Source organism: Kitasatospora acidiphila (genome assembly GCF_006636205.1).
Lineage (GTDB): Bacteria > Actinomycetota > Actinomycetes > Streptomycetales > Streptomycetaceae > Kitasatospora > Kitasatospora acidiphila.
On sequence record NZ_VIGB01000003.1, the window covers coordinates 3,010,001 to 3,125,343 of the forward strand.

The 115,343-nt window shown below is 72.5% G+C and carries 85 protein-coding genes and 13 pseudogenes (2 of these 98 running past the window's edge); 28 read left to right on the forward strand and 70 right to left on the reverse strand.

Features of this window, described 5'->3' with window-relative positions; genetic code table 11:
* Positions 1-532 (reverse strand): annotated as a pseudogene (locus E6W39_RS14295) (hotdog domain-containing protein) (it extends 82 nt beyond the left edge of the window).
* A gap of 57 nt (positions 533-589) precedes the next feature.
* Here E6W39_RS14295 and E6W39_RS14300 point away from each other — a divergent pair.
* Positions 590-1,036: a DUF3093 domain-containing protein gene (locus E6W39_RS14300; RefSeq protein WP_141633873.1), complete on the forward strand. Its 447-nt coding sequence runs from the start codon at positions 590-592 to the stop codon at positions 1,034-1,036.
* Between the two features lie 221 nt (positions 1,037-1,257).
* Here the strand turns inward: E6W39_RS14300 and E6W39_RS14305 are convergent, their stop codons facing one another.
* The 4 genes from E6W39_RS14305 to E6W39_RS14320 form a co-directional block, all read right to left on the reverse strand.
* Positions 1,258-1,554 (reverse strand): DUF4193 domain-containing protein, encoded by a 297-nt coding sequence (locus E6W39_RS14305; protein ID WP_101382482.1) that lies wholly within the window; start codon positions 1,552-1,554, stop codon positions 1,258-1,260.
* Positions 1,555-2,056: 502 nt separating this feature from the next.
* Complete coding sequence (locus tag E6W39_RS14310; RefSeq protein WP_141633874.1) at positions 2,057-3,031, reverse strand: acyl-ACP desaturase; 975 nt, start codon at positions 3,029-3,031, stop codon at positions 2,057-2,059.
* Positions 3,032-3,221: 190 nt separating this feature from the next.
* Positions 3,222-4,514 (reverse strand): sensor histidine kinase, encoded by a 1,293-nt coding sequence (locus tag E6W39_RS14315; RefSeq protein WP_141633875.1) that lies wholly within the window; start codon positions 4,512-4,514, stop codon positions 3,222-3,224.
* A gap of 22 nt (positions 4,515-4,536) precedes the next feature.
* Complete coding sequence (locus E6W39_RS14320) at positions 4,537-5,190, reverse strand: response regulator transcription factor (RefSeq protein WP_101382479.1); 654 nt, start codon at positions 5,188-5,190, stop codon at positions 4,537-4,539.
* A 449-nt stretch (positions 5,191-5,639) separates the two neighbouring features.
* On the opposite strand from E6W39_RS14320, the gene E6W39_RS14325 reads away from it, so the two are divergent.
* Positions 5,640-5,822, forward strand: a complete 183-nt coding sequence (locus E6W39_RS14325) for a hypothetical protein (protein ID WP_101382478.1) — start codon at positions 5,640-5,642, stop codon at positions 5,820-5,822.
* A 143-nt stretch (positions 5,823-5,965) separates the two neighbouring features.
* Here E6W39_RS14325 and E6W39_RS14330 read toward each other — a convergent pair whose 3' ends face one another.
* Positions 5,966-6,769: an inositol monophosphatase family protein gene (locus E6W39_RS14330; RefSeq protein WP_228718149.1), complete on the reverse strand. Its 804-nt coding sequence runs from the start codon at positions 6,767-6,769 to the stop codon at positions 5,966-5,968.
* Between the two features lie 27 nt (positions 6,770-6,796).
* Complete coding sequence (locus E6W39_RS14335) at positions 6,797-7,933, reverse strand: ferrochelatase (RefSeq protein ID WP_141633876.1); 1,137 nt, start codon at positions 7,931-7,933, stop codon at positions 6,797-6,799.
* Positions 7,934-8,066: 133 nt separating this feature from the next.
* Between E6W39_RS14335 and E6W39_RS14340 the strand changes: the two genes are divergently transcribed.
* Positions 8,067-9,308 (forward strand): MFS transporter, encoded by a 1,242-nt coding sequence (locus E6W39_RS14340; RefSeq protein ID WP_141633877.1) that lies wholly within the window; start codon positions 8,067-8,069, stop codon positions 9,306-9,308.
* Between the two features lie 114 nt (positions 9,309-9,422).
* Entirely contained in the window at positions 9,423-10,733 is a 1,311-nt protein-coding gene (locus tag E6W39_RS14345) for a D-arabinono-1,4-lactone oxidase (protein WP_141633878.1), read from the forward strand.
* Positions 10,734-10,740: 7 nt separating this feature from the next.
* Here the strand turns inward: E6W39_RS14345 and E6W39_RS14350 are convergent, their stop codons facing one another.
* Positions 10,741-11,598: a hypothetical protein gene (locus E6W39_RS14350; protein WP_141633879.1), complete on the reverse strand. Its 858-nt coding sequence runs from the start codon at positions 11,596-11,598 to the stop codon at positions 10,741-10,743.
* A 598-nt stretch (positions 11,599-12,196) separates the two neighbouring features.
* Between E6W39_RS14350 and sepH the strand changes: the two are divergent.
* Positions 12,197-13,254 (forward strand): annotated as a pseudogene (sepH, locus tag E6W39_RS14355) (septation protein SepH).
* 42 nt (positions 13,255-13,296) lie between these two features.
* Here sepH and E6W39_RS14360 read toward each other — a convergent pair.
* Positions 13,297-14,166, reverse strand: a complete 870-nt coding sequence (locus tag E6W39_RS14360) for a sulfurtransferase (RefSeq protein WP_141633880.1) — start codon at positions 14,164-14,166, stop codon at positions 13,297-13,299.
* Between the two features lie 165 nt (positions 14,167-14,331).
* Here E6W39_RS14360 and E6W39_RS14365 point away from each other — a divergent pair, with 165 nt between their 5' ends.
* The gene (locus E6W39_RS14365) at positions 14,332-15,120 is read left to right on the forward strand and encodes a VOC family protein (RefSeq protein WP_141633881.1); all 789 of its coding nucleotides are present in this window, start codon (positions 14,332-14,334) and stop codon (positions 15,118-15,120) included.
* A gap of 25 nt (positions 15,121-15,145) precedes the next feature.
* Here the strand turns inward: E6W39_RS14365 and E6W39_RS14370 are convergent, their stop codons facing one another.
* The 4 genes and pseudogenes from E6W39_RS14370 to E6W39_RS14385 form a co-directional block, all read right to left on the reverse strand.
* The gene (locus E6W39_RS14370; protein ID WP_141633882.1) at positions 15,146-15,796 is read right to left on the reverse strand and encodes a thymidine kinase; all 651 of its coding nucleotides are present in this window, start codon (positions 15,794-15,796) and stop codon (positions 15,146-15,148) included.
* Between the two features lie 52 nt (positions 15,797-15,848).
* A pseudogene (locus E6W39_RS14375) lies at positions 15,849-17,032 on the reverse strand (alkaline phosphatase family protein).
* A 3-nt stretch (positions 17,033-17,035) separates the two neighbouring features.
* A complete protein-coding gene (locus tag E6W39_RS14380; protein WP_141633883.1) occupies positions 17,036-17,623 on the reverse strand; it encodes a DUF5998 family protein in 588 nt (195 codons plus the stop codon).
* Between the two features lie 94 nt (positions 17,624-17,717).
* On the reverse strand, positions 17,718-20,489 hold the full coding sequence (locus E6W39_RS14385; RefSeq protein ID WP_267286753.1) for a bifunctional acetate--CoA ligase family protein/GNAT family N-acetyltransferase: 2,772 nt from the start codon (positions 20,487-20,489) through the stop codon (positions 17,718-17,720).
* Positions 20,490-20,723: 234 nt separating this feature from the next.
* Here E6W39_RS14385 and E6W39_RS14390 point away from each other — a divergent pair, with 234 nt between their 5' ends.
* Together E6W39_RS14390 and E6W39_RS14395 are read left to right on the forward strand one after the other, a co-directional pair.
* Positions 20,724-21,002: an HPr family phosphocarrier protein gene (locus tag E6W39_RS14390; protein WP_101382465.1), complete on the forward strand. Its 279-nt coding sequence runs from the start codon at positions 20,724-20,726 to the stop codon at positions 21,000-21,002.
* Positions 21,003-21,092: 90 nt separating this feature from the next.
* Positions 21,093-21,821, forward strand: a complete 729-nt coding sequence (locus E6W39_RS14395; RefSeq protein WP_141633885.1) for a GNAT family N-acetyltransferase — start codon at positions 21,093-21,095, stop codon at positions 21,819-21,821.
* Positions 21,822-21,823: 2 nt separating this feature from the next.
* On the opposite strand, the gene E6W39_RS14400 is transcribed toward E6W39_RS14395, so the two are convergent.
* From E6W39_RS14400 to E6W39_RS14415, 4 genes are read right to left on the reverse strand one after another with little or no spacing between them, the layout of a single operon-like run.
* Positions 21,824-22,534 carry a hypothetical protein gene (locus tag E6W39_RS14400; protein ID WP_141633886.1) on the reverse strand — a complete coding sequence of 237 codons (711 nt, stop codon included), beginning with the start codon at positions 22,532-22,534 and terminating at the stop codon, positions 21,824-21,826.
* Between the two features lie 23 nt (positions 22,535-22,557).
* Positions 22,558-22,887 (reverse strand): hypothetical protein, encoded by a 330-nt coding sequence (locus tag E6W39_RS14405; RefSeq protein WP_141633887.1) that lies wholly within the window; start codon positions 22,885-22,887, stop codon positions 22,558-22,560.
* Positions 22,888-22,902: 15 nt separating this feature from the next.
* Positions 22,903-23,895 carry a hypothetical protein gene (locus tag E6W39_RS14410; protein WP_141633888.1) on the reverse strand — a complete coding sequence of 331 codons (993 nt, stop codon included), beginning with the start codon at positions 23,893-23,895 and terminating at the stop codon, positions 22,903-22,905.
* Positions 23,892-24,515 carry a WXG100-like domain-containing protein gene (locus E6W39_RS14415; protein ID WP_141633889.1) on the reverse strand — a complete coding sequence of 208 codons (624 nt, stop codon included), beginning with the start codon at positions 24,513-24,515 and terminating at the stop codon, positions 23,892-23,894. The genes E6W39_RS14410 and E6W39_RS14415 overlap by 4 nt, the downstream gene beginning before the upstream one ends.
* A 129-nt stretch (positions 24,516-24,644) precedes the next feature.
* Here E6W39_RS14415 and E6W39_RS14420 point away from each other — a divergent pair, with 129 nt between their 5' ends.
* Positions 24,645-25,400, forward strand: coding sequence for an SAM-dependent methyltransferase (locus tag E6W39_RS14420; RefSeq protein ID WP_141633890.1), 756 nt, complete (start codon positions 24,645-24,647; stop codon positions 25,398-25,400).
* 112 nt (positions 25,401-25,512) lie between these two features.
* Here E6W39_RS14420 and E6W39_RS14425 read toward each other — a convergent pair whose 3' ends face one another.
* From E6W39_RS14425 to E6W39_RS14435, 3 genes are all read right to left on the reverse strand, one after another.
* Positions 25,513-26,706 (reverse strand): RtcB family protein, encoded by a 1,194-nt coding sequence (locus E6W39_RS14425; RefSeq protein ID WP_141633891.1) that lies wholly within the window; start codon positions 26,704-26,706, stop codon positions 25,513-25,515.
* A 319-nt stretch (positions 26,707-27,025) separates the two neighbouring features.
* A complete protein-coding gene (locus E6W39_RS14430; protein WP_141633892.1) occupies positions 27,026-28,408 on the reverse strand; it encodes a M16 family metallopeptidase in 1,383 nt (460 codons plus the stop codon).
* Positions 28,405-29,727, reverse strand: a complete 1,323-nt coding sequence (locus E6W39_RS14435) for a M16 family metallopeptidase (protein ID WP_141633893.1) — start codon at positions 29,725-29,727, stop codon at positions 28,405-28,407. Before E6W39_RS14435 ends, E6W39_RS14430 begins: the two co-directional genes overlap by 4 nt.
* Before the next feature lie 235 nt (positions 29,728-29,962).
* Between E6W39_RS14435 and E6W39_RS14440 the strand changes: the two genes are divergently transcribed.
* From E6W39_RS14440 to E6W39_RS14450, 3 genes are all read left to right on the forward strand, one after another.
* Positions 29,963-32,413: a DNA gyrase/topoisomerase IV subunit A gene (locus tag E6W39_RS14440; RefSeq protein WP_141633894.1), complete on the forward strand. Its 2,451-nt coding sequence runs from the start codon at positions 29,963-29,965 to the stop codon at positions 32,411-32,413.
* A 43-nt stretch (positions 32,414-32,456) separates the two neighbouring features.
* Positions 32,457-33,359 carry a sucrase ferredoxin gene (locus tag E6W39_RS14445; protein ID WP_141633895.1) on the forward strand — a complete coding sequence of 301 codons (903 nt, stop codon included), beginning with the start codon at positions 32,457-32,459 and terminating at the stop codon, positions 33,357-33,359.
* 216 nt (positions 33,360-33,575) lie between these two features.
* Complete coding sequence (locus E6W39_RS14450; protein ID WP_141633896.1) at positions 33,576-34,682, forward strand: C40 family peptidase; 1,107 nt, start codon at positions 33,576-33,578, stop codon at positions 34,680-34,682.
* Positions 34,683-34,807: 125 nt separating this feature from the next.
* On the opposite strand, the gene E6W39_RS14455 is transcribed toward E6W39_RS14450, so the two are convergent.
* The gene (locus tag E6W39_RS14455) at positions 34,808-35,506 is read right to left on the reverse strand and encodes a response regulator (protein ID WP_141633897.1); all 699 of its coding nucleotides are present in this window, start codon (positions 35,504-35,506) and stop codon (positions 34,808-34,810) included.
* The gene (locus E6W39_RS14460) at positions 35,503-37,227 is read right to left on the reverse strand and encodes an ATP-binding protein (protein ID WP_228718150.1); all 1,725 of its coding nucleotides are present in this window, start codon (positions 37,225-37,227) and stop codon (positions 35,503-35,505) included. Before E6W39_RS14460 ends, E6W39_RS14455 begins: the two co-directional genes overlap by 4 nt.
* A gap of 241 nt (positions 37,228-37,468) precedes the next feature.
* Between E6W39_RS14460 and E6W39_RS14465 the strand changes: the two genes are divergently transcribed.
* From E6W39_RS14465 to E6W39_RS14475, 4 genes are all read left to right on the forward strand, one after another.
* Complete coding sequence (locus E6W39_RS14465; RefSeq protein WP_141633899.1) at positions 37,469-38,329, forward strand: ABC transporter ATP-binding protein; 861 nt, start codon at positions 37,469-37,471, stop codon at positions 38,327-38,329.
* 73 nt (positions 38,330-38,402) lie between these two features.
* Entirely contained in the window at positions 38,403-38,807 is a 405-nt protein-coding gene (locus tag E6W39_RS40420; protein WP_220140214.1) for a hypothetical protein, read from the forward strand.
* Complete coding sequence (locus tag E6W39_RS14470) at positions 38,690-39,286, forward strand: ABC transporter permease (RefSeq protein ID WP_220140215.1); 597 nt, start codon at positions 38,690-38,692, stop codon at positions 39,284-39,286. The genes E6W39_RS40420 and E6W39_RS14470 overlap by 118 nt, the downstream gene beginning before the upstream one ends.
* Positions 39,287-39,357: 71 nt before the next feature.
* Positions 39,358-40,437 carry an ABC transporter substrate-binding protein gene (locus E6W39_RS14475; protein WP_141633900.1) on the forward strand — a complete coding sequence of 360 codons (1,080 nt, stop codon included), beginning with the start codon at positions 39,358-39,360 and terminating at the stop codon, positions 40,435-40,437.
* 88 nt (positions 40,438-40,525) lie between these two features.
* On the opposite strand, the gene E6W39_RS14480 is transcribed toward E6W39_RS14475, so the two are convergent.
* From E6W39_RS14480 to E6W39_RS14505, 6 genes and pseudogenes are all read right to left on the reverse strand, one after another.
* The gene (locus E6W39_RS14480) at positions 40,526-42,073 is read right to left on the reverse strand and encodes a solute symporter family protein (protein WP_228718666.1); all 1,548 of its coding nucleotides are present in this window, start codon (positions 42,071-42,073) and stop codon (positions 40,526-40,528) included.
* 131 nt (positions 42,074-42,204) lie between these two features.
* Positions 42,205-42,831, reverse strand: a complete 627-nt coding sequence (locus E6W39_RS14485) for a DUF485 domain-containing protein (RefSeq protein WP_141633902.1) — start codon at positions 42,829-42,831, stop codon at positions 42,205-42,207.
* Positions 42,832-43,218: 387 nt separating this feature from the next.
* The gene (locus E6W39_RS14490; RefSeq protein ID WP_141637738.1) at positions 43,219-43,974 is read right to left on the reverse strand and encodes a response regulator transcription factor; all 756 of its coding nucleotides are present in this window, start codon (positions 43,972-43,974) and stop codon (positions 43,219-43,221) included.
* Positions 43,975-44,106: 132 nt separating this feature from the next.
* Complete coding sequence (locus E6W39_RS14495) at positions 44,107-45,264, reverse strand: histidine kinase (RefSeq protein ID WP_228718152.1); 1,158 nt, start codon at positions 45,262-45,264, stop codon at positions 44,107-44,109.
* Between the two features lie 29 nt (positions 45,265-45,293).
* The gene (locus E6W39_RS14500) at positions 45,294-45,779 is read right to left on the reverse strand and encodes a CcdC protein domain-containing protein (RefSeq protein WP_141633903.1); all 486 of its coding nucleotides are present in this window, start codon (positions 45,777-45,779) and stop codon (positions 45,294-45,296) included.
* 153 nt (positions 45,780-45,932) lie between these two features.
* A pseudogene (locus E6W39_RS14505) lies at positions 45,933-48,043 on the reverse strand (DNA gyrase/topoisomerase IV subunit B).
* Between the two features lie 510 nt (positions 48,044-48,553).
* Here E6W39_RS14505 and E6W39_RS14510 point away from each other — a divergent pair.
* On the forward strand, positions 48,554-48,784 hold the full coding sequence (locus E6W39_RS14510) for a DUF7455 domain-containing protein (protein WP_141633904.1): 231 nt from the start codon (positions 48,554-48,556) through the stop codon (positions 48,782-48,784).
* A gap of 115 nt (positions 48,785-48,899) precedes the next feature.
* Here the strand turns inward: E6W39_RS14510 and E6W39_RS14515 are convergent.
* The 8 genes and pseudogenes from E6W39_RS14515 to E6W39_RS14550 all read right to left on the reverse strand — a co-directional run bounded on the left by E6W39_RS14515 (position 48,900) and on the right by E6W39_RS14550 (position 58,961).
* Positions 48,900-49,777: pseudogene (locus tag E6W39_RS14515) on the reverse strand (S1 family peptidase).
* A gap of 203 nt (positions 49,778-49,980) precedes the next feature.
* A pseudogene (locus tag E6W39_RS14520) lies at positions 49,981-51,617 on the reverse strand (RNA polymerase sigma factor).
* A gap of 389 nt (positions 51,618-52,006) precedes the next feature.
* Positions 52,007-52,939: a FadR/GntR family transcriptional regulator gene (locus E6W39_RS14525; protein ID WP_141633905.1), complete on the reverse strand. Its 933-nt coding sequence runs from the start codon at positions 52,937-52,939 to the stop codon at positions 52,007-52,009.
* 237 nt (positions 52,940-53,176) lie between these two features.
* Positions 53,177-53,299: a hypothetical protein gene (locus E6W39_RS42965; RefSeq protein ID WP_267286694.1), complete on the reverse strand. Its 123-nt coding sequence runs from the start codon at positions 53,297-53,299 to the stop codon at positions 53,177-53,179.
* Positions 53,290-54,003, reverse strand: coding sequence for a hypothetical protein (locus tag E6W39_RS14535; RefSeq protein ID WP_141633907.1), 714 nt, complete (start codon positions 54,001-54,003; stop codon positions 53,290-53,292). Before E6W39_RS14535 ends, E6W39_RS42965 begins: the two co-directional genes overlap by 10 nt.
* Before the next feature lie 4 nt (positions 54,004-54,007).
* Complete coding sequence (locus E6W39_RS14540; protein WP_141633908.1) at positions 54,008-55,762, reverse strand: ATP-binding cassette domain-containing protein; 1,755 nt, start codon at positions 55,760-55,762, stop codon at positions 54,008-54,010.
* A gap of 170 nt (positions 55,763-55,932) precedes the next feature.
* Positions 55,933-56,676, reverse strand: coding sequence for an NUDIX hydrolase (locus tag E6W39_RS14545; protein WP_141633909.1), 744 nt, complete (start codon positions 56,674-56,676; stop codon positions 55,933-55,935).
* A 161-nt stretch (positions 56,677-56,837) separates the two neighbouring features.
* The gene (locus E6W39_RS14550) at positions 56,838-58,961 is read right to left on the reverse strand and encodes a glycogen debranching N-terminal domain-containing protein (protein WP_228718154.1); all 2,124 of its coding nucleotides are present in this window, start codon (positions 58,959-58,961) and stop codon (positions 56,838-56,840) included.
* 486 nt (positions 58,962-59,447) lie between these two features.
* On the opposite strand from E6W39_RS14550, the gene E6W39_RS14555 reads away from it, so the two are divergent.
* Positions 59,448-60,761, forward strand: coding sequence for an alpha/beta fold hydrolase (locus E6W39_RS14555; RefSeq protein WP_141633910.1), 1,314 nt, complete (start codon positions 59,448-59,450; stop codon positions 60,759-60,761).
* Between the two features lie 586 nt (positions 60,762-61,347).
* On the opposite strand, the gene E6W39_RS14560 is transcribed toward E6W39_RS14555, so the two are convergent.
* Positions 61,348-63,057, reverse strand: coding sequence for a DUF4192 domain-containing protein (locus tag E6W39_RS14560; protein ID WP_181799277.1), 1,710 nt, complete (start codon positions 63,055-63,057; stop codon positions 61,348-61,350).
* A gap of 204 nt (positions 63,058-63,261) precedes the next feature.
* On the opposite strand from E6W39_RS14560, the pseudogene E6W39_RS14565 reads away from it, so the two are divergent.
* Positions 63,262-65,510: pseudogene (locus E6W39_RS14565) on the forward strand (DEAD/DEAH box helicase).
* A gap of 654 nt (positions 65,511-66,164) precedes the next feature.
* A pseudogene (locus tag E6W39_RS41565) lies at positions 66,165-66,716 on the forward strand (hypothetical protein); the annotation flags it as partial.
* A gap of 349 nt (positions 66,717-67,065) precedes the next feature.
* Here E6W39_RS41565 and E6W39_RS14575 read toward each other — a convergent pair.
* The 13 genes and pseudogenes from E6W39_RS14575 to E6W39_RS43515 form a co-directional block, all read right to left on the reverse strand.
* Entirely contained in the window at positions 67,066-67,653 is a 588-nt protein-coding gene (locus E6W39_RS14575; protein ID WP_228718156.1) for a hypothetical protein, read from the reverse strand.
* A gap of 365 nt (positions 67,654-68,018) precedes the next feature.
* Entirely contained in the window at positions 68,019-68,699 is a 681-nt protein-coding gene (locus tag E6W39_RS14580; RefSeq protein WP_141633913.1) for a ribonuclease HII, read from the reverse strand.
* Positions 68,700-68,834: 135 nt separating this feature from the next.
* Positions 68,835-69,725, reverse strand: a complete 891-nt coding sequence (locus E6W39_RS14585) for a carbohydrate ABC transporter permease (protein ID WP_228718157.1) — start codon at positions 69,723-69,725, stop codon at positions 68,835-68,837.
* A 149-nt stretch (positions 69,726-69,874) separates the two neighbouring features.
* Positions 69,875-70,930 carry a carbohydrate ABC transporter permease gene (locus tag E6W39_RS14590; protein ID WP_220140216.1) on the reverse strand — a complete coding sequence of 352 codons (1,056 nt, stop codon included), beginning with the start codon at positions 70,928-70,930 and terminating at the stop codon, positions 69,875-69,877.
* Between the two features lie 17 nt (positions 70,931-70,947).
* Complete coding sequence (locus tag E6W39_RS40425) at positions 70,948-71,478, reverse strand: hypothetical protein (protein ID WP_220140217.1); 531 nt, start codon at positions 71,476-71,478, stop codon at positions 70,948-70,950.
* Complete coding sequence (locus E6W39_RS40430) at positions 71,475-72,320, reverse strand: ABC transporter substrate-binding protein (RefSeq protein WP_220140218.1); 846 nt, start codon at positions 72,318-72,320, stop codon at positions 71,475-71,477. The genes E6W39_RS40425 and E6W39_RS40430 overlap by 4 nt, the downstream gene beginning before the upstream one ends.
* Before the next feature lie 460 nt (positions 72,321-72,780).
* Positions 72,781-73,991 (reverse strand): annotated as a pseudogene (locus E6W39_RS14600) (cytochrome P450 family protein).
* Positions 73,988-75,248 (reverse strand): annotated as a pseudogene (locus E6W39_RS14605) (cytochrome P450). Before E6W39_RS14605 ends, E6W39_RS14600 begins: the two co-directional pseudogenes overlap by 4 nt.
* Entirely contained in the window at positions 75,245-75,979 is a 735-nt protein-coding gene (locus tag E6W39_RS14610) for a GTP-binding protein (protein ID WP_141633915.1), read from the reverse strand. The pseudogene E6W39_RS14605 and the gene E6W39_RS14610 overlap by 4 nt, the downstream one beginning before the upstream one ends.
* On the reverse strand, positions 75,960-76,325 hold the full coding sequence (locus E6W39_RS14615) for a DUF742 domain-containing protein (RefSeq protein ID WP_101382427.1): 366 nt from the start codon (positions 76,323-76,325) through the stop codon (positions 75,960-75,962). Before E6W39_RS14615 ends, E6W39_RS14610 begins: the two co-directional genes overlap by 20 nt.
* A complete protein-coding gene (locus E6W39_RS14620; RefSeq protein WP_101382426.1) occupies positions 76,322-76,741 on the reverse strand; it encodes a roadblock/LC7 domain-containing protein in 420 nt (139 codons plus the stop codon). Before E6W39_RS14620 ends, E6W39_RS14615 begins: the two co-directional genes overlap by 4 nt.
* Positions 76,738-76,962, reverse strand: a complete 225-nt coding sequence (locus E6W39_RS41570) for a hypothetical protein (RefSeq protein WP_228718791.1) — start codon at positions 76,960-76,962, stop codon at positions 76,738-76,740. Before E6W39_RS41570 ends, E6W39_RS14620 begins: the two co-directional genes overlap by 4 nt.
* Before the next feature lie 254 nt (positions 76,963-77,216).
* Positions 77,217-77,741, reverse strand: a pseudogene (locus E6W39_RS43515) (ATP-binding protein); the annotation flags it as partial.
* Here E6W39_RS43515 and E6W39_RS41580 point away from each other — a divergent pair.
* Positions 77,667-78,398: a hypothetical protein gene (locus E6W39_RS41580; RefSeq protein ID WP_228718792.1), complete on the forward strand. Its 732-nt coding sequence runs from the start codon at positions 77,667-77,669 to the stop codon at positions 78,396-78,398. The pseudogene E6W39_RS43515 and the gene E6W39_RS41580 overlap by 75 nt on opposite strands.
* A 297-nt stretch (positions 78,399-78,695) precedes the next feature.
* Here the strand turns inward: E6W39_RS41580 and E6W39_RS14630 are convergent.
* Positions 78,696-81,585, reverse strand: a pseudogene (locus tag E6W39_RS14630) (vitamin B12-dependent ribonucleotide reductase).
* Positions 81,586-81,765: 180 nt separating this feature from the next.
* Complete coding sequence (nrdR, locus tag E6W39_RS14635) at positions 81,766-82,272, reverse strand: transcriptional regulator NrdR (protein ID WP_141633916.1); 507 nt, start codon at positions 82,270-82,272, stop codon at positions 81,766-81,768.
* Between the two features lie 431 nt (positions 82,273-82,703).
* Here nrdR and lexA point away from each other — a divergent pair, with 431 nt between their 5' ends.
* Complete coding sequence (lexA, locus tag E6W39_RS14640; protein ID WP_228718158.1) at positions 82,704-83,582, forward strand: transcriptional repressor LexA; 879 nt, start codon at positions 82,704-82,706, stop codon at positions 83,580-83,582.
* A gap of 126 nt (positions 83,583-83,708) precedes the next feature.
* On the opposite strand, the pseudogene E6W39_RS14645 reads toward lexA, so the two are convergent.
* The 5 genes and pseudogenes from E6W39_RS14645 to E6W39_RS41590 all read right to left on the reverse strand — a co-directional run bounded on the left by E6W39_RS14645 (position 83,709) and on the right by E6W39_RS41590 (position 91,512).
* Positions 83,709-85,729: pseudogene (locus tag E6W39_RS14645) on the reverse strand (ATP-dependent DNA helicase).
* Between the two features lie 168 nt (positions 85,730-85,897).
* Entirely contained in the window at positions 85,898-87,715 is a 1,818-nt protein-coding gene (locus E6W39_RS14650; RefSeq protein ID WP_141633917.1) for an IucA/IucC family protein, read from the reverse strand.
* Positions 87,693-89,054: a lysine N(6)-hydroxylase/L-ornithine N(5)-oxygenase family protein gene (locus E6W39_RS14655; protein ID WP_141633918.1), complete on the reverse strand. Its 1,362-nt coding sequence runs from the start codon at positions 89,052-89,054 to the stop codon at positions 87,693-87,695. The genes E6W39_RS14650 and E6W39_RS14655 overlap by 23 nt, the downstream gene beginning before the upstream one ends.
* Positions 89,051-89,566 carry a GNAT family N-acetyltransferase gene (locus tag E6W39_RS41585; RefSeq protein ID WP_407658386.1) on the reverse strand — a complete coding sequence of 172 codons (516 nt, stop codon included), beginning with the start codon at positions 89,564-89,566 and terminating at the stop codon, positions 89,051-89,053. The genes E6W39_RS14655 and E6W39_RS41585 overlap by 4 nt, the downstream gene beginning before the upstream one ends.
* 5 nt (positions 89,567-89,571) lie before the next feature.
* Positions 89,572-91,512: an IucA/IucC family protein gene (locus E6W39_RS41590; protein WP_407658387.1), complete on the reverse strand. Its 1,941-nt coding sequence runs from the start codon at positions 91,510-91,512 to the stop codon at positions 89,572-89,574.
* Between the two features lie 61 nt (positions 91,513-91,573).
* Here E6W39_RS41590 and E6W39_RS14670 point away from each other — a divergent pair, with 61 nt between their 5' ends.
* Complete coding sequence (locus E6W39_RS14670) at positions 91,574-92,716, forward strand: trypsin-like serine peptidase (RefSeq protein WP_141633920.1); 1,143 nt, start codon at positions 91,574-91,576, stop codon at positions 92,714-92,716.
* A 41-nt stretch (positions 92,717-92,757) separates the two neighbouring features.
* On the forward strand, positions 92,758-93,909 hold the full coding sequence (locus tag E6W39_RS14675; RefSeq protein WP_141633921.1) for a trypsin-like serine peptidase: 1,152 nt from the start codon (positions 92,758-92,760) through the stop codon (positions 93,907-93,909).
* A gap of 75 nt (positions 93,910-93,984) precedes the next feature.
* On the opposite strand, the gene hflX is transcribed toward E6W39_RS14675, so the two are convergent.
* From hflX to miaA, 5 genes are all read right to left on the reverse strand, one after another.
* Complete coding sequence (gene hflX / locus E6W39_RS14680) at positions 93,985-95,502, reverse strand: GTPase HflX (RefSeq protein WP_141633922.1); 1,518 nt, start codon at positions 95,500-95,502, stop codon at positions 93,985-93,987.
* Positions 95,503-95,529: 27 nt separating this feature from the next.
* Entirely contained in the window at positions 95,530-97,935 is a 2,406-nt protein-coding gene (locus tag E6W39_RS14685; protein WP_141633923.1) for a RelA/SpoT family protein, read from the reverse strand.
* A 185-nt stretch (positions 97,936-98,120) separates the two neighbouring features.
* A complete protein-coding gene (gene dapF, locus E6W39_RS14690) occupies positions 98,121-99,005 on the reverse strand; it encodes a diaminopimelate epimerase (protein ID WP_141633924.1) in 885 nt (294 codons plus the stop codon).
* 27 nt (positions 99,006-99,032) lie between these two features.
* Complete coding sequence (locus E6W39_RS14695) at positions 99,033-99,545, reverse strand: DUF1129 domain-containing protein (RefSeq protein ID WP_141633925.1); 513 nt, start codon at positions 99,543-99,545, stop codon at positions 99,033-99,035.
* Between the two features lie 252 nt (positions 99,546-99,797).
* Positions 99,798-100,733, reverse strand: a complete 936-nt coding sequence (miaA, locus tag E6W39_RS14700; protein WP_141633926.1) for a tRNA (adenosine(37)-N6)-dimethylallyltransferase MiaA — start codon at positions 100,731-100,733, stop codon at positions 99,798-99,800.
* Between the two features lie 141 nt (positions 100,734-100,874).
* On the opposite strand from miaA, the gene E6W39_RS41595 reads away from it, so the two are divergent.
* Positions 100,875-101,600: an antitoxin gene (locus E6W39_RS41595; protein WP_228718160.1), complete on the forward strand. Its 726-nt coding sequence runs from the start codon at positions 100,875-100,877 to the stop codon at positions 101,598-101,600.
* 75 nt (positions 101,601-101,675) lie between these two features.
* Here E6W39_RS41595 and E6W39_RS14710 read toward each other — a convergent pair whose 3' ends face one another.
* Together E6W39_RS14710 and miaB are read right to left on the reverse strand one after the other, a co-directional pair.
* A complete protein-coding gene (locus E6W39_RS14710; RefSeq protein ID WP_141633927.1) occupies positions 101,676-102,374 on the reverse strand; it encodes a class III extradiol dioxygenase subunit B-like domain-containing protein in 699 nt (232 codons plus the stop codon).
* 75 nt (positions 102,375-102,449) lie between these two features.
* Entirely contained in the window at positions 102,450-103,940 is a 1,491-nt protein-coding gene (gene miaB, locus E6W39_RS14715; RefSeq protein WP_141637745.1) for a tRNA (N6-isopentenyl adenosine(37)-C2)-methylthiotransferase MiaB, read from the reverse strand.
* A gap of 99 nt (positions 103,941-104,039) precedes the next feature.
* On the opposite strand from miaB, the gene E6W39_RS14720 reads away from it, so the two are divergent.
* Positions 104,040-105,011, forward strand: coding sequence for a TAXI family TRAP transporter solute-binding subunit (locus E6W39_RS14720; protein WP_141633928.1), 972 nt, complete (start codon positions 104,040-104,042; stop codon positions 105,009-105,011).
* A gap of 108 nt (positions 105,012-105,119) precedes the next feature.
* Here the strand turns inward: E6W39_RS14720 and E6W39_RS14725 are convergent, their stop codons facing one another.
* Positions 105,120-106,547: a sensor histidine kinase gene (locus E6W39_RS14725; protein WP_141633929.1), complete on the reverse strand. Its 1,428-nt coding sequence runs from the start codon at positions 106,545-106,547 to the stop codon at positions 105,120-105,122.
* A 2-nt stretch (positions 106,548-106,549) separates the two neighbouring features.
* The gene (locus E6W39_RS14730) at positions 106,550-107,335 is read right to left on the reverse strand and encodes a response regulator transcription factor (RefSeq protein ID WP_141633930.1); all 786 of its coding nucleotides are present in this window, start codon (positions 107,333-107,335) and stop codon (positions 106,550-106,552) included.
* Between the two features lie 501 nt (positions 107,336-107,836).
* Between E6W39_RS14730 and E6W39_RS14735 the strand changes: the two genes are divergently transcribed.
* Positions 107,837-109,537, forward strand: coding sequence for an FAD-dependent monooxygenase (locus tag E6W39_RS14735; protein WP_141633931.1), 1,701 nt, complete (start codon positions 107,837-107,839; stop codon positions 109,535-109,537).
* Positions 109,538-109,771: 234 nt separating this feature from the next.
* Here the strand turns inward: E6W39_RS14735 and recX are convergent, their stop codons facing one another.
* The 4 genes from recX to E6W39_RS14755 form a co-directional block, all read right to left on the reverse strand.
* Positions 109,772-110,443 carry a recombination regulator RecX gene (gene recX / locus E6W39_RS14740; protein ID WP_141633932.1) on the reverse strand — a complete coding sequence of 224 codons (672 nt, stop codon included), beginning with the start codon at positions 110,441-110,443 and terminating at the stop codon, positions 109,772-109,774.
* Between the two features lie 561 nt (positions 110,444-111,004).
* Positions 111,005-112,120, reverse strand: coding sequence for a recombinase RecA (gene recA / locus E6W39_RS14745; protein WP_141633933.1), 1,116 nt, complete (start codon positions 112,118-112,120; stop codon positions 111,005-111,007).
* 244 nt (positions 112,121-112,364) lie between these two features.
* Entirely contained in the window at positions 112,365-112,559 is a 195-nt protein-coding gene (locus tag E6W39_RS14750) for a DUF3046 domain-containing protein (protein WP_141633934.1), read from the reverse strand.
* Between the two features lie 44 nt (positions 112,560-112,603).
* A complete protein-coding gene (locus E6W39_RS14755) occupies positions 112,604-114,130 on the reverse strand; it encodes a S8 family peptidase (protein WP_141633935.1) in 1,527 nt (508 codons plus the stop codon).
* A 168-nt stretch (positions 114,131-114,298) separates the two neighbouring features.
* Between E6W39_RS14755 and E6W39_RS14760 the strand changes: the two genes are divergently transcribed.
* A protein-coding gene (locus E6W39_RS14760; protein WP_407658388.1) for an ATP-dependent helicase crosses the window boundary here: on the forward strand, positions 114,299-115,343 show its beginning. The gene runs 3,608 nt beyond the window's last position; 1,045 of the gene's 4,653 nt are visible here — the first part of the coding sequence; the start codon lies at positions 114,299-114,301; the stop codon falls past the right edge of the window.

Genomic DNA, 115,343 nt, shown 5'->3' on the forward strand with positions numbered 1-115,343 from the left:
TGCGTGGTGAAGTGTTCCAGTTTCACCTGAACGAAGAGTGCCGACGCCCGGATCGCGACCGGTCCGTCGGGTCCGCCGATCCGTCCCTCGCCCGCGGAGTAGACCTTGCGCCCGTGCACTCCGGTGACCCAGGCGTGGATGTGCAGGGTGGCGTCCACCGGCACCGGGCGGAGGAAGTCCGTCTCCAGGCGGCCGGTGACCGCGGCTGTGTGCAGCAGCCAGTTGAGCGAGCCCAGGGTCTCGTCCATCGCGGTGGTGAGGATCCCCCGTGCGCCAGGCCGGGGCCGCCCTGGTGGGCCGGCTTCACCACGAACTCGGCGATCACGTCGATGCCTTCGCCGGCCCGGATGTCCATCTGCAGTCCGCTGCTCTGCTGCGGTCCGCACCCGAAGCAGTGCACGTAGTGCGTGCCGAGGGTGGTGCCGGGCGCGGGGGCGTCGGGGTGGCGCACCGGCTCCGAGGCGTCCTCGGGCGGGGTGGTGGGGGTGCTCACGGATGCTCTGGGTACGGTCACGGGCCCGACCCTACTCATGAGTAGCCAGGATGCAATGGCCCACCGCCTCCAAGATCCAGCAATGCCTGGGACAGAATGGCGGTTATGTACGACGAACGCCTCACCGCACCCCGCTCCTGGTGGCTGCTGCCGGTCGCGGCCGGCCTGTCGCTCGCACTGATCCTGCTGAAGTTCGGTGCCGTGCCGGGGTTGGTCGGCCTGCTGGCGGGCTTCGTCGCGGCCGCGGTGGCGCTCAGCTCGTACGGCTCGGCGCGGATCCGGGTCGTCCAGGGGTCGCTGGTGGCCGGCCAGGCCCGGATCCCGGTCGAGGCACTGGGCGAGGCCCTGCCGCTGGACGCCGCCGAGACGGTCGCCTGGCGCTCCTCGAAGGCCGACCCCCGGGCCTTCATGCTGCTGCGCAGCTATGTGCGCACGGCACTGAAGGTGGAGGTGACCGACCCGGCCGACCCCACCCCGTATCTCTACCTCTCCACCCGCGACCCGCAGGCCCTGGCCGCGGCGCTGGACCAGGCCCGCGGCTGAGCCCCGGCCGCACGGCACGACACGCTGAGCCCCCGCCGCAGGGCACGACAAAGGGACGGTCCGTCAACTACGGACCGTCCCTTCGCCGTTCGAGTGCGCCCGAGAGGTTCGGGACGCAGGATCAGCCTCCGGCCCACCAAGGCGGGCCGGTCGGGGCGGTTTGCCGAGTCCGGCGGCGGTGCCGGGCACCTGTCCATCGGGATCGGGGGTGCGCCCAGATCTCAGGCGCAGTCGCGGCAGATCGGCTGACCGTTCTTCTCGTGGTCCAGCTGGCTGCGGTGGTGCACCAGGAAGCAGCTCATGCAGGTGAACTCGTCAGCCTGGCGCGGCAGCACCCGCACCGACAGCTCCTCACCGGAGAGGTCGGCACCGGGCAGGTCCATCGTCTCGGCGCCGTCGAAGTCCTCGATGTCGACAGGACCGGTCGACTTGTCGTTCCGGCGGGCCTTCAGTTCCTCGATGCTGTCCTCGTTGAGGTCGTCATCGGTCTTGCGTGGGGTGTCGTAGTCCGTTGCCATTGTTCGCTCTCCCCCTCTGGGTGTGTGCGGTATCTCCAGCGCACGTAACGCATGAGGGGCCGGTCTTGTGCCCGACCCGAGGCCGAGATTGTGCCTTACTTCAAGCCCTGTTACTCAATCGACACTCAGCGACGGGTCCGACCAGGTGATCCACACCACCTTCGAGGGACTCGCGGACAGTTGCCGACAGGGCTCGACAACGGCCCGATATCAGATACGGAAGGTGATGCTACGCCCTGCCGACCACCCGCACCAGGGGACCTTGACCCAGGTGGGAGGCGGATTCCCGACATCCGGGAGCGGCAAACCGGACAGCGTCTCCGATTACCGTCCGCAATGATCGGCTCAGCCGGGTCGATCACTCTGCGAGATCAGCCAAATGTGTACCGTGCCGGCATGTGACGTTCATCACAACGTGGGCAATTCGGACGAAATCGGCCGCAAGTGACCGGCTTCACTGCTCCTCGGAAGTGCCGCCAGTGGCGCCGGAAGCGCCCCCGGGTCACGCCTGCGCGGCCCTCGCGGCACGACGGGCCAGCAGGGCCGCCTGGCGCTCCTCGAACCGGGCAGCCTGGCCGTCCAGCCCCTCCAGGAAGAGCCCCAGCTCCTGCTGCGCCTGGATCCCGGCCGGCCCGAGGCCGCCGACCTCCAGCACCTTGAGGTGGCGCAGCACCGGCTGCAGCACGTCGTCGTGGTGGATCCGCAGGTTGTATATGCCGCCGATGGCGATCTGGGCGGCCGAGCGCTCGAAGCCGGGCATCCCGTGGCCGGGCATCCGGAACTCGGTCACCACGTCGCGGATCGCCTGCATGGCCAGGTCCGGGGTGAGCTCGATGGCCGCCTTGAGCAGGTTCCGGTAGAAGACCATGTGCAGGTTCTCGTCGTTGGCGATCTTCGCCAGCAGCTGCTCGCAGAGCGGGTCGCCGGACAGGTGGCCGGTGTTGCGGTGCGAGATCCGGGTGGCGAGCTCCTGGAACGCCACGTAGGCGATCGAGTGCAGCGCGCTGTGCGCGTTGTCGGACTGGAAGCCGGCGCCCATGTGGTCCATCCGGGCCCGCTCCAGGGCCACCGGGTCCACCGCCCGGGTGGCCAGCAGGTAGTCGCGGATGGCGATGCCGTGCCGCCCCTCCTCGGCCGTCCAGCGGTGCACCCAGGTGCCCCAGGCGCCGTCCCGCCCGAACAGGGTGGCGATCTCGTGGTGGTAGCTGGGGAGGTTGTCCTCGGTCAGCAGGTTGACCACCAGCGAGACCCGGCCGAGCGGGGTGACCTTGGACTGCGACAGCTCCCAGGCCTCGCCGCCGAGCACGCCGTCGAAGTCGCGCCCCTGGCTCCACGGGATGTACTCGTGCGGCATCCACTCCCGGGCGGCCTTGAGGTGCCGGTTCAGCTCGCCCTCGACCACCTCTTCCAGAGCCAGCAGCAGCCTGGCATCGGTCCATGCGGTCGAACCGGTGCGCTGAACGGGGGCAATGGTCACGACGGTGGCTCCTGGTGAAACGGGACGTGCGAGTGCACATGCGGGGTGCGGTACCTACGGTGTCGTACCTTACGGCAGCGTAGGTTACGGCAGCGTAAGTACTCGGCCCCGGATATGCCAAACGCCCTGCGCCGCCCCTTCTCGCAGGTGAGGGGCGCGCGCAGGGCGCTTCAGGAGGTTCGTGGACGGCTCAGGCGCCGGGGATCCGGACCCGCATGGTCAGTCCGCCGCCGGGCCGGGGCACCGCTTCGATCGAGCCGCCGTGCGCGCGCACCACCGAGCGCACGATCGACAGGCCCAGCCCCACCCCCTTGTCGCTGCGGGTCCGGTCGGCTCCCTTGAGCCGGCGGAACGGCTCGAAGATGTGCTCCAGCTCGTAGCCGGGCACCACGGGCCCGGTGTTGCTGACCACCAGCTCGCCGACCCCGCCGGGCCCGGGCGCCGTGGTGATCTCCACCCAGCCGTCCGGCACGTTGTAGCGCACCGCGTTCTGCAGCAGGTTGAGCGCGATCCGCTCCAGCAGCACCCCGTTGCCCGAGACCGCCACCGGGTTGAGCTCGGAGCGGATCTCCACCTCCCGGCCGGACGCCTCCGGCCGGACCTGCTCGACCGCCTGCAGCGCCACCTCGGAGAACTCCACCGGCCGCCGGTCGACCAGCTCGTTGTCGCTGCGGGCCAGCAGCAGCAGGCCCTCCACCAGCTGCACGCTGCGCTCGTTGGTGGCCAGCAGGGTCTTGCCGAGCTGCTGGAGGTCGGGCGAGGCGTTGGGGTCGGAGAGCTGCACCTCGAGCAGGGTGCGGTTGATCGCCAGCGGGGTGCGCAGCTCGTGCGAGGCGTTGGAGACGAACCGGCGCTGCGAGTCGAACGCCCGGTCCAGCCGGTCCAGCATGTCGTCGAAGGTGTCGGCCAGCTCCTTGAGCTCGTCGTCCGGGCCCTCCAGCTCGATCCGGCGGTGCAGGTCGGAGCCGGCCACCTCGCGGGCGGTGCGGGTGATCCGGCCGAGCGGGCGCAGCACCCGGCCGGCCATCGCGTAACCGGCCGCGAAGGCGATCACGGCGAGCCCGACCAGCACCGTGAGGGACTTGCGCAGCAGCGCGTCCAGCTCGGTGTGGGCTTGGGCGTTGAGCGAACCGCTGAGGTAGTGGTTGACGTCGTTGCCGGTGAGCACCTGGCCGTCGCCGGTGGTGATGTTCACGCCGGGGCCGAGCTTGATCTGGGGCAGCGAGATGTCCTGGAAGGCCTGCTCGACCATGAAGTAGGTGATCAGCAGCAGCAGCACCCCGGCCATCAGGAACATCCCGCCGTACAGCAGGGTGAGCCGGATCCGGATGGTGGGGCGGAACGGCAGCCAGCGCAGGCCGTCGCCGGGGTGGTACTGATCGGTCGGCAGCGGCGGCTCGACCGGGCGCGGCGGGTGCGGGGGCCGCGGCGGTGTCGGGTGCGAACTGCCGGAGGACCCGCCGGTGGTGGGCGGGGTAGTCATGGGTTCATCCCTCGGGTTGGGGTCAGATCCGGTAGCCGGAGCCGGGCACCGTGACGATCACGGCCGGGTCGCCGAGCTTGCGGCGCAGTGTCATCACGGTGACCCGGACGACGTTGGTGAACGGGTCGGTGTGCTCGTCCCAGGCCTTCTCCAGCAGCTGCTCGGCCGAGACCACGGCCCCGCCGGCCCGCATCAGGACCTCCAGGACGGCGAACTCCTTGGGGGCCAGCTGGATCGAGCGGCCGTCCCGGATCACCTCGCGGCGGCCCGGGTCGAGGCTGATCCCGGCCCGCTCCAGCACGGGCGGCAGCGGGACGGTGGCGCGGCGGCCGAGGGCGCGCACGCGGGCCACGAGTTCGCTGAAAGCGAACGGCTTCGGCAGGTAGTCGTCCGCGCCGATCTCCAGCCCCTCGACCCGGTCGCTGATGTCGCCGGAGGCGGTCAGCATGATCACCCGGGTGGCCAGGCCCTGGTCGACCACGCTGCGACAGACGTCGTCACCGTGCACCAGCGGTAGGTCGCGGTCGAGCACCACGACGTCGTAGTCGTTGACCGCGATCCGCTGCAGGGCGGCCTCGCCGTCGTACACCACGTCGACGGCCATCGCCTCCCGGCGCAGGCCGGTGGCCACGGCTTCGGCGAGCAGCTGCTCGTCCTCGACGACAAGAACCCGCACTGCGGTTGTCCCTTCTCCGGGGGCCACGCGCGGCGGGAGCGAGGTCCCGTGCGCGGGCCTGCGACTCCGACGGTCCCTCCATCCTGCCCCCTGTACGGGTAAAGCAGCGGTAAGTCGACCAGCGGCGACCCCTCGGAGTCGAACATCCGAGCGATCTCGGAGTGTGATGGCGGCAACTTTCCGTGATTTCTCCCGAATCGGAGGTTTCCCGGCCCGGGTGGTGGGGATGACGAGTGCAACCCGCGATCACGCCGTCAGGCAGTCGCACCCACCCGCCGCGCGTTCATCCGCACCGGCTGGGGGATCGCAAGCATCCACGGAGCGGCCCAGGCGCCGCACCCGTGCCCGCACCGGAGCCAGCACCGGTCGGGTGCAGCCGCTGGACCACCGTCCCTCCCAACCGGAGAACGCCGACCGCGCACGTCCGACACCGTAAGGGGGTCTGCCGCATGGACGCCTTCACCGCCGGAATCCTGCAGCGCATACGCAATGCCGAGCAGGATCTGCACCGTGCCCTCGAAGCCGGGGACGAGTTCCTGGCCGAGGTCGAACAGTCCGAACTGGAAGACCTGCGCCGGATCGCCGCCGACCACGGCGTCGACCCGCTGCTGGCGCTGCCCCGCAGCGCCTGACCCGGGCGCCCGCCAGCCGGGCGACTCCCGAACACCAGGGCCGGTCGACCGGCCCCCGACACGTGGTGAAACCCCGGTGCGATCCTCGCACCGGGGTTTCGCTGCCATCGGGCCGTCGGAATCCGGCGTTCCGCGGGCCCTCGTCAGTCGTGCCAGGCGCCCAGCTCGTCCAGGCGGGCCTGCAGCCGCTCGAAGGTGCCGGGCGGGGCCGCCACCAGCAGCTCCCGGGTGGCCTCGGTGCTCGGCCGGCCGCCGGTGCGGGCACCCGCCTCCCGGGCGATCAGGCCACCGGCCGCCTGGTCCCAGGGGGCCAGCCCGCGCTCGTAGTAGCCGTCCAACCGGCCCGCCGCCAGATCGCACAGGTCCACCGCCGCCGCACCACCGCGCCGGATGTCCCGCACCTCGGGCATCAGGGCGTGCAGCACCTCGGCCTGGTGCACCCGGGCCGGCAGCACGTAGTTGAAGCCGGTGGCGATCAGCGCCTGCCCCCACGGCGGGGTCGGCCGGACCGCCAGCGCGCGGCCGTCCAGCAGTGCGCCGCGCCCCCGCACGGCCTGGAACAGCTCGCCCCTGGCCGGCGCGAAGACCACCCCGACCACTGCCTCACCGTCCAGCTCGGCGGCCACGCTGACGGCCCAGTTGGGCAGCCCGTAAAGGTAGTTGACGGTGCCGTCGAGCGGGTCGACGACCCAGCGCACCCCGCTCCCGCCGGTCCGCTCGGTGCCCTCCTCACCCAGGTAGCCGTCCTGCGGGCGGCGGCCGGTGATCAGCTCGACGATCAGCTTCTCGGAGGCCAGGTCCATCTCGGTGACCACGTCGACCGGGCTGCTCTTGGTCGCCGCCACCCCGAGGTCGGCCGGGCGGCCGTCGCGCAGCAGCTCGCCGGCCCGTCGGGCCGCCTCCAGGGCCACGTCCAGCAGCTCGTCCAGCAGGGTCTGATCGGGCACGGTGCTCCTCCGTCTGTGGTTTCGGGGTCAGGCCTGGGCGGCGGCCGGCCGGGGCGCCCGCGGGTTGGGGCAGCAGGCGGCCGGGCAGACGTCGTGGCCGGCCCCGAGCCGCCCGAGCGCGCAGCGCGCCACCGGCACGCCCCGCTCGGTGGCCGCCCGCTCCAGCAGTAGCTCGCGCACCGCCGCCGCGAACCGCGGGTCGGCGCCGACGGTGGCGGCCCGGGCCACCGGCAGGCCGAGCTCGGCGGCCCGCGCCACGGCCTCGGTGTCCAGGTCGTACTTGACCTCCATGTGGTCCGAGACGAAGCCGATCGGCACCATCACCACGGCTGCCGCCCCGGCCTCCTGACGCTCCGTCAGGTGATCGCAGATGTCCGGATCCAGCCACGGGATGTGCGGTGCGCCGCTGCGCGACTGGTAGACCAGCTGCCACGGGCGGTCGGCCACGCCGGTGGCCCCCGCCACCGCCTCGGCCACCAGGTGCGCCATCTCCAGGTGCTGGGCGACGTAGGCGCCGCCGGGCGTGCCGCGGGCCGGGTCGTCGGGGGAGCCGGAGCTCTCGGCCATCGCGGTGGGGATCGAGTGGGTGGTGAAGGCCAGCTCGGCCCGGTCGCGCAGCCCGGCCGGCAGCTCGGCCAGCGCCGCCAGGGTCGTCTCGATCATCGGCTGGACGAAGCCCGGGTGGTTGTAGAAGTGGCGCAGCTTGTCCACGGTCAGCACGGGACGGCCCTCTTCGGCGAGCACGGCCAGCGCGTCGGCCAGGTTCTCCCGGTACTGCCGGCAGCCCGAGTAGCCCGCGTAGGCGCTGGTGGCCAGCACCGCGACGCGTCGGTGGCCGTCGTCGGCGATCTCGCGCAGCGCGTCGACCAGGTACGGCGCCCAGTTCCGGTTGCCCCAGTAGACCGGCAGGCCCAGACCGTGGTCGGCGAAGTCCTTGCGCAGCGCGGAGAGCAGGGCGCGGTTCTGCTCGTTGATCGGGCTGACCCCGCCGAAGCGGAAGTAGTGCTGCCCGACCTCGGCCAGCCGCTCCTTCGGGATGCCGCGGCCGCGGGTGACGTTCTCCAAGAACGGCACCACGTCCTCGGGGCCCTCCGGTCCGCCGAAGGAGAGCAGCAGCAGCGCGTCGTACGGCGCCGGGTCGGTGGGGGTCTGCGCGTCAGCCATGGCTCCGATCCTGCCACTGCCCGCGCTGGGTGCCGGACCACCCCACGGGTTTATCCGGTTGCTTTCGTTCGTAAGCTGTCTCAGGTACCCATGTTCCTTACTCCCCCGGTTCCCTGACCCTCCCGGAGCAGCCGTGCTGTCCAGCTACCGTCAGATCTTCGCCGCGCCCGGCTCGCTGGCGTTCTCCGCCACCGGACTGGTGTCCCGACTGCCGATCTCGATGGTCGGGGTCGGCGTGGTCACCATGTTCTCCGAGCTGCGCGGCTCCTACGGGCTGGCGGGTGCGGTCACGGCGACCCTGGCGCTGGCCTCGGCGGGCATCGGGCCGCAGGTCTCGCGGCTGGTCGACCGCTACGGGCAGCGCCGGGTGGTCCGGCCGGCCACCGCGATCAGCGTGCTGTGCTCGGCGCTGCTGCTGCTCGCCGCCTGGCGCTCCTGGCCGACCTGGACGTACTTCCCGTGTGCGATCGGGATGGGCGCCATGGGCAGCACCGGTCCACTGGTCCGGGCCCGCTGGGCGCAGCTCTACCGGGACGACCAGGCCAAGCTGCACACCGCCTACGCACTGGAGGCGGTGGTCGACGAGATCATCTTCATCGTCGGGCCGATCCTCTCCATCTGCCTGGCCACCTCCTTCTTCCCGGAGGCCGGGGTGCTGCTCGCCGCGGTCTTCGGGGCCGTGGGGGTGCTGCTGTTCACCGCCCAGCGGTCCACCGAGCCCCCGCCGCACCCGGTGGCGCGCGCGGCCGGTGGCTCGGTGCTGCGACTGCCCGGCCTGCGGGTGCTGATCGCCACCTTCGTCGCGATCGGGACGATCTTCAGCTCGGTCGAGGTGGTCACCGTGGCCTACGCCCGGGAGCAGGGCCACGGCGCGGCCGCCAGCCTGGTGCTGGCCGTCTACGCGCTCGGCTCCGGGGTGGCCGGCGTGGTGGTCGGCGTCCTGCACCCGCGCGGCCCGGCGGCCCGGCGGTTCCGCAACGGCGTCGCGGTGATGGCGGTGACGCTGACGCCGCTCAGCCTGGTGGCCGCCTGGTGCAGCGGCACGGTCGGCCTGGTCGCGGCCGGGGCCACCCTGTTCCTCTCCGGGATGTCCATCTCGCCCACCATGATCACCGCGACCGGCCTGACCGAGCGCCTGGTCCCGGCCGCCCAGCTGACCGAGGGGATGTCCTGGACCACCACCGGCCTCGGCATCGGCGTGGCGGGCGGCTCCTACCTGGCCGGCTCGGTGGTCGACGCCGCCGGGGTCGCGGCCGGCTACCGGGTCCCGCTGGCCGCCGGGGTCTTCGCCCTGCTGCTGGCCGCGGCGGGCGGGCGCTGGCTGCGCACCGACAGCCCGGCCGCGGCCCCCGAGCCGGCCGCGGTGGCGCCCTGACCGGACCGGTCCGAACCATGGACCGGCGGCCACCCCGTGGCTAGGCTCGCTACCCACTGGTAGCGCCCTCGGGGGGACGACCTGCGGGTGCAGCATGGACGCAGGAGGAGCCGTATGACCGTGACCGCCGGCCGTTGGACCAACTGGGCGGGCAACCAGAGCGCCGAGCCCAGCCGGGTGGTCACCCCGGCCTCCACCGAGGAGCTGGCGGAGGCGGTCAAGCAGGCCGGCGCCGAGGGCCGCACCGTCAAGGCGGTCGGCTCCGGGCACTCCTTCACCGCGATCGCCGCCGCCGGCGACGGCGTGCTGGTCCGCCCCGAGGGCCTGACCGCGGTGCGCGAACTGGACCGGCAGGCCGGCACCGTGACGGTGGAGTCCGGCCTGCCGCTGGCCAAGCTGAACCGGCTGCTGGCCGCCGCCGGCCTGTCGCTGACCAACATGGGCGACATCGAGGTGCAGACGGTGGCCGGCGCCACCAGCACCGGCACCCATGGCACCGGGCGCGACTCCGGCTCGCTGGCCGCGCAGATCCGGGCCCTGGAGATCGTGCTCGCCGACGGCTCGGTGCACCGCTGCTCCGCCACCGAGGAGCCGGAGCTGTTCCAGGGCGCCCGGCTGGGCCTGGGCGCCCTCGGCGCGGTCAGCGCGATCACCTTCGGGGTGGAGCCGGCCTTCCTGCTCACCGCGCACGAGGCGCCGATGACCTTCGACCAGGTGCTCGCCGACTTCGACCGGCTCACCCAGGTCAACGAGCACTTCGAGTTCTACTGGTTCCCGCACACCGACCGGTGCAGCACCAAGCGGAACAACCGCAGCCAGGGGCCGGCCGCGCCGCTGCCGCCGTTCAAGGCCTGGCTGGAGGACGACTTCCTCTCCAACACGGTCTGGGAGGGGGCCTGCCGGGTCGGCCGGGCGTTCCCGAGCAGCATCCCGGCCATCGCCGCGGCGGCCAGCCGGGCCTGGTCGGAGCGCAGTTACACCGACGTCGCCTACAAGGTGTTCACCAGCCCGCGCAAGGTGCGCTTCATCGAGATGGAGTACGCCGTGCCGCGCGAGACGGCGGTGCCGGTGCTGCGCGAGCTGAAGCGGCTGGTGGAGCGGAGCGACTGGAGGATCAGCTTCCCGGTCGAGGTGCGCTGCGCGCCGGCCGACGACCTGTGGCTCTCCACCGCGAGCGGGCGGGACACCGTCTACATCGCCGTCCACCTCTACCGGGGTACCGCCGAACGGGGGTACTTCACCGAGGTCGAGCGGCTGATGACGGCCCATCAGGGCCGCCCGCACTGGGGCAAGCTGCACACCAGGGACGCCGAGTACCTGGCCGCGGTCTACCCCCGCTTCGGGGACTTCACCGCGCTGCGCGACCGGGTCGACCCCGAGCGGCGGTTCGCCAACGCCTATCTGCGCCGGGTGCTGGGCGACTGACCCGCCGTCACGGCGTGGCGGTGGCAGTGGCGGGCGCCTCGGTGGCGCCGGCCGCCGGGGTCGTCGCGGGCGGCTGCGGGGCCCGGGTGGTCGGCGGCGCCGAGGGCGTGGCACTGGGCGTGGCCGCACCGGACGGGGTCGCGCTGCCGCTCGGCGAGGCGCTGCTCGGCGGCGCGGACGGGCTGGACGACGGCGAACCGGAGTCGGCGCCGGGCGTGCTGGGTGCCGTCGAGGAGCCGCCGGTCCCGCCGGACGGGCGCTCGGACGCGCCCTGGCCGGTCGGCGGGGCCGCCGGATCCGTGCGCGGTTCCCGGGCCGGGGCCTTGCGGCCGCCGTCGGGGATGATCGAGGTGCCGCCACCCTCCTGCCCGGTGGTGATCGCGTGCAGGTTCTGGCCGGAAGCCAGCTCGACGACCACGATCGGGGTCATCGCCAGCACGAAGACCAGCGCGGAGACCGCCGCATAGCCCTTCCAGGTCCAGCGGCGGCGGGCCCGCCGCACCGGCGAGTCGTTCCAGGAGCCGTCCGGGAGCGGCTCCGGCTCGGCGGGCTCGTCCTGCCAGGCGAGCGGCAGCGGCGCGGTGTCGGTGGCCGGGATCTGGCGCAGTCCGTTCACCTTGCTGCCCGGTGACCGCTCGGTCACCTCGCGCAACTGCTCACCGGTGCGTCGGAAGAGGTGCTGGAAGACGGCGCCGCCGCAGGTCGCGCCGACGCTGACCACCGCGGCGCCGATGATCGTGCCGTACACCCCGAGCTCGGAGGCGAGCACCGCGCCGACCACCGCGGCCAGCGCGCTGGCCGCGACCTGGGCCACGCTCAGATCGATCCGCCGACCGCTCGCGGGCCGCTCGGGCTGCTCGGGCATCCGGTCCTCTTCCAACATCCTCGATATCTCGTCAGGTTTCGCCCATCAGGCAAGTCATCCGCTCATCGCGCTATCCGATGGGACCGCCCATTGTGCATAAAGAAGGACACAAGGGTCGAAAATCCGGTTCTTCACAGTCGATATATGTGAAGATGATCACCGTCAGCTGATCGGCGGTCCGCCAATGGAGTCCCCCCTCTTGAGATTCCCGTGAATCGCGGGAGACTTGAGCGGCGAGCCGCCCCGCTGGTTGCCACGAATGGAGTACTGTTCGTGGAGCCTGGGCCTTCGGTCATCCTCTCGACTGCTTTTCCATCGGCGGTCGGAGCGAGAAGCCGTCAGGACCGGGCACGCACGGCGGCGCTCGACCCCGAACCGTCGCTCCACATCCACGTGCGGGGACCGGCCGGGAGGCTGACGCGGAGTCACCACGACGACGCGCCAAACAGGCCACCGTGCCACAGCGGTGTGTCCGGACCCAAGTCCGACACGCCGGGAGAACTCTGCAAGGTTGTGGCAAGTCGACAGTGGGCAGGCCACACTCAGTACGGGAGCAGCGACGCAGGTGACGTCGGCAGGCACCACCCGGGAGGTAACCGTGCCCGAATTGCGGGTTGTGGCCGTCAGCAACGACGGCACACGGCTGGTGCTCAAGGCTGCCGACAGCACGGAGTACACCCTTCCGATCGATGAGCGGCTGCGTGCCGCCATCCGGGGCGATCGGCCGCGCCTCGGCCAGATCGAGATCGAGGTGGAGAGCCACCTGCGCCCCCGGGACATCCAGGCGCGGATACGAGCAGGTGCCTCCGCCGAGGAGGTCGCCCAGGCCGCCGGGATCTCGGTGGACCGGGTGCGCCGCTTCGAGGGCCCGGTGCTGGCCGAGCGCGCCTTCATGGCCGAGCGCGCCCGCAAGACGCCGATCCGCCGTCCGGGCGAGGCCACCGGCCCGCAGCTGGGCGAGGCGGTTTCCGAGCGCCTGGTGCTGCGCGCCGCCGAGAAGGACACCGAGCGCTGGGACTCCTGGCGGCGTGACGACGGCACCTGGGAGGTCGTCCTCACCTACCGCGCGGACGGCGAGGGCCGTACCGCCAGCTGGACGTACGACCCGCCGCGGCGCCTGGTGCAGCCGAACGACGACGAGGCCCGCTCGCTGATCGGCGAGAGCGTGGAGCGGGAGGAGGAGTCGGTCTTCCCGTTCATCCCCCGGATCGCCCGGCTCCCCAGGACCGCCCGCACCGGCCGATGATCGAGCGGCCGTCGGCCGACCGGATCATGTCGCCGCCCGAGCGGCTGCCGGCCCGGGAGGCGCGGGAGGCCACTGCCGACTCGCGGGACTCGCTGACCAGCCTGCTGGACGTGGTGCCCGCCTTCCGCGGCGATCTGGCCGTGGGCCCGTCGGCGATCGAGGCGGCGCCGGTCGAGGAGAGCCAGGAGGTCGAGGAGACCGCCGCTGCCGCGGCCGCCGCGCCCGCCGTGGGCGCCGGCTCGGCCTACGCGGACATCCTGATGCCGCGGGCGGTGGCCCCGCACCGCGAGCGGTTGGTCGGTACCACCGACCGGCAGGCCGAGGCCGACGGTGTCCGTCCCGGCCGCCGGGCCACGGTGCCCAGCTGGGACGAGATCGTCTTCGGCAGCCGGCGCAAGAAGAGCGAGTGACGGTCCGGGGCCTCGGAGTGCCAAGGCCCCGCTGACCGTCCGTCAGCCCCGCTGCGGCCCGGTCGCGGCCGGGCGCTCCGGGTCGCTGGACCACTCGCTCCACGAGCCCGGGTAGAGCACCGTGCGGTAGCCGGCCAGCTCCAGGGCCAGCGCGTTGTGCGCCGCCGTCACGCCCGATCCGCAGTAGACGCCGACCACCGGGTGCTCGTCCGCGCCCAGTGCCCGGAACCGCTCGGCCAGCTCGGCGGCGGGCTTGAAGCGGCCGTCGGCGGCGTTGTTGTCGAAGGTCGGCGCGCTGACCGCGCCGGGGATGTGGCCGGCCCGCGGGTCCAGCGGCTCCACCTCACCGCGGTAGCGCTCACCGGCCCGGGAGTCCAGCAGCAGCCCGGTGCGGGCGAGTTCGGCGGCGCCGTCCTTGTCCAGGGTGGCGAGTTGCCCGGGGACCGGCTTGAAGTCGCCGTCCTGGGCGGCCGGCACCTCGTCGGTGACCGGCAGCCCGGCCGCCTGCCAGGCCGCGAAGCCGCCGTCCAGCACCCGCACCGCGGGGTGCCCGGCCCAGCGCAGCACCCACCAGGCACGCGCCGCCGCGGTGGCCGGGCCCGCGTCGTACACCACCACCGCGCGGTCGGCCGCCACCCCGGCCCGGCGCAGCGCCGCGCCCAGCACCTCGGGGTCGGGCAGCGGATGCCGACCGCCGTGGCCGGGCGCGCCGGGCGGAGCCGCCAGCGCCTGCTCCAGGTCGACGAAGTGGGCGCCGGGCAGATGGCCGGCCGCGTACTCGTCGGCGCCCGAGGCCCCGGTCGGGCCGGCCGCGGAGAGCACGAAGCGGATGTCCAGCAGCACCGGCGGCCGCTCGCCGGCCAGCTCGGCGGCCAGCTCGGCGACGGAGATCAGCGGAGAAGTGTTGTCCATGCGGCCATTCTGCTGGGTCACCCGGTCGACCGGTTGCGGTCGGCGATGCTTTGTGCGCTCTTTGCCATGATTTCCGTGCCGTCGCCCGCCCCGGCGTCCCCGCGGGTGGGAGCATCTGCCCGGGACCCGTGCCACCGGGCCGGGTACCCCCGCGAGGAGGTCGCGATGACGGCGGTACAGGTCCGGGTGGCGCACGGCTCACCCTGCTGGGTGACCCTGCTGGTCCATGATCTGGACCGCGCCCAGGCGTTCTACTCGGCGCTGCTGGGGTGGGAGTTCACCCCGGGGCCCGCCGAGCCGGGTGGCTATCTGCGGGCCACCCGGCACGGCGCCGGGGTGGCCGGGATCGGCCTGGCCCCGGAGCTGCCGGCGGCGCCCGTCGAGTGGACCGCCTACTTCGCGGTGGACAGCGCGGACGCCGCCTCGGCGCGGGTCCGCGAGCACGGCGGCACGGTGGCGGTCGGCCCGCTGAGCAGCGGTCCGGCCGGGCGCCTCGCCATCGCCGCCGATCTCTCGGGGGCCTTCTTCGGGCTCTGGGAGGGCCATGAGCACCTCGGCTGGGAGCTGGTCGGCGAGCCCGGCGCACCGGCCTGGACCGAGCTGGTCACCGGTGACGAGCCGACCGCCGCGGCCTTCTACGGCGCGGTGTTCGAGCGCCAGGTGGTGGCGGCGGACCCGTCGGCGGTGGCCCGGGGCGAGGAGGACGCCGCGCTGCGGGTGGCCGGTCAGCGGGTGGCCGGGCTGCGAATGACCGGGTTGGGCCAGACCCGCGATCTGCGGGACGGTCCGCCCCGCTGGCGGATCTACTTCACGGTGGCCGACGCGGATCTGACGGCCGGTCAGTGCCGGGCGCTGGGCGGCGCGGTGCTGGTGGAGCCGCGGGACACGCCGTACGGCCGGGTGGCGCGGCTCGCCGATCCCGAGGGCGCCCGGTTCTCGGTGGTCGCGCCCTGAGCCGCCGGCGCCGCGAACGGGTGGGTTACGGCTGCTCGAACGGCAGCACGTCCGGGGAGAGCGCGGCCGCCCGGGCGGTGGCGGCGGTGAGCCGGCGCCGGTGGTGGCGGCGGCAGAGCACCTCGTAGCCGACCTCGTCCTCGTTGACCGCGACGTCGCCGACCACCACCTGCGGGCCCTCCACGACCATCACCCCGCCCACCGTGCGGGCGTTGTGGGTGGCCCGGGCGCCGCACCAGCAGAGCGCCTGCACCTGCAGCACCTCGACCCGGTCGGCCAGTTCGAGCAGCCGCTGCGAGCCGGGGAACAGCCGGGTGCGGAAGTCGGTGGTGATGCCGAAGGTGAAGACGTCGATGCCCAGCTCGTCCACCACCCGGGCCAGCTGGTCGACCTGCTCGGCGGTGTAGAAGTTGGCCTCGTCGCAGATCAGGTAGTCGACCTTGCCGCCACCCGAGAGCAGCTGCACCACGTAGAGCTGGAAGTCGAAGCCCTCGGTCACCTCCACCGCCTCGGCGCGCAGGCCGAGGCGGCTGGAGATGGTGGAGGCGCCGGCCCGGTCGTGCCGGGCGAAGATGATGCCCTGCCGGCCGCGGGCGGCATGGTTGTGGTTCATCTGCAGCGCCAGGGTGGACTTGCCGCAGTCCATCGTCCCCGAGAAGAAGACCAGGTCAGCCATGGTGGGGTGGGGAAGCCTCTCTCAAGGGGTACGAATCTTCGGAGCGGGGGTCTCAGGGGCGGACTTCGAGCAGCGGCACGAGCTGCTCCACCGGGGTCATCGAGCCGTGCAGGCCGGTCATCGCCGACTCCCCCGGCTCGCTGCGGGAGGCGATGATCGCGATGTCGTCCCGGGCGGCGGCGACCACGTCGCCGATCCGGTGGTAGACCCGGTCGTCGACCGCGGGCCCGAACCAGCCGGCCTCGATCGCCTCGTCCCGGGTGGCCACCCACATCCGGTCGCCGAGCACCTCGCGCCAGACCGTGTGGACGTCGGCCGCCGCACCGGGCACCGCGTAGACGTGCCGGGCCCGGGCCTCGCCGCCCAGCAGTGCCACGCCGGCGCCGAGCTCCCAGTCGTCGTCGAAGTCGATCCGGTCCTCGGGCGCGATGTCGATCATGCCGTGGTCGGCGGTGACGTAGAGCGCGGAGCGGGGCGGCAGCTGCTCGGCCAGTCGCCGGGCCAGCCCGTCGACGGTGTTCAGCATCAGCCGCCACTCGTCCGAGTCGACCCCGTAGCGGTGGCCCATCGCGTCCAGCTCGCTGACGTAGGTATAGACCAACGCCCGGTCGGAGGAGGCGAGTTGACGGGCCGCCAGGTCCATCCGCTCCTCACCGGTGGTGCGGCCCAGGAAGTCGCCGCCGGACAGCGCCACCCGGGTCAGCGGGGTCTGCGCGAACAGCGGCGAGGAGACCTGGCTGGCGGCGACGCCGGCCGCGTGCACCCGCTCGAAGACGGTCGGGTAGGGCTGCCAGCTGTGCGGATCCACCGGGGGCTGCCAGCGCAGCTGGTTCATCAGCTGGTTCTGGCCGGGGATCGCCACGGTGTAGCCGGCCAGGCCGTGCAGCCCCGGCGGCAGGCCGGTGCCCACCGAGGCCAGCGAGGTGGCCGTGGTGGACGGGAAGCCGGCGGTGAGCGGCCGCCCGGTGCCGCCCAGCGAGCTGTCCAGCAGCCCGGTCAGGAACGGCGCCCACTCGGGGTGACGGCGGATCAGCTCCCAGCCGAGGCCGTCGACCAGGAAGACGCAGACCCGGTCGGCGGGTTCGAGGGCAGGGTCGCGGTGAAGCCGGGCACCCCCAGGCCCGCCGCCACCGAGGGCAGCAGATCGCTGAGCGAACCGGAGCCGTAGCCGGGTGCGGGCGCGCCGGCCACGTCCAGCAGGTCGTACGGATCGGGGCTGTGGAAGAACTGCGACACGCCTCAGGCCCTGCTGATGGTGGCCTCGGACAGCGCCCGGGCGAAGACCAGGGCCTGGGCCACCGTCTCCGGGCCGTCCCCGGCCTCGCTGACCCGAAGTGACAGGTCGTCAGCCGTGGCCGAGCCGGTGTAGCCGTGGTCGGCCTCGCAGTTCGGGTCCGAGCAGCCGGCCGGCTCCAGGTCGATCCGCTGCACCGCGCCCCAGCCGATGGTGAGCACTACCTCGCGGGGCAGCCGGCCCGGGGTGTACGTCTCCGGGTTGGCCACCATCCGGCTCAGCACCACCGAGCCGATCCGGTCCAGCCGGACGCTCTCGGTCGAGGTGGTCGCGTACGGCACCGGGCTGGTCGCGTCGGCGGCCTGCTCGTCGGTGTGGCTGACCACGAACCTGCTCGGGGTGAGCACCAGCACGGTGACGTGCCGGCGGACCTCGTTGGCGTCGAACGTGGTCTCCTGGTGGACCAGGTAGGAGCTGATCGGCTCGGGGCCCACCGCGGACTCCACGGCCTCGGACACCAGCGCCGGGTAGTAGCCACTGCGCTCGATCGCGGAACGCAGGTCCTGCGTGGTGGTGGTACCGGTCTTCGCCATAACTCCATCCTGGCATGCCCCGCCGACCCGGCGGGCTGGACTGCGCCGTACCGCCCCGGGCGGGAGTCCCCGAGGCGGGCGCAACCCAGGAAGGTTACAGCGTGCTCATGCTCCGCGGGCCCAGATCGGTCCGCGACGGCAGTGGCGCCACCCGCACCGCGGCGCCCAGCACGGCCAGTCCGTGCGGTGCCACCACCACCGGCTCCAGCTCCACCGAGGCCACTTCCGGCAGGTCGTCGACCAGTTGGGAGACCCGCAGCAGCACCTCCTCCAGGGCGGCGGTGTCCACCGGGGCGGCGCCCCGCCAGCCGAACAGCAGCGGTGCCGCCCGGACCTCGCGGACCAGGCCGGCCACGTCCTGGTCGGTGGCCGGGATCAGCCGGTGCGCCACGTCGCCGAGCAGTTCGGCCGGGGCGCCGGCCAGGCCGAAGGCCAGGATCGCACCGACCGCCGGGTCGACCGTGGCGCTGATCACGGTGTCCACCCCGCGGGCCGCCATCCGCTGCACCACCAGCTCGGCCCGCGCGGCGCCGCCGAGCAGCTCGGAGAGCTCCCGGTGGGCGCGGCGCAGGCCGTCCTCGTCGGTCAGCTCCAGCCGGACGCCGCCGAGGTCGGGGCGGTGCCGCAGATGGGTGGCGGTGGCCTTGAGCGCGACCGGGTAGCCGAGCCGGTCGGCTGCCCGGACCGCCTCCTCCTCGGTCACCGCGGGCAGGGCGCGCAGGACGTCGATGCCGTACTGGCCGAGCAGCTCCGCGGTCTGCTCGTCGGGCAGCGTGAAGCGGGCGCCGCCGGGCTGGGATCGAAAGGTGCGGCGCGATGGGGGTCCCCCCGGACGAAGTCTGGGGGAGCCTCCGGCAAGGGTGGTGGTGGGCGACGGGCGGGACGCCGCCGCAGTGCTGGTGGCCAGCGCCGCCTCGACCAGGGCGCGGGCGGCGGGGGCATCGATCCGGTCGAACTCGGGCACCCGGGCGGTCTGCTCGGCGGTCTCCGCGAGGCGCCGCCAGGTGCCGTAGCGCACGGCGTGCGCGAGGGCGCGCACGGCGCGCTCGGGGGCTGGGTAGGCGGGCACGGGCTGCTTGGCGGCGCGCAGCACCCCGGAGAGCTCGCCGAGCGCCAGGTGGATGAGGAGCAGCGGCTTGCCGACCCGGCGCGCGCTGTCGGCGGCGTGCAGCAGGCCCTCGCCGAGTGCCGGGTCGTCGGCCGCGAGCATCAGCTCCTCGCGCAGCGCCAGGCTGGGGCTGGCGATCGGCGGGATGGCCACCGCGATCACCGCGTCCACCGAGCCGTCGCTGAGCGCGGTCTCCAGCGCCACCCGGAAGTGCTCGCCGGTCGCGGCGGTGGTCAGGTCGACCGGCGGGTGCGGGCGCAGTCCGGCGCTGAGGCAGCTGTCGTAGGTGAGCAGGCCGAGCGAGTCGGAGTTGCCGACCACCGCGACCCGGGGCCCGGCCGGCAGCGGCTGTCCGGCCAGCAGTTCGCCGGTGTCCAGCAGCTCGGTGATGGTCGCCACCCGGATCACCCCGGCCTGCTGGAAGAGCGTGTCCACGGTGGCGTCGCTCAGCCTGCTGGTGGCCGGCGGCACCGCGTGGCCGGGCGGCAGCGAGCCGGTGTGCCGGGCGCCCTTGACCACCACCACCGGCTTGGCGGTGGCCAGGCGCCGGGCGATCCGGGTGAACTTGCGCGGGTTGCCGAAGGACTCCAGGTAGAGCAGCACCACCTCGGTGGCCGGGTCCTCCTCCCAGTACTGCAGCAGGTCGTTGCCGGAGACATCGGCCCGGTTGCCGACCGAGGCGAAGGAGGAGACGCCGAGTCCGCGCTGGTGCGCCGCCTCCAGCAGCGCCACGCCGATCGCACCGGATTGGCAGAAGATCCCGAACGGGCCGGTCTGCGGCAGCCGGGGTGCCAGCGAGGCGTTGAGCGGATGCTCCGGCGAGGTGGTGAGCAGCCCGAAGGCGTTCGGGCCGATCACCCGCATCCCGGCGGCCCGGGCCTGGCGCACCAGGGCCCGCTGCCGGTCGCGCCCGGCCGCCCCGGTCTCGGCGTAGCCCGCGGTGACCACCACCAGGCCCTGCACGCCGTGCGCGCCGCACTCGGCGACCACCCCGGGGACCACCTCGTCCGGCACCGCGACCAGGGCGAGGTCCACCGGTCCGGTGAGCTCGGCCACCGAGCGGTGCAGCGGCACGCCCTCCAGCTCGGTGCCGCCCGGCGCCCGGCTGTTGACCGCGTACACCGGCCCGGCGTACCCGCTGGCCAGCACCGAGCGCAGCAGCGTCCGGCCCACCGAGTGCTCGTCCCTGGAGACCCCGATCACCGCGACCGAACGGGGCGTCAGCAGCCGCTGCACCGATCGCGCCTCGGCCCGGTGCTCGCGGGCCCGCATCACGGCGAGCGAGGCGGCGGTGGGTTCCAGGTCGAACTCCAGGTGCACCACGCCGTCCGCGAAGCTGCGCTTCTGGACGTAGCCGGCGTCGGTGAAGACCTTGGTCATCCTGCGGTTCTCGGGCAGCACCTCGGCGACGAACCGGCGGATCCCGCGCTCCTGGGCGACCGCGGCGATGTGCTCCAGCAGCACCGACGCGACGCCCCGGCCCTGGTGGGCGTCCTGGACCAGGAAGGCCACCTCGGCGTCGGTGCCGGTGGCACAGGGGCGCCCGGTCTCGTCGATCCGGTCGTAGCGCACGGTGGCGATGAACCTGTCGCGGACCACCACCGCCAGGGCGACCCGGTTGACGTAGTCGTGGTGGGTGAAGCGCCGCACGTCCTTGTCGGAGAGCCGCGGGTAGGGGGCGAAGAACCGGAAGTACTTCGACTCGTCGGAGACCTGGGCGTAGAAGTCGACCAGTCGCTGGGCGTCCGCGGGCACGATCGGCCGGATCCGCGCCGTACCGCCGTCGCGCAGCAGGATGTCGGCCTCCCAGTACGGGGGTAGCCGAGGGCCTGGTCAGCGCCTGAGTGCTCCACAACCGCCAGGCTATCCGGCGGGGCGGCGACCTGCTCCCGCGGTGCGGGCCCGACGGGGTGGGAGGCGTTTCCGGGCCGCCATGCCAGAATGGTCTAGACAACGCTGTCGCAACCTGCACCATCGGAAAGGCACGTCATCATGGCTGAGCGCCGCGTCACCATCGGTTGGCCCGAGGGCCTGCACGCCCGTCCCGCCTCCGTCTTCGTCCGGGCGGCCGCCGCCGTGGGCGTGCCCGTCACCATCGCCAAGGCCGGCGGCACCCCGGTCAACGCGGCCTCGATGCTGGGCCTGCTGGCGCTCGGCGCCGAGGGTGGCGAGGAGGTCGTGCTGGCCTCCGACGCCCCCGAGGCCGACGCGGCGCTGGACCGACTGGCGAAGATGGTCGAGCAGGGCCTGGACGAGCTGCCCGCGGCCTGAGCCCGTGACCGCGGCGGCGGCCCACTGCCCGGGACGCCGCCGCGCGAAATCCACTACCGGACCGCCGCGCCGCTTTGCGATCATGCTCGGATGCCCGAACTGATATCCGAAGCACGCGACTTGACCACCGACGACGCCATTCTGGACTGGGCGGTCCAGGGCTTCGCCCCCGGCGTGCGGGTCTGGACCCTGGGCGCCGCGAACGCCGTCGCCTCCCCCGACCTCTCCTGCCGCGACCGGCTGGCGGTGCACGGCCCCGTCGAACCGCTGGCCGTCCTGATCCGCCACGTCTTCGCCGAACTGGGCACCAGCTACCGCCCGATGGGCGACCGCGCGCTGATCGAGCAACTGATCGACCGACTCCCGGAACTCCGCCCGATCCACCCGTTCCTGTGGATGGACGTGACCGGCGACTCGCTCGCCACCCGCCCCGCCGCGCACTGGCTGACCCCGGCCGAATACCCCGAGGCCGCCGAGCTGCTGGACCTGGCGATGCCCGACTCCTACGCCCACCCGCTGCGCCCCGGCGCCACCCGCTGGGCGGGCGTGCGCGACGAGGCGGGCCGGCTGACCGCCGTGGCCTGCGAGGCCTGGAGCTCCCCGACCACCGGCTTCATGGCCGGCGTCGCCGCCCACCCGGAGTACGGGCGCGGGCGCGGACACGCGGAAGCCGCCTGCCGCCTGGTCCTCGACGCGCTGCTCCGCGCCAACGGCCGCGCCGCCCTGATGGTGCACGCGGACAACCCGGCCGCCATCCGCCTCTACCGGCGGCTCGGCATGGCGTCGCGCGAGCTGAGGGCGGCTCAGCACGTCGGTTGAGCTCAGTTCGGCGCCACCGGCATCGCCTCGAAGCCGTCGTAGAGGTAGGCGTAGACCTGGGCCAGGTACGCCGTCAGCTCCTCGACGTCCGGGAACGCGATGTAGGTGAGCCCGTACCACTGAGCGACCGTCAGGGGGCGGTTGCGGACGACGTGGATCAGGCCGGCCCGGATGGTCTCCCGGTAGTCCGGCCAGGCCGCGGCGAAGGTCTCCCGCAGCTCGCCCAGGTCGTCGGCCGCCTCCACCCCGAGCCACCCCGCGCAGAACCGCACGAAGCGGTGGTCCACGCCCGGTGCGTCCAGGCCCAGTTCGGCCAGCGGCACGGTGACCGGGTCGATCGCGCCGCCGGGGTAGGGGTAGGCGTCGGTCAGCAGCAGGTCGCCGCCGCGCTCCGGCCCCGGCCGGCCGGGCCGCAGCTCCGCGGTCGGACGGTAGACGCCGTAGACGAACCCGTCGGAGAAGTCGGCGTTCACATAGCCGACCTCACCGCCGGGCCCGTACGGCGCCTGCGGGTCGATTCCGAACCCGGTGGCCCAGCTGGTCCCGGCCGACGCGGGGCCGTACAGCTGCCGGAACGGCACGATCGGCGCCAGGTCGTGGTCCTTGAGCGCCGCCGCCCGCAGCACGTCGTCGGCCACCACCAGCGCCTCGTCCGAGTCGAAGCGGGTGGCCCAGGGGCCGCAGCGGGGCGGCAGCTCGTCACGAAGGGGCATCGGTCTGGATAACTCCGTCCTGGTCAGGGGCTGGGCGCGATCGGGTGGTCGGGGCGGTCGCCGAACACGTAGTCCCGCAGATCGTCCAGGAACCCGTACAGCTCGTCCTCGGTGAGGAAGTAGTAGCCGGTCAGCCTGAGCCAGGCCGCCGAGTCGGCCGGCCGCCGCTCGATCAAATAGTCCAGGCTGCGCCGCAGTCGCTCGGCGAAGTCCTGGTCCTCCCGGGCCCAGTCGCGGGCCTGGTAGAGGTCATCGATGATCTCCGGGTGGAAGCAGTTCCGGTAGAACCGGCGCAGCTGCTCACTCGAAGCCCAGTCGGGGATGTCACTGCCGTCCCAGTCGGCCACTGCCACGATGTACTCCTCGACTCAACGGGACGGATTGTGCAGGTCGACCGGTTCCGGGAACATCGTATGCAGTTTGAACCCGCCGTTCCCGTCCGGGTGGTAGATGGCCTTGATCGTAGCGTCCGTGAAGTCGACCGGCCGGTACTGCACATTGCCGGCCGCGTCCAGCGGCTGCTTGGGATCGATGTAGTAGCCGCGGAACCGGCCCGTGTGGTCGCCCGGCCCCCAGGCGTCCTGCGGCGAGAACTCCACGACGTGCGGCGGGGTCTGCGGGATCCGGCCGCGGGCGTACTCGTCGGCGTACATGAAGCCCTCCTGGTCGTTGAAGGCCGTCGAGTACTTGTCGCACTTGTGCCTGCGCGGCGGCTGGCCGGGCTTCTGGTCGGCGTCCATGTAGAGGTCCGGCGGGGAGAGCTTCTTCCTGGCGTCCGGGCCGTGCAGCGGATCGATCTTGTCCTTGGAGATCACATAGCCGTTGGGATCGAACATCGGCGTCTGGTTGTTGGCGGGGCCGCCCATCACCGGGGTGCCGAGCCGGTCCTTCAACTGGTCGTCGTTCGCCTTCAGATGGCGGCCGACACCGTGCCCCTGCTTGTCCAGGCCATCGATCCTGGTGGCGACCCGCTTCTGGTACTGGTCGCGCATCCCGTCATCGCCCAGCACCGTCTGCCCGGACTTGATCCTGATCGGGTCCTTCTCGCCCGCGGGCGGGCGGCGCAGGCTGCGGCGGATCCGCTCCTCCGCGTCGTCCAGGTTCTTCTTGGTGACCTCCAGGCCCTGCGCGATCGACCGGTGGCCGCCCTCCATCGCCTTCGACATGTCACCGATCATCGAGTCCATGATCGGCCGGACCGCCTTCTGCACCAGCTGGCCGTACTTGCCCTTGCCCAGCAGTCGCCCCCGGGTGGCCTCGTCGAGGTTGCTCGCGTGGCCGGCCACCCGGTCGGCATGCCCGTGCACCTGCTCCGCGGCGTTCCCCAGATGCTCCGGGTGCGCCTGGAATCCCTTGCTCATGCCGCGTTCCCCTCACCGAGAATCGCCCCGCCGGTGGCCGCCGGACCCAGCGCCGCCTGCACGCCGTGGAAGACCAGCCCGGAGACCGCCTGCGCGATCGCCGCCTGGAAGGGCTCGATCGCGGTCGAGACCAGGTTGCCGATGATCTCCTGCTCGATCTGCTGCAGGATCCCGTTGACCAGCAGCTTGCCGCCCTCGATGATCGCCGCGTTGGCCGCCTCCGCGAGGCCCGCGGTGGCGATCGCCGCGGCCTGCTCGGCCGCGAACTCCACGGTCATCGAGATGAGTTCGGCGATCACCGCCCCCTTGGCGGCCACCACCGCGTCGGCCGCGACGTCCAACGCGTCGGCCAGCAGCCCGCAGTGGTCGATCAGCACCTTCATGTGGCCGTTCGAGGCCAGCGCCCAGCGCGCCACCATCGCCTCGTACGACTCGCCCTGGTAGACCGCCCCGAGGTTCTGGACCGCCGAGTGGGTGTCGTCGTGGGCCTCCTGGACGCCCTTGGCGTAGTCGCGGACGTGGTTGCCCCACTCGCGCAACTCGTCCTCGTCGATCTCCGGCCAGTTGAGGCCGATCAGGTTCATCACCCAGACCAAGTCATCGGGCAGTTCGATCGACAACCCGGCCTCCTTTCGTCCCCCGTGCGCCAACCTGACGAACTCTCATGGTGCCAGCCAGTTCCACCCCCGGGGACGCCACCACCAGCAAATTCAGTTCTCCGGTCGGGCCTCAAGTGCCATGGTGGAGCGATGGATTCCAATGATCGCGCACGTCTGGCCCGATTCACCCACGCCCACCACCCGATCTGCGCACCGCTGAGCGACGACTCGGTCACCGCCCTGCTGGGGCGCGCGGTGACGACCGGCCAGGAGCGCATCCTGGATCTCGGCTGCGGTGAGGGCGCCTGGCTGCTCCGCGCGCTGGCCGCGCACCCCGACGTCACCGCCGACGGGGTGGACATCAACGCCGGCGGCCTCACCGCCGCCCGCCAGAGCGCCGAACGGCTCGGCGTGGACCGCCGACTCGGCCTGCACCACCAGCCGGCCGCCGAGTTCACCGCCGCGCACCCCTACGACCTGGTGTTCTGCGTCGGCTCCACGCACGCCTTCGACGGCCTGCTCCCCACCCTCACCGCCGCCCGCCGCCACCTCGCCCCGGGCGGCCGGGTGCTGATCGGCGAGGGCTACTGGCAGCGCGAGCCCGACCAGGCCGCCCTGGACGGATTCGAGGCCACCCGCGAGGACTTCGACGACCTCCCCACCCTGGTCGACAAGGTCATGGCCGACGGCTGGGTCCCGGTCGCAGGCCACCAGAGCACCCAGGCCGAACTCGACGACTACGAGTGGGCCTGGACCGGCTCCCTCGCCGAGTGGGCCCTCGACAACCCGTCAGACCCGCTCGCCGCCGACGCCGCCCGCCTCGCCGACGAGCACCGCCACGGCTGGCTGCACGGCTACCGCGACACCTTCGGCTTCGTCACCATGCTGCTGCGCCGCCAGGACTGACCAGTTCCCGAGGCCCGACCCGACGATCTGCTCCCGGGCCCGCCGGATGCGCGTCGGCGGACACGGCGCCAACCCACGCCGTATCCGCCGACCGCACCGCACCCCTCGGGGATCAGCCCTTCACGCAGACCACCTGCTTGAGGTGCGCCACCACCTCGACCAGATCGCGCTGCTGGTCCATCACCTTCTCGATGGACTTGTACGCGCCCGGGATCTCGTCGACCACGCCGGAGTCCTTGCGGCACTCCACGCCCCGGGTCTGCTCCTGCAGATCGCGGACGGTGAACTTCTTCTTCGCCGCGGTCCGGCTCATCTTCCGACCCGCGCCGTGCGACGCGGAGTTGAAGGAGGCCGGGTTGCCCAGACCGCGGACGATGTACGAACCGGTGCCCATCGAGCCCGGGATGATGCCCAGGTCGCCGGAGCCGGCCCGGATCGCGCCCTTGCGGGTGACCAGCACGTCGACGCCGTCGTACCGCTCCTCGGCGACGTAGTTGTGGTGGCAGCTGATGACCTGCTCGAAGGCGACGTCGGCGCGCGGGAACTCGTCGCGGACGGCGTCCTGGAAGAGCGCCATCATCATGGCCCGGTTGTACTTCGCGTAGTTCTGGGCCCAGAACAGGTCGTTGCGGTAGGCCTGCATCTCCGGGGTGTCCGCGAGGAACACCGCCAGGTCGCGGTCGACGATGCCCTGGTTGTGCGACAGGCCGCGCGCCACCGTCATGTGGTGCTCCGCCAGCTCCTTGCCGATGTTGCGGGAGCCGGAGTGCAGCATCAGCCAGACCGAACCGGCGTCATCGAGGCAGAACTCGATGAAGTGATTGCCACTTCCGAGCGTTCCCATCTGCTTTGCCGCCCGCTCGTGACGGTCCTTGACCGCCGGGGTGATCGAGTCGAAACCGGACCACATCCGCTGCCACTGGGCCACCGGGAAGCCCTGCAGCTTGGCCGGGTCCAGCGGCGAGTCGTGCAGGCCGCGGCCGACCGGGATCAGCCGCTCGATCCGGGACCGCAGCCGGCTCAGGTCGTCCGGCAGGTCGCGGGCGGTGAGCGAGGTCTTCACCGCGCTCATGCCGCAGCCGATGTCCACCCCGACCGCGGCCGGGCAGACCGCGCCCTTCATGGCGATCACGGAGCCGACGGTGGCGCCCTTGCCCAGGTGGACGTCGGGCATCACGGCCAGGCCGTGCAGCCAGGGCAGGGTGGAGATGTTGCGCAGCTGCTGCATCGCCGCGCCCTCGACGGTGGCCGGGTCGGCCCACATCCGGATGGGGACCCGCGCGCCGGGTACCTCGGTGTACGACATGGTGGAACTGACCCCCAAAGGTCGATGGTTCAAGCGTAGGACTGCCACGCGAAGCTTCCGGCGTGGCTCGGGGAAGATCGGGAAAGCGGTGCGCTCAGGCGGTGGTTCGGGAGGGATACGACGGCCTCGGGGAGCGCTTTCGCACTGGCTCGACCCGCATGGTGACCGCCTCCTCTCCTGAACTCGACAACAGCCGCGCGCCGCGACGGGGATATCAACCCATGAGGCCGATCACAGGCGCAAGCGAAATATCCGAAGAGGCCCGGCGAGCCGTGCTCGCCGGGCCTCTTGGCACTGCTTGACGCCGCTTGACGCCGTGTCAGCTGACGACCGTGACCTCGCCGATCCCCAGCGCCTTGACGTCCTCGGCGATCACCGAGGCGTCGCCGACCACCACGGTGACCAGCCGGTCCGGCGGGAAGGCGGCGACCACGGCGGCCGTGGCGGCGGCGGTGTCCAGCTCGGCCAGCTGCCGGTAGACCTCCGCCTGGAAGTCGTCCGCGAGCTGCTGCTCGACCTGGTCGGCCAGGGTGGCGGCGACCGAGCCGGCCGTCTCGTACTTCAGCGGCGCGACGCCGACCAGGAACTGCACGGCCTCCTCCCGCTCGGCGTCGGTGAGGCCCTCGGCGGCCAGGGTGCGCAGGATGGCCCAGGTGTCGGCGAGCGCGGGGGCGGTGGAGGCGGTGTCCACCGAGCCGCTGATCGCCATCATGGCCTGGCCGGTGCCCTCGGCGTTGGAGCGCAGCGGCTGGGCGAAGGCCCGCACGCCGTAGGTGTAGCCCTTCTCCTCGCGCAGCACCCGGTCCAGGCGGGAGGTGAGGGTGCCGCCCAGGCAGTAGGTGCCGAGGATCTGGGCGGACCAGGCGGGGTGGTGGCGGTCCGGCCCGACCCGGCCGATCAGCAGCTGGGTCTGCACCGAGCCGGGCCGGTCGACGATGATCACCCGGCCGCGGTCGTCGGCGGCCACCGAGGCGACGGTGCTGGGCGCTGCCTGGTCGCCGGTCCAGCGGCCCAGGGTGGACTCCAGCAGCTCGGGCAGCTCGACGCCGGCGAGGTCGCCGACGATCACCATGGTCGCCGTGGACGGGCGGACGTGGGCGTCGTAGAAGGCCTTGACCGCGGCCCGGTCGATCAGCTGCACCGTCTCGGCGGTGCCGGAGCGCGGCCGGGAGAGCCGGTCGTCGGCCGGGAACAGCTCGGCGTAGAGCGCCTTGGCGGCACGCCGGGCCGGGTTGGCCTGCTCATGGACGATCTCGTCGAGCCGGTTGGCCACCAGGCGCTCGACCTCGTCGGCGGGCAGCGCGGGCGAGCGCAGCGCCTCGGCGAACAGGGTGAGGCCGCGTTCCAGGCGGGAGGCCGGCACCTCCAGCACCGCCCGGATGCACGGGTGGTCGGCGTGCGCCTCCATGGTGGCGCCGGCCCGCTCCAGCTCGCCGGCGAACTGCTCGGCGGTGAGCGTGTCGGTGCCCTCGTTGAAGGCGCGGGCCAGGATGGTGGCCACCCCGTCGAGCCCGGCGGGCTCGGCGGCCAGCGGGGCGTCGATCAGCACCTCGATGGCGACCAGCTGCTGGCCGGGGCGGTGGCAGTGCAGCACGGTCAGGCCGTTGGCCAGGGTGAGCCGCTGCGGGGCCGGGAACGCCCACGGGGTCGGGGTGCCGGGCTTGGGCTGCGGGTGGAAGGTCATGGTGGGGGCGGCGCTCATGCTGCCTCCTCCTCATCGTCGGTGGAGGCGGCGACCGGCTCGTAGACCAGGACCGCGCGGTTGTCGGGACGCAGGCGGGCCGCGGCGACCGCGCGGACCTCCTCGGCGGTGACGTCGAGCACCCGGGCGACGGCGCCGTTGACCAGCTTGGGGTCGCCGAACAGCACGGCGAACCGGCAGAGTTCGTCGGCCCGGCCGGCGACCGTGGTGAGCCGGTCCAGCCACTCGCGCTCGACCTGCGCCTGGGCCCGCTCCAGCTCCTCCGCGCTGGGGCCTTCGGCGGCGAACCGGGCCAGCTCCTCGTCCACGGCGAGCTCGATCTGGGCGATGGTGGCGTCGCCGGCGGCCTTGACGTCCAGCCAGCCGAGCGACGGGGCGCCGGCCAGCCGGAGCAGCCCGAAGCCGGCCGAGATCGCGGTGCGGTCGCGGCGGACCAGGCGGTTGTAGATCCGGCTGGACTCACCGGAGCCGAGCACGGTCAGCGCCAGGTCGGCGGCGTCGGCCTCGCGGGTGCCGTCGTGCGGCAGCCGGTAGGCGCTCATCAGGGCGCGGGAGGGCACATCCTCCTCGACCAGCTCGCGGACCTCGCGGCCGACCACCTCGGGCAGGCTGCCGTCGCGCGGCGGCTGCTTGCCGTCGTGCGCCGGGATGCTGCCGAAGTACTTCTCCACCCAGGCGATGGCCTGCTCCGGGTCGATGTCGCCGACCACCGAGAGCACCGCGTTGTTCGGCGCGTAGTAGGTGCTGAAGAAGGCGCGGGCGTCCTCCAGCGTGGCCGCGTCCAGATCCGCCATCGAGCCGATCGGGGTGTGGTGGTACGGGTGGTCCTCGGGGTACGAGAGCGCGGTGAGCTTCTCGAAGGCGGTGCCGTAGGGCACGTTGTCGTACCGCTGGCGGCGCTCGTTCTTGACGACGTCTCGCTGGTTCTCCATCGACGCCTCGTCAAGCGCGGCCAGCAGCGAGCCCATCCGGTCGGCCTCCAGCCAGAGCGCCAGCTCCAGCTGATGGGTCGGCATGGTCTCGAAGTAGTTGGTGCGCTCGAAGCTGGTGGTGCCGTTGAGCGACCCGCCGGCGCCCTGAACCAGCTCGAAGTGGCCGTTGTTGGAGACGTTGGCGGAGCCTTGGAACATCAGGTGCTCGAAGAGGTGCGCCAGCCCGGTGCGACCCTTCACCTCGTGGCGGGAGCCCACGTCGTACCACAGGCAGACCGCGGCAACCGGCGTCAGGTGGTCCTCGGAGAGCACCACGCGCAGGCCGTTGGCCAGGCGGTGTTCCGTGATGGCGATGCCTCCGGTGGAGGCGGGGGCCGGGTTGGCCATGCGCTCGGGTCCTTCCCATCGGTTCGGGGGTCGGGGGGAACGTCGGGGTCTGCAGTCCCCCATTGTGGTGCAACGCGTACGGTGCCGGGATGTGCCCGCGCGCGCCGGGCGTTCGCCAGGGGCGCAACGTGCTGGCGGGGACTGTCCGCGCGAGGGTCCACAATGGGGGGCGCCGTACCCCGGTGACGACATGTGAAGCAGAAGCCGCTGACAGACGCAAGGGAGCCCCGCCGCGATGGCCCGCCGCAGTTCGCCGACCCCGCCCGCCGGAGACTTCGAGGAGCGGATCCTCGACGTCGACGTCGTGGACGAGATGCAAGCTTCCTACCTGGAGTACGCCTACTCGGTGATCTACTCGCGGGCCCTTCCGGACGCGCGGGACGGCCTCAAGCCGGTGCACCGCCGGATCCTCTACCAGGCCAATGAGATGGGCCTGCGCCCGGAGCGGGCGCACGTCAAGTGCGCCCGCGTGGTCGGCGAGGTGATGGGCCGGCTTCACCCGCACGGGGACGCCTCCATCTACGACTCGATCGTGCGGATGGCGCAGCCGTTCTCGATGCGGGTGCCGCTGATCGACGGTCACGGGAACTTCGGCTCGCTGGGCAACGACGACCCGCCGGCCGCGATGCGGTACACCGAGTCGCGGCTGACCGCGGCGTCGATGGCCCTGGTGGAGTCGATCCACGAGGAGACGGTCGACTTCGCGCCCAACTACGACGGCGCCGAGCAGGAGCCGGTGGTGCTGCCGGCCGCCTTCCCCAACCTGCTGGTGAACGGCACCACCGGCATCGCGGTCGGCATGGCGACCAACATGCCGCCGCACAACCTCTCCGAGGTGGTGGCCGCCGCCCGGCACCTGATCAAGCATCCGAACGCCGACCTGGACACCCTGATGCGGTTCGTCCCCGGTCCCGACCTGCCCACCGGCGGCCGGATCGTGGGCCTGTCCGGGATCCGCGACGCCTATGAGTCCGGCCGCGGCACCTTCAAGATCCGCGCCACCACCTCGATCGAGAGCGTGACGGCGCGCCGCAAGGGCATCGTGGTCACCGAGCTGCCGTTCACGGTCGGCCCGGAGAAGGTGATCGGCAAGATCAAGGACCTGGTCAACGCCAAGAAGCTGCAGGGCATCGCGGACGTCAAGGACCTGACGGACCGCGAGCACGGCCTGCGGCTGGTGATCGAGGTCAAGAACGGCTTCGTGCCGGAGGCCCTGCTGGAGCAGCTGTACAAGCTGACCCCGCTGGAGGAGACCTTCGGCATCAACAACGTGGCGCTGGTCGACGGCCAGCCGCTGACCATGGGCCTCAAGGAGCTGCTCGAGGTCTACGTCGACCACCGCTTCGAGGTGGTCCGGCGGCGCAGCGACTTCCGCCGCCGCAAGCGGCAGGAGCGGCTGCACCTGGTCGAGGGCCTGCTGGTCGCACTGCTGGACATCGACGAGGTCATCGCGCTGATCCGCAGCAGCGACAACGCGCAGCAGGCCAAGGAGCGCCTGATGGAGCGCTTCTCGCTGTCGGAGATCCAGACCGCCTACATCCTGGACACCCCGCTGCGCCGGCTGACCCGGTTCGACCGGGTGGAGCTGGAGGCCGAGCAGGCCAAGCTGATCTCCGAGATCGCCGAGCTGACCGAGATCCTGGACTCGGACACCAAGCTGCGCAGCGTGGTCTCCAGTGAACTGGCCGCGGTGGCCAAGCAGTTCGGCACCGAGCGGCGCACCGTGCTGCTGGAGGCCGGGGCGCTGCCGTCGGCCTCGCTGGCGGTGCCGCTGGAGGTGGCGGACGACCCGTGCCGGGTGCTGCTCTCCTCCACCGGCCTGCTGGCCCGCACCGCGGACGGCGAGCCGACCACCCAGGGCGAGACCAGGTCCAAGCACGATGTGATCGTCTCCGCGGTGGCGGCCACCGCCCGGGGCGACGTCGGCGCGGTGACCTCGGCCGGGCGGGTGCTGCGGCTGCCGGTGATCGACCTGCCGGCGCTGCCGCCGCAGGCCCAGCTGTCGCTGGCCGGCGGAGCGCAGCTCAGCGAGTTCCTCAAGTTGGGTGCGGACGAGCGGCTGATCGCGCTGACCACGCTGGACGAGTCCTCGCCGGGCCTGGCGCTGGGCACGGTGCAGGGTGTGGTCAAGCGGGTGGTGCCGGAGTGGCCCGCCAACAAGGACGAGTTCGAGGTGATCGCGCTCAAGGACGGCGACGAGCTGGTCGGCGCGGTGGAACTGCGCACCGGCGAGGAGGACTTGGTCTTCATCACCACGGACGCCCAACTGCTGCGCTACCCCGCCTCGCAGGTGCGGCCGCAGGGCCGACCGGCCGGTGGGATGGCCGGGATCAAGCTGGCGGAGGGGGCCCGGGTGCTCTCGTTCACCGCGGTGGACCCGGCTGCCGACGCGGTGGTCATCTCGGTGGCCGGCGCCTCCGGGACGCTGACCGGCGAGGCGCAGTCCAGCTGGAAGCTGACCCCCTTCGATCTCTACCCGCGCAAGGGCCGGGCCACCGGCGGGGTGCGCTGCCAGCGCTTCCTGCGCGGCGAGGACTCGTTGGCGTTCGCCTGGGCGGGCGCGGCGCCGGCTCGGGCGGCGGCGGCCAACGGGGCGCCGGTCGCCCTGCCGGAGCGCGATCCGCGCCGGGACGGGTCGGGCACCCCGGTGGCCAAGGCGATCGCCGCCGTCGCCGGACCGGCCTGAAAACCCATGGGTCACCCTGCCGCCCAGCGGTAGGGTGACCCCAATGATCACTTGTACGAATCTGTCGAACGAGCTGGCCGAGCCGCTTGCGGCCACCGCGGCCACCGCCCCCACCTGGCTGCTGATCGAGCAGTCCGGCCCGTGGGGGGCCAAGGCGCTGACCGAGAGCCACCTCGATTCCGAGCTGGGCCGGGCGTTGGACGCCGCCGCAGCCGGCAGCGGGGTGCGGATCGCGCTGATCCGCCGCCCGGGGCGGCACGCCGACGATCGGCCGGCGACCGGCCACCAGGTGATCGTGGCGCACACGGTGCCCGGCCGGGGCTGGGTCCGGCGGGCCGAGGTGGCGTCGCCGGCGGAGCTGCTGGAGCTGGACTTCGGCGCGCTCGGGGCCGGTGAGCACGGCGGGTTCGGCGACGCGCACCACGGCGGCCCGCTGGCCCTGGTGTGCACCAACGGCCGGCGGGACCGCTGCTGCGCGCTGCTCGGCCGGCCGCTGGCCGCCGAGCTGGCCGCCGCCGGGCACTCCGAGGTGTGGGAAGTCACCCATCTGGGCGGACACCGCTTCTCCCCCACCATGCTGGTGCTCCCCTACGGCTACGCCTACGGCCGGCTGACCGACACCAGCGCCAAGGAGGTGCTGGCCGCCACCGCCGCCGGGCAGACCCTGCCGCAGTACTCCCGTGGGCGCTCCTGCTGGGGCCGGCCGGGCCAGGCCGCCGAGCACGCGGTGCGCGAGCTGACCGGCGAGCACGCGGCCGATGCTCTGACGATCCGTCAGGAACCACTGGGCGGCGGGGGTTGGCGGGTCCTCGTGACGCATCAGGACGGCCGGGCCTGGTCGGTCGAGGTGGTCCAGGGGCGCAGCGAACCGCCCCGTCCGGAGAGCTGCGGCAAGGCCCCGGGCACCCCGGCGCGGATGGACGTGCGGTCGCTGACCGTCCTCTGACTCACCGTCTCCTCACTGAGCGTCATCGCTCCAACGGCGCACTTCACCGGAGCGCGGTGGCGCACGGCTGCCTAGCGTGGCGGCCGTGGGACCACCCCACTCCCGCGGCCTCCGCACCCGACCGGAAGCCGCGGTGCTGCGCGGTAGCGGCCCCGGTCACGGGCCGGCCGCCGTCCCGGCCGACCGGCCGGGCGCACGGAAGGATGCGACCGGAAGATGAAGCCGAAACAGGAGTGCCCCGCGATCCCCGTCGACCCGGCGGTCCAGGACGCCGCACATGCCGGCCGTGGCGGTCGGCTGTGCCGTCGATTAGGCCTGACCGCCGCGCTGGTGGCCGGCGCCGGCTCGATCGTGCTGGGTGCCGACCTGGCGCAGGCCGTGCCCGCCGCCGTCGCCTCGGCCGCCCGGCCAGGCCTGGTCAGCGCCGACGACTCGTCGTCGACCGACGTCACGGCGACAGCGGACGACACGACGACGGACGACATGACGGCGGACGACGACTCGGATTCCGTTCAGGTTGCCGACGACCGGAGTGACGACGAGCAGGCCGGCGACGACCAGGGCAGCGACGTCCAGGCCGCTGACGACCAGAACGCCGATGACCAGGGCAGCGACACGCAGGGCAGCGACGACCAGAACGCCGATGACCAGGGCAGCGACACGCAGGGCAGCGACGACCAGACCAGCAACGTCCAGAACAGCGACCTGCAGAGCGCCGACGACGGCAGCGCCACCGACTCCACCGCGAGCGGCGACGACAACGGCGGCGGCGGCGGGGAGATCCACCAGGGCTGGGACGGCTCGGTCTACTGGTTCCACAACGCCGCCGGCGAGTGGCGCTACACCAGCCACCGCGACATCTACCTGAACCGGACCGGTTCGACCCCGGAGCACCGCCGCTCCATGTCGCCGAGCAAGGGCTCCGCCGGTGCGCACTCCGCCACCGCCAACGCCTCCCACGGTTCGGTCGAGGCGGCCGTGAAGTTCGCCCTCGCCCAGATCGGCAAGCCGTTCGTGCTGGGCGCCACCGGCCCCAATGCCTACGACTGCTCCGGTCTGATCCAGCGGTCCTTCCGCCAGGCGGGCATCTCGCTGCCGCGGGTGGCCAACGACCAGTACGCAGCGACCACGCCGATCAGCGCGAGCCAGCTGCGCCGCGGCGACCTGCTCTTCTGGTCGTCCAACGGCAACGCCCGCGGGATCCACCACGGCGCCATCTACCTGGGTGACGGCACCTATGTGGAGGCCCCCAGGGCCGGCGCCAACGTGCGGATCCACAAGCTCATCCGCGCCTACTGGCCGTCCCAGATGGGCCGCCCCTGACGCTCATCGGCGGGACCGTCCATGAGCGGGACGCTCCTTGAACGGGACGCTCCTTGAGCTGTACCGCGCAGCGCAGCGCGGGGCCCGGCGCCGAACGCGGCCACCGGGCCCCGCCTCGGGCCGGTTCAGCGCCGGGCCGCCACCCGGTACCGGTGCTCCGGCCGGCCCGTGCTGCCGTACCGCAGCTCCAGCCGGACCAGGCCCTCGCGCACCAGGTACGAGAGGTAGCGCTGGGCGGTGGCCCGGGAGACGCCGGTGCGCTCGGCCACCTGGCTGGCCGACAGGTCGCCCGGCTCGCCGCGCACCGCGGCCAGCACCACGGAGAGCGTCGGCGCCGAGTGGCCCTTGGCGGGCACGGCCGGCAGTGTGGCCGGCCGCACCGCGCTGAACAGCGCGTCCACCTCGGCCTGGCCGTGCTCGCCGCCCTCGTCGTCCAGCGCCGCCATCCGCTCGCGCAATTCCCGGTAGCCGTCCAGCCGTTCGGCCAGCGCGGCGAAGCCGAACGGCTTGACGAGGTAGCCGGTGGCGCCCAGCTGCATGGCGGCCCGCACCGAGGCGGTGTCCCGGGCGGCGGTGATCACCAGGGCGTCCGGGCGGCCGCCGGTGCCGGCCGCGGTCAGCGTGCGCAGCACCTCCAGGCCGCTGCCGTCCGGCAGGTAGACGTCGAGCAGCAGCAGGTCGGGGGTAAGCTCGGCGACCGCGTCGACGGCCGCGGCGACGCCGGCGCGCTGGCCTACCACCTCGAAGCCGGGCACCCGGGCGACATAGGCGGCATGGATGGCGCTGACCCGGAAGTCGTCGTCCACCACCAGGGTTCTGATCACCGGACGGCCTCCAGTTCACGCGATGCGGACGAGTCGCGGGGTTCGGACAGGTCGCGGGGCTCGGACAGGTCGCGGGGTTCCGGCAGGTCGCCGGTCCGCGGCAGCACCGGCGCCACCGTGAAGACCGCGCCCAGCGGCGCCGGGTCGAGGTCGGGCAGCGGGAACCGCACGGTGAAGACGGCCCCCGGCCCCTCGCTCACGGTGATCGAGCCGCCGTGCCGCTGCACCAGCCGGTGCACCATGGCCAGCCCCAGGCCGCGCCGGGCGGTGCCGCGATCCGGGCTGGTCGACCAACCGTCCTCGAAGATCTTCTCGGCGGCGCCCGGCGGGATGCCCGGGCCGGTGTCGGCGACCCGCAGCAGGATCTCCCGCTCGCTCTCCAGCAGGCTCAGCCGGACCTCTCCGCCGCCCTGCCCCTGCGCCGCCTCCACGGCGTTGTCCAGCAGGTTGCCGACCACGGTGAGCAGCCGGCGCAGATGGCCGGGCTGCTCGCCGAGCCGGGAGGCCTGGTCCAGCACGATCCGCACCCCGCGCTCGGCGGCGACCGTGGCCTTGGCCACGATCAGTCCCACCAGCAGCGGGTTGGCGATCCGGTCGCGGACCTCCTCGGCCATCGGCTCACCGGCCCGGCCCAGCTCCGTCGCGTACTCCAGTGCGGCCTCGTGCTCGCCGAGCTCCAGCAGGCCGGCCAGGGTGTGCAGGCGGTTGGCGAACTCGTGCTGCTGCGCCCGGAGTGCGTCGGTCAGCCCGCGCACCGAGTCCAACTCGCGGAGCAGGCCGACGAGTTCGGTGCGGTCCCGGACGGTCACCACCGCGCCCAGTTCACGGCCGTGCAGGATCACCGGCATCCGGTTGACGGCCAGGCAGTGGCTGTCGGTCAGCACCGTCAGGTCGGTGCCGGTCAGCGTGCCGTCCAGGGCCCGGCGCAGCCGGCCGTCCGGGAGCAACTGGTCCAGCCGGGAGCCGAGCGCGGTGCCAAGGCCGAGCAGCCGGCGGGCCTCGCCGTTGACCACGGTGACCCTGCCGGCCGGGTCGAAGGCGAGCACGCCCTCCTTGATGCCGTGCAGCATCGCCTCGCGGTCCTGCAGCAGGCCGGCGATCTCCTCCAGTTCCAGGCCGAAGGTGGAGCGCTTGAGTCGGCGGGCCAGCACGTAGGAGGCGATGGCGCCGACCGCGAGGGCGGTCGCGGCGAACAGCGCGAAGGTGGACAGCTCATGGCGCAGCTGGCCGAGCACGTCCTTCTCCGGGATGCCGACCGAGACCTCGCCGATCACCGCTCCGGTCGGGCCGAGCAGCGGGGCCTTGGCGTTGGCGGAGCGGCCGGTGTCTCCGTTGTCCAGGCCGATGGTGGGCTGTCCGTCCAGCACCGCGAGGGGCTCGGAGACCTTCCGGCCGATCAGCTCCGGGTGCGGGTGGGAGTGCCGGATCCCGTCGAGGTCGATCACCACCACGTAGCTGGCCTTGGCGGAGTCCTTGATCCGGTCGGCGGCGGCCTGCACCGTGCCGGCGGCGTCGCCGTTCGCCATGGCCGCGCGGATCGCCGGATCCTGCGCGGTGACCTGGGCGATGGCCAGTGCCCGCCGCTCGTACTCGCGGTCGAGCTCGCCGCGCTGGGCGTAGGCGAGCAGCACGAAGCCGATGGCGCTGGTGATGGCGAGGATGATCAGCTGGCTGACCAGGATCCGGGCCGACAGCTTCCGGCCCTGCCCGCGTCGGACCATCCGGCCCACCTCCGTTTTCCTCGGTACCCGCTGGTCCCCCATCGCTGCCGCGTCCCGGAAGTGTGCCTGCTCCGCCCGGCTTTGCCCACCCCCTGGGCCGTGCGCAGAACGAGCAGAAGTCGGCGGAACGCGGGGAAGTCGCAGAACGCTCGCAAGACTCCCGGCCACACGGGGGCCGGTCCTACCGTCTGCTCACCCCACGAAACACCCCCGAAACACGATGGGAGAGGAGACGGTGTCGATGGCTGTGCGAAGCGGCACCGCGGCGAGCCCGGCCACCGGCCGGACCGACCGCGCGGACGCCCGGATCGAGCTCTCGGGCGTCACCAAGCGCTTTCTGACCCCGAGCGGCGAGGCGTTCACGGCGATCCGGGATGTGACCTTCGAGGTCGAACCCGGCCAGTTCTGCGCGGTGGTCGGACCCACCGGCTGCGGAAAGTCCACCACGCTGAGCCTGGTCTCCGGGCTGGACCGGCCCAGCGAGGGCACGGTGCGGGTCGGCGGCCGGGAGGTCGACGGCATCACCGAGGGCATCAGCTTCATGTTCCAGGCGGACGCGCTGCTGCCCTGGAAGACGGTGCTCGGCAATGTCGCGATGGGCCCGATGTTCCGGGGCGCGGCGAAGAAGCAGGCGCTGGCCTCGGCGCGGGACTGGCTGCGCCGGGTGGGCCTGGCCGGGTTCGAGGACCACCACCCGCACCAGCTCTCCGGCGGCATGCGCAAGCGGGTGGCGATGGCCGCGGCACTGATCAACGAGCCGAAGATCCTGCTGATGGACGAGCCCTTCGGGGCGCTGGACGTGCAGACCAAGGCGATCATGTCGAACGAACTGATCGGCCTGTGGGAGCAGTTGCGCCCGTCGGTCGTCTTCATCACCCATGACCTGGAGGAGGCCGTCGCGCTGGCCGACCGGGTGGTGGTGATGACCTCGGGTCCGGGTTCGGTGAAGGCGGTCTACGACATCGACCTGCCCCGGCCGCGCGGCTCGGTGCAGGACATCCGGTTCCAGCCGCGGTTCCTCGAACTCCACCACCAGATCTGGGCGTCGCTGCGCGAAGAGGTCGAGCGCGCCTATGCACGCACGACGGGAGAGACCTCATGAGCGAGCGCAGCGAGATCATCATCAGAAGGTGCGCGTGGGCGAATGCCTCCGCCGAGCTCTGCGAGGTGGGCGCATGAGCACCGTGTCCGACGCGGCGCCGGTCACCGAGCAGCCGACCGGCAAGCGCGCCACCGCGCCCGGAGTGCGGCTGGTGCGGCGGCGCAAGCTGCTGGTGCTGGCGGCCCGGCTCGGGGTGGCCGTGCTGGCCATCGGCGGTTGGCAACTGGTCACCACGATCGGCTGGTTGGACCCGTTCTTCTTCGGGCAGCCGAGCGGGATCGCCAGTCGGCTCGGCGACTTCTTCAGCCAGGGCGACCAGGCCACCGAGTTCGGCTCGTTCTGGCCCAGATCGCGACCACCTTGCGGGAGGCGGTGCTCGGCTTCGCGCTGGGCGCGGTGGCCGGGGTGGTGTTCGGGGTGGCACTGGGGCAGAACCGGTTCCTGGCCGAGGTGTTCGGCCCGTACATCAAGATCGTGAACGCGATTCCGCGCATCGTGCTCGGCTCGATCTTCGTGGTCGCCTTCGGGATCGGCGAGACGCCCAAGGTGCTGCTGGCGGCGGTGCTGGTGTTCTTCGTGGTCTTCTTCAACGCCTTCCAGGGCGTGCGCGAGGTGGACCGGAACATCCTGGCCAACGCCCGGGTGCTGGGCGCCTCTCCGCTGCAGATCGTCCGCCATGTGGTGGTGCCGTCGGCGCTCACCTGGATCATCGCCAGCCTGCACACCGCCTTCGGGTTCGCCATCGTCGGCGCGCTGGTCGGCGAGGTGCTCGGGGCCCAGAGCGGGCTCGGCCTGGTGATCAAGACGGCGCAGAACAACTTCGACCCCAACGGGGTGTTCGCCACCATGGCGGTGATCGCGGTGATCGCGCTGACCGCCGAGTGGCTGATCACCCGACTGGAGCGGCGGCTGCTCTCCTGGCGTCCGCCGGCTTCCTCGGAGAGCCCGGCCATCTGACCGCGGCCGCCCACCCCCGCGGCGCTCCCCCTCCCCCACCCCCGCAGTGCTTCGAAAGGAACGTGGCAGCCATGCTCACGCGGACCCTCACCCGCTCCCTGGCCGGCGCCCTGGCACTCGCCGCCGGCCTCGGCCTCACCGCCTGCTCCAGCTCCGGCGGTTCCGCCGGCGGCGAGCCGACCGTCAAGCTGATGGTCGGCGGCATCGACAAGCAGATCTACCTGCCGTACCAACTCGCCCAGCAGCTCGGCTTCTACCAGAAGTACGGCGTGAAGGTGGTGCTCAGCACCGAGACCGACGGCGGGGTCGGCGCGGAGGACGCGATGGCCTCCGGCCAGGTCGACATGGCCGGTGCCTGGTACGTGCACACCATCGACTTCCAGGTGAAGGGGAAGGCGGTGGAGGACATCGTCAACCTCTCGGGTGCGCCCGGCGAACGTGAGATGTGCACCACCAAGAGCGGGGTCCACTCGGCGGCCGACTTCGCGGGCAAGACGGTGGGCGTCACCGACCTCGGCTCGGGCACCGACACCCTCACCCAGTTCCTGGCCGGGCAGAGCAATCTGAAGACCGACCAGTACAGCCGGATCGGGGTCGGCGCCGGGTCCACCGCGGTCGCGGCACTGCAGAACGGCAAGGCCGCCTGCGTGATGACGACCCAGCCGACCGTGACGGCCATCCAGAAGAAGAACCTCGGCTACTCGGCGATCGACCTGGCCACCACCGACGGTGCCAAGCAGGCGATGGGCGGCACCTGGCCGTCGGCCGGCGTGCTGGCCAAGACCGACTGGGTCAACTCGCACAAGGACGCCGCGCAGCGGGTGGTCAACGCCCTGGTCGCCACCATGCACTGGATCGACACGCACTCGGCCGCCGACATCGCGGGCGCCCTGCCGTCGAGCTTCGTCTCCAACGGGACCGTCACCAAGGACGACTACATCAGCGCGCTGACCCAGGACAAGGGCCAGTTCCTGCCGGACGGGCTGATGCCGGCCAGCGGTCCGAAGACGGTGCTGGCGACCGAGAAGCTGGTCGGGGTGAAGACCGACCAGGTCAACCTGGGCACCACCTTCACCAATGAGTTCGCGATCGCGGCCAACAAGACCGAGGGGTTCACCACCACCACGACCCCGGCCGACTCCAACGGCTGACCGCCGGCACGGAGTCGCACTGAACGCCGTGGACCCCGGACGCGCCCCACCGCGCCCGGGGTCCGCGGTCACACCGGTCGGCCCGCGGTCAGACCGCGCCGGCTCCGGTGAGCGAACGGACCTCCAGCTCCGCGAACTTGTCCGGGTCCGCCTTCTCCTCGCCGCTGACGGTGCCGATCCAGCCGAGCAGGAAGCCCAGCGGGATCGAGACCAGGCCCGGGTTCTCCAGTGGGAACCAATGGAAGTCCACCCCGGGGAACATCGCGGTCCTGGCGCCGGAGACCACCGGCGAGAAGAACACCAGCACCAGCGCCGGCACCAGGCCGCCGTAGGTCGCCCAGCAGGCACCGCGGGTGGTGAACCGGCGCCAGAACAGGTTGTAGACCAGGGTCGGCAGGTTCGCCGAGGCGGCCACCGCGAAGGCCAGCGAGACCAGGAAGGCCACGTTGAGCCGCTGCGCGTAGAGGCTCAGCACGATCGCCAGGCCCCCGATCAGCACGGCCGCGATGCGCGCCATCACCACTTCTTGACGCTCCGTCACCGGCAGCTTGTTCCGACTGCGGAAGGCCTGGGCGTAGAGGTCATGGGCGAACGAGACCGAGGAGGCCAGGGTCAGACCGGCCACCACCGCGAGGATGGTGGCGAAGGCGATGGCCGAGGTGACGGCGAAGAACAGGGTGCCGCCGGTGCTGCCCTCACCGCCGCCCAGGTTGAGCGCGAGCAGCGGAACGGCCGTGTTGCCCGCCGGGTTGGCGGTCTTGACGGCCCTCGCGCCGACCAGCGCGGTGGCTCCCAGGCCCAGCACGACGGTCATCAGGTAGAAGCAGCCCACCATGCCGATCGCCCAGATCACGGAGCGCCGGGCGGCCCGGGCGGTGGGCACGGTGTAGAAGCGGGACAGGATGTGCGGCAGGCCGGCGGTGCCCAGCACCAAGGCCATGCCGAGGCTGACGAAGTCCAGCCGGCTGGTGGTCGACTCGCCGTACAGCAGGCCGGGCTCCAGGTAGCGGTCCCCGGCCGGGCTGCCGTGGGCGGCGGTCTGCATCAGGTCGGCCAGGTTGAAGTGGAACCGGACCAGCACCCAGGCGGTGAGCAGCACCGCGCCGGTCATCAGCATCAGCGCCTTGACGATCTGGATCCAGGTGGTGGCCCGCATGCCGCCGACCGTGACGTAGATGATCATCAGACCGCCGACCGCGACGATGGTCCAGGTCTTGGCGGCCGCGCCGGTGGTGCCGAGCAGCAGGGCGACCAGGCTGCCGGCGCCGACCATCTGGGCGATCAGGTAGAGCAGGGTGACCACCACGCTGGCGGTGCCGGCGGCGGCCCGCACCGGACGCTGGCGCATCCGGGTGGCCAGCACGTCGGCCAGGGTGTAGCGGCCGGTGTTGCGCACCAGCTCGGCCACCCACATCAGCACCACCAGCCAGGCGACCAGGAAGCCGATGCTGTAGAGCATGCCGTCGTAGCCGTAGAGGGCGATCAGCCCGGTGACGCCGAGGAAGGAGGCGGCGGACAGGTAGTCCCCGGAGAGCGCGATGCCGTTCTGGAACGGGCCGAAGTCGCGACCGCCGGTGTAGAAGTCCTCCGCCGCCTGGCCGCGTCGGCCCACCCAGAGGGTGATCGCCAGGGTCATCACGACCACCAGCGCGAAGAGCACGACGGCCAGGTTGTGGTGCGACCCGTCGACCGAGGGCTGGGTGTGCGGGAAGGGCGGCAGCACGGTGGCAAGCGGGGTACCGGAGCCGCTGAACTGAGGAAGTTGGTTCATCGAAGCTGGTCCTGAGTGTCCCAGCGCAGACCGAGAGCGGCTCGGTCACGCTTGGTGCGGGCATTGCGGGCGTAGAGCCAGGTGATCACGAAGGTGGAGGCGAACTGCAGGAGCCCCAGCAGCCAGGCCACGCTGAACGGGCCGGCCAACTGAGTGCGCATCAGACCGGGGGCCGCCGCCAGGACGGTGACGTAGAACAGGTACCAGCAGACGAAGGCCGCGGTGGCGGGGAAGACGAAGCGGCGGTGGCTGCGCCGGATCTCCTGGAACGCCTGGCTCTGCTGGACCTCCCGGTAGACCTCGGCGGCCACCGGGTCCTGTTCCCGATCCTCCGAGAGGCTGCCCGGCGAACCCGGCACCCCGCTCGGGCGCTGGGCCGGGATCGCCGAGGTGGTCCCGGTGGACTCGGCGGACTCGGTGGACAGCACCGACCGGGCGGATTCGTCCGGCTCGGCGAAGACCGTCGAACCGGTCCGCTGCGATCTACCTCCGGTCGGGCGGCCGGTGGTCTGGGCGGTCAGCGGCGAGTCCGGACGGGTGGCCGGCGAACCGGACTCATGAAGGGACTCGTGCCTGAGCTCGTGAGCGGACTCATGAAGGGACTCGTGAAGGGAGTCGTGCATGAGCTCTCGAATGGGCTCGCGCATGAACTTGTGCATGAGCTCATCAATGGGCTCATGAATGGGCTCGTTAACGGGCTCCCCGGGGAAGCCGGAGGACCGTTGATCGGTTTCTTCGGAACCGATCGCGCCGGAGCCCGACCACCAGTCGAACTCTTGCCCCTGCCGGGGCGGACGACCGGCCGATCCGGTGACTTCGTGCTGTGCCAATGCTGCTCCTGGCCCGGGATGCGCCACCGAGCGGTGGGCGTAGGTATCGGCACCGGGCACTCCGGACGACCCGCCCCGAAGATCCATTCGGCGTACCGACGGCGCCCTGACGGAACCATGATGTCGTGCCAGAAAGCAAAAACCGGCATTCAGGCAGGCTATTCACTCGATGTAGTGAGCCTAGTCCGCCCACGAACTCCGAGAAATGCCGTGGCGGAATGCATAACTGACCGCCTGTGCCCGATCTCGCACGGCAGTCTTGGCAAATAGGTTGTTGATATGCGTTTTTACCGTGGCCGGACTGACGAATAGCGCGGCGGCGATCTCCGCATTCGACAGACCGTCGGCGATCAAGGCCAGGACCTCTGCCTCACGGACCGTCAGCCCGTCCGGGAGCGCGCCCTGTTGGAACGCCGGACCCGCCGGAGCCGCAGCACCGGCGGGCGCGGCCGACCCGCTGCTCGGAGGCGTCGAAGGCCCGGCGGCGGGGTGCGGCGTCCCCCGCCCGGGGGCCGGGTGCGCCGGGTCGGGCGCGGGTCCGGCCGAGCCGCTCGGCGCAGCGGTGCCGGGCGGTGCGGAGAACCGCTCCAGCAGCCGCAGTTGGACCTGCGGGGAGAGGCCGGCCGCACCAGCCCGGACGTCCGCGATCGCCCGGGCGATCTCCTCGGCTCCGGCGTCCTTGGTCAGGTAGCCGCGGGCGCCCGCCTGGAGCGCGGGGAAGAGCGAGTCGTCGTCGGCGTAGGTGGTCAGCACCACGACATCGGTGCCCGGGTGCTCGGCACGGATCCGGCGGGTCGCGGCCACACCGTCGCAGCGCGGCATCCGAAGGTCCATCAGCACGACGTCCGGAGCGAGTTCGGCGACCAGGCGCACCGCTTCCTCACCGTCCGCGGCGGCGCCTACCACCTCGATCCCCGGCAGCAGTCCGAGCAGCATCACGATGCCCTCGCGCACCACGGTCTGGTCGTCCGCAACCACCACCCTGGTCGCCGGCCCTGCCGTGCCCGGGTCACGCCCCCGCCCTGCTCGGTCATAGCTCCGCCCCGTTCCCTTCAACCGATCAACCGCTCATGCGGGCAGCCTCAGCAGTACCGACCAGCCGTCCGCCCCGGGGCCGGCCCGCAGGCTGCCGCCCAGCAGTTCGGCACGTTCGCGCATCCCCAGCAGACCGTACCCGCTGCCGCTGCCGGCCAACTCGGTCGAGACCTCGGATGCCGGGCTCGCCGTGTTGCGGATCTCCAGCTCCACCTCCTCGGGAAGGTAGCTCAGCCGGATGGTGCGCTGGGCGGCCGGAGCGTGCTTGCGGATGTTGGTCAGGGCTTCCTGGGCCGTCCGCCGCACCGCCAGACCGGTCTCCGCGGCCAGCGGGCGGGGGGTCCCGGTGACGGTCAGCTCGGCCCGCTCCTGGTCGGCCAGCTCGACCAGGAACTCCCCGACCGCGGTGAACTCGCCGCGCAGCGCCGAGAGGGCCTGCTTGGTCTCCTTGAGCCCCTCCTGCGCCATCCGACGGGCGGCGACCACGCGTTCCCTGATCTGCTCGCGGTCCGCCCCGCCGTCCAGCATCAGCCGGGCCGCCTCCAGGTGGACCAACTGGGCGGAGAGGCTGTGGGCGAGCACGTCGTGGATCTCACGGGCGATCCGGGCCCGCTCGTCCAGCGCGGCGCTCTCCGCCTCGGCCGCCCGGGCCGCGTGCTCCTGCTGCTGCAGCCGCTTGGCGGTGGCCTGGGCCTCGCTGTCCAGGCGGATCAGCCAGCCCACCAGGATCAGGCCGGCCACCGTGGCGAGCAGCGCCAGGTAGCCGTTCCGGCTGGTGACCGAGAAGCCGATCAGCGCCCCAGCGCTGATCGGCACGGCCGCGACCAGTGGCATCCGCACCAGGCTGATGACCGCCAGGGCGCACCAGGTGAAGTCCGCCAGCGTGGTGGCTCCCGCCTGGTGGACGGCCCCCGCCACCACCAGCAGCTGGGCCGCCACCACCAGCGCCCAGCTGAGCCGGCGCCTGCTGGTGAGCCGGATGAACAGCCAGAACAGCAGGACGGTCGCCAGCAGGCCCACCCCGGAGACCACCGCCCGCAGGCCGGTGAACCGGTCGCTGGCCACGGTGCTGGCGGTGACCGCCACGAGCATCGCCAGGCGACCGGCCCAGGAGAGCATCAGCCCGGGGCGGGAGCGGTCCCCGCGGCGCAGCTCCCGCGAGGGCCAGCGGGTAAAGCTCTCCACCTGCACGGGCGGTCCTTCCACGACGGTGCCGTGGTTCACGCTACCGGGTGCAGCGTGCGCGGGTCGTCCACCAGCCGGGCCCGCCACTTCAGCACCGCACCACGGGTGAGCAGCAGCACGCCGAGGGTCAGCAGCAGCCCGCTGGAGGCCTGGTGGACGTGTAGCACCGACCCGAGCGCGTAGACCCCGAGCCGCACCGCGATCAGCCCGATCCAGGCCGCCAGCGTCGCCCCGGTGCCCTTCATCCAGATGCTGCCGTCGCTCTCCCGCCACAGGCGCACCGTCCAGCCCCAGACCGAGCCCATCGCCAGCATGACGACGATGCTGCCGGCCAGCAGGGCCACCGACTCCGTGCGGTGCGCCGAGTCGATCAGCTTGTGGTCACTCAGCGCGATGGCTCCGAGGATCAGCGGCAGCAGCCAGAACCGTCGGCCGTCATCCAGCTTCTGGGCCCGGAACTGCCGGCTCACGATCAGGGCCATGACGCCGATAATGATGATGATGTTTGCGAAGCCCAGCATCGGACCGCTCCGTCCCCTCAATGGGATTCTCACTGACGGTTACGAAGTTACGGATCCGGGGCCGCGAACTGATCGGAGCCAGGGTTGATTCCACGCGCGAGGGGCTCTCCACCCGTGGGTGGAGAGCCCCTCGCGGCGGGTGGACGCCTCGGCTCAGGCGTCGATCCGCGAACGGTCCAGCGTCGCCGCCGAGTCCACGATGAACTCCTTGCGCGGCGCCACCTCGTTGCCCATCAGCAGGTCGAAGACCTGCTCCGCGGCCTCCAGATCGCCCAGGTTGATCCGGCGCAGGATCCGGTGGCGCGGGTCCATGGTGGTCTCGGCCAGCTGGTCGGCGTCCATCTCGCCGAGGCCCTTGTAGCGCTGCACCGGCTCCTTCCAGCGCAGCCCCTTGGCCTGGAACTCCAGGAGGGTGCGGCGCAGTTCGGCGTCGGAGTAGGTGTAGTGGTACTTCTCCTGGCCGCGCTTGGGGTTGCTGAGCTCGATCCGGTGCAGCGGCGGCACGGCGGCGAACACCCGGCCCTGCTCGACCATCGGGCGCATGTACCGCTGGAAGAGCGTCAGCAGCAGGCAGCGGATGTGCGATCCGTCGACATCGGCGTCGGCCATGAAGATCACGCGGCCGTAGCGGGCCTGGTCGATGTCGAAGGTCCGTCCCGAACCGGCCCCTATGACCTGGATGATCGCGGCGCACTCGGTGTTCTTCAACATGTCCGAGATGGAGGCCTTCTGGACGTTGAGGATCTTGCCGCGGATCGGCAGCAGCGCCTGGAACTCCGAGTTGCGGGCCAACTTGGCGGTGCCCAGCGCGGAGTCGCCCTCGACGATGAAGAGCTCACTGCGCTCCACGTCGTCGCTGCGGCAGTCGGCCAGCTTGGCGGGCAGCGAGGAGGTCTCCAGCGCGGTCTTGCGGCGCTGCGCCTCCTTGTGCTGGCGGGCCGCCACCCGGGTCCTGGCGGCCGCCACGACCTTCTCCAGGATCGTCCTGGCCTGCGCCTTCTCGTCCTTCTTGGTCGAGCCGAGGAAGGCCTTCAGCTCCTTGGCGACCACCGCGGCGACGATCCGGTTGGCGGCCGAGGTGCCGAGCACCTCCTTGGTCTGCCCCTCGAACTGCGGCTCGGCCAGGCGCACCGTGACCACCGCGGTCAGGCCCTCGGTGGCGTCGTCCTTGGTGATGTCGTCCTCGGCCACCCGCAGCAGCTTGGTGGCGCGCAGCGCCTCGTTGACGGTCTTCGCGAGCGAGCGCTCGAACCCGGTGACGTGGGTGCCGCCCTTGGGGGTGGCGATGATGTTGACGAACGAGCGCAGCGTGGTCTCGTAGCCCGTGCCCCAGCGCAGCGCGATGTCCACGCCGAGCTCCCGGGTGACCTCGGTGGGGGTCATGTGGCCCAGCTCGTCCAGGACCGGGACGGTCTCCTTGAAGGTCCCCTCGCCACGCAGCCGCAGCACGTCGCAGACCGGCTTGTCGGGGCCAGGAACTCGCAGAACTCGCCGATCCCGCCGTCGAAGCGGAAGACCGCCTCGTCGACCTTGTCGCTCTCGGTCAGGCGCTCGTCACGGACCACGATGGTCAGGCCGGGCACCAGGAAGGCGGTCTGCCGGGCCCGGCTGTGCAGCGTCTCCAGGGACAGCCGGGCCTCCTTGAGGAAGATCTGGCGGTCGGCCCAGTAGCGGACCCTGGTCCCGGTGCGGGTCTTGGGCACCTTGCGGCTGCGGGTCAGACCGCTGCGCGCCTCGAACGGGGCGTCCGGGCTCAGCTCGGTGAAGATGCCGGGCGTACCGCGGCGGAAGCTGATCGCGTGGGTGTGGCCGCCGCGGTCCACCTCGACGTCGAGCCGGGCGCTGAGCGCGTTGACCACCGAGGCGCCGACGCCGTGCAGACCGCCGGAGGCCGCGTAGGAGCCGCCGCCGAACTTGCCGCCGGCGTGCAGCTTGGTCATCACGACCTCGACGCCGGACAGACCGGTCTTGGGCTCCACGTCCACCGGGATGCCGCGGCCGTTGTCCCGAACCTCGACCGAGCCGTCCTCGTGGAGCAGCACCTCGATGTGGTCGCAGAAGCCGCCGAGGGCCTCGTCCACCGCATTGTCGATGATCTCCCAGAGGCAGTGCATCAGGCCGCGACTGTCAGTCGATCCGATGTACATACCGGGCCGCTTGCGAACCGCCTCGAGCCCCTCAAGGACGAGCAGGTGCCGAGCGGTGTAGTTGGATCCGTCCTCCGCGGCCCGCAGGGCGGACGACACGGTCGTTTCGGCACTCACGGCGGTGCACTCCTCCAAGAGACTCTGACTCGATCCGGCCGACTGCTGCTGTGGCAGGTTCCCGCAGGCGCCTCGTTACCACGCCCCGACCGACCGTCGCGTGGCCCGCACCGGGCTCCGCGGCTTGTACGCGCTGCGCGAACACGAACGGCACCTGGCACGGTGCGGGAGAGCGCCATCTCGCCCGCGCCCGACGGATCCTGGCGGATCGTCGAACCGGTCGCGAGCGCTGGAGCTGCCACGATGCAGGCTACCGGGTGCTCGGGACGGGGCTTATGCTCCAACCCAGTAGGGGATTATGCTACGCCCACCTTCGGACAACAGTTCGAAGGTGCGTTCGAGTGATAGACAGGTCGCGGATTCCGGCACGCATGAACCACCGGTGCCCGGGGCACGTCCTCATCAACACAGCAGAATCCTCAAAGAAGAAAAGCCACGAGCGGGAACGTTTTCGGCCTGGTTGGATGTTGACCCTGGTACGACAGCTCGTCGAGCTAGAGAAGAGGCGACGTGACTACTGTTCTGACACCTGCGAGCCCGCTCACCGCGGCTGACCGCTGCGACCGCTGCGGCGCCCAGGCCTACCTGCGCGTCGTGCTGGCCAGCGGCGGAGAGCTGCTCTTCTGCGCCCACCACGGGCGGAAGTTCGAGCCGGAGCTCAAGAAGATCGCCGTGGACATACAGGACGAGAGCGGTCGTCTCGCCACCACGACGGCCTCGGCCGCCAACGATGAGCGCTGAGCGTTCGACGCTCCCTTGACGTGCTGAGGTCGGCCCTTGCGGGCCGGCCACCGGGCGGCAGGCTGACAAGCCTGCCGCCCGGCGTCGTATCCGGCCCCGGTCGGCGGCTCGGCGATCAGAGCTGGCCACGGACCGCGTCCGCCACCGCCGCCAGCCGGGTGTAGACGCCCGGATGCCCGGCCTCGGCGCAGCCGGTGCCCCAGCTGACCAGCCCGATCAGTCGGCCGCCGACCACCAGCGGGCCGCCGCTGTCGCCCTGGCAGGCGTCCTTGCCCCCGCGCGCCTCACCCGCGCAGACCATGCCGCGGGCATCGAAGCTGCCGTCCGGGCCGCCCGGGTAGTCGCGCGCGCACTCGTCGTCGGACACCATCGGGACGTCGACGCTGTGCAGCGTGTCGGCGTAGCTGCCCCGCCCCGTGGTGTCACCCCAGCCGTAGACCGTGGCCTCGGTACCCGGGGCGTAGGGCGCCGTCTCGCCCTGGCCGACCAGCGGCAGCACGGCCCGGTCCGACTGCGGGGTCTGCAGGGTGAGCACCGCCACGTCCTGCATGTTCTCCTCGAACGAGTACTGCGGGTGGATCCAGACGTTGGTGACCGGCACCTCCACCCCTGCCGCCCGGCCAGGTCGCTCCGGCCCACCACGACCTTCAGCCCCGGGCGCTCGATCGGCTTGCCGGTCTGGTCGTCGTAGAAGCAGTGCGCGGCGGTGACCACCTTGGTGGGCGCCACCAGGGTTCCGCCGCAGAACTGACCGGAGCGGGCGTTCCCGTACTGGGCCCGGCTGGCCACCGCCACCATCCAGGGATGCTGATCGGTGCTGTCCATCGAGCCGCCTACGATCCGCCGATCGGCATGGGCGGGCGAGGCGCCCAGGGAGACCAGCGCGGTCGGCAGCACCGCGAGCAGGGTCAGCGCGGCGGCCCGCCGGCGGCCGGACAGCGGCCGGGCGGTGCGACGAAGGCCAGCACGGGACGAAATCGACGAGACGGACATCACACGACACTCCGAGCGGTTCGACAGCGGGCAACCGCCATAGCGTAGTCAGATTCTCACGCTGCGTGCCCGTTGTGCCACCGCCAGACACCCGTACGAGTGACCCGGAGCACCCACCCGGCTGACGGCCCCGCCGCCGGAAACGGCCGAGGGCCCGGAACGGCGAACCGTTCCGGGCCCTCGGCCGGCCTGACGAGCTGCGATCAGTCCAGGTAGTCGCGGAGCACCTGGGAACGCGACGGGTGGCGCAGCTTGGACATGGTCTTCGACTCGATCTGGCGGATGCGCTCACGGGTGACCCCGTAGACCTTGCCGATCTCGTCCAGCGTCTTCGGCTGACCGTCGGTGAGGCCGAAGCGCATCGAGACCACGCCGGCCTCGCGCTCGCTCAGCGTGTCGAGCACCGAGTGCAGCTGCTCCTGGAGGAGGGTGAAGGAGACCGCGTCGGCCGGGACGACCGCCTCGGAGTCCTCGATCAGGTCACCGAACTCGCTGTCGCCGTCCTCGCCCAGCGGGGTGTGCAGCGAGATCGGCTCGCGGCCGTACTTCTGGACCTCGATGACCTTCTCGGGGGTCATGTCGAGCTCCTTGGCCAGCTCCTCCGGGGTGGGCTCGCGGCCCAGGTCCTGGAGCATCTGGCGCTGGACGCGGGCCAGCTTGTTGATGACCTCGACCATGTGCACCGGGATGCGGATGGTGCGGGCCTGGTCGGCCATCGCGCGGGTGATCGCCTGGCGGATCCACCAGGTCGCGTAGGTCGAGAACTTGTAGCCCTTGGTGTAGTCGAACTTCTCGACCGCACGGATCAGACCGAGGTTGCCCTCCTGGATCAGGTCCAGGAAGAGCATGCCGCGGCCGGTGTAACGCTTCGCCAGCGAGACCACCAGGCGGAGGTTGGCCTCCAGCAGGTGGTTCTTGGCCCGGCGGCCGTCCTCGGCGATGATCTCCAGCTCGCGCTTGAGCTTGGGGGCCAGCTTGTCGGCCTGGCTCAGCTTGTCCTCGGCGAACAGGCCCGCCTCGATCCGCTTGGCGAGCTCGACCTCCTGCTCGGCGTTGAGCAGCGGCACCTTGCCGATCTGCTTCAGGTAGTCCTTGACCGGGTCGGCGGTGGCACCGGCGACGGCCACCTGCTGGGCCGGGGCGTCGTCCTCGTCGTCGTCGGAGAGGACGAAGCCCTCCGACTCCTCCTCCGGCTCGCCTTCGGTCTCGGCCTTGCCGGCGGGCAGCGCCACGTCCTCCAGGAGCTCCTCGTCGCCCAGCAGCTCCTCGTCGCCCTCGGCCTTCTCGGCCTTCGAAGCGGTCTTCTTGGCAGTGGTCTTCTTCGCCGGGGCGGCGGTCTTCTTGGCAGCGGCCTTCTTCGCCGGGGCGGCGGCCTTCTTGGCCGGCGCCGCGACGCCGGGCGCGGCGATCGACTCGGTGCCCACCGGGTCGTTCAGCGAGGCGACCACCGTGACGGAGGTGACCGAGCTCACTGTGGCCGGGGCCACGGTCGCGGCGGGCGCGATCCGCACCGGGGGCTTGGTCGGCGCGCTCGGAGTACGGGTCGTGACCGCCTTGGTGGCGGTGCGCTTGGTGGTGCTCTTGGCCGCGACGCTCTTGCGCTTGGCGGCGGACGGTTCGGCCGCGCTGACCATCAGGTCCACCCCCTCCTCAATCAACACCTGGTTGAGGCTGCGCATGACGTTCTTCCACTTGGTGACCGGGATCTGGTCCGCCTCGAATGCCTGACGCACGTCGTCACCGGCGATCTGCCCCTGGGCCTTGCCCCGCTCGATGAGCGCCAGCAGGGCCGCGGACTCTGCGATCTCGGGGGGAGCGAACGGGATGTGCTGGCCGACACGAACAACCTCTCGGACGAAGAGTGGACTCGAACCCGTACCGGACCGCCCGAGAGGGCGTGGAAGGAGCACCTGCCGCGGGGACAGGCGGGGATTTCCGACCGGCTCGGACTTGAGGACTGGGTTTGCAGGACGCTGGTTTGTAGGACGGCAGCAGCGCCGCAGACCAACACAGCATTCTGACATGGCGCGGGTATTCCGGAGCTGCTTCCGCTCCGTACACATCGCTGCCGCTCCTCAAGTGTTACGCATGCCGCCCGTGGCACAGGTCACACACTGCCCGGCAGGAGACCGGACGGACCCGACGGCGGCCCCCCGGATGGTCCCGGACGCGGCTGCGCGGGTCTCCGGAGGGCTCTGCTCACGTCCAGCAGGTCCGTGGCCGACCCGCTCAGTGCTCGCGGGGCGCGGGCACCGCGTGTTCCACGTCCGGGTGGACGGTCAACAGGGTGCGCATCGCGGTCTCGGCCGCCGCGCCGTCGCCGCCGCCGATGGCATCCACCAGGCGGCCGTGCACCGCCGCCGAACTCTCCGAGAGCCGCTCGCAGGCGGTCGCCGGACCGCCGCTGACCTGCAGCGCCGCGGCCACGATGCCGGACAGGTGCTCCAGCATCCGGTTGCCGGCCATCTGCAGGATCAGGGCGTGCAGCTCCGCGTCGGCCCGCGAGAAGGTGACCAGGTCACCCTGGGCGGACGCCGCGCTCATGATCTCGGTCAGCTCGGCCAGTCGCTGCTGGATGTCCTCACGCCCGTGGCCGGAGGCCAGCCGGGCGGCCAGCGGCTCGATCGCCCAGCGCATCTCGCACAGCTCCCGGCGCTGCTCCTCGCGCTGCGGACCGAAGGCGCGCCACTCGATGATGTCCGGGTCCAGCAGGTTCCAGTCGCCCACCGGGCGGACCCGGGTGCCGACGTTCGGCCGGGCGCTGACCAGGCCCTTGGCCTCCAGGACGCGCAGCGACTCGCGGACCACGGTGCGGGAGACCTCGAACCGCTGCCCGATCTCCTCCGGGACCAGCGGGCGGTCGGCGCCCAGGTCACCGGAGACGATCATCTGACCGAGCTGCTGGACGAGCTGCCCGTGCAGCCCGCGGCCGCGGCTGCTGGTGGTCTTGCGGCCGACCCTGGCGAGGTCACTCTCCGCCCCGTCCCAACGGGGGACAGGCGGAGTCGGCCGATCGGCGTAGGAGAAACGGTCGAGCTCGGCAGCGCCGGACGCGGGGGCCTCGGCGGTGCGGGCGACGGTGATGGCGGTGTGCGCAAGGGTACTCACACGTCCTTTGTCGGCGATCGGCGCGCGCGGCTTGAGGATTCTCGTGAAAAGCACACGAAAGGGTGATCGCCCGGGGCTGAACCATTGACTTCTTAGCAAGCGGAAATGGCCGTAGCGATCTCGAAGCTGCCTGCTTCGCACTGCCTTCTGACGGAGTGTGAGTACTGCGGCGGGGGCGGGTGGGGCGGATGGGGTGGGGTGGGTGGAGCGGGGTGGGAGCGGGACCGGGCCTGGCCGGGCCCGGAAGCGACCGAGCCCGTCCCCGGGACGGTGCAGCCGCGGGGGCCCGGGTCAGAAGGACCGGCGGCGGACCTGGGTCAGCACACAGAGGATCAGCAGCAGGCCGGCCGGAACCAGCAGCGCCCCGAGCACGGGGACCGGCTGGGCAACCGGGTCCAGGATGTTCAGCGGCACCGACGCCGACTCGGCCCACGGCACCCGAGCCGTTCGGGTGGCGTGGGCCAGCTGGGCCACCAAGGGCAGCCCGGCCTCGCGCAGCCGGTGGAGCAGCGGCATGTCGGCCACGACCTCGACCAGCATGGGCAGTGCGCAGAACAGCAGGAAGCCGACCACCGCACTGCGGGACAGCGCTGCGGCCAGGACCCCAGCCAGCCGGCCGCGACCACCACCGCGGTGAAGGCGAGCAGCATGCTCAACGGCCAGCGGTCGGCCCGCAGGTGTCCGAGGCTTGCGACCTCTCCGAAGTTCAGGAGGTGAGCCGTTGACGGCCGGATCAGCCGCACGGCGACGGCGTCGACCAGCAGCGAGACGGCGGCCAGGACCGCTGCCACCGCACCGACCAGACCCAGCTTGGCCAGCAGCAGGCGCATCCGGACCAGGAAGCGGACCTGGGAGGCGGCGAGACCGGGCTGGCGCACCTCGTGGTCGGCGGCGAGGGCGCCGAGCAGACCGGCGGCCAGCCCGGCGAGTGGGAGCGGCAGCAGCGGAAGCGTGGCGGTGACGGTCCGGACCAGCTGCGGCATCCGGAGGTCCGCCGGGCCCGCGCGGTGGGCGAGCAGCGCCGTGGCCGCTGCCTGGGTCAGCAGGGCTGCCGCCAGGATCAGCCAGGTGCTCCGGATCCCGAGCAGTCGGCGGCCTTCGTAAGCGAGGGCTCGCATGCGATCACCCGTTCCAGTGGTCGGGCCCCGTCAGGGGCTGCGGATCGTGGCTGATGGCCAGGGGTTCGAGGTCGTGGACAGCCGACAGCGGCGATGGGCGGGGCGGGGCGCCCGGCTCGCCGTCGTCGGCGGGCACCACGGCGGTGCGGGCGCCGGGGCTGGTGAGAGGACCGGGGCTGGTGAGAGGACCGGGGCTGGTGAGAGGACCGGGGCTGGCGAGGGAACCGGGGCTGGCGAGGGAACCGGCGGCGCTGAGGGCGCTGGCAGAGCTGAGGGCGCTGGCGCCGGCGATCGGACTGCCGCCGGCGAGGGTGCTGGTGGCGGTGGGCGGCTCGGCAGCGAGGTCGGCGGCGGGGGCGGCGAGGTCGGGGACGGGGGCCGCGCTACTCCAGGCCGGATGAGCGGGGGGCGGCGTCTCGTAGGCGGCGAGAGGTGCCTCAGGGGCGGCGAGAGGTGCCTCGTGGGGCGGGACGACCGAGGAGGCGGCACCGTCGATCACGAGGGCGGGCTGCCGGAAAGCCGCTGCCGACGACGCCGCAGTGTCAAGCTCCCCGCAGGCGATATCGGGGGCACCATCGGGGGCGGGCGGTTGGGGGATGACGGCTGCCAGCGCGCCGCCCAAGGGCAGCGACTCGATGCTCGCCGCCTCGGCCGCCCAGGCTCCTGGCGAGAACTCAGGTGAATCCGCAGCCGTATCCATGGCCGCCGACGGCAGTGGGTCAAGGACCGGCGGTAGCTCGATCGTGGGCAACCCCTCTGCTCCACGGTCGGACATCGGAGGGCGCAGCGGGGGCAGAGCCGAACGTCCTCCCACGACGATCGCGGCCATCCGGCGCAGCTGGACCGTCGGGGCGGGCGCCAGCCGGTCAGGCATCGGACGGGCCGGACGCGGGGCCGGCTGCTCCGCCACCCGGTCGGCGAGCTCGTGCAGCATGATGCCGTGGCGGTAGGCGAGCTCGCCGATCTCGGTGCGCGCCAGGCCACTGACCGCGAGGCCAGCACCGCCCTCCGGCCGGACGTCGGCGCCCTGCTCGGTCAGCAGGTCGGCGAGCCTGGCCATCTGCGGCCCGCGGACCGCGACCTCCGGGTGCAGTCGGGTCCGGCGGAACTCGGAGACCGGCTGGTCGGCCACCTGCTGGCCGTCTGCCAGGGTCACCACGCGATCAGCCAGTTGCGCGGCCTCCTCTGGGCTGCGCGTGGTGAACAGCACCGATCCGCCGCCTGCCGGGAAGGTCCGGATGAACGAATGCAGCCGCTCCAGCCCGCTGGCGGACAGCCCTGCGGTCGGGTTGTCCAGCAGGAGCGATTTCGGCTCACCTAGCAGCGCAGCCGCGAAGCCGAGGCGCCGGGCCATTTCGACGGAGAAGGTGCGCAACCGCTGGTCTGCCGAACCTGCCAACCCGGCCTGCTCCAGCAGCTCGTCGGCCCGGCGCGGCGGCACGCCGACCGCGGCGGCCAGCATCCGCAGATGACCGCGGGCCGTCCGGCCGGGGCTGCCCAGCCCCGGGTGGGCTGTCGGCAGCAGTACCCCGACCTCCCGCTCGGGGTGCCGCAGCCGGCGGTAGACACGACCGTCGAAGAGCGTCACACCAAGGCCGTTCTCCAACTGGAGCATCAGCCGCAGGGCAGTGGTCTTGCCGGCATCCTCGGGGCCGAGCAGGGCGGTCACGGAACCGGGTCTGACATCGAAACCGAGATCGAAGACGGCCGGGCGGCGGCCACGACGGTAGACCTTCGTGAGTCCACTGGCCTGGATCATCACTGGCTGCTCCCACGTGCTCTGCTGCCCTGGCGGCTCAGCCGCTCCGAATTCAGCACCCTAGGCTGCGCACCAGGGCTTTTCGGGCATTGTGCAGGCGAGGCAGGCCAGTTCGCGGCCTGTCTCACCCGATCAGGGGACGGCCGGGGCGGACCTCTGGTGATGCGGCGTCAGGAGTCGGGACGCAGCATCGGCGGGTTGAGCACGGTGGCGCCACCGGCCGTGAACAGCTGGGCCGGACGGCCGCCCTGACGGGTCGTGGTACCGCCGGACGGGACCAGGAAGCCCGGCGTCCCGGTGACCTTGCGGTGGAAGTTGCGCGGATCGAGCGCCACGCCCCAGACCGCCTCATAGACCCGGCGCAGCTCGCCGACCGTGAACTCCTCCGGGCAGAAGGCGGTGGCGAGCGCGGAGTACTCGATCTTCGAGCGGGCCCGCTCGACCCCGTCCGCGAGGATCAGCGCATGGTCGAAGGCGAGCGGTTCACGGTCCGCCTCGGCCGGGCCGAGCAGCTCACCGACGGGTGCCCAGCGCGCACCTCGGGCATCACCGCCGGGCTTGGGGGTGGGCAGGTCAGGGGCCAGCGCCAGATGAGCCACACTCACCACCCGCATCCGCGGGTCACGCTGGGGGTGTCCGTAGGTGGCGAGTTGCTCAAGGTGTGCGCCGACCGCGATCTGGCCGCCCGAGGCGTGTGCACGCAGGCCGGTCTCCTCGGCCAGCTCGCGGGAGGCTGCCTCTCCCAGGCCCTCGTCGGGGCGCACGAAGCCACCCGGCAGCGCCCAGTACCCCTGAAACGGGGGCTCGCCCCGCCGCACCAGCAGCGCGCAGAGTTCATGCTCGCGGACCGTCAGCACCACAAGATCGACCGTGACTGCGAACGGGGGAAAGGCCGACGGGTCATAGCGAGACATGAGGCCGATCATAGTCGTCTCTTTGACGATAAACACGAGGTCAACCAAAAGCAGTATCACTACGTGACTGGCGCGCTGCGCAGTGCATCTGGCGCCCATGGGGCTTTGCGGGCTCGCTGATGTGCGCGGCACCGGGCCCGCTCACATCAGCCGACTGCCCGTCAGCCCTTGCCCAGTTGCAGCTCCGGGGAAGCCTCCTCGACCACAGCGACACCGATCCGGCTGACCCGTACCGAGAACGGCTCTCCCGCCACCCGCAGGCCCGCTAGCTCCAACTCCCCCAGCGGAGCCGTACTGGCCGGCCGGACCAGCACGCGCCCGGCGGGCACGTCCGGGCGGACGCCGGCCAGCGCGAAGATCGCGTGCGCGGCTCCGGCGGCGGCGCCCGCTGCCGGTCGGCAGGCTGCCGGGTGCGGTGCCGGCGGGCAGTTGGACAGCCGCTGCTCCCCCGCGTACATCTCCGGCAGCCGGCCGTCGAAGTGGGCTCCGGCCCCGAGCAGGCCTTCCAACAGCATCCCGGCCTCGCGCTCGAACCCCGCCTCGGCCAGCCCGGAGATCGCGAGTGCCGTCTCCAGCACCCGCACCGCACCGCTGCGGTGGCCGAGCGGGTTGAACCGGGGCGACTTCGCGCCCAAGGTCCGCAAACCCCAGCCGCAGTCGAGATCAGGCGTGACCAACCGGTTGGCCAGCAGCCGGGTCTGCTCGCGGCCGAGCAAGCCCGGCAGGGCATCGCCCGTTGCGCCTAGTCCGAGGTCGAGCAGGTGCACCGAGGAACTGGTGACGGCGTTCACCAAGCGCCCGTCGGCCATCAGCGCCGCTGCGGGCCGGCCACCGGAGAGGTCGTCCACCCAGAACTGCTGGTGGAAGCGCTCTCGCAGCTCCTCCGCCCACTCACGCCAGTAGCCGGCACCGGGCCGGCCGAAGGCATCCAGCAGCTCCGCACCGTGCAGTGCGGCGCGGTGGGCCTGGGCCTGCACCTCGCAGCGGGCAGCGGGCGGCCCGGCGGCCCGGTCATCGCCCAGCCGGCTCAGGTCCGCCACGAAACCGTCCACCAGCCCGGCCTCGGCGGTGGCCCGCAGCGCCGCCAACGCCCGCTCGGCCGCCGGCAGCAGCTCCGTCACCTCCGAACCGGGCAGCCCCCAGCGCCAGGCCTCAGCAAGGACGGTGATGAAGAGCAGGGTCGCCTCGGTAGCCGTACAGGAGGGTGGCAGCTCGGGCCCCGCATGTCGCAGCGGCCCCGGGATGACCCCCTCGCCCCGGCTGCCGGCCGGTTGCTGACGGCGTGCCAGGGCGCGCAGTGTTCCGGCGGCGAGCCTGGTGCCGAGCGGCAGGGTGAGCCGGGCCGCCCAGAGCGCGTCGGCTGCCGCAAGGCCGAACCGCCACGGGGCGCCCGAGGCCGCGTAGAGGTCGCTCGGCCGGTCGGCGTCGGCCAGCAGCAGGCTGCTCAGCGCCTCCAGCGAGCGACTCACCTGCAACTCGGCCCGCGGGTCGTCACAGCGGACCTGCAGATCCGTCCAGGGGGCGGGGACTCCGGCGCCGCGACCGATCGGCGGACGCACCTGGGCGGGTGCCTGCGGCTCCAACTCCACTCGCAGCTCGACCGACCATCGGGCCCCGGGCTGGACCTCCAGGTCCCAGCGCAGCACGCCGGCGCCCGCGAGTACGGCATGCGGCGACGGCCGGGCTATCACCGTGGCGCTGTGCCCCCGGCCGATCCACCGCAGACCTGCGGACTGGACCTGCGCCGAGATGTCCGGCAGCCGGGCGCCCGCGCCGATCTCCGCGAGGTTGCCGAGATCGGTACCGAGAGCGATTTCCAAGGGGAGCCGCGCCGGGCGGCTGCCGGCGTTGCGCACGGTGATGCTTTCGAGACCATCCGCATGCCGCACGCGCTCCACGGTCAGCGCCGGGTCCGGATCGAGCTCGCCGGGCACTCGAATCGCACCGAGAAAGCGGGCCTGGGATGCCGTGGTGAGCTCCCCCTGCAGGGGGAGCGGCTCGAGCCCGCCGAGCCGGACCTCCATCCGGTTCAGCTGGCGGATCCCGGAGCGGTAGAAGCCGTGCAGCCCGTCCCCGCGCAACTGCCCGTCAGGGCCGGAGGTGGCCATCGCCGGCGCACTGACACACAGCACATCGGCGTGGGCCGAGGTGGGCTGCCGACGGGCCTGGGACCCGTGGCGGCCGGTCCCGGCCGGTGCCGCCTCGAACCGGGGCGGCGTGACCGGGGGCGCACCGGCAACCGTCTCGGCCGGGTTCGCGGTCTGTGCTGGCCTGGGGGCCGTCACCGGGCACTCCTCCTGTCGGTGGGCAGCGCGGGCCCACGGGCCCCGCCTGTCCTGGCTGGTTTCGGTCGTACACGGAGCGGGCCGCGCGCCTCCCAGCGGCGAGCCGGGAGCACGGTAGTCCGGCTCCGGCACCCCGGGCACGGCTTTCCCGCAGAGGCGGGACCACCATGAGTCTCGGACCCGATGGCGCCCCTCAGTGTGAACGCGGCGCACGGGCCGCAGGTCACGCCCCGCCGGTTGGCGGTTCGACTGCCGACCGCCGCCGGATCCGCACCGCGCTGCCCCGCAGTCGCGGACCGGTTCGGACGGACGGCGCCGCTGCTGCCCGGCGGGCGCCAGGATACGGTGCCGAGGGGGTACCGACCGCATCGGGAAGTGCCCAGGCCCGTGCCGGCCGACACCCGCTGCCAGGAGCGGGTCGCCCGGCTGCGGCGCAGGTGGAACAGCGCGCACCCCAGCCGCGCCGAGTGCAGACGAAGGAGTCTCATGTCCGTCGTGATCCGACAGCCAGGCGTCGTCCTGACCGACCACCTCTTCCAGGTGCCGCTGGACCATGCGGCACCCCACGGAGAGCAGATCGAGGTCTACGCCCGTGAAGTCGTCGCGGCGGGCAAGGAGCGGGCAGAGCTGCCCTGGCTGCTCTTCCTGCAGGGCGGGCCGGGTGGCCGGGCGGCTCGACCGCTCGGGCGTGACAGTTGGCTGGACCGGGCCCTGGACGACTACCGCGTGCTGCTCCTGGACCAGCGCGGCACCGGGCGTTCGACCCCGGCGACCCGGCAGACCCTGCCGCTGCGCGGCGGTGCCGCCGAGCAGGCCGAGTACCTGTCGTTCTTCCGCGCCGACTCGATCGTCCGTGATGCTGAGCTGATCCGGCGCCAGCTCCTCGGCGAACGCGGCCAGTGGACTCTGCTCGGCCAGAGCTACGGCGGCTTCTGCACGCTGACCTACCTGTCCCTGGCGCCCGAAGGCGTTCGCGAGGCGATGGTGACCGGCGGCCTGGCCGGGCTGCGCAGCAGCGCGGCCGACGTGTACCGGGCCGCCTACCCGCGGGTGGCGCGGAAGAACACAGCGCACTACGCCCGCTACCCGCAGGATGTCGAGACGGTGCGGCGGGTCGTCGAGCACCTGGCCGACGCACCGGCACGGCTGCCCGACGGCGGTGACCTGACCGTGCCGGCCTTCCAGGCGCTCGGCCTGCTGCTCGGCTCCGGCAGCGGTTCCGACACGCTGCACTACCTCTTGGAGGATGCCTGGGTCCGCGGCAGCGCCGGGCTGGAGCTCTCGGACACCTTCCTGGCCGGGGTCCAGTCGCAGCTGTCGTTCGCCGGCGGCCCGCTCTACGCCGTGCTCCACGAGTCGATCTACGGGCAGCGCTCGGTCGATGCCGGACCGACGGCCTGGGCAGCCCACCAGGTGCGCGCGGAGTTCCCCGAGTTCGACGCGCTTCAGGCACTGGCCGACGGCACCCCGGTGCGGTTCACCGGCGAGATGATCTACCCGTGGATGTTCGAGACCGATCCGGCGCTTCGTCCACTGCGCGAGGCGGCGCAGCTGCTGGCCGATCGCACGGACTGGCCCGATCTCTACTCGCCTGAGGCGCTGGCGGCCAACCAGGTGCCGGTGGTGGCGGCGGTCTACCACGACGACATGTACGTGGACACGGCCGACTCGCTGGCGACGGCCGACGCGGTGCGTGGTCTGCGGGCCTGGGTGACCAACGAGTGGGAGCACGACGGCCTGCGGGCCAGCGGCGGGCAGGTGCTGGACCGTTTGATCCGCATGGCGCGCGGCGACGCCTAGCGGTCGGCTCGAATACCGCCACGGCACTCGGTAAGCACGGCCGAGCTGCGGCAGTCGCCGCTGCGGCCGGGCTCGGCCGCCCGCTCCGAGCCCCGGCCGGCGTCTGACGACCACGCGCCCGTGACAGGGCCGGGCTGTCGACGCCGGCCGGCTGGGCCTACCGGCGGGGTGGGACGGACCAGCGGGGTGGGGCCCACAGGCAAGGTGCGGCCCACCGGCAGGATCGGGCAACGCACGGGCAGAATGGGGCAACGCAGGCGAACGGCCGGGCAACGTGCGGACTGTCGGCGGCTCAGGCGGGCGGCTGGGGCTCGCGGTCAGCTTGGCGCGAGCCCGGAAGCCCACCCTGGGGTGAGCCTCGCGCGTGGTCGCCTCGTCGGCGGACACACCGGCGGCTAGGGAACCGCCCGGCCCAGGGGGCACGACTGGCGTAGGGGCCTTGGCGGTAGCGACCCCGACGGCAACGGGCCCTGCTGCAGTGGGCTCCGCGGCGGGCGCGCCCTCGATGTCGGCCGTGGAGGGCTGGCCGGGGGCGAGCACGGCGTCCGCGAGCGAGGGCCGTGAGGGGATTGCTCCGACCTGACGCTCAGTCATGTCCATACACCTTCCTCCACCTTCGGCCGCCACCGGAGCACCCGGGCGCGCGGCGGGCGGTGCGGCGCATGAGGCGGCGAAGGTGACCGGCAGCACAGGACGGTCCGACCTGGCGAGCCGCCAGGGGCGGTCCGTCGCCCGACTGCGAGGCGGCCGCCGATGGCGGCGGCAAGTCACCACCTCGCCGCTGGTCGGGCAGCACCCCCGGAGGCATGAGCGGCTTCCTCCGATCGCCCTTGCCGGCACCTGCCTCACCCGGCACGGCACCGGCGACCGGGCGCAGCAACGAGCGACCCGCGGCGGCGGCAGCACCTCGAGCACCCGACTGCCGTGATCCATCGGACGATTGGCCACTTGATTCAGGTGCTGGCGCCATGTCCGGGGTGGCGGCCCCTCCGGCACCAGGGGCCGACTCATGTCCCTGCTCGCCTCCAGCCGCCGAGACCTCTCGGTCGACAGGCTGCGCGTCTCGCAAATCGGGAGACCCTTCAGCCCCACCTGCTCGCCGACCACCCGGAAGCCCACCCGCCGAATCAACCAGGCTGCCAGGAGGAGGGTCTGATGCATCATCAGATAGAGGCTCATCGACCCTCGCCTCGCCGGCTCGGCGGGCGCGCTCGCCGCGGACGATACCGAGCAGGCCCTCCGGGGCCAAGCCGGTGTTGAGGGATTCGTAGAGCAGAATCGCGAGCGTGTAGTCCGGGTCCAGCGCCAGCGCCATACCGAGGGCCACGCGGGCCGTTGCGGTGTCCCGGGCCAGCCAAGAGGTCCAGGCCAGCAGGGTCAGCGGGACCTTGGCGTACTCGGCATACGGGGCGACACAGCGCCGGGCCAAGTATCGCCAGAGCCGCTGGGCAACGGCCAGTTCCTCCGGCTCGGCGTATTCGGCGGCACGATCCCGGGTGGCCTTGTCCAACAAGCCGACGATCAGCCGAGCACTGCGCTCCGGATCGAGCCGGGGACTGCCGGATCGGCACTCGGCCATGGCCCGCTCCAGCAGCTCCGCGGTGGCGGCGACCGTCCGCGCGGCCCCGAACGGCTCCACCGTCAACCGCTCACACGCCAGGGCGGTCTGGCGGGCCAGGGCAGCGCGCTGCGCCTCGGCCTCCGGCAGGCCGATCGGCGCGAGCGCGGCCGCGATGGCCCGGCGACTGCCACGCGGGGCAAGGCCGGCATAGGTGGCGGCGGCGACCACGGCCCGGGGCTCCTGACTGCTGTAGACCGGAGTGCCGCTGGGCGGGCAGCAGGCCGGATCGGCGCAGAGGAAGGACCACCAGCGGCCGCCGGAGATGCACAGCGATTCCTTGACCGGGATGTCGAGCTCGCGAAAGGCGCGCAGCAAGTGGTCGGCCAGCGGACGCAGCGAGGTCACGACCGCGGGGTTGTCCGGCTCGGGATCACGGCAGAGGTAGAGCAGGACCGCCTCCGGGCGGCGGTCGCGCTGCTCCGAGAGTTCGACCAGGAGCCGGGCGAAGTCGGTAGCGACGGCGGACCAGAGCTGCGGGTCCTGGGGGATGTCGAGCCGGATGGCACCGCCCTGCTGCAGTTGCGGGCCATGCAGGCCCACGGCGACCAGGCTGTCATCCGGATAGAAGCCGAGCAGGTAGGGGAGCATCGCGGCCATGTCGGCCGGGCCGCGCATCTGCAGCAGCTGGAACCCGGCGAGCCGGCTGGCGGGGGTGATGGAGTCATCGTGCGTCATGAGGGCAGAGTGCGACCATGCCGACCCAAGGTGGCGAAAACCCATGAAACCTGTGGATAGCCCCCGACCTGTGGATAACTCTGGCAGCAAAAGGGCGGCACGGCTGCGCCGAATGAGTGAACTACCCCCTCCCTACTCGGGAGTTATCCACAGCATCGACACCTCATTCGTCGGTTGTCGGCCGGGCGGGGTTACATAGATGCCATGAACCAGCCGATCCCCACCCCAGTCCCGCACCCCGGCGACGTGGCGACCACCCCGGGTGTCACTGCTGAGGCCGCAGGCGCCGCCGCTCTCGGCGCGGTCGACCGAACGGCCGTCCGGGAGCGTGCCGAGGCGGTGCTGCGCGAGCTCGCCGGCCCGAAAGCGCGGCTGCGGGACGACCAGTGGCTGGCCATTGAAGCGCTGGTAGTCGACCACCGGCGGGCGCTGGTGGTGCAGCGGACCGGTTGGGGCAAGTCCGCTGTCTACTTCATCGCCACCGCTCTGCTGCGTGCCCGCGGCGCCGGCCCGACGGTGATCGTCTCCCCGCTCCTCGCCCTGATGCGCAATCAGGTCGAGTCGGCCGCTCGGGCGGGGATCCACGCGCGCACCATCAACTCGGCCAACCCCGAAGAGTGGGAGACGATCCAGGCCGAGGTGTCCGCCGGCGCGGTGGACATTCTGCTGGTCAGCCCGGAGCGGCTGAACAACCCCGACTTCCGCGACCACGTACTGCCCAAGCTGGCCGCATCCACCGGTCTGCTGGTGGTCGATGAAGCGCACTGCATCTCCGACTGGGGCCACGACTTCCGCCCCGACTATCGTCGACTGCGCACCATGCTCGCCGACCTCTCCCCCGGTGTCCCCGTGCTGGCGACCACCGCCACCGCCAACGCACGGGTCACCGAGGACGTCGCCGAGCAACTCGGCACCACGGGCGCCGACGGCCGGGCACTGGTGCTGCGCGGCCCGCTGGACCGGGAGAGCCTCAGCCTGGCGGTTCTCCCGCTCCCCGACCCGGCACACCGACTGGCCTGGCTCGCCGACCACCTCGACGAGCTGCCGGGTTCAGGGATCATCTACACCCTCACGGTGGCCGCTGCCGAGGAGGTGACCGAATTCCTGCGGAGCCGCGGTTACCCGGTCGCCTCCTACTCGGGTCGCACGGAGGACGCCGAGCGGCGCACCGCGGAGGCCGATCTGCTGGCCAACCGGGTCAAGGCCCTGGTGGCAACCTCCGCTCTCGGCATGGGCTTCGACAAACCCGATCTCGGCTTCGTGGTCCACCTCGGCTCCCCCGGCTCCCCGATCGCCTACTACCAGCAGGTGGGCCGAGCCGGCCGCGGCGTCGACCGAGCAGAGGTACTGCTGCTGCCCGGTCGAGAGGACGAAGCGATCTGGCGCTACTTCGCTTCTCTCGGCTTCCCCCTGAGGAGCAGGTCCGCCGCACCCTCGACGCACTGGCCCAGGCCGACCGGCCGTTGTCGACGGCCGCCCTGGAGACCCGGGTGGACCTTCGCCGGGCCCGCCTGGAGACCATGCTCAAGGTCCTGGATGTGGACGGTGCGGTACGCCGGGTGCGCGGCGGCTGGCTGGCGACCGGAGAACCTTGGCTCTACGACGGCCCCCGGTATGCCAAGGTCGCCCGGGCCCGGGCCGACGAACAACAGGCGATGCGCGAGTACGCAGCCGGGCAGCTGTGCCGGATGGAGTTCCTGCGTCGGCAATTGGACGACGAACTCGCCGCGCCGTGCGGGCGGTGCGATGTCTGTGCCGGACCAGGGCACAGTGCAGCCGTCTCCGCCGAAGCGCTGGAAGCAGCCCGGGCGGCGTTGGGACGCCCGGGAGTCAGCTTCGAACCACGCCGGCTCTGGCCGACCGGGATGGACGCCCTCGGGGTCGCGCTCAAGGGGAAGATCCCGGCCGATGAGCAGGCCCAGACCGGCCGCGCCCTGGGCCGGCTATCGGACATCGGCTGGGGCGGTCGGCTTCGAACCATCCTCGCCGAGAACGCACCGGACGGACCGGTCCCCACCGACGTCCTGGACGCCCTGGTCACGGTGTTGGCCGACTGGGCCCGCGGCCCGGGCGGTTGGGCAAGCGGCGAACCGGATACCACCCGGCCGGTCGGGGTGGTGGCGATGACCTCCGCCTCCCGCCCAGAGCTGGTCTCGTCACTCGCCGGTCGGATCGCGGAGGTCGGGCGGCTGCCCCTGCTCGGGCGGGTCGAATACCGGCATGGCGAGCCGCCAACAGGTGCGCGCAGCAACAGTGCTCAGCGACTGAAATCGCTCTCCGGGGCACTGGTGGTCCCGGCGGAACTGGCCGCGGCGCTGAGCGAAGTCCAGGGTCCGGTACTGCTCGTGGACGATCTGGTGGACAGCGGCTGGACGGTCACGGTCGCAGCCCGACTGCTCCGCCAGGCCGGTGCCCACGCCGTGCTGCCGCTGGTCCTGGCGGTACAGGCCTGAGCCGTCCCTGGTTGTGTGTGGCTCGCGGGGGCCGACGGCCTCCGCGAGCCGCGGCAGGGGCCGTTGGTCCGCTGCACTTTGGTCAGTAGCCGGGCGAGCCCGGGGCGGGGTGACCCGGTGCGCACCAGGCCGCGCGGCCCGCAGCACCCAGGGGCGGAGAGTCGGGCGAGCCCGGGGCGGGGTGCCCCCCGGTGAGCCCGGGGCGGGGTGACCCAGTGGCCCCGGACCGCGCGGCCCGCAGTGGCCAGTGCGGGCAGGTGGGGCAAGCCCAAGGAAGGGGTGACCTGGTGAGTGGTCCCGAGCCAGATGGTCCGCCGTGCCTGGGGCCAAATGCGCTGGCAGGCCCCGGAGACGAATGGTCCGGGGAGCTCAGAGGCCAAACGGTCGGTGAACTCGGGGTCAATCGGATCTCGGCCGGGTCGAGTCAGTTCGCAGGCGGGTGGGGTCAGGTGGTGACGACGTACCTGGAGGAAGTCTGTGCCATTTGGTGAATAAATCCGGCGAATCACCGGTTTTCGGGCGGCTTCTGTCAGTTCATCGTTGCCGCCTGCTGCATCTGCCGCGAGAATTGCAGCGTACCCAGAAGTCGGTCCCCGGGACCTGAGTTCGGCGTACCCACGGGCCCGCGCGGTACGCGGGCCGGGAAGGAGGACCATGATCCACGGCCTTGACCGCGGTCAGCTTTCCTCCGCCACGAGTCGGAGCATCGGTCTGGAGAGCTGGGCCACTGCCGGGGTGCCGCTACTGCGCGCCCCGCGTGACCTGGTCACCGAGCTGCATCAGCGCCATCTGCCGCAGCCCGGGACCACCGTGATAGCCGTGCTGGATCGCGACCACCGAGTGGTCGCATCGGCCTCGGCCTGCGCTCGCCCACACGTGACGGACGGCTGGCAGCACCGGAATGTGCTGCTCACCCAGCTGCGCCAGATCACGCATCACGACCTCAGACTTCCCGCTCCGCGACGGACCGCCATACTGCTTCGCTGCCGTGACGGGCAAGCCGGTTGGTCCGAGCAGGACGGCGCCTGGATGTGGGCTCTGCGGGACGCCGCCACCTTGCATGGTCTGCGGTGCGGCGCCTACGTCACGTTGACACCGGCTGGCTGGCACGTCTTCGGTGAGGGCCGATTTGGGCGTACCCCGCACGCGGGGTCCTGGGCAGAGCGTCCGCTGCACACCGTCTCCGAACTGCCCCGTCGCGTCCCCGTGGCCGATCACCCTGGACGCCAAGGCCACCCCAGGCACGCAGCCCACCCCAGGCACGCAGTCCACCCGGGGCACCCAGCTCACCCCGGGCAGGAGCTCTCAAGCGCCTGACGGGGACTCTCCCCAGCCAACGGCTGGCCCCGCTTGGAGTCCTGCGCGGAGCGAAGCCCGACGCCGGCGCCCGGTGCGCCGGCAACGGGCCGCTCGGCAGGCGAGGCCACTCAAGACACGGGCCGCTCGGCAGGCGAGGCCGCGCAGTACGCACGGCCGCGCAGCGGAATGCGGAACAGGGCGTCGGGCTCCGACAGTTCGTCTCGTCGGCGCCCGACACCCGGGATCCGGTGTCCCGTCAGGCCGGAACCGGTTGCCCCGCGAGCTCCGGGGTGTCACTCAGCTGCGCGGTCGCACCGCAGACCACGAGCAACGAGCCCGCCGAGTTGCGCGCCTTCTCCACAGCGAGCACGGCCCGCCCAGGGTCGGCCGCTGCGCCCAGCACCAGAACCACCACGTCGCGGCTGGCCGGACGGGTCAACTCCAGGTCGGCGTAGAAGACATCGGTGCCCTCGGCCAGCTGGGCCCAGTAGCGGTCCGCGCCGAAGGAGAGCTCGTGCTGCTGCCACGGGTGAGGCTCGTCGGCGGTCAACACCAGGATGTCGCCGGGGTTGCGGCCCGACTCCAGCAGCAGGTCGACTGTCTCATCGGCGCGCTCCAACGCCGCTCCCGGCGCTGCGGGAACCAGCTGGACCACGGGCTTGGCGACGGGTGCGGCATCCGGCCGCGTGCCCGGCTTGGGGATCCGCACCTGGGCCGCCGCCATCGGAGCAGCAGCCGACGCGGCCTTCGCGGCCGCGCCCGTCGCTGACGTGCCCTTTACGGCCGCGCCCTCCGCCGGCACGGCCTCCGCCGGCGCGGCCTTCGCCGGACCGGGCGTGGGCACCGCAGGACGCGGCGGGGCCGGACGCGGACCTGGGCGCGGGCCCGGACGCGGACCGGGCCGGGGTCCGGGAACCGGGGCGGCGGCGGAACGAGCCGCTTGCGCCGTCGGTTCGGCAGTGGCGGCCGGTGTGGCCGGGGACATCTGACCGGTGGCAGGCAAATTGAGGGCTTCTGCGTCCGACTCGCGGGGGAAGGGAACGCCGGGGCCCGGGATACTCTCGTGAATCTCCGGCTCCTCGGGGAAGACAGGCATACCCGGATATCTATCAAATGCCGGTCGGATGCGCACGGGCGCCCCACCCGTTGGGCTTCAAACCACCGACCCGATCAGCGGAACGTGCTGTCACGGCCACTCCTGATGATCAGTCAGAAACCGAGCGTGAGCTGTTCGTCGCCGTCCGCTTCCCGAGTCCGCTTCAGGTGGCTCCACTTCGGGAGCGCGTCCAGATAGGCCCAGGAGAGTCGGTGCAGATCGGTCGGCCCGAATTCCTCCAGCGCCGCACGATGCACCGGTGAGGGATATCCGGCGTTGTCCTCAAAACCATAAGCCGGGTACTGCGGTGCCAATTCGGCCATCAGCGCGTCCCGGTGCACCTTGGCCAGCACCGAGGCGGCGGCGACGCAGACGCAGCTCTGGTCGCCCTTGATCACGGTACGCACCCGCCAAGGACCGCCGAGGTAGTTGTGCTTGCCGTCGAGGATCACCGCGTCCGGCTCGACCGGCAGCGCCTCCAGTGCCCGGACCGCGGCGAGTCGTAGTGCCGCCGTCATGCCGAGTTCGTCGCACTCCAGCGCCGAAGCCTGCCCGATCGCGGAGGCGGTGACCCATGTCGCCAGTACGGGGGCGAGTTGCTCCCGCCGGCGCGGGGTGAGCAGCTTGGAGTCGGTCAGGCCCTCCGGCGGCTTGCGCATCCCGGTCACCGCCGCGCCCACCGTCACCGGCCCGGCCCAGGCCCCGCGCCCGACCTCGTCCAGCCCCACCACCACCCGTGCGCCCGCCCGGCGCAGCGAGCGCTCCACACTGTGGGTCGGCGGCTCAAAGGGCATGGCGGCGGGTCCTTTTCAGGTATCGCGGGTGGTGGGCGGGCGCAGAGCCGGCACCCAACCCCGCGCCCTCCACCTTACGACCACCGCAGGACCCGTCGGTCCGCCGAAGCAGACCTCAGCCGTTGGCAGCCGGCCTCAGCCCTTGACCGAGCCCGCCAGCAGGCCCCGCACGAAGTAGCGCTGCAGCGCGAAGAAGACGATCAGCGGCACGATCATCGTCAGGAACGCCCCGGCGGTGAGCAGCTCCCAGTGCCCGCCGAAGGAACCGGAGAGCTGGGCCAGTCGCACCGTCATCGGCGCCACGTCGGGTGTGCCGCCCGCGAAGGTCAGGGCCAGCAGCAGGTCGTTCCAGACCCAGAGGAACTGGAAGATCGCGAAGGAGGCCAGCGCCGGCGCGCAGAGCGGCAGCACGATGGACCGGAAGATCCTGAAGTGCGAGGCGCCATCCACGACCGCCGCCTCCATCAGGTCCTGCGGCAGCTGGGAGACGAAGTTGTGCAGCAGGAAGGTGGCCAGCGGCATCGCGAACATGGTGTGCGCGAGCCAGACCGGGGCGTAGCTGTTCCCGGTGCCGAGCGGCGGGATCACCGTCACCGCGCCCAGGTGGAAGCCGTGCGAGAAGAGTTGGAGCAGCGGGATCAGCGCCATCTGCAGCGGCACGACCTGCAGGGCGAAGATCACGAAGAAGAGCGTGTCACTGCCCCGGAACCGCACCCAGGCCAGCGCGTAGGCGGCCATCGACGCCAGCACCAGCGGAAAGACGGTGGCCGGGATGCTGATCGCCAACGAGTTGACCAGGTACGGCATCATCCCGCCGCTGACCCCGAACCCGCCCTCGAAGAGCACCGCGTGGTAGTTGGACAGCCCCAGATGCGGGTTGGTGAAGACGGTCCACCACCCGGTGTCCGCCACATCCTGCTTGGGCCGCAGCGAGGTGGCCAGCAGCCCCAGGGTGGGGATGGTCCACAGCGCCGTCATCACCACCACGAAGAGCGAGGCGAGCGGGCTGCTGAAGGATCTGCGCACCGCCTTGGCGGCGGGCAGCGGGCGCTCCCGACCCGGTTCAGCAAGCTTGCCGGACCTGCCGAACCCACCGGACCCACCGGACCCACCGGACCTGCCGAACCTGCTTGCCCCCGTCCCACCGGCCCCACCGGACTTACCGCGCTGTCCGCTCATCGGGTGGCCCGCTCCTTCCGCAACTGGACGATGTTGTAAGCGACCAGCGGCAGCACCGCCATGAAGAGCAGGACCGCGAGCGCGCTCCCCCGCCCGACGTTGAACTGGGTGAAGGACTGCGAGTACATCTCGTTGGCCAGCACCTGGGTACCGAAGTTGCCGCCGGTCATGGTGCGGACGATGTCGAAGGCCTTGAGCGTGATGAGCAGCACGGTGGTGAGCACCACCACCAGCGTGGTGCGGATCATCGGCACGGTGACGTACCAGAAGAGCCGCAGGCCCTTGGCACCGTCGAGCCGGGCCGCCTCGGTGATCTCGTCCGGTATCGCCTTGATCGCGGCGGAGAGCACCACCATGGCGAACCCGGTCTGCACCCAGACCATCACCACCATCAGCAGGAAGGTGTTGAGCGGTTGGGAGAGGATCCAGTTCGGCGGGTGCCGCCAGCCGAGCCAGATGGCCAGTTGGCTGAGCAGGCCGATCTGCGATTGCGAGGTGTCGCGCCAGTCATAGACGAACTTCCAGATGATGCTGGCCCCGACCAGCGAGATCGCCATCGGCATGAAGATCAGCGACTTGTAGATGGCCTGCCCGCGCATCCGGTCCACCAGCAGCGCCAGTGCCAGGCCGAGTCCGGTGGCCGCCACCGGGACGATCAGCAACCACAGCAGGGTGGTGAGCAGCACCTGGTGGATCGAGTCGTTGCCGAACGCCCAGTTGTAGTTGGCGGCTCCGACGAACCGGGTGCTGTCGTCGTTGTGGAAGCTCAGGACGATCGTCCGGACCAGTGGCACCACCAGCCCCACCAGGACCAGCAGCAACGCCGGCCCGAGGAAGATCAGCACGGCCAGCGGCCGGGCGAACCGGCCGGTGGCCCGCCCGGCGGCGAAGAACACCAGCAGCAGCACGGCAAGGAAGCCGGCGATCGCGCCCGCGGTGTTGCCGAACTTGATCATCGCGTCGTTCCACGAGCCGGCGAGCTCGACCGCCGGCAGCCCGACACCGCCGTGCACCACGCCGCCGTGCCCGCCCCAGGCATCCGTGACCACCATTCGACTCACCTACCGCTCTACTGCGGCCAGGCGCCGTCGATGTCGGCGGCCACCTTCTGGATGGACTGCCCCTCGGCGAACCAGGCGGTCAGCGACTTCCACTCCTGCCCGGACCCGATCGCGGCCGGCATCATGTCCGAGGCGTCGAAGCGGAAGGTGGACGCGGGGTTGGTCAACGCGTTGGCGGAGAGCTGGTCGATCGGGTCGGTGTAGAGGCTCTTGTCGACGCCCTGGTTGGCCGAGACCCAGCCGGGCGCGACCTTGATCCGCGAGTCGGCCCAGTCCGCGGTCGACAGGTAGTCCTGAACGGCCTGCACCTCGGGCCGGTTGGAGAAGGCGGTCACGAACTCGCCGCCGCCCTCGACCGGGTTGGCGGTCGCCGGGTTCACCGCGGGCAGCTGGAATGCGAAGACGTCGCCGTCCGGCCCGACCTTGGTGGTCTTGGGCCACTGCGCCTCGTAGAACGAAGCCTGCTGCAGCATCCAGCACTTGCCGGTGAGGATCGGGGTACCGGCGTCCTGGAAGGTGGTGGTGGCGATCGACTTCACGCCGCCGATGCCCCGTTGACCCAGGCCGGGTTCTGCATCCAGTTCGCCACGGTCTGCATGGACTGCTGGATCTGCGGGTCGCTGAACTTGATCTTGTGGCTGACCCACTGGTCGTAGACGTCACCGCCCTGGCCGCCGAGCACCACCTCCTCCAGCCAGTCGGTGGCCGGCCAGCCGGTCGCTGTGCCCGAACTGATGCCGCCGCACCACGGCTTGCTGCCGTTGGTGCCGGCCTTGGCCATCTTGTCGCTGAGCGCCATCAGATCGACCCAGGTCTTCGGAACGTCGTAGCCGGCCTGCTTGAAGGCCTTGGGCGAGTACCAGACCAGGGACTTCATGTTGGCACTCATCGGGGCCGCGTAGAACGTCCCGTTGACGGAGCCGTAGGTCTTCCAGATCGGGCTCCACTGGTTCTCATTGGCCTCGGTACGGGCCGACGGCTTGACCACTTTGCCGGTCTTGACCATCTGGGCCAGCAGGCCGGGCTGCGGGATGACCGCCAGGTCGGGCGCGTTGCCACCGTCGACCCGCACCGGCAGCTGGGACTCGAAGTCGTTGGAGCCCTCGTAGGAGATCTGGATCCCGGTGCACTTGCTGAAGTCCGCCCAGGACTTCTCCAGCGAGTCCGACTCCGGACTCGTGATCGACGCGAACATCGTCACCTTGGTGCCCGAATGCCCCGCGTAGGGCTGGAACTTGGCACAGTCCCCGGCGAGCGTGGTGGGACCGCCGCCGCCTCCGCCGCCCGAGCTGTTGGAGCAGGCCGACACCAGGGCCAGGCCGAGTACCGCGGGGGCGATGATCAGATTCCTACGAAGCCGGACACTCAAGATGCTGTTCACTGCGTTCTCCTGCGGCCTGGAACGGACGACGAGCGGACGAACGGGACGAACGAAGAGCACGAGCCGACGAACGGCACGCACGAGGAGCACGTGCGAGCGCGGCACTGAACGAGTCGACGGTGACGGGTAGTTGGCGCTGGTCCTCGGCAACTGATCCGACGACGGTAACGTACTGATCATCCGGCGCCAAGGGATCGCACCAAGGGATCGCACCATGGTTGCTTGCCCGCCCCGGCCGGAGCCCAAAACGATGTCGGCACGGCACAAGTCAACAAGAGAACGACAGAACGACGCCGGCGCGCGGAGTCGACGAATGATCGACTTCGCGCGCCGGGCATCCTGTCCCATCAGCGGACTGACCAAACATCAGGCCTGCCGGAGCCACCAGCGAAGCAGAACGGTCCGAACCCGTCGGCGAAGCAAGACGGTCAGAACAGCCGACGGCCAGAACAGCCGGCCGTCAGAACAGCCGGACCGGCAGCTCCCGCAGGCTGTTCACCACCATCGAGGCGGCCGGCCGCAGTTCGCCGTCCGGCACCGCCAGCGCCAGCGCGGGGAACCGTTCGAAGAGCGCGGGCAGCGCCACTTGCGCCTCCAGGCGGGCCAGCGGCGAGCCGGGGCAGACATGCGGACCGTGACCGAACGACAGGTGCCGGTTCGGGCTGCGGGTGATGTCGAACAGCTCGGCGGTCACCCCGTGCTGCAGCGGATCCCGGCCGATCGCGTTGTAGGAGATCATCACCGGGTCGCCGGCCGGCACCACCACACCGTCCCCACCTCGATCGGCTCGGCGGCGAACCGGAACAGGAAGTTGCTGGTCGGCGGCGTCCACCGGAGCGACTCCTCGACCACCGCGTCCCAGCCCACCTCCCCGGAGCGGACCAGCGCCAGCTGGTCGGGGTGGCCGAGCAGGGCCCGCACCGCGTTGGTGATCAGGTTGACCGTGGTCTCGTGCCCGGCCGCGATGATCACCCGGATGGTGGCCGCCGCCTCCTCGTCGGTGAGCGCGCTGCCCTCCAGGTCGGCCGCGAGCAGCGCGCTCGCCAGGTCGTCGCGGGGCGCCGCCCGGCGCTGCCGCACCACGTCGTTGACGAAGGCGTTGAGGGCCGCGATGGTGGCCTGGATGCCGGCCGGATCGGGCACGCTGCTCAGGAACACCTCGTACAGGCCGCGCAGATACCCGTGGTCGGCCGGGTCGAGCCCGAGCAGCGAGCCGATCACCGACATCGGCAGCGGGAACGCGAAGGCGTTCTTCAGGTCCACCACCGGCTCACCCGCTGCCAGCTTGTCCAGCAACTGCCCTGTCAACAGCTCAACTTGAGGGCGCATCAGCTCTACCCGGCGCGGCGTGAACGCCTGCGCCACCAGCGCGCGCAGCCGCCGGTGCTCCTCCCCGTCGGTGGTGACCATGCTCGGCCCGGGCACCGCCAGCCCGATCAGCGGCCAGTCGCGCGGCACCTCGCCGCGTTGCAGGGCGGCCCACTGCTTGGCGTCCTTGACCAGCCGGTGGTCCGTCAGCAGCGCCCGGGCCGCGGCGTGCTGGGTGACCGCCCAGGCCGGCACCCCGCCGGGCAGCAGCACCCGCACCACCGACCCGGCCGCCCGCAGCAGCGCGCCCTCCCCGGCGCTGTCCCGCGCGAACGGGTCCAGCGCTATGACCGCTTGAGTCAACGGAAAGCCCCTCCTCCTGTGTTGGCGGCCGGGGTGAAGCTCACGGGCAGCGCCACCAGCGCCCGCACCCAGGCCGAGGGCCGCCAGACCAGGGCGTGTTCGGCCACGGCCAGCCCCAGGTCGGGCAGCCGGTCGAGCAGCACCTCGATGGCGGTGGCGGCGATCACCTCGGCGGCCTCCTGCGCGGGGAACGGGCAGCGGTGCTCACCGTGCGAGAAGCTCAGGTGCGCGTGGTTGCCCTCCGGCGCCGAGCCGTCGGGCGACCGCACCGCCGGGTCCGCGTTGGCCCCGGCGAAGCCGAGCAGCAGCATGTCGCCCGCAGCGATCTTCTGCCCACCCAGCTGGGTGTCGCGGATCGCCCACCGGCCCGCGAAGTTCTGGGTCGGGGTGTCCTCCCAGAGCGCCTCGGTGAGCGCCTGGCCGACGCTGCGCCGTCCGCCCGAGAGCGAGGCCGCGAACCGCTCGTCGGTCAGCATCAGCCGCAGTGCGTTGGCGATCCAGTAGGCGGTCGGCTGGTGCCCGGCGATCAGCAGCACCCGCAGGTCGCGGATCACCTCGTCGTCGGTCAGCCCGGCCGGGTGCACCAGCAGCCGCGAGGTGACGTCGGCGCCCGGCCGGGCCCGCTTGGCCTCCACCAGCTCCGTCATCACGGCGATGAGCCGCTGCGCCCCTGCTGGGCGTTGGCCCCGCCGTCCAGCATGTCCAGCAGCCCCTGGATCAGCACCGGCACCTGGGACGGGTCCAGGCCGAGCATCCAGCAGAGCACCAGCAGCGGCATCCGGTGCGCGTACTCGGCGACCAGATCGGCCTCGCCCCGGCCGGCGAAGTCGTCGATCAGCCGGTCGGCGACCCGCTCGCAGTAGGTCTTCAGCTCGTACGGGTCGACGGCGGCCAGGGCCTCGGTGATCGCCGCCGAGCGGCGCTGGTGCTCGCTGCCCTCGGCGTAGAGGATCGACGGCACCGCGGCCATCATCGGCCGCAGCGGCCAGTCCTCGGGATCGACGGCCAGGCGTTCCAGCGCCTGGAGTCGCGGCCGAAGATCTTGGGCTGGCTGGTCACCAACTGCAGCTCGCGATAGCCGATCACCAGCCAGGCCGGTACCCCGCCGGCCAGCTCCACCGGGGCCACCGGCCCGTGCGCGGCCCGCAGTTCGCGGTACACCTGACCGGGGTCGGTCTGGAAGCGCGGCCCGTACAGCGGCGCGCCGCCGCGGTGCGCCGGGCAGCCGGGGGGCGGGGTGGTCGCCGGTTCGGTCACGAGAAGTCCTCCACATCAGCGTCGGCCGGCCCGTACCGGGCCTCGGCCAGCTCGGTCAGGTGGCGGACCAGGGTGATCAGCACCTGCTTGCCGGACTCCTTCTCACGGGCGTCGCAGTCCAGCAGCGGCACCTCGGGCGACAGGTCGAGCGCCTCGCGGACCTGCTCCAGGGTGTGCCGGGGCGACTCGAAGTTGTTGCGCGCCACCACGAACGGCATCCCGTGGTGCTCCAGCCGGTCGATGGCGTAGAACGAGTCCTCCAGCCGCCGCGGGTCGACCAGCACCACCGCGCCGAGCGCGCCGGAGAACAGCCGGTCCCAGAGGAACCAGAACCGCTCCTGCCCGGGCGCGCCGAACAGGTAGAGCACGCTCTCGGCGGAGAGGGTGATCCGGCCGAAGTCGAACGCGACCGTGGTGGACCGCTTGTCCGCCACCGCCGACGGGTCGTCGACCCCCACGCCGGCCTTGGTCATCACCTCTTCGGTGGTGAGCGGACGGATCTCGCTGACCGAGCCGACCAGGGTGGTCTTGCCGACGCCGAAGCCGCCGACCACGACGATCTTCCAGGCGTTGTCGGCGGTGCTGCGCAGCGGCGTACGGGCGGGGCGAGCGGCTTCGACGACGGCGGTGCCGGAAGCACCGGACGTGCCGGAAGCACCGGAGGTACCGGAGTCCTTGGAGCCGACGGCGGTGTCAGCGACACCGAACGTGTCAGAGCCGTTGGAGTCCATGCAGCACCTGCTTCAGCGTGTCGACGTCGGGCAACCGGTTGGTCCGCGGGGCGAACCGGGGGTGGCGGGCGGTGATCCGGCCGGCCTCCAGCAGGTCGCCGAGCAGGATCTTGATCACGCTGACCGGCAGCCCCAGCTCGGCGGAGAGCTCCACCACCGCGATCGGGTGCTCGGCCAGCCGCAGGATCCGCGCGTGCTCGGACTGCATGCCGGCCACCGGCGCGCTCTCCGCGACGATCAGCGTCACCACGTCGAATGCGTCGGTGGCCGGACGGCTGCGGCCGCCGGTCACCGTGTAGAGGCGGTCCGGGCCGTCGTCGGGCCCGAGCCGCCGACGGCCGGTCATGCCTCCCCGGCGGTGGCGTCCTCGCGCGGCGGCGCGCTCAGGAACTCGCCGATCTGCTCGATCAGGGCGTGCATGTTGTGGCCGACCAGGCCGACGTCGGCGCTGTCCTCGGTCACCACGGCCAGGTGCGCGCCCTGGCCCGCCTCCACGATGCACAGGATGCCGCCGTGGAACTCGGTCATCGACTGGCGCACCCCACCGGTGCCGTCGCCGAACTCGATCGAGGCGCCGTGCGCCAGGCTCTGGATCCCGGAGGCGATGGCGGCCAGCTGGTCGGCCTGGTCCTCGGTCAGGCCGGTGCTGTGGCAGAGCTTCAGGCCGTCGGCGGAGAGCACCAGGGCGTGCCGGGAGTCGGGCGTGTTGGCCAGCAGGTTCTCCAACAGCCAGTCGAGGTCGCGGTCGGTGGTGCTGCTCATCGGGGGTCGTCCTTCGAGAAGTCGGCGGGTGGCGCGGGGTCGGGCAGGGGCACAGCGGTTCGGGCGCCCTGCACGGCCTGCCGGAAGGCGCCGAGCCGGGCGGCGTTCGGCGGCCGGCGCCGCACCGCGGGGGCTGCGGGCGCCGGGGTGGCCGATGCGGCCAGGGTCTGGCCGCGTCGGCGCTTGGGCAGGTCGTTGCCGCCGGTCGGCGGCGCGGGCACGCTCTCAACGACGTCGGCCTCGGGGGCGCCGGTTCCGTCCGAGGTGGCGTCAGCTGCGGGCAGGGCGGCGGGAATCGCGGGCGGACGGCGGGCAGGGCGGGCCGGGCGTGGGCTGCGGGGGTCGGCGGCGCGGGGGCGAGCGGCGCCGGGGCGTCCGGCTCCTGGTCCTCCGGCTCCGGGTGGCTGATCAGCTGCGCCGGCACCAGCATCACCACACCGGTGCCGCCGCGCGACGAGGGCCGGAAGGAGATCGACAGGCCGTGCTTGCGGGCCAGCGCGCCGACCACCGCGAAGCCCAGCCTGGTTCCGGCGGAGAGCGTGGTCAGGTCGAGCGGCTCCCCCGACACCGCCTGCTCGGCCCGGCGCAGCCAGACCTCGGACAGCCCCAGACCGCCGTCCTCGACGGTGATCGCCAGGCCGGTGTGCAACTCCTCGACGTAGACGTGCACTTCGGTCGGCGGGGCGGAGAAGTTGGCGCCGTTGTCCATCAGTTCGGCCAGCGCGTGCATCACGCCCTCGGCCGCGAACCCGGCCACCGATGCGATGCTCGCCGAGTGCAGTCGCACTCGCCGGTAGGCGCCGATCCGGCCGAGCGCCCCACGCAGCACGCTCTCCACCGGGATCGGCCTGGTCCACCGGCGGCCGCTGCGGGCGCCGGTGAGGACGGCGATGCTGTCCGCCATCCGTCCCACCTGGGCGGTGCTGTGATCGAGGCTCAGCAGATCGCCGAGGACCGTGTCGTCATGCCGGTGCTGCATGTCGCGCAGCTCGGCGTGCATGCTGGTGGCCAGTGCCTGGACCCGGCCGGCGGCGGTCGCGCAGACCGCCAGCGCGGCGGCCCGCTGGCGCTCGCCGTGCGCGACCTCGCGGGCCAGCAGCACGAGCAGGTCCTCGTGCGCGGTCTGCCGGTGCTCCACCAGGACGGTCTCCACCGAGGCGCCGGCCCGCAGCCGGCGGACCACCTCGGGAATGGTGTGCTCGGCCAGCTTGACCAGTTCGGCCCGTTCGTCGTCGGCGGCGGCTCGGGCGGCGGCCGCCTCGGTGCGTGCCTCCACGGCCTCCGCGCGGGCGGCCATGGTCTCGGTGCGGGCCGCCTCGGCCTCGGTGTGGCTCGCCTGGGCGCGGGCCCGGGCGGCCTGCGCCTCGGCCATCGCGTCGGCGGTGGCGGCTTCCGCGCGCACCACCGCGGCCAGTGCGGCTTCGCCCTTGGTCCGGGCGGTGGCCAGCTGGGCGGCCAGGTGGCGGGCCCGGCGGCGCTGGACGAGCGCGGCGGCGACCGCGGCGCACCAAGCCGCGGCGGCCACCGCGGACCACAGGCCGACGGCGGTGCGGTCCCGGTCGGGGGCCGCCGCGGTGGCGGCGATCACGGCGGCTGCGGCGACCAGCACCGCCGCCAGCGCCGCGAGCAGCATGGCCGGTCGGCCGGAGAGGCGTGAGCGTGCGGTCATCGGTCGGTTCCTCGGCGAGGTCGGGATCGGGCAGGCGACAGCGCACCGGCCCCCGCAGCCGGGAGCGGCATGATCAGTTCACGCGGTCAACTGATGATATCGACTTAGATATTCAGCTCAAACGTTCAATTGACGTGACGTCTGTCAAACTCAGCGGACATGCCAAAGGGCGGTGCCACCGGTCGACCCGGTGGCACCGCCCTTTGGTCAGGCGGTTGTGCCGTCAGACGCCTGTGCCGTCAGACATCTGTACCGTCAGACATCTGAGCTGTCAGGCTGCGGTGATCAGCTGCAGCCGCTGGTGGAGCCGCAGCCCTCGCACAGGTAGCAGCTGCCCGCGCGGCGCATCTTGGTGCCGCAGGAGAAGCAGAGCGGCGCGTCGGCGTTCAGGCCGAGCTGGATCTCCAGCAGCTCCGTCGAGTTGTGCGGCGCCTTGGCGGCGGTCGGCGCCGGCAGCTCGACGACCTGGTCGGCCCGGGTGGCCAGCGGCGCGGACTGGGCCAGGCTCTCGACGTCCACGTCGTCCTCGAGCGGCTCGTAGGAGCCGGTCTCCAGGTGGCGCTGGCGCTCCTCGACGGAGTGGATGCCGAGCGCCGAGCGGGTCTCGAACGGCAGGAAGTCCAGCGCCAGGCGGCGGAAGATGTAGTCGACGATCGACTGGGCCATCCGCACGTCCGGGTCGTCGGTCAGACCGGCCGGCTCGAAGCGCATGTTGGTGAACTTCGAGACGTAGGTCTCCAGCGGGACGCCGTACTGCAGGCCGACCGAGACGGCGATGGAGAAGGCGTCCATCATGCCCGCCAGGGTGGAGCCCTGCTTGGACATCTTGAGGAAGACCTCGCCGAGGCCGTCGTCCGGGTAGGAGTTGGCGGTCATGTAGCCCTCGGCGCCGCCCACCGTGAAGGAGGTGGTGATGCCGGGACGGCCCTTGGGCAGGCGCTTGCGGACCGGGCGGTACTCGACCACCTTCTCCACCGCGGTCGGCTCGACCGTGGCCGGGGCCGCCTTCGCCTCGTCGCCCTTCTTCTTGGCCGACAGCGGCTGGCCCACCTTGCAGTTGTCGCGGTAGATCGCCAGCGCCTTGACGCCCAGCTTCCACGCCTCGAAGTAGATCTCCTCGACCTCCTCGACGGTGGCGTTCTCCGGCATGTTGACGGTCTTGGAGATCGCGCCGGAGATCCACGGCTGGATCGCCGACATCATGCGGACGTGGCCCATCGGGGAGATGGAGCGCTCGCCCATCGCGCAGTCGAAGACCTCGTAGTGCTCGGTCTTCAGGCTCGGGGCGTCGAGGACGTTGCCGTGCTCGGCGATGTGCGCCACGATCGCCTCGATCGCCTCACCGTGGTAGCCCAGGCGCTTGAGGGCGCGCGGCACGGTGTTGTTGACGATCTGCATCGAGCCGCCGCCGACCAGCTTCTTGAACTTGACCAGGGCGAGGTCGGGCTCCACACCGGTGGTGTCGCAGTCCATCATCAGGCCGATGGTGCCGGTCGGGGCCAGCACCGAGGCCTGGGCGTTGCGGAAACCGTTCTGCGCGCCGATCCGCAGCACGTCCTGCCAGGTCTCGTTGGCGGCGGCCCAGACCGGGGCGTCCAGGTCGTCCAGCGCGACGGCGGTCAGGCTGGCGTCCGCGTGCTGCTTCATCACCCGCTGGTGCGGGCGGCGTTGCGGGCGTAGCCGTCGTACGGGCCGACCACACCGGCCAGTTCGGCGCCGCGGCGGTAGGCGGTGCCGGTCATCAGCGAGGTGATGGCACCGGCCAGCGCGCGGCCGCCGTCCGAGTCGTAGGCGTGGCCGGTGGCCATCAGCAGCGCGCCCAGGTTGGCGTAGCCGATGCCCAGCTGGCGGTAGGCGCGGGTGGTCTCGCCGATCTTCTCGGTCGGGAAGTCGGCGAAGCAGATCGAGATGTCCATCGCGGTGATGACCAGCTCGACCACCTTGGCGAAGGTGACCGCGTCGAACCCCTGACCGCCATCAGACGCAGTGTCGTCGCGGAGGAACTTCATCAGGTTCAGCGAGGCCAGGTTGCAGCTGGAGTTGTCCAGGTGCATGTACTCGGAGCAGGGGTTGGACGCGTTGATCCGACCCGACTCCGGCAGGTGTGCCAGTGGTTGATGGTGGAGTCGTACTGGATGCCCGGGTCGGCGCAGGCCCAGGCCGCCTCGGCCATCTTGCGGAACAGCTTCTTGGCGTCGACGGTCTCGATGACCTCGCCGGTCAGCCGGCCCCGCAGGCCGAACTCGGTGCCGTTCTCCACCGCCGTCATGAACTCGTCCGACACCCGGACCGAGTTGTTGGCGTTCTGGTACTGGACGGAGGTGATGTCGTCGCCGCCCAGGTCCATGTCGAAGCCCGCGTCACGCAGCGCGCGGATCTTCTCCTCCTCCTTCACCTTGGTCTCGATGAAGGCCTCGACGTCCGGGTGGTCCACGTCGAGCACGACCATCTTGGCGGCCCGGCGGGTGGCGCCACCGGACTTGATGGTGCCGGCCGAGGCGTCCGCGCCGCGCATGAAGGAGACCGGGCCGGAGGCGTTGCCGCCGGAGGAGAGCAGCTCCTTGGAGGAGCGGATCCGGGAGAGGTTCAGGCCGGCGCCGGAGCCGCCCTTGAAGATCATCCCCTCTTCCTTGTACCAGTCCAGGATCGACTCCATGGAGTCGTCCACGGCCAGGATGAAGCAGGCGCTGACCTGCTGCGGCTGCTTGGTGCCGACGTTGAACCAGACCGGGGAGTTGAAGCTGAACACCTGGTGGAGGAGGGCGTGGGTCAGCTCGTGCTCGAAGACCTCGGCGTCGGCGGCGGAGGCGAAGTAACCGTTCTTCTCACCGGCGGCGCGGTAGGTCAGCACCACCCGGTCGATGATCTGCTTCAGGCTCCACTCGCGCTGCGGGGTGCCCAGGGCGCCGCGGAAGTACTTGCTGGTGACGATGTTGACCGCGTTCACCGACCAGAAGTCGGGGAACTCGACGCCGCGCTGCTCGAAGTTGATCGAGCCGTCGCGCCAGTTGGTCATGACGACGTCGCGCCGCTCCCAGGTGACCTCGTCATAGGGGTGGACCCCGGGGGTGGTGTAGATGCGCTCGATCCGCAGACCGCCCTTGGGGGCCTTGCCGCCCTTGCCGGCCTTCTCGGACTTCGACCCGCGCGCGCTGCCGCTCGTGGTGTCTGTCACTTCTTCTCCTCCTCCTGGGCAAACGCCCGGCATACCCCAATTGTCCTTCTCGGGGTGTGCTGCTTCGCTTCTCCTGGTGGGCGGGCAGGCCGGGGGCACCGACCGGTTCGCACCGTCTGTGTTGGTTTGCGCGCCGTTTTCGGGCACGCCTGAGCCCCGGAGGGCGTGGGTAACCGCCTCCTAGGGCGCCGCGGCGGGGACGGGCACGGCGGAGCCGTCCTCGTCCTGCGCGGTGGTGGACCGCTCCGCGCCTCGCAACTCCGCGATGGCGGCCTCGAAGTCCGCAAGTCCGTCGTATGCCTGGTACACCGAGGCGAACCGCAGGTACGCGACGACGTCCAGGTCCTTCAGCGGGCCGAGTATGGCCAGGCCCACGTCATGTGTGGAGAGCTCGGCGCTGCCACTGGCGCGCACGCACTCCTCCACCCGCTGGCCGAGCAGCGCCAGGGCGTCCTCGGTGACCGGTCGGCCCTGGCAGGCCTTGCGGACCCCGGAGATCACCTTCTCGCGGCTGAACGGCTCGGTCACCCCGCTGCGCTTGATCACCATGAGCGCGGCCGTCTCCACCGTGGTGAACCGCCGACTGCAGTCGGGGCACTGGCGGCGGCGGCGAATCGCACTGCCGTCGTCAGTGGTGCGACTGTCGACCACACGGCTGTCGGAGTGCCGGCAGAAGGGGCAGTGCACGGGGAACTCCCTTCCTGGGCGAACCGGCTGAGCGGGCTGGGCAGAGCCATAGTCTAGGCCACGCGGTCAAGATCGAATAACACGGGGACCACAACCTGTGGGCTGCGAGCAGCTATACAACCACTAGATCTTGCGTGGCGCACCATCCAACACGCCAGACGCGCAGTGGCTCCGGAATCACCCCGCGCAATCGCCGCAGGTCAGTTGCGAGTCGCTCGTGCGAGCCATTTCGGCCACTCACCCGAACGGTCGAGAAGAGCACGCTAGAATCACTGATCGAACATTTAATCGACCGCACATACACCCAAAGCCTTGATCGAGTCACGCGACTCCGAAATAATTCACTCGAACGTGTGTTTGGCGCAACCTTTCGATAGGTGCTGCCGTTGGGCTGGGCAAGCAGGGAAGACCGCCCGTCGAGAGGGGCCGCCATGAGCACCGTACAGACCAGTAGCACCAATAACACCGCTCTCCAGAACACCGTTGCCGACGGCCGCGGCATCCCGGTACAGGAGGACCGCAGCAGCATGGACCGCAGCGACAGCTCCCGTCCCGGCGGCGCGCCGGGCTTCCTCCAGGACCAGCCGGTCGAGCACGCCTCGGTGCAGGACGTGCCGCTCGGCCTGCCCGGCGGCCAGGCCCGCGCGCTGCCCGGCCGCCCGCCGGGGATCCGCACCGACGAGGCCGGGCTGACCGAGCGGCAGCGCCGGGTGATCGACGTGATCCGGGATTCGGTGCAGCGCCGCGGCTATCCGCCGAGCATGCGGGAGATCGGCCAGGCAGTCGGGCTCTCCTCCACCTCCTCGGTGGCCCACCAGCTGATGGCCCTGGAGCGCAAGGGCTTCCTGCGGCGCGACCCGCACCGCCCCCGGGCCTACGAGGTGCGCGGCGTCGAGGTCACCCGCCCCAACACCGCCGATGCCGCGGGCCGCCCCTCCACCTCCTATGTGCCGCTGGTCGGCCGGATCGCCGCCGGTGGGCCGATCCTGGCCGAGCAGACGGTCGAGGACGTCTTCCCGCTCCCCCGCCAGCTGGTCGGCGAGGGTGAGCTGTTCGCACTCACCGTGCGCGGCGACTCGATGATCGAGGCGGCCATCTGCGACGGGGACTGGGTCACCGTGCGCCGCCAGCCGGTCGCCGAGAACGGCGACATCGTGGCCGCCATGATCGACGGCGAGGCCACCGTCAAGCGCCTCAAGCGCGAGGACGGCCGGATCTGGCTGCTGCCGCACAACCCGGCCTACGAGCCGATCCCGGGCGACAACGCGACCATCCTGGGCAAGGTCGTCGCGGTGCTGCGTCGCCTCTGACCCGGGCGTGCCCCACCTGCTTCTGACGGGCCGTCGGTGTATCCGGCGGCCCGTCAGCCTTGTCTGCCCCCGTCGGCGTCGTCTTCCCCGCCGCCCTTGTCTGCCCGCAGGCCCGGCTGAGCCCGGTCAGCCCCGCTTGGCAACCGGCCGAACCGGCGGCGCACTCTGGTCGATGGCCGCCAGCGACCGGCGCACCTGGTTGCGATCCGTGGTGTACCAGAAGTCGGGCATCGAGGCCCGGAAGAAGCCGCCGTACCGCGCGGTGGCCAGTCGCGGATCGAGCACCGCGACCACGCCCCGGTCGTCGGCCGCCCGGACCAGCCGGCCCGCGCCCTGCGCCATCAGCAGCGCGGCATGCGTGGCCGCCACCGCCATGAAGCCGTTCCCGCCGGCCTCCTCCACCGACTTCTGCCGGGCGCTCATCAGCGGATCATCGGGCCGCGGGAACGGGATCCGGTCCATCACCACCAACTGGCAGGCGGAGCCCGGCACATCCACGCCCTGCCACAGCGACAGGGTGCCGAACAGGCAGGTCTCGGCATCGCTCGCGAAGTTCCGGATCAGCTCGCCCAGGGTGTCCTCGCCCTGCAGCAGGATCGGGTAGTCCAGCCGCTCGCGCAGCTGCTCGGCGGCGGTCTGGGCGGCCCGCATCGAGGAGAACAGCCCGAGCGTGCGACCGCCGGCGGCACCGATCAGCTCGGCCAACTCGTCCAGCATCTGCGGCCGTTCCGGCTCCCGGCCGGGCGCCGGCAGATGCTTGGCGACATAGAGGATGCCCTGCTTGGGATAGCTGAACGGCGAGCCGACGTCCAGCGCCCGCCAGACCGGCGGCGCGTCCTCGCTCAGGTCCCGGTCCGGCTCCGCCCCGCTGCGCTGCTCCGGCAGCCGCCCTCGCCGGGCAGTCCGACCGAGGCGGCCACCCCGGTGAAGTCCCCGCCCAGTTTCAGGGTGGCCGAGGTCAGCACCACCGAGCGCTCCTTGTAGAGGTTCTCCCGCAGCAGCCCGGAGACGCTCATCGGCGCCACCCGCAACGAGGCCGGCATCAGCCCGTAGCGGTCGCTGCGCTCGATCCAGATCACGTCGTACGGCGACTCCTCGAGCAGCCTCTCGGTGGTGTCGTGCAGCGACTCGACGGCGGCCATCGCCTGCTTGCGGACCGCGTCCTCGTCGGTGAGGCCCTTGTCCCGGATCTCGCCGAGCGAGGTGATCACCTGGCGGCTGGCGTCCCGGATCGCGGCGACCGCATAGCCGAGGTACTCGGGCAGTTCGTCGACCTTGCCGGGCTGGGCGGTCTCCATCAGGCCGTGGTAGCTCTCGGCGGCGGCCTGCAGCGCGTCCACCGCCTTCTCGTTGGCCAGCCGGGCGGCCCGCTTGACCGCGCGGTTGACCGCGCCGACGGTGAGCTCCGCGGTGGCCGCGCCGGTCACCCGGTTCACCAGCTCGTGCGCCTCGTCGATGATCAGCAGCTCGTGCTCGGGCAGCACCGGGGCGCCCTCGATCGCGTCGATCGCCAGCAGCGCGTGGTTGGTCACCACCACATCGGCCAGCTTGGCGCGCTCCCTGGCCCGCTCCGCGAAGCACTCCGGCCCGTACGGGCAGCGGGTGGCGCCCAGGCACTCCCGGGAGCTGACCGAGAGCTGGGCCCAGGCCTTGTCGGAAACGCCCGGGGTCAGGTCGTCCCGGTCGCCGGTCTCGGTCTCGTCGGCCCAGTCGCGCAGCCGCAGCACGTCCTCGCCGAGCTTGCCGGTCGGCCCGGCGATCTCCTCCAGCGGGATCAGCCCCTCGCCCTCCTCGCTGGGCGCGCCCTCGTGCGCCCGGTGCAGGCAGAGGTAGTTGGAGCGGCCCTTGAGCATGGCGAACTGCGGGCGGCGCCGCAGCACCGGGTGCAGCGCGTCCACGGTGCGCGGCAAGTCCCGCTCCACCAGCTGGCGTTGCAGCGCCAGGGTGGCGGTGGCCACCACCACGCGGTCGCCGTGCGCCAGCGCCGGCACCAGGTAGGCCAGCGACTTGCCGGTGCCGGTGCCGGCCTGCACCAGCAGGTGCTCGGCACTCTCGACGGCCTCGGCGACCGCCTCGGCCATCCTGATCTGGCCGGGCCGCTCGACGCCGCCGACCGCGGTGACCGCGGCGTGCAGCAGTTCAGGGATCCGGCCGGCGGTCTCGGCGACGAAGGCGGCGGGCTCGGCGGGCTCGGCGGGCTCGGCGGGCTCGGCGGGCTCGGCGGGCTCGGCGGGCTCGGCGGGCTCGGCGGGCTCGGCGGGGAGATCCTCGGCCGGCAACTGGGGTGCGGAGTCGTTCCTCATGGCACTCCAACCCTACGGTGCCGGACTGACAACGCTCTCCCGCGGACCTGGCAGCGCACTGCCCGCCGGGTCCGCCAGCGGATTGGCCACCCGTCCGTGCACCGCGGCGTGCGGTCGCTGCGGGCGGTCCCGGTAGCCGTCGAGCAGCAGCCGGTTGCGGTTCAGGCAGAGCCGGTCGATCTCGGGGGTGAGCAGGTCGAACAGTGCGAACCGGTCCGCCAGCTCCGGGAACCGCCGCTGGTAGGCCGTGATCTCGCCGCGCAGCAGCTCCCAGAACTCCGGCTCGGGCAGCCCGCAGCGGCGCTCCAGCAGCGGCGCCAGGAACCGGTAGACGCCGATGAACAGCCCGGCGTGCAGGAACTGGCACAGCCCCGCCGGGCCCTCCCGCAGCAGCACCCCGGTGACCGCCGGATCCAGCCCGCGCAGCTCCCGCAGGTCCCGGTCACTGATGTTGACGTCGTCCACGAAGTCCTTGACGGCCAGCCGGACCGGCACGTCGCGCTGGTCGAACAGCACGATCGCGTTCTCCCCGTGCGGCGAGAACACCGTGCCGTAGCGGTAGAGGAAGTGCAGCAACGGCGGCAGCATCACCGCGAACAGCCGCCTCGTCCAGTCCCGCGCCGTCAGCCCGGACCGGGCGATCAGCTCCTCGACCAGGCTGCGCCCGTCGCCGCCGGTCTGCAGCAGCGCCGCCAGGGTGCGCCCGCGCTCGCCGGGCTCCAGACAGCTGCCCAGCGGCTCCCGCCAGATCGCGCCGAGCAGCTCCTTGTACTGGTACGGCGCCTCCGGCAGCCGCGCGTAGTACGGGTGCCGGACCGCCACCGAGGCGACCTCGCCCAGCAGCACCACCCGGCACTCCTCGCGCAGGAACCGGTCCTGGTCGCGCAGCCGGTGGATCCACGCGGTCACGGCCGGCGCGGCCAGCGCCCGCTCGGTCGGCAGGCCGCGCCACACCAGGGTGTTGAGCACCGAGAGCGGCAGCTTCACGGTCCGCCGCTGCGGGCTGGTGATGTTGAAGAAGGTCCGGATCGACTGCTGCGGCAGCCGCAGGTCCCGGTCGACCGGCAGCAGCACGATCCGGCCGTCGGCCACCCAGGGTGCGAACAGCGGCAGCACCGTCTCGTCCCACTGCCAGGGATGCACCGGCAGCAGCAGGTAGCGGGTCGGGTCCAGGCCGCGGTCGGCGAGCAGCAGCCGGTAGCCGGCCAGCACCTCCAGGTCCAGCTCCTGGCGGTAGAGCTGCTCCGGCTCGGCCAGCTCGCCGATGCCCCGGTAGGCGGCCAGGTCGCGGTGGACGGCCAGCCAGCGCAGGCTCTGCAGCTGCCGCGCCTCGGGGGCCCAGGCGGCGGCGTCCGAGGCCGAGAAGCCGAGCCGGCCCTTGTTCGGCACGATCCACGGGTGTCCGGTCTGGTGGCCCTCCAGGGTGGTGTGGTCCAGCTCGGCCAGCTCGGCCGCCGTCAACTGCTGGGCCGCCAGCCGGACGTCGGCGAGCAGGGTGGCGGTCAGCTCCCGGACCAGGTGGCCGACCGTGTCCCCGGTGAGCCCGAGCGGCTGACGGGCCGCCAGCAGGAACTCCAGCGGGTCGTCGGCCGGCTCGCCGTCCCGGCGCACCGAGCCGGGCTCGACCTGCCAACTGCCGTAGGCACCGCGCCGAGCGGCGAACCGGTAGACCGGACCGCCGGGGAGCGCGATCCGGTAGCCGTCGTCGACCGGTTCGGGGGTCAGCAGTTCCTCGTAGGCGAACTCGCCGAGCATCTTGGCCAGTAGCGCCCGGCAGGCCTGCTGCCAGCGGCCAGCGGTGAGGGCGTCATCGGCCGGCGGACGGTGCATGGTGCGGCTCCTTGGTGGCGGCGCCGCCCTGGGTCGGCAGGGTGGCGGGGGCGAAGCTGGTCCAGGCGGTCCGGGCCGGTAGCGGGTGCACCACCCGGCCGGTGAGCGCGTTCAGGATCACTGCCGCGCGGTGGGCGCCCAGGCCCAGGTCGGGGGTACCGACGCCGTGGGTGTGCAGTTCGGCGTTCTGCACGTAGAGGCCGCCGGTCAGGGCGGGTGCGGTGGCCACCCGGTGGTCCAGGTCGACCCGGAAGCGGCCCTGCTCGTCCCAGTCGATCAGGCCGGCCAGCGGGTCGAGGAACGCCGGGTGGGCGGCCCGGTAGCCGGTGGCGAGCACCACGGTGTCGGTGCGCAGGGTGCGGCCGGCGCCCGAGTCGCGGTGCAGGCAGCGCAGTTCCAGGCCGCCGCACGGGCCGGGCAGCGCGGCGGTCACCTCGGTGCCGGGGGTGATCTCCGCGTCCACCGCGCCGATCGGGCGGCCGATGGTGCGCTCGTAGAGCAGGTCGTGGATGTCGGCCAGGGTCTCGGCGCTGGCCGCCTTGTGCAGCTGCCACTGCTCGGCCACCAGGCGGTCGCGCACCGCCTCGGGCAGCGCGTGGAAGTACCGGGTGTAGTCGGGGGTGAAGTGCTCCAGGCCGAGCTTGGAGTACTCCATCGGCGCCAGCGCCCTGGTCCGGGTGAGCCAGCGCAGCCGGGTGCCGTCCTCGCCGCGGGAGCGCAGCAGGTCGAGGAAGACCTCGGCGCCGGACTGCCCGGAGCCGACCACGGTGATGTCCCGGGCCGGCCGCAGCTCGGCGCGCCGCCGCAGGTAGTCGCCGGAGTGCCAGACCGCCGGGTGGCCCTCGAGCGCGGCGAAGGCGGCCGGCCAGACCGGCCTGGTGCCGACGCCGAGCACCAGGTTGCGGGAGCGGACGGTCTCACTGCCGCCGAGCTCCGCCTCGAAGAGGCCGTCCGCCCAGCGGACCGCCGCGACCTCGGCGCCGAACCGGCAGCTGGGCAGCCGCTCGGCCACCCAGCGGCAGTAGTGGTCGTACTCTCGCCGGGCCAGCTGGAACCGCTCGGCGAAGTAGAACGGGAAGAGCCGCTCGTGGGCCCGCAGGTAGTTGAGGAACGACCACGGGTTGGTCGGGTCCACCAGCGAGACCAGGTCGGCCAGGAACGGCACCTGCATCCGGGCCCCGTCCACCAGCATCCCGGGGTGCCAGCGGAACTCGGGCCTGGCCTCGCAGAAGAGCGCGGTCAGCCCGGGCACCCGGTCGGCCAGCGCGGCCAGTGACAGGTTGAACGGTCCGATCCCGACCCCGAGCAGGTCATAGGGCTGGTCCTGCTGGCGGTTCATCGGCCCGGCTCCGTCCTCGTTCGCTCGCGTATCATCAACACCGCCCGTTTCTCGGGCAGTTGAAGCTCTCCGGCGCGGCGGAAACCGGCCCGCTCGAAGGACCGCACGCTGGCGGTGTTGCGCACGTCCGGCTCGGCCACCACCCGCGCGCAGACCCGCAGCAACTCGCCGGCCACCGCGTCGATCAGCACCGCGCCCAGCCCCCGGCCGCGCGCCGAGGGCGGGCCGAGCAGCAGGTGCACGCCCAGGTCGTCGGGGCCGGCCGGGTAGTGGTCGGCCAGCCGGTCGCGGGCCGCCTGGTAGACCTCCCAGTAGCTGATCGGCTCGCCGTCCAGCAGGCCCAGGTACGGGCGGCTCGGGCCGCCCGGGGCCAACTGCGGCCGCAGGTGGCGCTCGGTCACCTCCGGCGGCCCGGCCAGCTCCCAGAAGGCCGCCACCGCCGGATCGTTCATCCAGCTGGTGATCAGCGGAAGGTCGCCCTCCTCGACCGGGCGCAACCGGAACTCCCCCATGGCCGTCACCCGGCGGCCAGCGGGTTGGCGATGTCGACGTAGACCGACTGGGTGTCCACCGGTCCGACCAGCTCGTCCAGTCCGTGCAGCCGGGTCAGCAGATTGGCCTTGGCCCGCAGCCGCGGGGCTTCCAGCAGCAGGGCGGGCAGGCCGGACCCGGTGGCGGCGGCCGCCGGGGAGGCCAGGAAGCGGCGCAGCGCGGCCAGCAGCACCGCCTCGTCGGCCAGCCGCTGCGAGCCGAACGCGCCGATCAGGCCGAAGACGTGATTGATCCCCAGGTAGTAGGCGAACCGCTCGTCGGCCACCTGGTCGGCCACGAAGGTGTCGCTGGCCTTGCCGAGGCCGGGCAGCCGCTGCTCCAGCCGGTCGGCGCGCGAGGCCCGGAAGTAGTAGCCCTGGTTGTCCCGGTACCGGCCGCCGCACGGCCAGCCGTCCGCGTCCAGCAGCACCAGGCTGTTCTGCTGGTGCGCCTCCAGTGCGATCCCGGCCTGCCCGTCGAGCCAGAGCACCGGCAGCACCACCGCCTCCAGGTAGCGCAGGAACCATTCGGTGGCCACCGTCGCCGGCGGTCGACCGCAGCGCCCGGCCAACGCCCGCAGCAGATCGCCGAGTTCGGACGGCATCTCGGGCCCGGGCTCCCCCAGCGGCCGCTCGGCGACCAGCCCGGCCACGCAGAGCGCCCGGTCGCCGGGGGCGAACGGCTGCATCCGCAGCACGGTGTCCAGCCCGGTGGCCCGCTCCTCGTCCCAACCGGGCAGGTCGACGCCGATCCAGGCGGGGTCGCGCACGATGTCGAAGCCCGGGTGCGCGGCCTGCCACTCGGCGCCGAGACCGGCCTCCAGCAGCCGGTGCACCTCCGCGCCCCGGTGCAGTTCCTTGCGCAGGTTCTCCCGGCGGGAGTTGGTGATCCGCAGGCCCAGCGAGAGCTTGAGCATCCACGGTGTGCCGGGGCGGAACACCGTCCGCACCGAGCTGGTCGGATGCCAGGGCGCGCCGTGCCGACCGAGGTCGTGCAGCAGGCCCTGGTCGAGCAGCGCGGCGATCTCCGGCCGGCTCGCCAACTCCTGGGCCTGCCACGGGTGCAGTGGCAGCGCGGCGGTGTGCGGCGGCAACAGCCCTGGGGCGTCCAGCAGTTCGGCGGTCAGCCGGGCGGCGTCGGCGGGCAGCGCCGAGTCGGCGGCCAGCAGCTCGCGCTCGACGGCGAACCAGTGCAGCGCGAAACTGCCGCGCAGCTCGGGCGAGTAGGCCGCGCTCTGGGCCGGGCCCAGGCCGTCGCGGCTCTTCGGGGTGGGGTGCAGCGGGTGGCCCAGCAGCAGCGCCTGCTCGGCGCGCAGGAACTCGCCCGCGACCTCGGCGTGCGGCCGGCTCCGGCGGTGGCGCAGCAGTTCACCGGTGCGGTGCACCGAATCGGCGACCCGGCCGGCCAGATCGGCGACCTGCTCCGGCCGGGCGGCCGCCGAACGGGCCAGCAGCGCGGCCGCGGTGACGGCGTCCAGCGCGGCGCCGCGCTGCTCGGGGCCGGTCGCCAACTCGACCCGCTCGAACCGGTGCCAGCCGCACGGCGACCAGTGCCGGACCGGGGCGACAAGCCGGGCCGCACCGCCGAGCAGTTCGATCCGCAGCACCCCGTCGGCGTCGGGTGCGGCGCCGCGCTCGCGGCACCAGCAGCGCAACAGGGCCTCCAGAGCCGCCTGTTCGGCCGCGACCACGGGGTCCTGGTGCAACAGCGGGTCGGTGTCGGCGAACTGGGTCGGCTGGTGTGGGACGGTGGCCGGGGCTCCGGTCAGGGCGGTGCTCAAGGCTGCTCCTCGGTGCGCGGGGGATGCGGGAGACGGCGGTTCGGCCGCGCGTACCGAACCGGACGCATCCGGGTGGTCCAACGAGCGCACACCCAGGTGGTCACAGATCGGTGACCGTTCAGTACCGGCGCAACTGGGGGGTGTCATGCACCGTCCTTGGCGCATGGGAGACTCCCTTGGTCCGAATCCTCACGGGGGAACTGAACACATGTCACGAATTGCACGTACCCGCCGGGCCCTGACCGCGGCGGGTGCCACCGCCGCGATCGTCCTGGCGGCTGCGGCCTGTGGTCCCGACGAGACCGACAACCCGCCGCAGGCAGCCCCGACCACCTCGGCCGCGCCGTCTCCCGCCGCCAGCGCGAGTGACGCCGGTCTGCCCGGCGGGCTCCCCTCGCTGGACATCTTGAAGAAGTGGAAGTTCGCGGACTGGGACAAGTGGGCCAAGCAGCACGTGCTGCCGCAGGCCGCGAAGGGCTTCTGGGACCTGCAGAAGCTGCTCGCCGCCAAGCCCAAGGAGCCGTCCGCACCGCCGCAGCAGCCCGGCGGCGACGGCAACGACCCGCTGCCGTCGCCGGTCCAGGCCCAGCAGATCAGCCACCCGTACACCCAGTACCCGGTGGACGGGAAGATCTTCTTCGACGTCTCGCCGACCGAGCACGCGGTCTGCTCCGGCACCGTGATCTCCGACCCGCTGCACCCGGGCAAGAGCAACCTGGTGTGGACCGCGGGCCACTGCCTGAGCGCCGGCAAGACCAGCGGGGGCAAGTTCTACAGCAACATGGCCTTCGTCCCGGCCTTCAACAGCTCGGGCGCGGTCAGCAACGGCGGCAAGGCCACGGTGGACAAGGTCGCGCCGTTCGGCATCTGGGACGCCGTCCAGGGCATCACCTCGCCGCAGTGGGAGGCCGAGGGCGGCGAGTACGGCAGCGCCGCCAGCCAGTACGACTTCTCGATCATCCAGGTCAAGCCGGAGAACGCCACCGGCAAGTCGCTGGAGGAGACGGTCGGCAGCTCGATCCCGGTCTGGTTCAACGCCCCGCGCGACCAGCTGAAGATCACCGCGATCGGCTACCCGGCCGCCCCGCCGTTCACCGGCATGGAGATGGAGCAGTGCGCGGGCGGCAAGCCGTCCCGGCTCTCCTTCGACACGAGCCGCCCGCCGATGAACGTGATCGGCTGCACCATGACCGGCGGCTCCAGCGGCGGCGGCTGGTTCTCGATGAAGGACGGCAAGCCCGCGCTGGTCTCCAACACCTCGATCGGCCCGGACCCGTCCGCCTGGCTGGCCGGTCCGTACCTGGACGACGTGGCCCAGGGTGCCCTGAGCTACATCGCCAAGAACGACTGACGATCCGTCAACCCTCTTCATCCACACGGGGAATCACGCACATGTCACAGCGAATAACGCGCCGGGCCGGCCTCGCCGCCGCCCTGGTCACCGCCCTCGCTCTCGGCACCGCCGCCTGCGGTCCGGACGACACCAAGACCACCGACGCCTCGTCGGCCGCCGCCTCCAGCCCGGCCGCCGCCACCAGCGGCAAGCCGGGTCTGAAGCTGCCGCCCGAGCTGCAGAACCTGAAGAACTGGAAGAGCACCGACTGGGCCAACTGGGCCAAGAAGCACGCGCTCAACAACCAGGTCGTCAAGGACCTGTGGAACGTCGACTCGATGAACAAGGCCACGCCGGCACCGCCGATGAAGGCCAGCACCAAGATGGGCGACGACACCTCGCAGAACGACCCGCTGCCCAGCCCGGTGCAGGCGGTCGGCGAGAAGCACCCCTACACCAACAACATGGCCGTCTTCGGCAAGCTCTTCACCAAGAGCCCCAAGGGCACCTACGTCTGCTCCGGCACCGTGGTCTCCGACCCGGCCCACCCCGGCAAGAGCAACCTGGTGTGGACCGCCAGCCACTGCCTGCACGGCGGCAAGGACGGCGACTGGCTGCAGAACATCGCCTTCATCCCGTCCTACAACCGCTCCGGCGCGGCCAGCGGCGGCAAGCAGGTGACGCTGAACCAGGTCGCCCCGTACGGCGAGTGGTGGGCCGACCAGGCGATGGTCGCCCCGCAGTGGGTCGCGGAGGGCGGCGAGACCGGTGGCCCGGTCAGCCAGTACGACTCCGGCATCATCCAGGTGACCAACCCGGACATGCCCGGCAAGTCGCTGGAGGAGGAGGTCGGCGGCTCGGTGCCGATCTGGTTCAACGCCCCGCGCGACCAGATCAACGCCGTGACCGCGTACGGCTTCCCGGCCGCCCCGCCGTACACCGGCCAGGAGTTGGAGTACTGCGACGGCGGCAAGCCGACCCGGCTCTCCTTCGACACGACCCGGCCGACCATGCTGACCATCGGCTGCACCATGACCGGCGGTTCCAGCGGCGGCGGCTGGCTGGCCAAGGAGCCGAACGGCAAGGTGGCGCTGGTCTCCAACACCTCGATCGGCCCGGACCCGTCCGCCTGGCTGGCCGGCCCCGAGCTGGACGACCAGGCTCAGGGCATGTTCCAGGAGATGACCGAACTGCCGCAGCCCCAGCAGTAGTAGCCACGGCATGACGCGATCGGGCCCGGCCTCCCACTCGGTGGGAGACCGGGCCCGATCGTCGTCGTTCCGAAGTCAGCGCTGCACGGCCACTGCGTAGCGCTCCAGCTCGGCCGCCAGCTCGGCGGCGACCAGCGCCCGCAGCTCGGTGCCCTCGCCGGTGTGCTCTGCGCCGATCAACTCGCCCTCGGCGTGCACCCGGGAGACCAGGTCGCCCCGGGTGTACGGCACCAGCGCGTGCACCTCGACGGCCGGGCGGGGCAGCTCCTCGTCGATCAGCTTGAGCAGCTCGTCGATGCCCAGGCCGCTGCGGGCCGAGACCACCACGGCGTGCGGCTCGCGGCGCAGCAGGCGCTGCAGCACCAGCGGGTCGGCGGCGTCCGCCTTGTTGATCACCACGATCTCCGGCACGTTCTGCGCCTCGACGGAGGTGATCACCTCGCGGACCGAGGCCAGCTGGGTCTCCGGCTCGGGGTGCGAGCCGTCCACCACGTGCAGGATCAGGTCGGCGTCGGCGACCTCCTCCATGGTCGAGCGGAACGCCTCGACCAGGTGGTGCGGCAGGTGGCGGACGAAACCGACGGTGTCGGCCAGGGTGTAGACCCGGCCGCCCGGGGTGACGGCCCGGCGGACCGTCGGGTCCAGGGTGGCGAACAGCGCGTTCTCCACCAGCACGCCGGCGCCGGTGAGCCGGTTGAGCAGCGAGGACTTGCCGGCGTTGGTGTAGCCCGCGATGGCGACCGAGGGCACCTGGTGGCGCTTGCGCTCCTGGCGCTTGGTGTCCCGGCCCTTCTTCATCTCCGCGATCTCCCTGCGGAGCTTCGCCATCTTCTCGCGGATCCGGCGCCGGTCGGTCTCGATCTTGGTCTCGCCGGGACCACGGGTGGCCATCCCGCCGCCCGACGAGCCGGAGCCACCGCCACCCATCTGCCGGGACAGCGACTGACCCCAACCGCGCAGCCGCGGCAGCATGTACTGCATCTGGGCCAGCGAGACCTGGGCCTTGCCCTCTCGGGACTTGGCGTGCTGGGCGAAGATGTCCAGGATCAGGGCGGTCCGGTCGACCACCTTGACCTTGACCACGTCCTCCAGGTGGATCAGCTGGCCGGGGGTGAGCTCGCCGTCGCAGACCACGGTGTCGGCGCCGGACGCGGCGACGATGTCGCGCAGCTCCTGGGCCTTGCCGGAGCCGATGTAGGTGGCGGCGTCGGGCTTGTCGCGGCGCTGGATCACGCCGTCGAGCACCTCGGAGCCGGCCGTCTCGGCGAGGGCGGCGAGCTCGGCGAGCGAGTTCTCCGCCTCCTCGGCCGTGCCGTCGGTCCAGACGCCGACCAGCACCACGCGCTCCAGGCGCAGCTGGCGGTACTCGACCTCGGTGATGTCCTGCAGCTCGGTGGAGAGGCCGGCGACCCGGCGCAGCGCGGCACGCTCGCTGCGGTCGTACTGGTCACCGTCGAAGTTCGGGCCGAAGTCCTCGTCGATCGCCGCGAGGTCCTCGTCCATCAGGGCTTCGGCCCGGAGGTCGGCGGGGCGGCGAGCGGTACGGCCCGCGGCTGCGCCGGAAAAGTCGCGGTCTTCGAACGTGGAGGTCATCGTGTCCTTAATTGGCTGCTGGGTCTGTCACTGACGGTCTTCCGGTCCGTCCACTGCGGCTAACGCTGCGGAGCGGTCCCGAATTCCCTTCGATGGTCGCATGTCCCCCGGCTCCGGGTCACCCGCATTTGCCACAGAACGGGCGGTCGGGCGCAGGCGCGGCGGCCGCGGGGCCGCCAGACCGGGGCGGCGGACATCGTAGACCCCGGAGACCCGCAGCATCGCCCGCATCACCACCGGCAGGGTGGCGGCGTCCGGCAGCTCGACGGTGTAGGTGTGCCGCACCCGCAGCTCCTCGGGCGGCTCGACCACCGCCGAGACGATGTCCAGGCCGGTGCCGGACATCGCGGCGGTCAGGTCCGCCAGCAGTCCGGGGCGGTTGAGCGCCTCGGCCTGCAGGGTGACCCGGAAGCCCGCCGCCGCCTCCGGCGCCCAGTCCAGCTGGATCGGGCCGCGGCCGTCCCCGCGCATCCGCTCGCCGGTCGGGCAGTCCGCCCGGTGCACCGCGATCGAGCCGCCGCGGACCGGGAAGCCGGTCACCCGGTCCGGGGGCACCGGGGTGCAGCAACGGGCCAGCCGGACGGCGGCGCCCGGGTGGCCGGGAGCGATCACCAGCCGGTCGCGGCCGCGCGGCAGCCGGACCGGGGCGGGGGCCCCGGCCGCCTCGGCCGCCGCGGCGGGCATGTCCGCGGGCACCTCCGAGGGCGCCGCCACGGGCCGCCCGGCCGCTTCGGCGGCGGACGGCGCGGGGTGGCCGGCCAGCCAGCGCTCGATGGCGATCCGGGCGCCGGGGGTGCGGGCGAAGTCCAGCCACTGCGGGCTGGGCCCGGACGGCTCCGGATCACCGGGCCGGCCGGCCGGCTCGGTCAGGATGCCGAGCACGTCCCCGTCGCACAGCGCGGTCGACAGGGCCACCAGGCGCCCGTTCAGCCGGGCGCCGATACAGCGGTGGCCGATCTCCTCGCCCAGCTGGTAGGCGGCGTCCACGCAGCTGGCGCCGGCCGGGAGCACCAGGGTGGTGCCGTCCTCGGTGACGGCGGTGATCTCCCGGTCGTCGGAGAGGTCGGCGGTCAGGGTGGACCAGAAGGCGTCCGGGTCGGGGGTCTCCTGCTGCCACTCCAGCAGCCGGCTGAGCCAGCCGGGGCGGCCCGGGTCGGCGCCGTCCGCCTCGTCCCGCCCGGTCGGGTCGCCGCCGCCGGACGCCGGGCTGCCCAGCGCCACCACGCCGAAGTCGGCCACCCGGTGCATCCCCGGGGTGCGGACCAGCACCTCGACCACCGTGCCGGCCACCGAGACGGCGGTGTGCAGCGACTGGTAGAGGTTGAACTTGGGGGCCGCCACGAAGTCCTTGAACTCGCCGGGCAGCGGAGTCCAGCAGGTGTGCAGCTCGCCGAGCACCGCGTAGCAGTCGGCGTTCTCCTCGACCACCACCAGCAGCCGCCCCAGGTCGGCCGGGTGCACCGCGCCGGGCCGGCCGCCCTGCCCGCGGCGCAGCAGCACCCGGTGCACCGAGACGCAGTGCCGGGGCCGCAGGGTGACCTCGGCCGGCACCCCGGCCTCGGCGAGCTGGCGGGCCAGCGCCTGGGCGAACGGGGTGAACAGCTCGGCCATGGCCGGCTCGCGGGCGGTGATCAGCGCCCGGGTCCTGGCGTACTCCTCGGGGTGCAGGGTGGCGAAGACGATGTCCTCCAGCTCGCTCTTCACCACGTGGATGCCCAGCCGCTCGGCCAGCGGGATCAGCACGTCCCGGGTGACCTTGGCGATCCGCAGCCGGCTGGCCGGCTTCATGTGGCGGATGGTGCGCATGTTGTGCAGCCGGTCGGCCAGCTTGATCACCATCACCCGGACGTCGTCCCCGGTGGCGACCAGCATCTTGCGGAACGTTTCCGCCTCGGCCGCGGCGCCGAAGTCCACCTTCTCCAACTTGGTGACACCGTCCACCAGATAGGCCACCTCGGGGCCGAAGTCAGCGGCCACCTGATCGAGCGTCACCTCGGTGTCCTCGACGGTGTCGTGCAGCAGCGAGGCGACCAGCGTGGTGGTCTCGGCGCCGAGTTGGGCCAGGATCAGGGTGACGGCCAGCGGGTGGGTGATGTACGGCTCGCCGCTCTTGCGCTTCTGGCCGCGATGGCTGGCCTCGGCGAGCCGATAGGCGCGGCCGAGCAGCGCGAGATCGGCGCCCGGGTGGTGGCGGCGGTGCACCTGGACGATCGGCTCGATGGCATCCGGCACCAGGGGGCGGCCGGTGGCCAGCAGGGCGGCCCGGCCGGCCCGACCCAGCGCGGCCACCCCGAGCAGCCGCCTGGCCTGCGACGGAGCAACCGGGGCGGCGGCCGACGCGGCGCCAGTCGGGTCGGCCGGCAGGGACGCTGATGGACCAGCGGCTGGATTCGGGGCGGCCTGGCCGGTGGGCCGGCCGGTCTCGACGGTCATGGCAACCTCCGGCAGCGAGCACCGGAGCGCGGACTGCCCCGGTGGTCCATGCTATCGAGCAGACCACGTTGCGCGAGCCCCCGCTTCCGCTCTGTGCATGAGATCACCCGAACGGGGGGATTCACCGAGAGGCAGAACGGGCAAAGCGGGCGGCCCCTCGTCGGGACCGCCCGCTTGACGAGCCGTCAGAGGCCCAGCCACTGCGGGTCGATGGTCCCGCTCGCCACCAGCACCGCCGGGCCGGTCATCTCGATCCGGCCGTCCGGGAACTCGGTGATCCGCACCCGGCCGCCGGGCACGTCCACGACGTACTCGACCGGCTCGCCGGTGACCGCCGGGTCGCGGCCGTCCCGGCGGGCCGCGGCCACCGCGACCGCGCAGGTGCCGGTGCCGCAGGAGCGCGTCTCGCCGGAGCCGCGCTCGTGCACCCGCATCGCCACGTGCCGCTCGCCGCGGTCCACCACGAACTCCACGTTGACGCCGTCCGGGTACACCCCGGCCGGGCTGACCCCGGGCGCCTCGTACAGGTTGCCGGCGTCGGCCAGGTCGGCGACGAAGGCCACCGCGTGCGGGTTGCCCATGTTGACGTTGCGAGCCGGCCAGCGCCGCTCCCCCACCGCCACCTCGATGCCGTCCGGTCCGGGCAGCACCGCCCGGCCCATGTCCACGGTGACGTCGCCCTCCTCGGCGACCGTGGTGCGGCGCACCCCGGCCCGGGTGGCCACCGCCAGCGGGCCGGGCTCGGCCAGGCCCGCGTGCACCAGGTAGCGGGCGAAGACCCGCACCCCGTTGCCGCACATCTCGGCGATGCTGCCGTCGGCATTGCGGTAGTCCATGAACCACTCGGCCTCGGCGGCCAGCGGGGCCGCGGCCGGGTCGTTGGCGGAGCGGACCACCCGCAGCACGCCGTCACCGCCGATCCCGGCCCGCCGGTCGCAGAGCCGGGCCACCTCGGCCGGGCCCAGGGCCAGCCGGCCCTCCGGGTCGGGAATGATCACGAAGTCGTTCTCGGTGCCGTGGCCCTTGACGAACGGAATGCCCTCGGCGGGCGAAACGGGTGCGCTGCTCACCCTGCCGATGGTACTGACCCGGGTGGCTCAGCCGCGCAGCTGGACGACCCGCCAGACCGCCAGGCCGAAGGCGGTGCAGACGATCAGGGTGTAGACCACGATGGCCTGCCAGCCGGCCCGGCGGCCGGAGCCGCGGCGGGGCAGCCCGGGCCAGGCGTAGCCCGCCCGGCGGGAGGCCATCGCGCCCCAGCCGACCGACGCCGCGGTGAGCAGCAGGCCGAGCATGCCGATCATCGAGTTGCCGTTGCCCGAGCCGAAGGCGAGCGGGAACGCGAACATCAGCGAGCCGCCCACCCCGACCACCACGATCGGCAGCAGCTGCCACCAGCGCAGCCGGCGGCGCGGCCGGATCTCCCGTTCCAGCACCACCGGGTCCGGCGGCAGGTCGAGCGGCCGGTCCGGTTCGAGCGCCCGGTCCGGTTCGAGCGCCCGGTCCGGGGCGAGCGGCGACAGCAGGTCGGCGGCGGGCAGAGCGAAGGCCTCCTCGGCCAGGTCGTGATCGGCGAACTGCTCGGTTTCGGGGCCGGGACCCGTGGACACGCGGCCTCCCCTGACAGTTCGACACGAGTACGGGACTCGCGGACGGCGGGCCCGGCCCGCGCGACCGGCCCCTTCTGTCTCGATAATGGCATGTCCCAGTGCGCTCACAGCGCGTAACCCGGGGTCGCCGGGTGATCCGTGGCCAGGACGTGACACGCCCGTGACCGGTACTTCCTCCTGCACTTGCAGGCGCCCGCCGCAGGTGCACCGGCGGATGGCCGGATCGAGCCGACGACCGGCCGGAAACCCTCGTCAGCCAGTTCGGGCGATCAGCTCCAGCGACCGTTCCAGCAGCTCGGCGGGGTCGGCTCCGGCCGGGCGGGCCAGCCAGTGGATCCGGTCGTCCCGGCGGAACCAGGCCTCCTGGCGGCGCGCGAACCGCTTGGTGGCGCGCACCGTCTCGGCTCGCGCCTCGTCTTCGGTGCACTCGCCGGCGAAGTGCGCCAGCACCTGCTGGTAGCCCAGCGCCCTGCTGGCCGTCAGCCCCTCGCGCAACCCCTGCGCCTCCAGCGCCCGCACCTCGTCGAGCAGGCCGGCCTGCCACATCCGGTCCACCCGCAGGGTGATCCGCTCGTCCAGCTCCGGGCGCGGCAGCTCGACGCCGATCTGCACGGCCGGGTAGACGGCGGTGTTGCTCGGCAGGTTGGCGGTGAACGGACGGCCGGTCAGCTCGATCACCTCCAGCGCGCGGACGATCCGGCGGCCGTTGCTGGGCAGGATCGCGGCGGCGGCCGGCGGGTCCTGGGCGGCCAGCCGGGCGTGCAGCGCGGCCGGGCCGAGCCGGTCCAGCTCCTCCTCCAGCCGGGCCCGCAGCACCGGGTCGGTGCCCGGGAACTCCATCTCGTCGATCGCCGCCCGCACGTACAGCCCCGAACCGCCGACCAGCACCGGCGCCCGCCCGGCGGCGAGCAACCGGTCGATCTCGGCCCGGGCCAGCCGCTGGTACTCGGCCACGCTGGCGGTCTCGGTGACGTCCCAGACGTCCAGAAGGTGGTGCGGAACGCCGCCGCGCTCGGCCTCGGTGAGCTTCGCGGTCCCGATGTCCATGCCCTTGTAGAGCTGCATCGAGTCGGTGTTGATCACCTCGCCGCCCAGCTCACGGGCGATGGCCACGGCGAGGTCGGACTTGCCGGCCGCGGTGGCGCCGACCACCGAGACCACCGGGACGCTGGGAAGGGGGATGCTCACACCGCCCAGTCTCGCAAACCGCCAGGGCTGACCCGAAAGGGGGACGTGACCGCCTCCTACCTGGGTCGTTGGCCGGGTGGGCGGTGACCTCGGCGGACAACCGGCCGAGGCCCCGCGGACCGCGTAGCTTGGGAGAAGAACATGGGTGTTTTCAGCTGGTTCCGACGCCGCCAATCGGCCGCGACCGCAGCGACCGGCGCCGGGAGTGCGCCGGCCGCCGAGACGGCCGAGGGCGGTGCCGTGGCCGTGCTGTCCCCCGAGGAGTCCGAGGTCTCCCCGGTGGAGCCCGGCACGGAGCAGCAGCCGCCGCCCGGCGTGCCGGCCGCGCGGACGGCGCCGGAGGCCGAGACGGCGGTGGACACGCCGGCGGCCGCGGTGCCGGCCCCGCAGGCCGGCTCGGGCGAGGATCAGGACGGCCTGGTCCCCGCCCCCGCGGAGGTCGCCGAGCTGCTGGTCGCGGCCGTCAGCGCGGTGTCCCAGAGCGCGGCGGCCGAGGACGGCCCGGCGCAACGAGCCGAGCAGCCCGAGACAGGAGACGAAGCCATGGGCGTGATGGACAACCTCAAGGGCAAGGCGGAGGAACTCGCCGGGGAGCTCAAGGAGAAGGCCGGGCAGCTGGCCGGGCAGCACAACGAGAAGATCGACGAGCTGGTCGACAAGACCGGCGAGGCGATCGACAAGGCCACCAAGGGCAAGTACAGCGAGAAGATCACCAGCAGCGCGGAGAAGGCCAAGGGTGCGGTCGACCACTTCGCCGAGAAGGCCAAGGGCGAGCAGGCGAAGGGCGAGCAGGCCAGAACTGAGGAGTCGGGGGCCGAGCAGGCGGGCGACACCGAGCAGCCGCCCAGCGGCGACCAGCCCGGCTGACCGGGTGGCGTGACGCGGATGCGGCGGGGGCCGGGCGAGCCGCCCGGCCCCCGCTGCATCGTGAGCGACCGGTCGTCAGCGCCAGGACGCCACGAAGTACCCCACCCCGTACGGCGCGTCGGCGTACCGCAGCTTCCCGCCGAGCCCCGCCCCGCGCGCCGCGCCGGCCAGCACCTGCCACGGCGCCCGGCCCTCGACCTGCAACTGCCGGCAGAGCTCGACGTCCAGCCCGGCCAGCGCCTCGGTGTCCGCGGCGCCCAGCGCGCGGGCCAGCTCGGCGTCGAAGGGCTCGGCGCGCTCGTCCAGGTAACCGGGCGCCTTCACGGTGCGGCAGGCGCTGCCGTCGCCCAGCACCAGCAGGCCGACCCGGTCGGCCAAGGAGGCCAGCCCCTCGCCCAGCCCGAGCAGCCGCTCCACCGGGGTGTCGGCGGGCACCGCGCAGGCGTGGGTGGGCAGGCCGGTGCCGGAGCGCTCCAGCAGCCACGCGCCGACGCTCAGCGCCGGGCTCAGCTCCGGACCGGCGGCGCCGCCCGAGGGCAGCCGGACGGCCAGCTCCACCCCGAAGCGGTGGAAGGAGCCGGACCCGCCCTCGGTCCAGACCTCGGCCCGCGGCCCGTCGCCGACCAGCACCAGCAGCTCGGGCTCGGCCGCCAGCAGCTCGTCGACGGCCTCGGCGCAGGCGGCCCGCAGCTCGTCGAGTTCGGCGGCGGCTCCCGAGGCGACCTCGGGCACCAGCAGCGGCGGACAGGGGCAGACGACGGCGGCGACCAACATGTCGATCACTCTAGTCGCCCAGCTCAGGGCCTGTCCGGCCGAATTCGCGGTCGGCCGGACAAACCCGACGGGGCGTCAGTCGCAGCCGCAGCCGTTGGTCGGCGCGGCGGCGAGCGGCGCCGGGGCGCCGATCGTGGGCAGGCCCAACAGCACTCCGGCCGGCTTGGCCGCCGGGGCCGCGTTGCGCTTCTCCCAGGCGTCACCGGCCCGGGTGCGGCGCACGCCCAGCGCCGGGCCCTCGGCCAGCAGGTGGTGCGGGGCGGCGTAGGTGATCTCCACGGTCACCATGTCGCCCGGGCGCACCGGCTCGGTCGGCCGGGTGAAGTGCACCAGCCGGTTGTCGGGCGCCCGGCCGGAGAGCCGGTCGGTCCGGTCGTCCTTCTTGCCCTCGCCCTCGGCGACCAGGATCTCCAGCCGGCGGCCGACCTGCTTCTTGTTCTCCTCCCAGGAGATCTCCTCCTGGAGGGCGATCAGCCGGTCGTAGCGCTCCTGCACCACGGCCTTGGGGATCTGGTTCTCCATCTCGGCGGCGGGGGTGCCGGGCCGCTTGGAGTACTGGAAGGTGAAGGCGTTGGTGAACCGGGCCTCGCGGACCACGTGCAGGGTCTGCTCGAAGTCCTCGTCGGTCTCGCCGGGGAAGCCCACGATGATGTCCGTGGAGATGGCCGCGTCCGGCATCGCCTCGCGGACCTTGCGGATGATGCCCAGGAACCGCTCCTGGCGGTAGGAGCGCTTCATGGCCCGCAGCACGCCGTCCGAGCCGGACTGCAGCGGCATGTGCAGCTGGTGCATCACGTTCGGCGTCTCGGCCATCGCGGCGATCACGTCGTCGGTGAAGTCGCGCGGGTGCGGGGAGGTGAAGCGGACCCGCTCCAGGCCCTCGATCTGGCCGCAGGCGCGCAGCAGCTTGGAGAACGCCTCGCGGTCGCCCAGGTCGGAGCCGTAGGCGTTGACGTTCTGGCCGAGCAGGGTCACCTCGATGACGCCCTCGCCGACCAGCGCCTCGATCTCGGAGAGCACGTCGCCGGGACGGCGGTCCTCCTCCTTGCCGCGCAGCGCCGGGACGATGCAGAAGGTGCAGGTGTTGTTGCAGCCGACCGAGATCGCCACCCAGGCCGCGTAGGCGGACTCCCGGCGGGTGGGCAGCGTGGAGGGGAAGGTCTCCAGCGACTCCAGGATCTCCACCTGGGCCTGCTGCTCGATCCGGGCCCGCTCCAGCAGCGCCGGCAGGTGGCCGATGTTGTGGGTGCCGAACACCACGTCGACCCAGGGCGCGCGGCGCACGATGCTGTCGCGGTCCTTCTGGGCCAGGCAGCCGCCGACGGCGATCTGCATCTCCTTGTGGCGGGACTTCACCGGCGCCAGCTGCCCGAGGTTGCCGTACAGCTTGTTGTCGGCGTTCTCCCGCACCGCGCAGGTGTTGAAGACCACCAGATCCGGATCCCCGCCCTGGTCGGCCTTGACGTATCCGGCGTCCTCCAGCAGCCCGGCCAGCCGCTCGGAGTCGTGCACGTTCATCTGGCAGCCGTGCGTGACGACCTTGTAAGTTCGCAAGCTCTCTCCCATACCCACATCAGCAAGGGTAAGGGCAGCCGGACGGCCCCCAGGCAACGGTTTCGGCTCGCCCCCTCCCGCCGAGCGGCCGGGCCTGGCAGGATCCCCGGCATGACCTGGTCCCGTGCCCGCCGCTGCTGGCCGCTGCTGGCCGCGCTGCTGCTGGTGGTCGGCTCGCTGACCGGCTGGTGGCTGGGCGGCACCGGCGCGGGCGGCTACCCCAGGGGCGTGCAGGGCTTCGCCACCGGGGTGCCCGCCGGGGTGTACAGCCAGTACGGGGCGATGCTGAAGGGGTACGTGCAGTCGGCCATGCCCGGCGTGCAGGTGCGGCTGGACGACTCGCAGGGCTCGCTGGACAACCTGGACCGGGTGGTCTCCGGGCAGGACGCCTTCGCGTTCGCCACCGCCGACGCCGCGACCCAGTACCACAACCCCGGCTGGCAGCGGCTGCGGGCGGTCGCCCGGCTCTACGACGACTACCTGCAGCTGGTGGTGCCCGCCGACTCGCCGGTGCAGCGGGTGGCCGACCTCAAGGGCATGAAGGTGGGGGTCGGGCAGCCGCTCTCCGGGGTGAACCTCGTGACCAAACAGCTGCTCACGGTGGCCGGGATCGACCCCGCCACCGGCATCACGCCCTACCAGCTCGAGGTGGGGGCCGCCGCCAAGGAGCTGGCCGGCCACCAGCTGGACGCGTTCTTCTGGTCCGGCGGCCTGCCCACCGGAGCGCTCACCCAGCTGTCGAGCACCTTCCCGATCCGGATCGTGCCGCTGGGCGACCTGGCCAACGCATTGCACGACCACTACCCGGACTCCGCCGCCTACCGCACCTCGGTGCTGCCGGCCTCGGTCTACGGCAGGAACCAGGCGGTGCTGACCCTGGCGGTGCCGAACCTGCTGATCACCCGGGACGACGTCAGCCCCGGGCTGGTGGAAGGGCTGACCCGGTCGGTGATCGCCAGCCGGGACGTGATCGGCTCGGCGGTGCACTCGGCCCAGCTGGTCGACCTGGGGACCGCCGTCTACACCGAACCGCTGCCCCTGCACCAGGGCGCCGAGGCGTACTACCGCTCGGTCAAACCCTGAGCCTGACGGGCCACTGCTTGGCTTGATGGGCCACCGCTTGACGGGCCACCGCTTGACGGGCCACCGCTTGACGGGCCACCGCTTGCCGAGCCGCTGCGTGACGGATCGTCAACTCTTGGGCGGGATCGGCAGGGCGAGCGTCACCGCCAGGCCGTACGGCTCGGCCGCGGCGAACCCCAGGGAACCGCCGCCGGCCATCAGCAGGGTGCGGGCGATGGACAGACCCAGACCGGAGCCGTCCACGTTCTGGTGCCGCGTGCTGCGCCAGAAACGGTCGCCGACCCGGGCCAGCTCCTCCTCGGTGAGCCCCGGCCCCTGGTCGGCCACGGTGACCGCCACCTCGTCCCGTCCCAGCCGCACGGTGACCGCCACCGTGCCGCCGTCGGGACTGAACTTGAGCGCGTTGTCGAGCACCGCGTCCAGCGCGCTGCCGAAGCCGATCGGGTCCGCCCAGGCACGGGCCGGCGGCGGGGTGCCGGTGCCCAGCCGGATGCCGCGCCGGTCGGCCACCGGCTGCCAGGCGTCCACCCGGGCCAGCACCAGGGCGGTCAGGTCCACCGGTTCGGCCTGCGGGCGGCTGCCCTCGGCGGTGGCCAGGCCCAGCAGGTCGTCCAGCACCCGGGTCAGCCGGGCGCCCTCCTCGCGGACCTGCGACAGCTCCTCGTCACGCCCCTCCGGGAGCTCCAGGCCGAGCAGTTCGACCCGCAGCAGCAACGCCGCCAGCGGATTGCGCAGTTGGTGCGAGGCATCGGCGACAAACGCCTTCTGCTGGTCCATGGCGAGCACCACATGGTCGGCCATCTCGTTGAACGAGGAGGCCAGCCGCCGCAGTTCGGGCGGGCCGCCGACGGCGGCCACCCGGGCGTCCATCCGCCCGGTGGCGATGTCGTGGGTGGCCCGGTCCAGGGTGCGCACCGGGCGCAGCACCCACTCGGTGAGCCGGACCGCCAGCAGCACCGCGGCGATCATGGCGATCGCCTCGCCGCCGGCCAGCCAGGCCCAGCGGTGCACGATCCGCGAGCGCAGCTCGCCGGTCGGGGAGTCGGTGACCACCACCGCCACCACGTCGCCGTCGCGGACCACCGGGGAGCCGATGGTCAGGGTGCGCTCCGGCGTCCAGGGCCAGACCTGCGGCGGGTTGTGGCTGCGGCGGCCGTCCCTGGCCTCCATCACCGCCGCGGTTCCGGCGGCGGACAGCGTCCAGTCGCCCGGGGAGACGGCCAGCGGCCGGCCGTCGGCGAGGTAGATGCCGATCCGTATCCCGTACAGCTGCTGGTAGCGGTCGGCCTCGGCACGCAGCGCGGTCAGCGCCGAAGAATCCTGCGGGGTCGGGACATTGGGGTCGGCGCCGGCCGAGCCGCGCTCCGGCAGGCCCTGGGTCGGCAGTTCCTGGGCGAACCGGGCGACGTCGTCCATCCGGTCGACCACCACCCGGCTCTGCTCCGCCTGGGCCATCGAACCGGCCAGCGGCACACCGAGCGCGGCCAGCACGCCGGCCATCAGGGCCAGCAGGATGCCGAGCAGGCGGTTGCGCATGCCTACTGTTCGTCGCCTTCCCGCTGGGCGGTGCCGTCCCGCTGGGCGGGCCCGTCCTGCTTGGCGCCGTCAGGGGTGGGCGACTGCGGGATCAGCCGGTAGCCGACCCCGCGCACCGCCTCGACCAGGCCGGGCAGCGCCAACTTGGTGCGCAGCGAACCGATGTGCACCTCCAGGGTGCGGCCGTTGCCCTCCCAGCCGCTGCGCCAGACCTCGCTGAAGATCTGCTCGCGCCGGTAGACCACGCCCGGGCTCTGCGCCAGCAGGGCCAGCAGGTCGAACTCCTTGCGGGTGAGCGGCACCTCCCGGCCGGCCACGCTGACCCGGCGGCGCTCGCGGTCGATGCTGATGCCCCAGGACTCCAGCGAACCGGGGCCGGCCGGAGCGGCGGCGGAGCCGCTCGGCCCGCCGACCGGGGCGGGCTGGAAGCGCCGGGCCACCGCGTGGATCCGGGCGAGCAGCTCGCCCATGTCATAGGGCTTGGTGATGTAGTCGTCGGCGCCCAGGTTGAGGCCGTGGATCCGGGAACGGATGTCGGCCCGCGCCGTCACCATGATCACGGGGACGCCGCTGCCGGCCCGGATCCGGCTGCACACCTCGAAACCGTCCCGGTCGGGCAGGCCCAGGTCGAGCAGCACCACCCGGTAGGGCTCGCTGCCGTCCGGCACCAAGGCGTCCAGCGCCTCGTGCCCGCTGCGGGCGTGCCGCACCTGGAAGCCGTGCCGGCTCAGCACGGCGACCAGTGCCGCCGCGACCCGGTCGTCGTCCTCGACGAGGAGCAGCCGCATCCCACATCCTTCCCACTTCCGGCCGGCACCCCGCACGGGGCCGACGAAGCGCTCATCCTCCCCCACGCCCGCCCGCTCCGACCAGCCCTTGATGGCCGCTCGGCGGCACGCGTGGCCCTTTCGTGACCCTCAAGTTCTGCTCAGAACCGGTGACCGGAGATGATTTCGCCGCCTAAGGTCGGGGCGACCGGGGGCCACGGGCTCCGCCGGCTCCGGCCCTCGGTCCTTGATCGACGCACGGGGAATCGCCCCTTCGTGGTCACCTGTGGGACGAGCTGCACCGGACGGGCTGTACCGACGCCCCTCCGCTCCCACCGCGCTCACCCGCTGAATCGGGTCGCGTGGGCGCCGCGGCTCGAACCGGCGCACACCGAGTGCTGCTTGACGGACACCCAGGTGATCTGGTGCATTGCTGTTCGTGACACCACCCGGGACCAGCTCCGCCACCGCCGCCCCTGCCGGACGGCCGTCCCCTGCCGAGCTGTCGTGCGGGGGTCACCCGTGGACCCGGTGATCGTGGTCGGCGCCGGTCCGGTGGGTCTGGCGACGGCCCTGGCGCTGGCCCGGCACGAGGTGCCGAGCATCGTGCTCGACCAGGGCGGCGGCGTCTGCCCCGAGGGACCGCGCAGCGCCGTGCTGGGCGTCGAGAGCACCGCCTTCCTGGAGCGCCTCGGGTATCCGCGGGCCACCTCGGACGCCGAGCGCTGGAACCGGCTGACCGTCTGGCGGCGGCGGCAGGAGGTGCTCCATCTGGACCTGGCCGACCACCCGGTGCGCCATCTGCCGCAGCACCGGCTGCAGCGCGGCCTGCGGGACGCGGCCACCGCCACCCCGCTGATCCAACTGGTGCCGCACGCCCGGGTGGAGGAGGTCCAGCAGGACCGGGACGGGGTCAGCGTGCGCAGCCGGCACCCGCAGGACGGCAGCGACACCTGGTGGCGGGCCAGCCACCTGGTGGGCTGCGACGGCGCCCGGTCGACGGTGCGCAAGCTGCTCGGCATCCGGTTCCCGGGTCGGCCCGCGGTGGACCGGCACGCCATCGCCACGGTCCGGGTCGACCTGCCGTTCCCCGGCGAGGCCCGGCTGCACCGGGAGCCGCCGTGGCGCGGCGACCGCGAAGCCTCGGCCCGGCCGCTGCCCGACGGGCTCTGGCGGCTCGACTGGCGGCTGCCGCCCGGCCGGCCGGCGCCCACTGAACCGGTGGACCCGCACGCCACCTGGCCCGGTCTCGTCACCGGGGACACCCTGCTCACCCGGGTGAAGGCCACCCTGACCGGCTGGTGCGGCGAACTGCCGCGCTACGAGCTGCTGGCCGCCGCCGACCACACCGCACAGCAGCGGCTGGCCGCCCGGTTCCGCAACGGGCGCTGCTTCCTGGCCGGCGACGCCGCACACCTGCACGGGGCGCTGGGCATGCAGAACCTCGCGGACGGGCTGCGCGACGCGGACAACCTGGCCTGGCGGCTCGCGGTCAGCTGGCACCTGCCGCCGGCCCCGGGCCGGGAGGATCCGGATCTCGCACCGCTCACCGGCGGGCAGCACCCCGGCGGATCGCTGCTCGACGGGTACGAGGCGGAGCGGCGGGCCGCCGTCGGGGCCCGGCTGCGGGCGGTGGACCAGTCGATGCCGCTGCTGCGGCCGCTGCGCGGCTGGCAGCAGACCCGGCGCTCGCTGCTCACCGGCTCGTTCCGCAAACACGCACCGCTGCTCGCCGACGGGATGCTGGGCACCGGGCGGTTCGGCGGGGCGCCCGCCTACCCGGCCGCGCCGTCCGGGGTGCCGAACCAGCGCGGCGCCGGGCGGGGCAGCGCACTGACCGAGAACCTGCCGGCCACCGCGCCCGGGGTGCTGGTGCCGGACGTCCCGGTGCTCACCACCGAAGGTGTGCCCGATCAGCTGTACACCCGGCTCGGCGCGGCCTTCCTGCTGCTGCTGGTGGCGCCCGGTACCGCGGTGTGGTCGGCCGATCGGTGGCTGGGGGCCGGGCTGATGCCCCGGCTGGCGGAGGTCGCGGCGGCGCTGCCGGTGCCGACCGAGGTGCTGGTCGCCGAGCACTACCCCGAGGCGGACCCGCACACCGTGCTGCTGATCCGCCCCGACGGGCACCTGGTCGGCGTCACCCAAGGCGCCCGCGCCGAGGACCTGCAGGCCCTCGCCCAACGCGCCCGAGGCGGCCCGGAGGCACTCACCAGCACCAGCTGACGGCGCACCACCGCCGCTACGCCAGCGGCCAGCCCTCCAACACCTCACACCACCCGGAAGGCCCCCCGCGAGCCGACAGCGCACCATCCGCGCCACCGCTACCCCAGCGACCAAGCCTCCAACGCCTCACGCCCCCGGAAGGCCCCCGCGAGCCGACCGGATAGCCCCGACGCGCCAGCACACCGACCAGGCGACGCCTACCACCAGCCGACGGCGCACCACCGCCCGCCACCGCTAACCCAGCGACCAGTCCTCCAGCTCCTCGGCGCTCTCGCCCTCGGCCTCCAGCGCCTCGCGCACCACCCGGAAGGCCAGCCCCTCCGGATAACCCCGGCGGGCCAGCATGCCCACCAGGCGGCGGATCCTGATCTGCCGCTCCAGGCCGGTGGTGGTACGGAGCTTGCGGTCCACCAGGGCCCGGGCGGCGGCCGCCTCGTCGCCCGCGTCGAGCTGGGCCACGGCCTCCTCGACCACGGGGCTCGCCACGCCCCGGGTGCGCAGCTCGCGGGCCAGCGCGCGGCGGGCCAGCCCGCGGCCCGCGTGCCGGGACTCGACCCAGGCGGCGGCGAAGGCGGCGTCGTCGATCAGGCCGACCTCCTCGAAGCGGGAGAGCACCTCCTCCGCCACCTCGTCCGGGATCTCCCGCTTGCGCAGCGCGTCAGCCAACTGCTTGCGGGTGCGGGCGGTGCCGGTGAGCAGGCGCAGGCAGATGTCCCGCGCCCGAGTGGCGGGGTCAGCCTCCGGCTGCGGGGCCTGAGCGGCCCGCTGGGCACCGTCGGCGGGCTCGGCGCGCCGCGAGCGGCCGCGCCGGGGCCGGGCCGAGGCTGCCGCCAACTCGGCCTCGGCCTCGGCCACCCAGTCCCCGGCCGGCGCAACGGGCGGCTCCTCCCGGACCGCTCGCGGCACCCCGGCCCCCGACCCACGCCCCCGGCCCGGCGCCCCCGCGCCGAACCCTCCGCAGCCCACTCTCCAATCGGCCGCGCCACACCACCCGCACCACCACCCGCCGCCGGCTCCCCCACCACCGACCGCGCAGCACCCCCCGACCCACGCCCCCCAGCCCGGCGCCCCCGCGCCGAACCCTCCGCAGCCCACTCTCCAATCGGCCGCGCCACACCACCCGCACCACCACCCGCCGCCGGCTCCCCCACCACCGACCGCGCAGCACCCCCCGACCCACGCCCCCCAGCCCGGCGCCCTCGCGCCGAACCCTCCGCGGTCCACTCCCCAATCGGCCGCGCCACACCACCCGCACCACCACCCGCCGCCGGCTCCCCCACCACCGACCGCGCACGCGGTGCGCGCGAGCCGGCCGGGCCGGTCAGCTCGGCCGGTCGGGCCGGTGCGTCGACCACCCAGTCCGGGCGCTCCCCCTCGTGCTCGCCCTTGGTCTCGACGTCCCAGTCCGACCAGTCCGGGCGTTCCCCCTCACCCGGACCCCGCTTGCTCCGCATCGCTATTGCCCGATCAGGCCTTGGCCGCCGCCGCCTTCTTGGCGGTGCTCTTGGTCGCCGTGGCAGTGATCGGCTTGACCGCGCCGTCGGCCGCCTCGGCAGCCGGCTCCGCACCGTCCGCCGGCGCGTCCGGGTCGACGCCGATGCCCAGCTTGCCCTTGATCTTCTGCTCGATCTCCGTGGCCAGCTCCGGGTTGTCCCGCAGGAAGTTGCGGGCGTTCTCCTTGCCCTGGCCCAGCTGGTCGCCCTCGTAGGTGTACCAGGCACCGGCCTTGCGGATGAAGCCGTGCTCGACACCCATGTCGATCAGGCCGCCCTCCCAGCTGATGCCGTGGCCGTAGAGGATGTCGAACTCGGCCTGCTTGAACGGCGCGGCCACCTTGTTCTTGACCACCTTGACCCGAGTGCGGTTGCCGACCGCCTCGGTGCCGTCCTTCAGGGTCTCGATCCGGCGGATGTCCAGCCGGACCGAGGCGTAGAACTTGAGCGCCCGGCCACCGGTGGTGGTCTCCGGGGAGCCGAACATCACGCCGATCTTCTCGCGCAGCTGGTTGATGAAGATCGCGGTGGTGTTCGCCTGGTTCAGCGCACCGGCGATCTTGCGCAGCGCCTGGCTCATCAGCCGGGCCTGCAGACCCACGTGCGAGTCGCCCATCTCGCCCTCGATCTCGGCGCGCGGCACCAGCGCGGCCACCGAGTCGATGATGATCAGGTCGATGGCGCCGGAGCGGATCAGCATGTCGGTGATCTCCAGCGCCTGCTCACCGGTGTCCGGCTGGGAGACCAGCAGCGCGTCGGTGTCGACCCCGAGCTTGCGGGCGTACTCCGGGTCCAGGGCGTGCTCGGCGTCGACGAAGGCGACCGTGCCACCGAGCTTCTGCGCGTTGGCCGCGGCATGCAGGGTGAGGGTCGTCTTGCCGGAGGACTCCGGCCCGTAGATCTCGATCACCCGCCCCCGGGGCAGGCCACCGACGCCCAGCGCGACGTCCAGCGCCGTCGATCCGGTCGGGATCACGTCGATCGGGGTCCGGGCCTGGTCGCCCAGGCGCATCACCGAGCCCTTGCCGAACTGCCGCTCGATCTGGGCGAGCGCGGTCTCAAGGGCCTTCTCGCGATCGGTACCTGCCATGGCTTCCACCCTCGGGTTTTGTGCTGTGCGCTTCATCGTCCTCGACGCTAGCGCGTCCCACCGACAATCGGCCCCGAACGGGCTCGGCCTGTGGATAACTCGTCGAGAAACCAGTATAGGGAACAACAGTTCGAATCACTGTTCGCACCGCTCCCCACCGGGAAACTGCGGGAAACAGCGGGAACCACGGGGAACAACGAGAAAACGACGGGGAGCAGCGGGGGAACGACCGGCTCCGAGCGCCTCAGCGCAGCCGCGACGATACGCCCATCACATCGCAGACCACCCGCCAGACGTCCTTGGCCTCCCAGCCGGCGTCCAGCGCCTGCTGCACCGTCCGGCCGCCGAGCTCGCTCATCACGTGGTCCCGGGCGAACGACTGCGCGTACGCCGGGCCGAAGTGCTCGTTCATCCGTCGCCAGAACTCGGTCAGCCTCATGGGGTCAGTATCGCGGAGCCACCCCGCGCCCAGCGTCCGCGCCGTCAGCGCGGCACCGACAGCACCCCCGCGCCGTAGCCGCCGGAGTCCCCGCACAGGCCCGGCCCGACCGGACAGCTGGCCGCGGCCAGGCCGACCAGCAGGTCCCGCAGCCGGTCCGGCCCCCACCCCGGGTGCAGCGCGGCGGCGACCGCGACCGCGCCGGTCACCTGGGCCGCGCTCATCGAGGTGCCCGCCAGCGCCGCGTACCGGCCCTGTGGCCAGTCCGAGACGATCGCCTCGCCCGGCCCGCCGTCCGGGTCGCCGCCGGGCGCGGCCAGGGTGATCCGGCCCTTCCCGTAGTTGGAGTAGGTCGCGACGGTCCCGCCGCGGGTGACCGCGCTGACGGACACCACCCCGGGCAGCTCGCCGGGCAGCCGGATGCACTCGGGGCCGAGCCGGCGGTCCCGGGCCGGGCCGGCCGCCCGGTCGTTGGGGCTGCGCTGGTCGGTCCGCGGCCCGGTCAGGTCCTGGGTGTCATTGCCCGCCGAGGTGACCACCACGGCGGTGCGCCGGGCGTAGGCCACCGCGCGGCCGACTGCCTGGATCATCGCGGCCTGGTCCGGGTCCTGCGGGCAGTTGTACTTCCAGGGGTCGGCGAAGTAGCTGTTGTTGATCCCCACCGCGCCGTGGTCGGCCGCCCAGAGCAGCCCGCAGACGATGTTCTCCGGGTAGTACTGCCCGAGCGGCCCGAGCAGCCGCACCGCAGCGATCCGCACCCCCGGCGCCACCCCGACGATCCCGTGCCCGTCCTGGGCCGCGCCGATCAGCCCGGCCACATGGGTGCCGTGTCCGCTCTCCGCGACTGAGCCGTCCGGGCGCCAGGCGCCGTACCGGGCGTCAGGGCGGCCGTCGGCGCAGGAGGCCGAGTCGAGGGGGCTGACCGCGTCCCGCAGATCCGGGTGGGTGTCGTCGACGCCGGAGTCGAGCACGGCGACCAGCACCTGGTGCAGCGCCGCGGCCCGCCGCTCGCCCGCCGCGGTCGCCGGACCGGCCCTGGTCACGGTGAACGGGCCGGGCCCCTGGGAGGCCGGGTCGTCGCCGATCATCGCCAGGTGCCAGCCCCCGTGCTCGCCCGGATCCGGCACCGTCGGGGCGGTGTCGCCCTCGAGGCGCTCGCCCGACGGCGGCCGCCCGGTCGCCGTCGGGCGGCGGAAGTCGCCCGCGCCGGCCAGCGCACCCGGCGGTCCGGGCACCGGCTCGGTGCGGGTGGCGCCGGCCGCGCTGATCCCGGGACGGCGGCGCAGCCGGGCCGCGAAGCCGCCGTCGGCGGAGTAGGCGAGCACCGCGCCGATCTGCGGGTAGTCCTGCACCGGTTGCCCGCCCAGCGCCCGGACGGCGGCGTCCGCCGCGGCGCTGCCCTGGGCGTCGGCCCGGTCGGCCAGCACCAGATAGCTGAGGTAGGAGCGCTGGTCACCGGCCATGTAGGGGAGCGCGCCGCCGAGCAGCAGCACCGCCGCGAGCATCACCGGGGCACTGCGCAGCACCAGGGAGCGGCGCCGGCCGCGGCTGACCAACCGCACCTCGGCCATCGCTCTCCTCCGCTCCTTGAGGCCCCGAAGCCCGCACGGCCCCTCGAACGTCCTCGTCGCCCGGAGCCTCACCATATGAGTGATTCATCCGATATGCCCTTGCCTGGACCGCCATCCGGTGCACGTCCGGCGACCGCCCTCCCCGGACTGTCAGTGGTACCCGGCACCATGGAGGACATGGCGGACCAGCAGCTCTCCCCCGACCCGCTGGCCGGCTTCGCGCCGGCCACCCGGGCCTGGTTCGAGGCCGCCTTCGACCGGCCCACCGCCGCCCAGGCCGGCGCCTGGGCCGCGATCCGCCGGCAGGCCGACGTCCTGGTGGTCGCCCCCACCGGCTCCGGCAAGACCCTCGCGGCCTTCCTCGCCGCCCTCGACCGGCTGAGCAGCACCCCGCCGCCGGCCGATCCGCGCCGCCGCCTCCGGGTGCTCTACGTCTCCCCGCTGAAGGCCCTCGCGGTGGACGTCGAGCGCAATCTGCGGGCCCCGCTGACCGGCCTGCGCCAGGCGGCGGTCCGGCTCGGCCTGCCGGAGCCGGAGGTGCAGGTCGGCATCCGTTCGGGTGATACGCCGGCCGCCGACCGCCGCCGCTTCCAGAGCCATCCGCCGGACATCCTGATCACCACGCCCGAGTCGCTCTTCCTGCTGCTCACCTCGGCCTCCCGGGAGGCGCTGCGCGGCATCGACACGGTGATCCTCGACGAGGTGCACGCGGTGGCCGGCACCAAGCGCGGCGCCCACCTGGCCCTCAGCCTGGAGCGGCTGGACCAGCTGCTGGAGCGCCCGGCCCGGCGGATCGGCCTGTCCGCCACGGTCCGGCCGGTGGACGAGGTGGCGAGGTTCCTCTCCCCGCAGCGCGGTGCCGTCGTCGTCCAGCCGCCCGCGGCCAAGGAGTTCGACCTCTCGGTGGTGGTCCCGGTCGCCGACCTGGGCGAGCTCTCCCCGGCCCCGGCCGCCGACGATCCTGCCCAGGCCGCCAGCATCTGGCCGCATGTCGAGGAGCGGATCGTCGATCTGGTCCAGGCCCACCGCTCCACCATCGTCTTCGCCAACTCCCGCCGGCTGGCCGAGCGGCTCTGCAACCGGCTGAACGAGATCGCCCACGAGCGCATCACCGGGTCGGCGTTGGCCGAGCAGCACGGCCCCGCCGAGTTGATGGGCGGCTCGGGCGCGGCCAAGGGCGCCGCACCGGTGCTGGCCCGGGCCCACCACGGCT

Coding starts and splice junctions, on each gene's coding strand:
- E6W39_RS14480 (WP_228718666.1), bottom strand. CDS start 42,073: ATGACCCTGGCGATCACCCTCTGGGTGGGCCGACGCGGCCAGGCGGCG.
- E6W39_RS14580 (WP_141633913.1), bottom strand. CDS start 68,699: ATGCCCTTTGAGCCGCCGACCCACAGTGTGGAGCGCTCGCTGCGCCGG.
- E6W39_RS14485 (WP_141633902.1), bottom strand. CDS start 42,831: ATGCACGACTCCCTTCACGAGTCCCTTCATGAGTCCGCTCACGAGCTC.
- E6W39_RS14315 (WP_141633875.1), bottom strand. CDS start 4,514: ATGACTACCCCGCCCACCACCGGCGGGTCCTCCGGCAGTTCGCACCCG.
- E6W39_RS41585 (WP_407658386.1), bottom strand. CDS start 89,566: ATGGGGGAGTTCCGGTTGCGCCCGGTCGAGGAGGGCGACCTTCCGCTG.
- E6W39_RS14560 (WP_181799277.1), bottom strand. CDS start 63,057: ATGACGCACGATGACTCCATCACCCCCGCCAGCCGGCTCGCCGGGTTC.
- E6W39_RS14555 (WP_141633910.1), top strand. CDS start 59,448: ATGTCCGTCGTGATCCGACAGCCAGGCGTCGTCCTGACCGACCACCTC.
- E6W39_RS14460 (WP_228718150.1), bottom strand. CDS start 37,227: ATGGTCCGACGCGGGCAGGGCCGGAAGCTGTCGGCCCGGATCCTGGTC.
- E6W39_RS14730 (WP_141633930.1), bottom strand. CDS start 107,335: ATGCGGCTGCTCCTCGTCGAGGACGACGACCGGGTCGCGGCGGCACTG.
- E6W39_RS14490 (WP_141637738.1), bottom strand. CDS start 43,974: ATGCTGCTCGGACTGCTGCCGGGGATCGAGGTGGTAGGCGCCGCCGCG.
- E6W39_RS14540 (WP_141633908.1), bottom strand. CDS start 55,762: ATGATCCAGGCCAGTGGACTCACGAAGGTCTACCGTCGTGGCCGCCGC.
- miaB (WP_141637745.1), bottom strand. CDS start 103,940: ATGGGAGAGAGCTTGCGAACTTACAAGGTCGTCACGCACGGCTGCCAG.
- E6W39_RS14425 (WP_141633891.1), bottom strand. CDS start 26,706: ATGTCGTACACCGAGGTACCCGGCGCGCGGGTCCCCATCCGGATGTGG.
- lexA (WP_228718158.1), top strand. CDS start 82,704: ATGAGCACCGTACAGACCAGTAGCACCAATAACACCGCTCTCCAGAAC.
- E6W39_RS14400 (WP_141633886.1), bottom strand. CDS start 22,534: ATGCCCCTTCGTGACGAGCTGCCGCCCCGCTGCGGCCCCTGGGCCACC.
- E6W39_RS14300 (WP_141633873.1), top strand. CDS start 590: ATGGCGGTTATGTACGACGAACGCCTCACCGCACCCCGCTCCTGGTGG.
- E6W39_RS14350 (WP_141633879.1), bottom strand. CDS start 11,598: ATGCCCGAGCAGCCCGAGCGGCCCGCGAGCGGTCGGCGGATCGATCTG.
- E6W39_RS14435 (WP_141633893.1), bottom strand. CDS start 29,727: ATGGCCAACCCGGCCCCCGCCTCCACCGGAGGCATCGCCATCACGGAA.
- E6W39_RS14500 (WP_141633903.1), bottom strand. CDS start 45,779: ATGCTGGGCTTCGCAAACATCATCATCATTATCGGCGTCATGGCCCTG.
- E6W39_RS14670 (WP_141633920.1), top strand. CDS start 91,574: ATGTCACGAATTGCACGTACCCGCCGGGCCCTGACCGCGGCGGGTGCC.
- E6W39_RS14345 (WP_141633878.1), top strand. CDS start 9,423: ATGACCGTGACCGCCGGCCGTTGGACCAACTGGGCGGGCAACCAGAGC.
- E6W39_RS14655 (WP_141633918.1), bottom strand. CDS start 89,054: ATGAACCGCCAGCAGGACCAGCCCTATGACCTGCTCGGGGTCGGGATC.
- E6W39_RS14390 (WP_101382465.1), top strand. CDS start 20,724: ATGGCTGAGCGCCGCGTCACCATCGGTTGGCCCGAGGGCCTGCACGCC.
- E6W39_RS14325 (WP_101382478.1), top strand. CDS start 5,640: ATGGACGCCTTCACCGCCGGAATCCTGCAGCGCATACGCAATGCCGAG.
- recA (WP_141633933.1), bottom strand. CDS start 112,120: ATGGCAGGTACCGATCGCGAGAAGGCCCTTGAGACCGCGCTCGCCCAG.
- E6W39_RS14420 (WP_141633890.1), top strand. CDS start 24,645: ATGGATTCCAATGATCGCGCACGTCTGGCCCGATTCACCCACGCCCAC.
- E6W39_RS14380 (WP_141633883.1), bottom strand. CDS start 17,623: ATGGCGAAGACCGGTACCACCACCACGCAGGACCTGCGTTCCGCGATC.
- E6W39_RS14395 (WP_141633885.1), top strand. CDS start 21,093: ATGCCCGAACTGATATCCGAAGCACGCGACTTGACCACCGACGACGCC.
- E6W39_RS14410 (WP_141633888.1), bottom strand. CDS start 23,895: ATGAGCAAGGGATTCCAGGCGCACCCGGAGCATCTGGGGAACGCCGCG.
- E6W39_RS14710 (WP_141633927.1), bottom strand. CDS start 102,374: ATGTTGGTCGCCGCCGTCGTCTGCCCCTGTCCGCCGCTGCTGGTGCCC.
- E6W39_RS14450 (WP_141633896.1), top strand. CDS start 33,576: ATGAAGCCGAAACAGGAGTGCCCCGCGATCCCCGTCGACCCGGCGGTC.
- E6W39_RS14305 (WP_101382482.1), bottom strand. CDS start 1,554: ATGGCAACGGACTACGACACCCCACGCAAGACCGATGACGACCTCAAC.
- E6W39_RS14360 (WP_141633880.1), bottom strand. CDS start 14,166: ATGGACAACACTTCTCCGCTGATCTCCGTCGCCGAGCTGGCCGCCGAG.
- E6W39_RS14675 (WP_141633921.1), top strand. CDS start 92,758: ATGTCACAGCGAATAACGCGCCGGGCCGGCCTCGCCGCCGCCCTGGTC.
- E6W39_RS41590 (WP_407658387.1), bottom strand. CDS start 91,512: ATGACACCCCCCAGTTGCGCCGGTACTGAACGGTCACCGATCTGTGAC.
- E6W39_RS14335 (WP_141633876.1), bottom strand. CDS start 7,933: ATGGCTGACGCGCAGACCCCCACCGACCCGGCGCCGTACGACGCGCTG.
- E6W39_RS14685 (WP_141633923.1), bottom strand. CDS start 97,935: ATGACCGTCGAGACCGGCCGGCCCACCGGCCAGGCCGCCCCGAATCCA.
- E6W39_RS14545 (WP_141633909.1), bottom strand. CDS start 56,676: ATGTCTCGCTATGACCCGTCGGCCTTTCCCCCGTTCGCAGTCACGGTC.
- E6W39_RS14755 (WP_141633935.1), bottom strand. CDS start 114,130: ATGGCCGAGGTGCGGTTGGTCAGCCGCGGCCGGCGCCGCTCCCTGGTG.
- E6W39_RS14650 (WP_141633917.1), bottom strand. CDS start 87,715: ATGCACCGTCCGCCGGCCGATGACGCCCTCACCGCTGGCCGCTGGCAG.
- E6W39_RS14615 (WP_101382427.1), bottom strand. CDS start 76,325: ATGACCGGCCGTCGGCGGCTCGGGCCCGACGACGGCCCGGACCGCCTC.
- E6W39_RS41595 (WP_228718160.1), top strand. CDS start 100,875: ATGGGTGTTTTCAGCTGGTTCCGACGCCGCCAATCGGCCGCGACCGCA.
- E6W39_RS14720 (WP_141633928.1), top strand. CDS start 104,040: ATGACCTGGTCCCGTGCCCGCCGCTGCTGGCCGCTGCTGGCCGCGCTG.
- E6W39_RS14430 (WP_141633892.1), bottom strand. CDS start 28,408: ATGAGCGCCGCCCCCACCATGACCTTCCACCCGCAGCCCAAGCCCGGC.
- E6W39_RS14610 (WP_141633915.1), bottom strand. CDS start 75,979: ATGGACTCCAACGGCTCTGACACGTTCGGTGTCGCTGACACCGCCGTC.
- E6W39_RS14535 (WP_141633907.1), bottom strand. CDS start 54,003: ATGCGAGCCCTCGCTTACGAAGGCCGCCGACTGCTCGGGATCCGGAGC.
- E6W39_RS14620 (WP_101382426.1), bottom strand. CDS start 76,741: ATGAGCAGCACCACCGACCGCGACCTCGACTGGCTGTTGGAGAACCTG.
- E6W39_RS14370 (WP_141633882.1), bottom strand. CDS start 15,796: ATGGCTGACCTGGTCTTCTTCTCGGGGACGATGGACTGCGGCAAGTCC.
- E6W39_RS14440 (WP_141633894.1), top strand. CDS start 29,963: ATGGCCCGCCGCAGTTCGCCGACCCCGCCCGCCGGAGACTTCGAGGAG.
- E6W39_RS40420 (WP_220140214.1), top strand. CDS start 38,403: ATGAGCACCGTGTCCGACGCGGCGCCGGTCACCGAGCAGCCGACCGGC.
- E6W39_RS14590 (WP_220140216.1), bottom strand. CDS start 70,930: ATGGTGGTCACGGATGCCTGGGGCGGGCACGGCGGCGTGGTGCACGGC.
- E6W39_RS14445 (WP_141633895.1), top strand. CDS start 32,457: ATGATCACTTGTACGAATCTGTCGAACGAGCTGGCCGAGCCGCTTGCG.
- E6W39_RS14465 (WP_141633899.1), top strand. CDS start 37,469: ATGGCTGTGCGAAGCGGCACCGCGGCGAGCCCGGCCACCGGCCGGACC.
- E6W39_RS14725 (WP_141633929.1), bottom strand. CDS start 106,547: ATGCGCAACCGCCTGCTCGGCATCCTGCTGGCCCTGATGGCCGGCGTG.
- E6W39_RS14750 (WP_141633934.1), bottom strand. CDS start 112,559: ATGAGGCTGACCGAGTTCTGGCGACGGATGAACGAGCACTTCGGCCCG.
- hflX (WP_141633922.1), bottom strand. CDS start 95,502: ATGACCTCCACGTTCGAAGACCGCGACTTTTCCGGCGCAGCCGCGGGC.
- E6W39_RS14365 (WP_141633881.1), top strand. CDS start 14,332: ATGACGGCGGTACAGGTCCGGGTGGCGCACGGCTCACCCTGCTGGGTG.
- E6W39_RS14475 (WP_141633900.1), top strand. CDS start 39,358: ATGCTCACGCGGACCCTCACCCGCTCCCTGGCCGGCGCCCTGGCACTC.